The sequence below is a fragment of the Rufibacter sp. DG15C genome (assembly GCF_001577755.1).
GTDB lineage: Bacteria > Bacteroidota > Bacteroidia > Cytophagales > Hymenobacteraceae > Nibribacter.
This window is the reverse complement of the sequence record NZ_CP010776.1, coordinates 115,343-230,685: the sequence shown is the minus strand read 5'-3', so window position 1 is coordinate 230,685 and position 115,343 is coordinate 115,343. Positions and strand designations below refer to the sequence as shown.

Here is a 115,343-nt window from a genome sequence, read left to right as displayed (position 1 = left end):
GGTGTCGGCGTTCAGGTTACGGACGCTACCCCTTTCCCTTTCCTGCATTGGCATGGGCGGATTTTTAGCGGCGGCAGACCATCTTTCCAGGTGGCCTGTTTTGTTGTTATGCGTGCTTACCACGCTTTTCCTGCAAATATTATCTAATCTGGCCAACGACTACGGCGACAGCCAGCACGGCGCCGACAGCGTAGACCGCCAAGGCCCGAAGCGGGCCGTTCAAGCCGGCCATATCTCTGCAGGCCAGATGAAGACCGCCATTGGCGTATTCAGCCTGTTATCTCTGGTATCTGGCGTGGCGTTGCTCTGGATAGCCTTGGGCACCGACGGCATATATCTTTTCCTTTTTTTCCTGTTACTAGGCTTGGCTTCCATTTGGGCGGCCATCAGTTACACCAATGGCAAAAAGCCCTATGGCTATGCCGGCTTGGGTGATATCTCGGTATTCTTCTTCTTTGGCTGGGTAGGGGTGATGGGCACGTACTTTCTGCAGACCCAGCGCTTCTTCTCTGAGATGCTATTGCCAGCCTCTACCTTAGGGTTCTTCTCGGCGGCGGTCTTGAACGTGAACAACATCCGGGACATTGTCTCAGATGAACTGGCGGGTAAGAAGTCTCTGCCGGTGCGCTTGGGGCCTGCCAGAGCCAGAAGCTATCACTGGTTTCTATTACTGGCGGGTCTTGCCTGTACGGTCATCTTTGTATTGCAACGCGAGGAGGTATCTCTTTGGAAGTGGTTGTTTGTGGGGGCTATTCCTTTGCTCTTATACAACGGCAGCGAGGTGCAACGCCGACAGACTGCTGTAGAGTTAGACCCATTGCTTAAGCAGATGGCCATGTCTACTTTGGCATTTGTGTTGCTATTTGGCATTGGGTTGTTAGCAAGATAGATTAACGTATACATAAATGAAGTGCCCGTTTTTGGCTTGTTTTCTGAAAAACAAGCCAAAAACGGGCACTCTGCATTAGAAGGTCATTACACGAGTTGCGTGCGTTGAAAGTTCATTGTTTGTTATAGCAAATTGATGGGTAGCTGAACTGCTATTTGTTTGTAAGAGATAACACCACAAAGGCGAGGACTTACATTTATGACAGACTTTTAATACTCAATATATCACTTAACAATTAAAAGCAAACTCCCCGTTTTTGGCCTGTTTTCATGAAAACAGGCCAAAAACGGGGAGTTATTACAATGTGCCTTATCCTTTATTCTGCGGATGAGCCAGCAGATGATGGACTTGCTGTAGTGCCGCCTTCTGCGTTTTTAGGCTTGAACGGCTTCTTGCGGCGCTTCTTCTTTTTCTGAGCCTCGCCGGTGGCAGTGCTTGGGGCGCCCGCTACGCGTGGCGCCTGGTCCGTGGCAGGAGCGCCGGCTGTGGCGGTGGCAGGCCGTTCGCCTCTAGGCTTGCTGCTCCGGTTTCGGTCTCCACCGCTGCTACTACCTTCTCTTCTTGGTCCACCACTGCGGTTACCGCCTCTTCCGCCATAACCACCTTTGTCGCGGCTGAACTTGGCGCGATTGCCGGTTGGGTCGTAGGCAGGGCTTTCGCCGATGGTCTCAGGTAAGGTGATTTTTGGCAGTTCGCGCTCAATCAGTTTCTCAATCTTCACCAGGCGCTCCTGGTCACGCTCATTCACAAACGTGATGGCCATACCCTTGGTGCCAGCGCGGGCCGTACGACCAATGCGGTGTACATAGTCCTCGGCGTCCTGCGGCACGTCAAAGTTGACCACGTGGCTGATGTTGTCCACGTCAATGCCACGGGACATCACGTCAGTGGCTACCAATACCTGCAGTTGCTTGTTTCTGAACTTCTGCAAGGTGGCCTCGCGCTCATCCTGGGTACGGTCTGAGCTGATGCCCTCGGCCTCAAAACCCATCTTCTGAAGAGCCCTTACAATCTCATTCACCGCCGACTTACGCGAAGTGAACAATATCATGGTTTGTACTTCGGCGTCTTTTAAGATGTGCTGGAGCAATCTTAATTTCTGCTGATCATAGACCAGGTAAATCTGTTGGTCAATGTTGGCGGCTGGCTTGGAGATAGAAAGACTAATCTCCTCGGGCTGCTGAAGAATCTTACGGGCAAAGTCCCTGATCTTAGGCGGCATGGTAGCCGAGAACAACAGTGTCTGGCGCTCTTTGGGCAGTTGGTTGATGATCTTCATCAAATCATCCATGAAACCCATGTCCAACATCTTATCGGCCTCATCCAGGATAAGGTACTTGAGTTGATCCAGTTTCACGTAGCCCATTTGCATGTGGGCAATGAGACGGCCTGGGGTGGCGACAATGATGTCGGCGCCACTGGTGAGGGCGTGTTTCTGCTGGTCCCAGTTCTGGGCGTTGTTGCCGCCGTAAATGGCGATAGAGGTAGCCCCCGTGAAATAGCTCAATCCTTCTACCTGGTCATCTATCTGTTTGGCCAGTTCGCGGGTGGGGACTAAGATTAACGTACTGGTGAAGTCAAATCGTGCTTCGGCAATCTTACTTAGAGTAGGTACTAGAAAGGCGGCTGTTTTGCCAGTCCCGGTCTGGGCACAGGCAATTAGGTCCTTAGACTCCAGAATATGCGGGATGGCTTGCGCCTGAATGGGAGTAGCCTGTTTGTAACCCATAGACTTGATGCCTTCTAGCAAGTCTGTCTGTAGGTTGAAATCATTGAATGTAACGCTCATTTATCTTTTTATCAATTTACTTCTGCCTTGGGCTGTTACCAAAGGACCAAAGTTGAGTAAAGATAACAGATTCTGCTTACACCTGTTTATTAAGACCTTATAGACGACCCATTAAAGGCTTTTATATTAAAAATGCCAGCCAATGAGCTATGCACATGTAATTAATTTATATAGATAATTTTAAATATAACGAATTGTTGAAAAAATTAACTTATTCTACTGAAATTACGGTAATAGCTGACTCATTAGCGTTCTCATTAGCGTTATAGGCTCTTTTACCTATATTTTATGTATCCAAAATGTTATAGTAAATATTATTTTGTAAATAAATTTAGAATTTTTGTAACCAGAACTTAATTAGTCCGTTACGGTTTTATAGAACAAACTAGATTAGTTTGTATTTATAGAAGAGTGATTAATCATTACTAGCATTAGTATATCATTTACTCTCTCCAGAACCTTGGTCGTTGTGTAGATTGCACACGTGTTGTTGGATTACTGCCCTTCGCCTGACTCCCCACCAGGTCTCCTTAATGATCATCTTTTTAGGCTTTTTAAAGCCATACGCCGCCTTTTTACATCACAATGGTAATTTTTGGCTGAGTAGCCTTTACTTACCTTTTTAAGTAAACCTCCTATTGCACTACCTCCACCTTCTTGCAAGGTGTCTGCTTATCTGCTTCCTACAGCTCCTATTCGCCTTTTCTAAGTATTGATCATGGAAAAACTTCTACTTTCATGGGTAGACACCCGTCTGCCGTTATTTTTTGCCTATTCTCAAAAAACACTTCTCAAATACGGCAAAGCCCTACTTCTTCTTTTCTTATTTCTATTCACAGCTTCTTATGCGCAAGCGCAAGTAGTAGTGACAACAACAGCCACAGGAGGGACTGATATCTCTGCAGATAATGCTGCCAATTCACTTGGAGGTGGTACGTTCACTACACTAGGTGATATCGTGATTTCCGAAACTTCAATGACTAATTTCAGAGCATCGCAAACACTTACAATTGTGGCTCCCACCGGTTGGCAATTTGGAAATGGCGGAATTACAAATACAGTGACAGGTGACAACGGTTCCCAAAATGTGTCTATTGGGGTTATAACATATACATCTACCACACTTAGCATTCCCATAAACGTTACTGGTACTAACAAGCGTGATATTATTAGACTTATTGGAGTAAGAGTAAAGGCCAACTCTGGAGCAGACATACCGGCTAGTGGCATCCTTACTGCTTCATTCACTGCAACTAGCCCCGCTTCTTCTATTGGAATCACTAATACAACTTCTTTAGGTGCACTTTCCCAAAAGGTAGGACAAGTATCCAAATTGGCTATAACTACTCAGCCTAGTTCAACAACTTATGGGTCTGCTATAGGTACTTCAGTTGTTAAATCGCAAGACCAATTTGGTAACCTATCAACCACCAATCTGCCTAGCAATTTAAATGTAACAGCTATAATTTCAAGTGGGACTGGTACTTTAAACAATAACGTTCTAAACATTGGCACTACTGGTACAAACGGAACAGTTACATTTTCTAATTTAAACGCAACCACCGCAGGGGTCAAAAGAATCACATTTAGTGCACCAGGGCTTACATCAGCAATAAGTAATGAATTTACAGTTAATCAAAGACCTTTGACTGTAACCGCTTCCGCTCAGAGCAAAATTTATGATGGGAATAATGTTGCCACAGCTTCACTTACCAATAATGCGCTTTCTGGAGATGTGGTAGTAGCTACTGCCGGTCAGGCTTTGTTCAGTGACAAGCATGTGGGCACTGGCAAAACAGTTTCTATCTCAGGAATTACAATTGGTGGGGCTGCAGCTGGTAACTATTCTCTTTCTAGTACTAATGCCACGACCACTGCCTCTATAACAGCCAAATCCATAGCGCTGGAGGGTGTATCTGCTGAAACTAAAGTTTACGATGGAACAACTAGTGCTAGCTTGACTGGTACGCCTTCCTTCAATAGTGCCATTAGCGGTGATGACGTGTCAGTTGACCTAAATGCTATGACTGCCACTTTTGATACGAAGGCCGTAGGTACCAATAAACAGATTATAATTTCAAACCCAACTGCAGCCTTAAGAGGAGGTGACGCCGGTAATTACACCTTAACCACAAACGTTAAAGGAGCTATTACGCCCTTAGCCATTGTAGGTGAAGTAACGGTGGCTAACAAGGTGTATGACAAAACCACTGCTGCTACTATTTCATCTAGAACATTGCAGGGTGAGATATCAGGAGATGTTGTCTCTTACATTGGCGGCACTGCTACTTTTGATAACGAGAATGTAGGCACTGGCAAAACTGTAGCAGTGAGCGGCCTTGGCTTAACTGGAGCAGATGCCGGAAACTACACAGTAAATACAACCGCAACTGCTACAGCAGATATTACCAAAAGAGCAATTGTGTTAACCGTCAATGCAGCGGACAAAGCATATGATGGTACCACATCAGCAGAGGCTACTATCTCCAGTAACATTATCAGTGGGGATAACCTCACAGTTGAATATGGAAGCGCAGTTTTTGCCAGCAAAGCTGTAGGAACTCATACAGTAACTGTCTCTGGGATTTCATTTGTTGGACCAGACCAAGATAACTATGCCATCCCTGATGGAGGAGAGGCAACAGGCACTGCCAGCATTACTAAAAAAGCTTTGGTAATGAGCAATGCCTCAGCTGATGACAAAGTGTATGACAGAACCAACGCTGCTATCATCTCTGGAGATTTAAATGGAATAATACCCGGAGATGAGGTTACAGTAAATCATGCTGGTGCCTTCGCTTCTATAAATGTGGGTAATAATATCCAGGTAAATGTGGTTAGTACCTTGTCTGGGGCAGATGCGGGCAATTACACTATTGCCCAGCCCTCTGGCCTAGTTGCTGACATAACCCCCAAAGAACTTACTGTCCTTAATGCAGCAGCTTTGGGCAAAGTGTATAATGCCAAAAGAGCCACTACCATTACCGGAACGCTAGATGGAATGATTGCACCAGATGTAGTGACCTTGGTAGGAACAGGTAATTTCCAGTCTTCTGAAGTAGGAACTCGTAATGTCACTTCTACAAGTACCCTTGGTGGGGCAAGTGCCGGTAACTATACATTGGTTCAACCTACAAACCTTTCGGCCACCATTACGCCAAAACCACTCTCCATTGGTTCTATATTAGCACAAAGCAAAATATATGACGGCAACATTAACGCCACTGTCACTGGAACGCTAGGAGGGGTAGAGGCAGATGATGTGAATGATGTGACACTGCAATTCAGTGGGACTTTCTCAGATCCAAATGTAGGAACAAATAAAGCAGTCACCGCCAATGCAACTCTAACTGGTGACAAGGCATTTAACTACTCCTTAACCCAGCCAGTTGGGCTTACTGCAAACATTACAGCCAAGCAACTAACTGTTTCTGGTATCACAGCTGTCAGCAGAGTGTATGACAGAACCACAGTGGCCACGCTTCAGGGTACACCGGTGTTGAGTGGCTTGCAAGATGGAGAGGCTGTTGATTTCAATATGGCAGGCTTAACCGCTTCGTTTGCCACCAAAACAGTTGGAAATAATAAAGCCGTGACGGTAACTGGTAACCCTCTTACAGGACCAAATGCTGGTAATTATTCACTTGCTCAGATAAGTGGCTTAACTGCTTCTATTACGCCATTAGCTCTAACTATCTCAGGCGCGGTGGCTAATAACAAAGTGTATGATGGAAACACGTCGGCTACTTTTGCCGGTACTTTGACAGGCGTAATATTAAATGATGTAGTCGCCTTAAACAAGGTAGCTAATTTCGCCACTCCCAATGTGGGCAATAACATTGCAGTAACCTCTACTAGTACCTTAACAGGTGGAGACGCTACTAACTATTCGTTGACGCAGCCAACTGGCCTCGCAGCGAATATAACTGGCAAAGTACTTACTATCGCCAATGCAGCAGCTGCTAATAAAGTATATGATGGCAACAATGTGGCTACCATCACTGGTACTTTGAGTGGACTTGCCCCAGGGGACAATGTAACGTTGAACCTGAGTGGTACATTTGCTCAAGTGAATGTAGGCACTGGAATTACAGTAACTTCTACCAGTACCATTACTGGTCCTCAATCAACCAACTATACGTTTAACCAGCCAACCAATTTAACAGCAAACATTACCCCAAGACCTCTTACTATTTCAAATATTAAGGCGCAGGACAAAATCTATGACAAAACTACTGCTGCTACCATCTCTGCCACTCTTGGGAACGTTGTACCTGGTGATGAGGTGATTTGGAACGGGGTGGGGACATTTGCTTCTTTCAGGGTGAACAGGCAGAACCAAGCCGACACTCCAAAACCTATTAGTGTCACCTATAACAGTTACACGCTTAGTGGCGCTCAGTCTAGCAATTATACTGTCAGTTTTGCAACGCCAACAGGGCTATCTGCTATCATCAATCCATTAAAATTGACCCCTGTTGTTGCTGCTAGTTATGAATTTGAATATGGAAGCAGCACTCAGGGCCAACTAGTCATTTCCACCAACGGATTGATTGGTGTGATTTCACCGGACCATGTACAACTTTACATCACAGTGAATTTCCCAAATGTAAACGTTGGAGACTATAGCGGTGTAGTGGTTGGGCTTTCTCTGGGATCAACTGATAAGGACAATTATTACATATCGCCTACCACGGCCAATGTAAATATAAAAATCACTCCAAAAGCCTTGACAATTACTGCTACTGGGCCTACCAGGGTGTATGATGGAACTGACATTGCAGTACTTAATCTCACAGACAATAGAATTAATGCTGATGATATCACCATCACCTATACTTCAGCCAAATTCAACAACAAAAATGTTGGCACCAATAAGCCGATTACCATTGCAGGTTTAGCCATCAGTGGGACGAAAGCAGCTAATTATGTTTTGACAAATCCACCAGTTGCTACGACGGGTGCCATTACCAGAAAGCCATTAATGGTGACTGGCTTAACGGCCAATGAGAAAGTCTATGATGGCTTGCGAGACGTTTTAGGTTTTACCGGTACAGTAGCCATGGTTGGGAAAGTTGATGGAGATGATATCACTTTGAATGGTCAGCCAACCGGCCTGTGTGACAACAAAGATGCAGGAGATAGACTAGTGACCCTGTCGGGTTTGACTCATTCTGGAGTAGATGCTGGTAACTACGCACTCACTATGCCTGCTGGCATGACCATGAGGATTACTCCAAAAACGGTGATTGGTTCTTTTGTAGCAGAAGATAAGCTGTGGGATGGTAATACCAACGCTGCTGTGAGTTCCTTCACCATTGTGGATAAAATTACCGGAGATGATGTAAGCTTTACTGGGGTGGCCCGGTTCTTAGACTCAGAGATGGGAATAGACAAACCTGTTGTATTTGACATCACTACCGCCAGTCTAACGGGCTTGCAGAAAGCTAACTATGTCTTAGGATCTATTAACAATGCCGTCGCAGACATTATTAATCCATTGCCAGTGACCTTGGTAAGCTTCAACGCAAAGACACAGAACAACCAAGTGGTGCTCTCCTGGACAACGGCCACCGAAATAGACAATGACTACTTCCAAATAGAGAGAAGTGCAGATGGCAAGAACTTTACCGCTATTGGCAAAGTGAAAGGAAATGGGAACAGCAACACCCTGCTTAACTACACCTTTAAAGATGCTTCGCCTTTGGTGGCTACCGCTTATTACCGCTTAAAACAAGTAGACTTTAACGGTAAGTTTGAGTACAGCAAAGTGGTGTCTTTGCAGCAGAAAGGTGCCGTGGTCACTTCTGTAGCCATAAAAGCATATCCTAACCCAACCAATGACCTGCTTAACCTTGACTTGTCTCATCTGAGTGAGGCCAAGATTAAGATTCAAGTAATAGGTCTAGATGGGCATATAGTAAAAGCATTTGAAGTACAGGGAGGCAAAGTCCAAAGCTTAGATATGACTGAGCTGGCTGCAGGTAGTTATGTTGTAAAACTGACAGGACCAGAAGTAAATACTTTCCAAAGAATAGTAAAGCGGTAGATTTTGAATGAGTTTATTTAAAAATAGCAGTAGGATGCTATAGGGAAAGGCAGCGGTCATTGATCGCTGCTTTTATTTTGGGCCAGCTCTACATATCAATTATAGTTTGGTTACTCTGTAATTATGACATTCAGTTAAATTCCCCATAGGTACTTAGTAAGAGCTAAGTACCTATGGGGAATTTGTATTTTTATAAATTTATCAGTAAAAACCTATATATTAATAATAAATAAGGGTATAATATGTTGTTATAATCATTAATAATATAATCTATTTTATAAATTGGCAAATTAATGTAACTGACTAATTTGTAGAACGTTAAGAAATGTATAGAATTAATTTAAGACATATTTAATCTATAAGGTAACTAAAAATCAATCTTCCAGGTTATGTGATAATAGCGGCTGGTTTTACTATCAATTAATCTTCTTTTACTGCCTTCCCCCTATCTAGGCAGGTGTTTGCTACTGAGTCAATAGAGAATGTTCCACTATTTCTCTATGATCCTTCTGCCTGCTTGCCAGGTTCCAGACTTATTGCGTGCACACCGCTTCTTCCGCTTACCAAGCCCTGAGTAAGTTACGCCGCTCCTTTACCTGTCGTCCTGGCAGTTGTCTTTGCTTACCTATCCTGCTTCTATCTGCTTACCTTTTTTCATCATGAAAAGACTTTTACTTTCATGGGTTATTACCCTTTCCATTTTCCTGTCTCCTTCATTTTCCCAAACCTCCCAAGCGCAGTGCCCTAGTGCTTCCAACACTTTCAGAATTGGTAACACAAGTAATGGCATTGAATTTACCTATTTAAGTGCCCAGGTAGTTAATTCTTATTATGTGAGGTTGACCTTTAAAGTGGTGAACTACTATAAAAACAGCGGCATGGACTATTTAGCCTGCCAGATGCCTACGGGCGCTGGGGTAGTATCTTCTGGGGTTTCTATAAAATCACCCCTAGCGCGCATTTATACCGTGACCAACGGCACCAACGTGGTCAATAAAGATTTTCCTTCTTTTTATGGAGCCAAAATGGTGTCTGTAGATGAGAAAAGCCAGTTTAAATCTGGAGGGAATTTTGGCCAAAACAATGACCATTATACCTTGGATTTAAGCCTTTACGAGTTCACGTTGCTGAATACCTTGCATGTAGCCGTGAGGGCCGGAGGAGATGGTGGAGGCGCGGGTAATGAAAAGTACTTCGTTACTCCCATAAACGTGTCTGGTTGTAAAGCTGGTTTGATGGGAAGTGTGGCCAATTTTACGCCTAATATGATCTCTGGGCCAACCCAACCCATGACCGGCGATATTGTTCAATATTCTATCTCCCAAGATGAGGGGTATACTTACAAATGGGGCGTGCCAGATGTAAATGATGGCCTTAATAATGCACCGGGCTGGGAGATACTAGCAGGCCAAAACACCAATACGGTTACCGTCAAAGTAGGGGCCGCCGGTGGCTCAATGCGTGTGGAAGTAACCAACCCAGCTGCGTCTTCCTCTATTAAAACCAACGCACGCACCATGCCTATTGCCGTCATTCCCAATCCTCTGCCAGTAGAGCTAGTGAAATTTACTGCCGTCCCTAAGGAGGGAGCCATAGAATTGAGTTGGTCTACCGCCACCGAAATAGACAATGAACGGTTTGACATAGAGAGAAGCCTCAACGGCCGCGACTTCATAAAAATTGGCGAAACGAAGGGCGCTGGCAACAGCAGTATTCTGCTAAATTATTCTTTTATAGATAAGAAAGCGCCCCAAGGTACTCTTTACTACAGATTGAACCAGGTAGACTTTGACAAGGACTATGAGTACTCCAAAGTGGTGGCCGTTGTTAATAGGCTATCAGATCAAGCAAGTGCCATGAAGGTCCATCCAAACCCTGTCACAGATGGTTCCATAACAATTAGGTATCAATGTGACTTAGCCCCAAATGAGACCCTAGTACTACGAGTGCTGGACCTAAGTGGCAAAACCATGCATTCTAAAGAGTTGAAAGAAGCCTCTGGCGAAGTCAATCTAAAGATATACTCGTTAGGCTTGAGAAAGGGAGTGTACCTATTTTCACTGACGTCCGCGAGTGGTTCTCAAATTCAAAGAGTTTTAATTCAGTAAAAGGTTAGCAATAGGACGCTAATTGGAAAGGCAGCGGTCATTGGCCGTTGCTTTTTTTTGTGGCCAGTAGGATAGGAAGTTGTCATCTAGCTACCTTATAGCCAAGTCCTCTAGGCAGCATATAACTGACTTAACGTTGCCTTCAATCCCATGGCAAGAGTCTTAAATTCCAATTAAAATATGTAATGCTGGTACTAATACAAGAAAAGCATAGCATCCTTGTAATGAAGTGTGGTATTATTGTAACACCTTGAAAATGCGGGCGTTATATGTACTATGATGTAAAGTAGCAGCTGTTTGAAGCAGTGACTACTAGTAACACTGGTACTGTAAAATTTGCCTACCTAAGATCACAGGTAAGCATAAAACAGGGAGCCACTCCTTTCCTTGGCATCAAATGCCAGGCTTGATATTATTGGTTATTTTACAATAAAGCACTTCGCTTTCTTTCTACCAACTCTGCTTGCTTTGGAAAGCTTTCTCCCCCGGGTTTTTCCTTGGCAACCATCTCGTCCCTAAGTAAGTCTTCCGGCAAATTACTGGCGGTAGGCTTCTACAATGCTATTGCACCCTATACCACGCTATCCTACTTCGTCATGAAAAAGCTCATACTCCCATGGGTCATAACCCTGTACATTTTAGTTTTTAACATACCCCTCAAAAATCAAGCGCAAGGATCTTTGCTAGATGGATACATCCCGGTCTTTTCTGAGGGGCAGACAACAGTTCCATTTTATGCCGCATCCTCCTATGCTGTAAGTGAAGCAGCCTTCCCTCAAATAACAGAGAGTGAAGGGGCTTTACTCTTTTGCACAGAAACCGCCTCTGCTCCCTATCAACAAAATGGATGTGATGATGCCAAGCCCTCAGAGATCTCTGGTTCATTGGTAGACCCCTGTCCAGGCGCTGTTGTCACCTACAGCGTTACTGCCAATCCAGATTTTACCAATTATGAATGGGAAATGCCCCGATCAGGGACAGGGAACATTCATTCTGATTGGATGATCATCTCCGGACAAGGCACCAATACCATACGTGTGAGAGCAGGTGAGAAAAATGGGACCATCAAGTTAACCGTTACGCATAACAAGTGCGGCAAGAAAGTACAGACGTTAGCGGTAACTCCTAAAAACGGCTGCGTTGGGACATGCCCAGCGCCTACAGCCACCTTAGTGGGGCCATCTGTTGTCTGTTACATATATGAAGATGATACCAATCCCTACACCTATGCGGTAGAAAATCCTCAGGAGGGAGTGACGTATGATTTCATGTTCCCAGAGGGATTTATTGTCGTGAACAGTGGTCCAGACTTTGCCGAGGTGCTATCCTTCTTTATTCCAGGCGAAGTAGACTCAGTACAGACGGTCATGTTATTAGCATCTAATGGCTGTAATTCAAGTATAAATACGCTCAATGTAACCCTACGTGATCAGAATTGTGAGCCTGGAGGCGTTTTGCCAGTAGAACTTGTCTCTTTTAATGGCATATCTAGAAATGGTTCAGTAGAATTGAGCTGGTCTACTGCTACAGAAATAAACAATGACAGATTTGAAGTAGAGCGCAGCACCAACGGGAAAGACTTTTCTACCATTGGAGAGGTCAAAGGGGCTGGTAACAGCAGCATGCTCTTGTCATATGGGTACAAAGACAAGCAAGCCCCAGCAGGAAACGTTTATTACCGGCTAAATCAAGTTGACCTGGATGGGTCCCATGAATACTCTAAAGTGGTAAGTGTGCAACACTCAGCTTCAACGGCAGCGCAAGGCATGCAGATTAAGCTTTTCCCTAATCCAATTACAGACGGCAACCTCACGGTAAAAGTAGAAAGCTTACCCGAAGGCTCTGGAAATATTTCATACAGCGTGATGGACATGAACGGGAAGCTCTTACATACGGCCACTTTAGCCGCCAACACCACAGAAGTGAACCTGCCTCTCCGTAGTCTAGGCTTGCGACAGGGAGTATATGTGGTTTCCTTCACTTCAGGGAAGGAGTCACAGATGCAAAGAATATTAATTCAATAAAGGCTTTAGCAATAGGATGCTATAGGAAAAGATGGCGGCCCTTGGCCGCCATCTTTTTTATGGGCAAGTTAGGACCACTGCTGCTCATTAATGTGGATTCATAGCTGCATCCTCCTAAGATTGATTAGTACCGGAAATCGTTTTTGAGCCTATTCTCAGAAAACAGCCTAAAAACGCACTTACCCAAAAGAGCCTTTGCGCTCTAATCATTCGTAATCTTTCCTTCCACCTGGCTGCTTCTAAGAAAGTGTAGAGAGTGAATTGAAGGATACAGCCGAAACATGAAGGAATAATTGAGAATTCTTAATGGGAAAAGTTAAAATAATTATTGGTTGTAGATAGTCGCAATGGATAAAATAGACTGATGCAAATAAAAAAATGAATTATTAGTGAATGGTCGTTTGGTAATTTCCTTTTCATTGTATAGTATTACAGTATATTAGATTAGAAGTAATCCTATAATAAATTAGGTTTTATAGGTGTTGAGTGGTCATTTGCTGCTTCTCATGGACTAGTGGTACCGTTTATTACTTCTTTTCTAATCATTTCCCTGCCAACCCCTAGCAGATTTTACTTAAAAGCTGGAATTCACTAGTGTTTAATGATTAGGTAATGGTATGAGCATCAAGATCTTTTGGGTTTTTGGATAGCGTGAGCAGTATCCAGCCATTCAAGTAAAGTGTACTCCGCTGCCTGTTTCTTGGGCACCTGCCTTCCCTCCCTACCTTATATCATCCTATTATATCCTAGAAAACAAATATGAAAAGACTTTTACGTACCAGCTTAAGTACAGTGATTCTTGCAATAGCATTATTAAACCAATCTTTTGCACAGTGCTCTTCTGGATCTACTACCACCTTGTCTGGGGGTGATTTAGACGTAGTTTTTAAAGGAGCTTCTACTGTAGATGGCCAGACAACTCTTACTTTTAGAGTGGTCAATACAAACAAGACGGGCAATTTTGAATATGCAGCCTTTGAGTTACCCAAAGGGGCGGCAGCGGTTTCTCCTAGAGAGGCAGTTCAGTTAGTACCCTCCCAAACTGTGGGAACTAAAATAATGTACTCGGTAGAAAACCCCAGCAAATCCCCTGAATCAACCATCAAATATTCCATCACTTCGGCACATGGAACATTCAAAAGCCAAGGCTATGATGAGTTTCAATATGTGATGAGTGCCTATGAATTCTCGCAAATGGAATCTCTCACCGTGACTGTGAAACATGCAAAGATTACGAATCCGGCTAAAATAACATTCCCATTAAGAAATAGCAGTAATGCGCCATTGCTCGCTTGCCAACCAGTCAATCCATCTTTCACCACTACAGGTATTCAAGGCCCAATTGATCCAATGGCAGGTACACTGGTAACGTATTATATTGAGAGTCCTACTGCTCTTTCCTATAAATGGGATATCCCGACCGGTTGGGAATATAATGGTCCTAAAACGGGAAGCTCAATTATTGTAAAAGTAGGAGAAGGAGCGGGTGCGGTGACGGTAGACATGGAACAGCCTAACAACGCTGCCTCTTTAGTAAGAACATTGGCAGTTTCTCCAGCTCCCAATCCCTTGCCGGTAGAACTAGTGAACTTTGCCGGAATAGCCAGAACCGAAAGCGTAGACTTAAACTGGAGCACCGCCACTGAAATCAACAATGAAAAGTTTGAAATAGAGCGCAGTGTCAACGGAAAGGACTTTGTTAAGATTGGGACGGTGAAAGGGGCTGGCAACAGCAATGTTTTACGTCAGTATCGTTACATAGACAGCCAACCCTTGTCAGGCATCAGCTACTATCGCCTGAAACAAGTGGACATAGACCAAGCCTATGAATACTCAAAGGTGATTGCTGTAAAGGGTGTACAGTCCAATTCAAATCTGGAGGCAGACCTTTTCCCAAATCCAGTCACGGAGAAGCATATCCTGGTGAGGCTGAAAAACCATGGGCAGAACAACACGCCGGTCACCTTTGTCATAACAGACCTAACCGGTAAAACAGTAATGACAAAAGCCTTGAACCCTAGCCTCCAGGAAGAACGGGTAGAATTGCCCATTCAGGCTCTAAAACAGGGAATGTACATGGTGTCTATCTCATCTGGTGATGCCACCTCCCAGCAAAGAATAGTGATTCAATAGAAAAGCATTTGAATACCAAAGAAAGGCATCGGCTTACAGTCGTTGCCTTTTTTTTATGCGCCGGTGATTAATCCGTTTTCTAAATCATCGTTTTTGGCCTACTTTGGAGAAAATAGCCCAAAAACGACATGCAGGCAGCACAAAGCGTTTTCTCAGAATTGGTAGTCATTGAACTGGCCAGCGTCTTGGCAGGGCCTAGCGTGGGACAGTTCTTCGCAGAGTTAGGCGCAACGGTCATTAAGGTAGAAAACCTAAGAACTCAGGGAGATGTGACCCGGCGCTGGAAACTGGCTTCAGAACCTGCCACCCAAGACATTTCAGCCTATTTTGCAAGTGCCAACTGGGGCAAGCAATCCATTGCCTTAGACTTATCCTGTCAAGCTGGTAGGGACGTTGCTTATGCTTTGCTAGACAAGGCAGATGTGGTCATTACCAGTTTCAAACCCGGCGATGCTGAGAAGCTGTTGCTAGACTACAAAACCCTCTCTACTAGAAACCCAAAGCTCATCTACGGCGCCATCACCGGCTATGGAAGCCACGTGCCACGGGCCGGCTATGACGCCGTCTTGCAGGCCGAGGCAGGTTTTATGTACCTGAATGGTGAGCCAGGCGGACCTCCCGTGAAAATGCCGGTGGCGCTCATTGACCTGCTGGCGGCGCATCAATTAAAAGAAGGTCTGCTCACCGCCTTGCTGCTGCGTGAAAAAACAGGCAAAGGAAGTTACATGGAAGTCTCCTTGTTGCGGGCAGCCATCGCGTCTTTGGCCAACCAAGCTACTAACTACCTGGTGGCGGGCGTTGCCCCGCAGCGGTTGGGCTCAGAGCATCCTAACATTGTGCCCTACGGGACGGTCTTTCAAACGGCAGATCAGAAAGAGCTGGTGTTGGCCATTGGCGATGACCGCCAGTTTACCCATCTATGCACAGTGTTAGGCATCGCAGACAAAGCCCAGGATGCATCTTATTCAACCAACAAGGCCAGAGTGCAGCACAGAGAAGAGGTCAATGCCTTCCTGAAAACTGAAATTCTAAAGCGAAATAGGGAAGACCTATTGCAAGAATTAATCGCTAAGCAAGTACCGGCTGGGGCCGTTCATACCATTCCAGAGGCTTTGGCCATCCCGGCGGCACAGGGGCAATTGGTAGAAGACGCCACTACCGGCATGAAGGGATTGAGGCAGATAGCCTTTGATCTTGATACTCAACACCATCGGGAGTTAATTGCCCCTCCTGCGTTTGGGCAACATACCCAGCAAGTGCTTGAAAACGTAGCAGGCTTAACCCCAGCGCAGGTCCAGAAATTAAAAGACCAAGGAGCGGCTCAATAATGGTCAGATTACGAAAAGGATAACTAATTTGCGGCGCTAAGGGTACTATAACAGATGTTCTGGCGCACCAGATGCCTGGAACCCCCAGCTGATAAATGCAGAAGTATGGAAGATAGATTGGAATCAATATTTGAGGGCCTGCACCAGAAATCGTCCTCCAAGCAGGCCATTTTCCGGAACACCAAACTGGTCTTTGACCAACTGCGCGAGGTGTCTATTGAACTAGTAGGAAAGCTCACTGAGCGCCTGGCCACCGTAGACACGACCGTGGTCATAGAATATAGAAGCATCAATGACTTTGAGTTTCATGTAAAGTTCTCAGGGGACCTGCTCATTTTTGTGATGCACTCCAACGTGATTACTCTGCCAGACGAGCATGAATTAATGCGCAGTCGCTACGTAGAGGAAGATTTTAGACGCCGGTTCTTCGGGCATATCATGGCCTATAACTTCATGGCAGACTCCATCAAGTACAACCGCTTAAATGATCCGGGCTACCTGCTGGGCCGAGTGCTCATTAACATAGACAACCATTTCTACCTAGAAGGGGTGAAGCAGCTGGACCTGAACTACAGTGACATGTCCAAGAACAAGATCACCGAGGAGACCCTGCGTCTGTTCACCGAAAGCGCCATGATCGCCTCTGTGAACAATGATCTGGTGGCCCCAGACGTGGACGAAATCCGAAAGATAACTGTCAAGCAGAAACTAGAGGAACAGATGGTGAGTACGCCGCAGAAAGTAGGGTTCTCTTTCAGTGCTCAGCAAAGGAAAGCTACCATCTACTAACGTTGCACTACCGGGCCAAAAACGAAGAAGGCACCTGCTCTGCAGGTGCCTTCTTCGTTTTTGGCCTGTTTTCTGGAAAACAGGCCAAAAACGCTTATGAATGTAAGGTTAAATGAACTCAGCTAATTCCAGCCAACGCTCAGTCTTGGCCTCCACCAAATCCGTGATTTCCTTGACGCGTTTGGCAATCTCCGCTAGGCGGGTATGGCTTGCGGAACCGCTGTTCATTTCACTGACAATGGTTTCTTTCTCAGACTCCAGTTGGTCAATTTCTTTCTCCAGTTGCTCGTATTCCTGCTTTTCTTTGAAAGAGGCTTTGCGCTTGGGAGTAGCATCTGCCACTGTAGCTACTGGTGTAGCTTTCACTGGTTCTGCTACAGGCTCAGGCTTGGGAGCGGGTTTGCTTTCTGGTTCGTTAGCTTTCAAGGCTTCGCGCTCTTTGGCCCACTCACGGTAGTCAGTATAGTTACCCGGGAAGTCACGCAGGTGGCCGTTCTCCTCAAACACGAACAAGTGCTCCACCAAGCGGTCCATGAAGTATCTATCATGCGATACAATCAGCAAAGAACCGCCAAATTGTAACAAGAAGTCCTCTAAGATATTAAGTGTTTGAATGTCCAGGTCATTGGTAGGCTCATCCAGGATCAGGAAGTTAGGGTTCTTGATAAGCACACGCAAGAGTTGCAACCTGCGTTTCTCGCCACCGCTCAATTTGCGTACAAACGTGTACTGCTGGGCCGGAGGGAACTGGAAGTGCTGTAAGAACTGGCTGGCCGTGATGACTTCGCCGTTGCCCGTTTCCACCACTTCGGCCACTTCTTTGACCACGTCAATTACGCGTTGGTCTTCATTGAAGGTGAGCTCTGTCTGGGTGTAATAGCCAAAAACCGTGGTCTGGCCAGGAATAATCTGGCCGCTGTCTGGCGCCATTTTGCCCGTGAGCATGTTCAGAAAGGTGGTCTTGCCGGCACCGTTCGGGCCTACAATGCCTACGCGGTCCTTCTTTCTAAACACATAGCTGAAGTCATCCAACACCACCTTCTCCCCGAAGCGCTTGCTCAAGTGGTCAATCTCTAGAATCTGGTTGCCCTGGCGCGTGCTCTTCACAGAAAGCTCCAAAGACGTGCGGGTGTCTTTCTGGGAGGTTTTGTCTTTAAGATCATAAAACGCATCTACCCTGGACTTGGACTTGGTGCCGCGGGCACGTGGTTGCTTGCGCATCCAGTCCAGTTCTTTCTTCAGGAGTTGCTTGGCCTTGCCCATCTCCGCGGAGTTGGCTTCCTCTTGCTCGGCCTTCTTTTCTACGTAGTAGCTGTAGTTGCCTTTGTAGTTGTATACCTGACCGCGGTCCAACTCGGCTATCTCATTGGCCACCTGGTCCAGGAAATACCGGTCGTGAGTCACCATCAAGAGTGTAGTTTGCTCTGTAGTGAGCAGGTTCTCAAACCATTCAATCGTCTCCAGATCCAAGTGGTTGGTTGGCTCATCCAGAATCAACAAATCAGGCTCTTCAATTAAGACGCGGGCCATGGCCACACGCTTTTTCTGACCGCCAGATAAATGATCCACCAGCACGTCCAGGTTCTGAATGCCCAGTTTGCCCAGAATCTGCTTGGTACGCACTTCGTATTCCCAAGCGTGCAGTTCTTCCATGCGCTCCATCACCTTCTGCATACGGTCATCAGAGGTGTTAGGGTCTTCTAAACAGGCCTCATAGTCTCTAATGGCGTCTAATACGGCGGTTTGACCAGAGAAGATGGCCTCTTGCACACTGGCGCCTGCCGGAAATTCTGGTTGTTGCCAAAGGTAACCCACCCGTATGCCGCGGCGCACGCTTACGGTGCCATTGTCTGTGGGCATAGTGCCCGCTAATATTTTAAGAAGCGTGGTTTTACCGGCTCCATTGGCCCCAATCAAGGCAATGCGCTGTCCGCGGTTAATGCCAAAGGTCAGGTTCTGGAAAAGCCACCGGTCCCCGAAGCTTTTAGAGATTGAGTCTGCTGATAGGTAATTCATGGTGCAAAGGTACGCAAATGGGCAAGGGGAAACCACTGATGCTCAAATTCTATAGACACAAAAAAGGCCGGGATGCGTGGCCCGGCCTTTTCTTTGCTTTTTCTTTAAACTTAAAATGACGCCTTCCCCTTAATGGGTATGGCCATGGTGCATGCCACCTCTCAGTGGGTTATGCGTAGCGGCTCCATGTTCTGGAGACACTCTGGTCATCATGGCTTCCAAGACAATCATGATACCTACCACTAAGTGCGGCATGTACACATACTCGTCAAAGTTGAAAATCCATGGTGAGGCTGCTAAGAAAATACCAATCAGGTAGTCCATGGTCAAGTGCATGCGCATAGACATCACTCTAAACATACCCACCTCAAAATTGGTCATCAAGGCTTGTAGAATAATCACAGCACCTACTATTATAGGTACCCACGTTTCAGCTCCGCCGCGGTCAAAATCAAGGACGAAGGGAGCCGCAATTAGTAAAGCACCCACTAGATAATCCATTATCCCGTGGGCACGGGTTGAAAGTAATTTCATAATGTTTCTCCTTTTAAAGGTTGGTATTGTATGGTATTTTACGATTTTAAAACTTGTTTGTTGTTGAATAGGTTGATTTTGGTTTGGATTATAGTAAGATGACTGCTTTGCGTGAAACACGGAGATAGTTTCGTAAATTGCGACATCATGCAGACAGAACCACGAGACCGGCCCATTGGCATCTTTGACAGCGGCATTGGCGGATTGACCGTCGCCAAAGCCATTAAGGCCCTTTTGCCACAGGAACAGCTTATTTATTTCGGGGATACGGCGCATTTGCCATATGGTGATAAATCCACGGCGGCCATACAAGCCTACGCAGTAAAAATCTGTGATTTGCTCTTGCGCCAGCAGTGTAAAATAATCCTGATTGCGTGTAATTCGGCGTCGGCGGCGGCCTATGAACTGGTCAAAGAATACGTGGGGAGCAAGGCGCACGTGCTCAACGTGATTGACCCGGTGGTGCAGTATGTGGGGGAGGAGTACGCCGGAAAGTCCATTGGCCTGATTGGTACCAAGCAAACCGTCAACTCCAACGTCTACAAAAAGAAGATAGACAACCTGGACAAAGGTATAGAGTTACACTCAGTAGCTACGCCTTTGCTGGCGCCCATGATTGAAGAAGGCTTCTTTAACAACACCATCTCTGAGAGCGCCATTCAAACTTACTTGTCTGATCCCAGTTTGCAAGACATTGAAGCCTTGATTCTGGGCTGTACGCATTACCCTCTCATCAAAGATCAGATTGACCGCTACTATGAAGGCCGCGTGACCGTACTGGACACTTCTGAATTGGTGGCCAGGCATGTAGAAGACGTGTTGCAGCGTTTGAATCTGGCAAGCACCAGCCTTAAAGGCGAGCCGCATTTCTACGTTTCTGATTACACTGCCTCCTTTGAAGCCTCTACCAGATTGTTCTTCCAGAAGGCCGTGCGCCTGGAGCATTACCCACTCTGGGAGTAAATAGGTGGCAAATGGTTTGCGCTCTTCTCGTTTTTGGCCTATTTTTATAGAAACAAGCCAAAAACGCCGAAGCCATGAAGAAGAGATATTTTAGAATTGGTGATTTGTCCCGCAACATGCTGTTGGTAAGCGCCGCCGCTTGTTTGGGATTGACAACCGTTTCCTGCTCAGATAACCGCTCTGCCCAAGAAACCTCCACTGAATGGAATGCCGGCCAAGAGGCGGCTTCCTACACCCAGGGAGTGATTACAGAAATGACCGAAGTTGGTCCAGATAACTGGAAGATAACCGATGAGCGCCCCGCCGGTGCTGGTCAGGTAATGGCCATTCTCAAGCACCAAGACGGCAAAGTAGACACCTTGCAAGGTTTGGCCTTGGAAAACAAGATGAAGGAGTACGCCCAGGTGAACCCACAAAACGGCTCTGGCTTTAGCATGATGAACGTGCTTATGTGGAGCAGCATCGGCTACATGGCCGGCCGCATGATGTCGCCTAACCCACGGTATTACGCCAACCCCAACACCATTCAACGCAACGACGCCTGGCGTCAACAAACCGCGGCCGAGCGCTCCAGAGGCGCGCAAGCCTTTAAAGGCACCGCCGGCCCATACAGCCGCCCGACTACCACTACCACCCGCTCTACCCGTCCTAGCTCCAGCCGCTCTGGTTGGTTCGGCGGTAGGTCTTCGGGCCGTTCAGGCGGTTTTGGCGGATAAGCTCTTAAAGACGCAGGACACAAGACGAATGCCTGATCGTTTTCGGCCTGTTATTCAGAAACCAGGCCGAAAACGACTTGTGAGCGTGTTGGACATAATATCCCTTAGCGTCTCCTGCTTCATTCTTTTCTATTGGTCATTATTCACTAATCACTAATCATTCTTCTCATGCAGCCACTACCAGTCAAATTGATGCCGCATCATGGCAATGTTACGTCCATGGTGAATCAGATGGGGTGGCAGTGGGTAGTGGAAGAGGAGTGTCAGACTTACTTGAGTGGAGAGGCGGTGGTATTAACGCAAGCCAGCGCCGATGAACTGCTGGATGCGGCCACCACTATTTATCAGATGATGGTAGAGGCGGTGCCCGATGAGTTGCCGGATGATTTCTTGCGCAAAGTGGGCATCCCCGAAAAACTATGGCGGGCCGTGCGCCATTCCTGGAACGATGACCGCCACTGGCATTTGTATGGCCGGTTTGACTTCGCGCAGACGCCAGAAGGAGTGAAGTTGTTGGAGTTCAACGCAGACACGGCCACGTCCATCCCAGAAACCTCAGTGGTGCAATGGGCTAGTCTGGCTGCCGCCGGCAAACAAGATGCGCAGCAGGCCAACGGCTTGTATGAGGGCCTCTTAGAACAGTTCCAGACCTGGAAAGGCTTGAACCCAGATTTAGACCCGTCTTTGTTGTTGGTATATCTAGGCGAAAGCCAGGAAGACCGCACCAATTGTGAGGTATTGGCGGAAGCCGCCCGCGAGGCCGGTTTCACGGCTCATGTCTGCCCGGTGCATGAAATGGAGGTGTCCTTGGTAGGCGTAGAGCGTGGCATCTGGGCCCAGACCGGCGCCGAACAGTGGCAGAAATTCTCCTTCCTCTTCAAGCTGGTGCCCTGGGAGATGCTGGCCCAGGAAGAACCAGATCTGTGTGAGGACTTGGTAGCGCTACAATCCTCTAGAAACGTCATCATTGCAAACCCGGCCTACTCGCTTATTTTCCAGAGCAAAGCCATGCTGGCCGTGTTGTGGCAGCAGTTCCCCTATCATCCGCTGTTGTTGCGCACAGAATTTACCTCTTTCTCAGGCAAAACGGTGCAGAAACCCATCTTCGGGCGCGAGGGGCAAAACATAGTAGTCCGGGAGAATTCAGACGTGAGTTCTACCTCGGGTCATTATGGAAACCAGCAACACATCTACCAATCCTGGGCCGACATGCCGATGGACACTAACCGCTACAGCTACCAGGCGGGCGTTTTCTGGGCCGGCGAAGGCTGTGCCATCGGCTTCCGGCGCGAGCGCGGCATCATTACCAACCTGTCCCAGTTTGTAGCCCACATGGTGGAGTAATCCTGTAAGTACCCAATTGGTAATTCTTTATGGTGTTTAGAATGGCCCGGCACACCAGCCGTCTTCCTGAAATGAGGGAATTTTACACGCAAGTGCTCGAGCTTGAGGTGCTTGGGAGCTTTATAGGCCACAACGGGTATGATGGCATATTCTTAGGGAAGAAGGAGAGTGACTGGCATTTGGAGTTTACTCAATCCAGTGAGGAGGCGGTTCACATTTTTGATGAAGATGACGTCTTGGTTTTCTACCCAGTATCACATGCTGAACACGAGCGCATTCTGGACAAGATTCATCAGATGGGACTCACATTAATGGCTCCCAAAAATCCTTATTGGTTAATAAATGGAAGAATGATCCTTGACCCAGACGGTTTTAGAATCATTATTTCTCCTTTGAGGATAAAGCATGCATAAACTTGTCCTTCTTCTGATACCTTTTGATAAAGTATATCTGAAAAACAATTCTGCTTCCTAAAAGCCCTTATGCAAAAAGAAGTTCCCCTCATTCTCTTAGCCAGCGCCAGAAAGGAAAGTGACACGGCGGCTTTTGTGCAGAAGGTGTTTCAAGACACGCCGCATCAGGTCTTAGATTTGCTGGATTACCAGGTGGGGCCTTATAGGTATGAGAATGACTATCCTGCCCAGGATGAGTTCCTGAAAGTGGTTGACCAGCTGTTACAGCATCAGGTAATTGTCTTTGCTACGCCGGTGTACTGGTATGCCATGAGGGGACACCTCAAAACCTTTTTTGACCGACTCACGGATCTAGTGACCGTGCAGAAACCGTTGGGAAGAAAACTACAGGGCAAATCTGTTTTTCTAATAGCCGTAGGCGCCGATGATTCCTTACCCGACGGTTTTGAAGTGCCGTTCAAACTCACCGCCAAATACCTGAATATGAAGTTCGGGAGCTGTCTATACGCCTCTACAGAAGAGTTGGAAACCGATATCTACCACCTAGGCAACCACCGCGAATTCCTGCGCGAAATCCAGGATGCCCTACAATAGATTAGCTGAATTTCTTGCCATCTGTGATGCGCTCAACTGTCTTGGTAATGCGCGTATTGCGGGTTTCTGGTCGTTTGGCTTCGGTGACCCAGCGCACGTATTCTTTGCGGTGCGTATACGCCATCTTTTCAAACTTCTCTAATTGCTGGGCATCGGCTAGGGCTTGCTTTAAGTCCTCGGGAATCTCAATCTCGCTTCGTTCTGTGGATGTGACGGCTTTGTCTGGTTTCAGTTGGGCGGCCGCTTTAATATACTCCACTAAGTACTTCTCTTGAATTTGTGATGCGTCTGTGAACTTGATGGTTCGCATGTTCTTGCCATCCAACCCAGTTGTGTAGAGGGCATACGTGTCTGGTACCTGAGCCCCTTGAAACAAGGTAAGATTCACGTGCTGCTTGTGCACGCTGATGGCGCACACCATGCTATGGCCTTTCTTTTCATAGACCGGGGTGCCCCACTTCCAGGACGGTTGCAATTCTGGGTCTGCCGTGGAAATGACTTCTCTCAGCTTTTCACAGATAGGCTGGGCGAACGCTGGCGCGTTGGTGAAAAAAGAGTTGATTTTCTCTTCTTGCTGGGCAGGCGTCAGTTTAGCGGTGGTAGCCATTTATTGATTGATAGGTGTTGATTGTTAATTGTCTTTCGTGATTCGTTTTTGGCCTGAATTCTAGAAAACAGGCCAAAATCAGATTTACCAGCGCGCGGCGCTAAAGCCTTCTACCGTGAACATTTCAGGCGGCAATGACTTCGGGAACTTCATGTTGTAGTAGATTTCATGCATGACCGGCTTGCCGTTGTTGGAGAAAGTGAGGTCGGTGGCAATCCAGTTATCCTGCACCTTCTGATAGCCTTTCACGTCTACTACGCTCTGGTTTTCGCCGGCTTGTCTCACCGTCTTTAACAGCCACAGCTTTTTCTGGTCAATGATGAAATGGCTGGCCTTTTGGTCCAGTGAGGTCACACCTACTACGTACACTTTCTTGCCCTGCCATTTGGTGGCAAAGGCCTTAGTCAAATCAATGCCTGCTTCCTGCAACTGCGCCACACTCTTAGAGACAGGTTGGTGGTACACGTCAAAGGCCAGCACCAACAGCTCATGCACGCGGCGGCGTTTGTTCTGCAACACGTTGTCTTTGAACACGAATTGGCTGTCCTGCGCATAGATGGCACCGTTGCCCGCGGCAAAATCATCGAACTTGATAATCAGCTTTCCGGGGAAGGCAATCGCCTCATGCCATACCTGCGTGCTAGAATCTGATGGCGATTTATATAGAATGGCTGTCTGGTCGAACGTGAAATAGGGATCAAACTTGCCGGCGTATTTCTTATGCATTTTCTCTATCACCTCTTGCCCCGTTAAGCTAGTGGTCTCAAGTGAGAATAGGTGAGACCAGGATAAGAGCAGAGGCAAAAGCAGGTTCAAAACCATAGCGCGGAGGTGTAAGTGGAGGACTAAAATAGAGAGATTATATGATTTTGAAAAACCTTCATTGCTAGTCAAACTCCCGACCTCGTTTTTGGGCCGTTTTCCAGAAAGTAGCCAGAAAACAAGGTGGACAAAATCGCTACGCTTTCTGCTACCAATCAATAATGAATAAATGTACCTTTGAACTAGTCAACTCCCTGAACGCATGTGGGCATTGCCGTTGGTACTTCTTCTCATTCTAGGCGTGGTGGTCATCATCTTCTACGCCGAGCGGAAGCTCTCTGCCTTTATGCAAGACCGACTGGGGCCCATGGAAGCCGGTCCCTACGGCACCCTCCAATTCGCCGCCGATTTACTTAAGCTCCTCCAGAAAGAAGACATCGTGCCGGCCGCGGCAGACAAAATGCTGTTCAAATATGCGCCGCTGGTCATCTTTGCCTCGGTGCTGGCGGGCTTCGCGGTCATTCCCTTAACGCCTGAACTTGTTCCGTCTGGCACGTCTATTGGTTTGTTTTTTCTGCTAGCCATTGTGTCACTGGATGTGATTGGCCTGCTCATGGCGGGGTGGGGTTCTAATAATAAATATGCGCTGCTAGGAGCCATGCGGTCGGTGGCGCAGATTGTATCCTATGAGATTCCGGCTGGTCTGGCCATTTTAAGCGTAGTCATCATCAGCCAGAGCCTGGACTTGCAGGAAATCAGCTTTCAGCAGGGTGTGCATTTACAACTGTTTCCGGGGTATGCGCAGGAGGTGAACTATCTCTTCGGACTGAAGGCCTTGGGCATTGATGTGACCCATGTAGGTGGCATCTTGAGTTGGAACATTGTGCGGATGCCGTTGCTGAGCTTCGGGTTTATCATTTACTTCATTGCCTCTCTAGCCGAGTGTAACCGCGCGCCCTTTGACATTCCAGAGGCCGAGTCTGAGTTGGTGGGCGGCTTTCACGTAGAATACAGCGGGTTCAGGTTTGCCACTTTGTTTTTAGCCGAGTACGCCATGATGCTGCTGGTGAGTCTGGTGGCTGTGATTCTGTTCTTAGGAAGCTGGAATTCGCCTTTCCCCAACATGGGCCCCGTAATGCTAGCCGATTGGACTTCGGGCACGTTGGGCGCCTGGTCTGGTAACCTGTGGGCTTTTTTCTGGCTGGTGAGCAAGGCCTTGGTCTTGATGGTGGTGCAGGTTTGGTTGCGTTGGACGTTCCCTAGAATGCGCGTGGACCAGCTCATGCACCTGTGTTGGAAAATACTGACGCCCGCCGCGTTGGCGTTAGTATTAGTAGCCGCCGTCTGGCGCTTGTTGATGATTTAAACCCATGGAAAACCCTCAGGAGAAAATAGGCAGTCTACAGCGCCGCGGCTTTTGGCGGGACCTCCAGTCCTTGTGGCAGGGCATGGGCTTAACGTTTAAGCATCTGGTGCAAGCCAAGGAGCGGCGCTCGCCCTTGCACATCGCAGACCCCAACTACTTTAAACAGGATACGGGTGTGGTGACGCTAACGTATCCTTATGAGGCCTTGCCGGTGCCTGAGAACGGGCGCTACCGCCTGCACAATGAGATTGACGACTGCATTGTCTGCGACCTCTGCGCCAAAATCTGTCCGGTAGACTGTATCACCATTGAGTCAGTTAAAGCCACCGAAGAGATAGGCGAAACCTCTGACGGCACCAAGAAACGCCTCTACGCACCCGTCTTTGACATTGATCTGGCCAAATGCTGTTACTGCGGTCTCTGCACCACCGTTTGCCCCACGGATTGTCTTACCATGACCAAGGTCTATGACTTTCCGGAGGTAGACATCAAGAACATGATTTACCATTTCACGGACCTCACCCCAGAACAGGCTGAAGAAAAGAAGAAGCTTTGGGCCGACCAGCAGGAAGCCATTGCCCTGGCCAAAGCCGAGGCCATGAAAGCGCGCCAACAGCAGAAAGGTGAGTAAACCTGAGAATTATTTGCAAGTCCAATTGAAACTTTCTCCTAAACTCATTAAAAATGCTCTTTTAACAGGGCTAGCGATGATTCTACTCCAAGTAGGAGCGAATTATCTTTATGAACCTAGGTCACCTTTCGCCAAATTCATATTAGAGGGCCATTTGCTCTTCTCTATTCTATTCCTGGTTTTGGTGGGTGCATTTGTGCTGGGATTGTATTTCTTATTTAAAGCAAAGTTTAGAAAAGCATTAGTCCTGCTTATTTGGTCAGGTGTCTTTATGCCTATTATTGGTTTTGCCCTTTACTGGGATTTAACACAACTAGATGTTTTGAATGAAGACCGAGTATTCTATATGTCTGCCTCGAATAAAGAAGAAAAATTTATCCTGCAATATTATGAAACAGGTCTTTCTGGTAATCCTAAATGGAGAGCCATTCTCGTACAAGACCAATATCAGTCCTTTAGACGATTCAAGGGTGTAGCTATAGATTTACTGTACCCTGAAAATGGGTTTGACAGTAGCCTTGGCGATAGAGTCATCCACCTTGAAAAGATTCCTCAAACAATAACCTTTAAAGGTCAAAAATATTTGCTGGAAAAGTCAATCCTGTTTGACAGCCAAAGGAGAACTGAGATTTCTAAGTAAATCCTTAAGGAAAGTTGAGTAGGCATTTATAGCCTGTTTTCTGGGGAAAAGGTCAAAAACGATAACCGCATTTTTCTTTGTATAAAACACTTTCTACCTCTTCTATTCGTTCTTAGTTTTTGGTAAATTGTTGCATGGCGCGCGTACTTTCCTTTTTCTTTAGTCTTCTTCTATTCTTCTCTGCCTCTGTTGGATTTGCCCAGCAGAAGGTGACGCACAAAACGTTTTCGGTGAAGCCTTTGAATGAGACCAAGGCTTTGCCAGAGCTGTCCACGTTTGTCCAGCAAGTCATTACCGCCTGCACCAACAAGGACACCGCCTTTTTATTGAGTGTCGTGAGTGACAGCGTGGCCGTTTCGCATGGGGGAGGGTCTTATGGTAAGACAGATTTTCTGGAGGACTTCATCAAAAAAATGGACGGCTTCAGTAGATTGAAAGAAGCGCTTGTTCTAGGCGGCACCATTGAAAAGGAAGAAGGGCAAGAGGTGTACCAGTTCCCGTATGTGCAGTCTCATAGGTTCTATAGCCCGCAATTAGACCAGTTTGAAGTAGACCCGTACATCACGCTCATCGGGTTGAAGCCATTCTTGGGGGTGTACAGCAAGCCCTCACTCAAAGCGCCTAAAAGTGCCGTGTTGGCCTACCCCATCCTGCAAATTGCCGAGGACGGTGACCATGAAGACCCCGTTTGGGCGAAGGTCTACACTTTTGACAAAAAGGTACAGGGCTTTGTGCAGTGGAGAGACGTCTACGCGGCTTCTGGCATTACGGTACAGATTGTAAAAGAGGGCAATGCATTCAAGATTGTGGATGTGGCACCTTTTGATTGATTTAATTTCGTTGCTGCTCAAAGAGCCCTCGTTCCTTTTTCCCATCCAAAGCATTTCATAAACGTCCATCGTTTTTAGGCTGGTTTCTAGAAAGGAGGCCAAAAACGGGGGCGAAAAAAGTATCTTCGTGTTTGGATGTTGGTGCGTATACGGCATCATTGTTTTCATCTGAGTAAGACCCAATCATGTTCCAAACCACCAAAGCGCCTTTGCCGGAGCGCATGCGCCCCGCTAACCTAGACCAATACGCCGGCCAGCAGCATCTGGTGGGGCCCAAGGGTGTCCTGCGTCGCTACATTGAAGCGGGCATGGTGCCGTCCATGATTTTCTGGGGACCTCCGGGCGTGGGCAAGACTACCCTAGCCAACATCATTGCGGGTCAATTGAAAGTGCCGTTTGTGGCCATGAGCGCCATTAATGCGGGTGTGAAAGACATCCGGGACGTGATAGACCAGGCCAGAAAACGGCAGGGAACGGTCTTGTTCATAGACGAGATACACCGGTTCAACAAGTCTCAGCAGGATGCGCTGTTAGGAGCCGTTGAGAAAGGAACCGTGACCTTGATTGGCGCTACTACGGAGAACCCTTCATTTGAAGTCATTCCCGCCCTGCTGTCCAGGTGCCAGGTGTACATTCTTAAATCACTAGAAAAGAAAGAACTCATTGACTTGGTGCAGAAAGCGCTAACAGAGGACGAAATTCTGAAGAAGCGGGAGATAGAAGTGCAGGAGTACGAGGCGCTGTTGACCATCTCGGGGGGAGATGCCCGCAAGCTGCTTAACCTCTTGGAGATTGTCATTGACGGTAGCACCACTAATCCGCAGGAGAAACTGGTGATCAACAATGAGATGGTCAAGCAGATTGCCCAGCAGAACCTGGCGCTCTATGACAAAGGCGGAGAGGCGCATTATGACATCATCTCGGCTTTCATCAAGTCCATGCGCGGCTCAGACCCCAACGCCACGGTGTACTGGCTAGCCCGCATGATTGAAGGCGGCGAAGACCCCAAGTTCATCGCCCGCCGCATGCTCATTATGGCCTCTGAGGACATCGGCAACGCCAACCCCACAGCCATCATCATGGCGAACGAGTGCTTCCAGGCGGTGAACGTAATTGGCTACCCAGAGTGTGACATTATTCTCTCCCAGTGCGCTATTTACCTGGCCACCTCACCTAAGAGCAACGCCGCGTACAAAGCCATCAGGACCGCCCGAGCCATGGTCAAAGAGCAAGGGAGCCCACCGGTGCCCTTAAACCTGCGCAATGCGCCTACCAAGCTCATGAAGGAGATTGGGTACGGCAATGAATACAAATACTCGCATGACTATGAAGGCAACTTCGTGGCCCAGAATTTTCTGCCCGAAGAACTGAAAGGCACCATCTTCTTCCATCCCGGCAACAACGCCCGCGAAAATGAGATGCGCAAGAACCTACGCAATCAGTGGGGAGAGTGGTACGGGTATTAGTGAGTGAGTGAGTGAGTGAGTGAGTGAGTGAGTGAGTGAGTGAGTGAGTGAGTGAGTGAGTGGATTTTTGTTGAAGATGAAAGACACTCGTAGGAGCTTAGCACACTATGAGGCCATTTACTTTCTATTGTCATCCTGAAAGGATCTTGTGGGCGAATTAGACTGGCAGAAGGAATGCGCGGATTCTCCCCTTGAGGGGAGCGTGGAGGGGTGTATGCATCTATTAAATTTATATTTCTCTTAGCCAAATTAGAGAAGTAACTTACTTATAGCATCATCCTAACTTTTGAAAGGTGAGCTCTCCTTTGTAAACACCCCTCTACGCTCCCCTCAAGGGGAGAATCTGCCGTTGGAACAAAGAGGACATTTTTTGCTTGTTTTCCCGAAAGCAGGCAAAAAAAGGGTTGCATCTCAATGTCTGTTCATCCTAAAATCTACCTTCTTCACCACTAGACTACATATCTATTTGTCCTTCAACCACACCCGCACGCCAAAGGATAGACTCATAATATTTGGGTATCCGGGCACGAAGGAGGTGGAGAAATCGGTGCGGTCTGTGAGGCGGTAGTTGTATTCAAATTCCCCGGCGTACCAGATCATTTTGTATTGCCAGGCATCATCGACATCTCCGCCAAAGAAGGAGGTAGACTCGTTGTAGCCGTCTAGAGCGGCCCAGTTCCGGCGGTACACCAGCGTAGGGCCAATACCGCCGTTCAAAGAATGCCTCCCCACCTCAAAAATGACGGCACGTACGCCCAAGTGGGTAAAGCCTGCTAGTTGCATGGCGCAGTCGGCGTAGAGGGCTTGGATGACCTTGATGGAAAACTTGCCTCCTTTGATGAAGTGCTCATAGCCCACGCTGCCGCCCAGGTTCACCACCAAATAACCCTTGCCGTCTGGGTTGAGGGGCATGAGTTCAGCGTTGTCGTCTCCTTTAGGGTGCAGGGTCAGGCCAAAATACTTGAAGTTGAGGTTGCGGCGCGTCTGTCCCTGGCCCGGAAAGGCAAAAAGGAAGAGAAACAAGGCTAGTACCCACATGCGCATAAGAGCAAATACGCGAAATACTGAATTTTGCTAATCACCACCGGTACTATCGCCTCTGCATTGGCTTATTACTCACAGAGATAGCGTGTGGATCTGCATGATTTGCCGCTACCTTCGGCAGTAAATCAAGAAATATACTTTTAATCAGAGACAGGATGTAAGTCTTTAGAAGTATATTCGACTAATGTAGAAACATGGGTGCAGTGGCGGTTTGCCATGCGTGCCTTTTACCTTAAAGACATGTTACAATTTTTCAAATATGTATTGGCCACCATTGTAGGCCTGCTGTTGTTCATGACGCTGGGCTTTATTCTGTTGTTGGGCATTGCCGCCGCCACTACAGATGACACCGTGAGCATTGAGAAAGACTCTGTATTGGAGCTGAAGCTGAACCAACCTATTCTGGAACGCAGCCCGCGCAGTCCGTTTGCTGATCTGGGCTTCTCAGATGCCTTCGGCGATGGCGGGATTGGTCTGGATGACATCAAAGCCTCTATCAGAAAGGCCAAGAATGATGACAACATCAATGGCATCATGCTCAACCTGGAGTTCATGCAGGTAGGTATGGCATCTCTGGAAGAGATCAGGGATGAGCTTATTGAGTTTAAGAAGTCTAAGAAATTTGTGGTGGCGTACAGCGAGATTGCCACTGAGAAGGCCTATTACCTGTCATCAGTGGCAGACCGCATCTACCTGAACCCCTCTGGCACGCTAGAATTGAATGGCTTGAGTTCTGAGGTCTTGTTCTTTAAGGGATCTCTGGAAAAGCTGGACATTGAGCCGTATATTTTTAAGGTTGGCGAGTATAAAAGTGCCGTGGAGCCGTTCATTCTGGACAAGATGAGCGAGCCAAGCCGGGCGCAGACTACGTCGTTCCTTAACTCGCTCAACAACTTCATGCTTCAGAACTTGGCCAAAGCCCGCAACAAGAGCTTTGCCGAGGTTAAGAACATCTCTGACTCCATGCTGGTGCACAACGCCGAAGACGCCCTTAAATATGGCCTGGTGACCCACCTAGGCTATTATGATGAGGTGCTAGCCTTCATGAAGCGCAAAACGGGCATTGAGGCAGATGAAGAAGTGAACCTGGTGAACCTGAGCAAGTACCGCAAGGTGGCAGATGAACATAAGAAAACCGGTTCTTCTAAAAATAAGATTGCCGTGATCTATGCCTCTGGTGAGATTGTGGGCGGCAAAGGAGACGAGGACAACATAGGCGGCGAAGGCATGTCAGAGGCTATCAGAAAAGCACGTCTGGACAAGAACGTGAAAGCCGTGGTGCTACGTATCAACTCGCCGGGCGGTAGCTCGCTGGCCTCAGACGTGATCTGGCGCGAGGTGATGCTCACTAAGAAAGTGAAGCCTGTGATTGCCTCCATGTCTGATGTGGCCGCGTCCGGTGGCTACTACATTGCCATGGCCTGTGACACCATTGTGGCGCACCCCAACACCATCACGGGTAGCATTGGCGTGTTCGGGATGATTTTCAACGGAGAGAATTTCCTGAAGAACAAGCTGGGCATCACCGTGGACCGCGTCAAAACCGGTAAGTTCTCAGACGTGCCTTCCGTGACGCGCCAAATGACCGAGTATGAGAAAATGCACGTTCAGCGCGAAGTGGAACGCATCTACACCGACTTTACCACCAAGGCTGCCAAGTCTAGAAACATGTCTGTAGAGGCGTTGAGAAAGGTAGCTTCTGGACGGGTTTGGTCTGGCTCAGAGGCGAAGGCCCGCGGTCTGGTTGACGTGTTTGGCGGTCTGGACGAGGCCATTGCCATTGCCGCCAAAAAAGCGAAACTCAAGAAAGACGAGTACCGGGTGCGCACCATGCCTGAGCAGAAATCCTTTATGTCTAACTTCTTGGAAGAGTCTGAGAGCCAGATTAAAAGTTATTACCTGCAGAAGGAGCTGGGTACTATGATGCCATATTATCAGCAATACAAGAAATTAGAGATGATGCAAGGCGTGCAGGCCCGCATGCCGTATGACCTTGCCATTCAATAAGGTTAAACATAGAGCTTTCCCCACAAAAAAGGCGGCCATTGGCGGCCTTTTTTGTTGAAAGAAACTTGCCCGGCGGTTACAGGTTTCAAGAAAAATTTAGACCTTGCAGCGGTAAACAATAATCGTTTTCGGGCTGTTTTCCAGAAAACAAGCCAAAAACAACGCAACACCTATGATACACGCCTTACAGGAAGCCGCAGACTATATCAGAGACCAGATGAACCACCAGTATGAGCCTGAGTTCGGGATTGTTCTGGGCACGGGCCTGGGCGGACTGGTAGAGGAACTGGAGATACGGCACAGCCTCAGCTACGCAGACATTCCGCATTTTCCGGTGTCTACGGTAGAAAGCCACTCGGGTAAACTCATCTTCGGGGATCTGGGCGGACGCCGTGTCATGGTCATGCAGGGCCGTTTCCATTACTATGAGGGCTACTCCATGGAGCAGGTGGTGTTTCCGGTGCGGGTCATGAAGCTGTTGGGCATTAAGCGTCTGTTTGTGAGCAACGCTGCGGGCGGTCTGCATCCTGCGTTTAAAACCTCAGACCTGATGGTGATCACAGACCATATCAATCTGCAGCCTACCAATCCTTTGATCGGGAGGAATATTGATGACCTGGGGCCGCGTTTCCCAGACATGAGCGAGCCGTATGAGGAGCACATGATCCAGCAGGCGCTTAACATCTCTGAGCACCACAGACTCAACCTGAAAAGCGGTGTGTACGCGAGCGTGCCTGGCCCTATGTTGGAGACCAAAGCCGAGTACCACTACCTGCGCACCATTGGCGCCGACGCCGTGGGCATGAGCACCGTGCCCGAGGTTATTGCCGCCGTGCACATGGGCCTGCCGTGCTTTGCCGTCTCTGTGATCACAGACCTTTGCGTGCCGGGTAAAATCAAGAAGGTGATATTGAAAGACATCCTGGACGCTGCCGCCAAAGCAGAACCTGCCTTGACCGTTCTGTTTAAAGAGTTGATCAAGGTACAGGAATAGCCAACACCAAGTCAGGCGTTTTGGCCTGTTTTCACCAAAATAGCCTAAAAACGAGAACGCCTCGCAGTCCAAAGATTGCGAGGCGTTCTCGTTTCCATAGTTGTTGGTTAGGCTACTTGATAATCAGCTCCCGGGTGTTGTAGTTCAAGTGCGTGAAGACGCCAAAACCGCCGGCCACGGTAGACTTGATGGTGACTGGCTGCGCGAACGGATTTCCATTGGAGCGGCGCGCGTCCTCTACGCTGCTGATAAAGTCATAATACGCCCGATCTAGATGGAAGAGCTTGATGTTAAGCGTGTCACCTCGGTCAAAGCGATAAGTGGTGGTGTAGATGATTTTCTGGCCGTTGCGCAGGCGGTCATTGATCTCGGCGTCCATTTCACTGTCTACTCCGGTAGAGTCGTTTTTATGGGTAAGGAGGCGGTAAAAGTTCTCGCGGGTGGCATCGTCTTGCCACCTAATGTAGAGGTAGGCTTCCTGGCTTTCTTCGGGCTTATCATTGAATTTGTAACCTACACTGTCCAGAGGGGCAGGTGGCAATACCGTGGTAGAGCCCGTCACGCGGCGGCCCGCAGGATCGGTGATGGTGAGGGTGTAGACATCGCCGGGTTGGCTTTGGATGACGTGGCTGCTTTGATAATTGGTGATTTTCTCGTTCTTGTTGTCCACCACCACTTTAAACGCCAAGGGAATTACCTGAGACCCGTTTTTAGTGATGGTCACCTTTGCATTGTTGATGATGACCGGCTGAGCGCCCTCAAAATACCCTGCAGATTCTGACAAGGCTAGTCTGATGGGTTTGCCTTCCTCCAGATAGCATTCTACTACCAGCTCAGTAGGAAGCACTGGTAGTTTCACCTCAATCTCCTGCTCCATGTCACAGGCGGTAAAACCCGTTAGCAGCAAAAGAAAACCAAGCAGCCTGACTATATATGTTTGGGTCTTCATTAGAATTTGAAGTTATAGGTAATGGACGGAATGACCGGGAACAAGGACACCTGCTTGGCCACAAAGCCCGTAATCTGCTCCGTCTCCTCATCCTTGATGGTCTCAAAATACACGAAATACGGGTTGCGGCGGTTGTAGGCGTTGTACACGCTAAAGGTCAGGTCAGAGGTGCCGCGCTTTGGCCTAAGTTTATAAACCACGCCCAAATCCAGCCTATGATAAGCGGCCAGCCTAAACGAGTTGCGTTCTGTGTACACGGGTATAACCGTATAATCCTCTCCGTTCACATCCTGAAAAACGAAGCGCTGCACGGGTAATGAGTAGGCGTTGCCGGTACCATACACAAACGTAGCCGTGGCACTGATGCGCTTGTTCAACTCATGGATGGCCACCACTGACAGGTCATGTCTTCGGTCAAAGCGCGTCGGGAATTTCTTGCCGTTGTTGATGTCTGGGAAGGTTCGGTTAGTCCAGGAAAGGGTATAGCCAATCCAACCGGTGGTTTTGCCTTCTTTCTTCTCCACGTAAAACTCCTGGCCGTAGCTCTCGCCGGTACCAAAGACAAATTCCTCCTCCAACTCTGCATTGCCAAAAATCTGGGCCCCGTCCTTTAAATCAAGCTGGCGTTTCATGTCTTTGTAATAAGCCTCGGTGCTGAGCAAGTATTTTTCCTTGTAGATTTTTGTTACCCCCAAGGCCACTTGGTCAGAACGCTGCGGTTTCACGCCAGGGCTGGATGGATACCAAATGTCTGTAGGCAAAGAAGCCCCTGAGTTGGACACCAGGTGCACATACTGGTACATGCGCGTGTAGTTGGCCTTAAGCGAAAGCGTTTCGGTAAAGCGGTAATTGACAGAGGCGCGCGGCTCCAGGCCCACAAACGTCTTGTCGTTTCTAAAGCCAGACACGCGTACCCCATAGCTGACCGTCAACAGCGGCGTGAGCCCCCAGTCATCTGAGGCGTACAAGCCAAACTCCTGCCCGTTGTAATTGTTCCCGGCCTGCACATTAACAGAGCCGTCATCACTGCTGGCCTGCAGCCGGCCCACCGTGAATTGATGCTCCGTCGCAGAGGCTCCAAAGCGCACATGATGGTGATCATTGGGCAGGTACTCAAAGTCTGTCTTGAGCGTGTAGTCCGTGATGTTGGAAGTAAGGTTAAAACTGAAGATGTCCAGCTTGTTGGCAATCTCATACTCATAGTTAGAGGTAGAGAAGGTGCTGTTGACGAAGAACCTGGGTGAGAACTGGTGGGCCCACCGGGCACTGGCCACCCGGTTGCCCCAGTTAAAGTTGAAGTCAAAGTCTGCGTCGTTGAATTTGAAGAAGTCCTTGCCGTAGTAGCCGTTCACAAACAGGCGGTCACTGGGGCCTAATTCAAAGGTGGCCTTGGCGTTGAAGTCGTAGAAGTAATAATCCGGGATGGGGCTCCAGTCGGGGTCGTCTTCCTGTGATTTGTTGATCATGCGCGTGAACACGTCCACGTAGGTGCGGCGCGTCGACACCAGAAAAGAGGATTTCTCCTTTTGAATAGGGCCTTCTACGGTTAACCTAGACGCAATCAAGCCAAGACCACCCGAGACGTCATAGTCCTTGCGGTTGCCATCGCGCATCTTCACGTCCAGTACTGAGGATAACCTACCGCCAAACTGCGCCGGAAATCCGCCTTTGTACAGCTCCACGTTGCGCACTGCGTCTGGGTTGAACACAGAGAAAAACCCGAACAAGTGACTGGGGTTATAGACCAAGGCGTCTTCCAACAAGACCAGGTTCTGGTCGTTGCTGCCGCCTCGCACAAACAGACCGCTGGTCCCTTCGCCGCCCGACTGGATGCCAGGTTTCAATTGCAGGGTCTTGATGATGTCTACTTCGCCAAACAAAGCCGGCAGTAGCTTGGCCTCTCTACTAGACAGCGTTTCTACACTCATCTGGGGCCGGGTGAGCCGGTCCTGGAACGTGTTGCGCTCGCCTTCCACTACCACTTCTTTGAGTTCTGTGTTTAAGGCCGTCAACTCAAGGTTCAGCTTCACATCACTGGTTAAGGACAACTCATTTATTTGGCTTTGGTAGCCCAAATAAGAGAACTGGATGCGGTAACTGCCAGGAACGGTGGTGAGGCTGTAGAAGCCGTTGGTGTTGGTAATCACGCCCGAAGCCGTACCAAGTATGCCCACGTTGGCGCCAATCAGGGGCTCGCCGGTGCTGGCGTCTCGCAGGGTGCCGCTCAGGGTAACCTTGTCCTGCGCCGCAAGTGAGGAACTCAGACAAAGAAAAAGCAGGAGGGAGAGCAGAAAGCGCAGGGCAACAGGCATATAATGAATAAAAAACCGAGGGTCTATTTACTGGAAATTCCCGAAAGCATAACGCCTAGCCAGCGGATATGTTTTCAAGGGGAGCAGGAGAAAGTGCCTGTGCCACCGGGCCAAAGCCTTCATTGGGGAAAAGCTCTGCATACAGTTTGGTAATGGCAAATAGGTGCTGCCTTACTTTTCTGTGATCAGGAAACTCTCCCTGCACCGCATCCTGGGCCAAGTGTAAGGACAAGTCCGTTAAAAGCAAGCGGCGTTTCTCTAGATATTCTGGCGTGCCCTGGTACATAGGAACGGTTGGGTAGGATGCTTCAACAGCGGTATGGGCAGTGTCTATATAAGCCAGCAGCCTCTGGCGAATCTCTGTAGTCATGCTACAAATATATCTAAAAAAGCCACTCCCGTTTTTGGCTTGTTTTTATGAAAACAGACCAAAAACGGGAGTGGCTAAAGTGTTGGTTCTTTACAGGTTAGAATACAGCCAAGCGTTGCGCAAGGCTATCTGCGCAGGCGTGGCTTCTGGGGCCGGGGCTAACCAGTGGGAGACCAATTCTTCTGAGGGCACCAACTTGGCTTTCAGGTCTACGGGTTTCACTTTGCCACTGGCGTCTTTTCTACCTACCGTGATGGTGAGCATGCTGCCTTCTTTGCCGTTGGCTACGTGTTTGGAGAAAAGCTCAGTCGCGTTGGTCAGGGTTAGATCTTCACCATTGATGGCCAAAATTTGGTCTCCGGCTTTCCAACCCAAAGCCTTGCCAAAGCTAGATAGATTCTCCACGCTGGCCACAACAATTCTACTGGCGGCCTGGTCATAGCCCAACGTTGGCTTGCCCAATGAGATTCGCTTCATAACCCCCGAAGGCTTGTACTGGATGCCCACTTTCTGGAAAAGCTCGGCGTAAGGCAGCGGCTCTGCGCCTTCTACATGCCGTCTAAAAAACTCTCTGATCTCAGGGAAGGTAAGCGCCGTGATCTTGTCAAACAGCTCCTCGTCCTTGAAGGATTTGTCTTTGCCGTAGGTCTGACTCAGGTCTTTCATGAGGTTGCGCACGCCGTATTTACCACCCGACAACTCCCGCAACCTAATGTCCAGGGCCATGCCGATGAGTGCGCCCTTCTGGTACACGTTGCCGTACTGCTTCTCATATTTGTCTAGGGCGCCCAGGCTCAGTTCCGTGAAGGCAAGGCTGTCGTTGTACTCTTCTTTGGACGCGATGATCTTGTTTCTGATTTCGTCCATGAACGCGCCTTCATCTATCAATTTCTGATTGACCTGCACGTGATGGGCAAAATACTCGGTTACGCCTTCATACAGCCATAGGTGCTTGGACATCTTAGGCTGCGAGAAGTTGAAATTGCCAATCTCCTCTGAGTGGATGTTCAAGGGCGTTACAATATGGAAGAACTCATGCGCCGAGATGCTACGTACCTGCTCTGCCAGCATGTTGGGCGGCATCTCCGGGAAATAGTACACCGACGAGTACGAATGCTCCAAAGCACCGTAGGCGCCCGTGCGGTTCTGCTTGTTGTCAATGTAAATCAAGAAAGCATACTTGTCTACGGGCAACGTACCACCCAGGTAGTTCTTTTGGGCCTCCAGAATGGTTCTAATGTTGTTGGCCAGGTTCTTAGAGCGCTGTCCGCCGCCGCCTGCGTAGGTGGCAATCAAGACATCGGCGGTGCCTACTTTGAGCATGGCGGTGTCTGGCTTGCTGTAAAGCATGGGTGCGTCTACTAGGTCATTGTAGTTCTCCAGTAAATAGGTGTCTGAGGTGGCCGTGGTAGAAGTGGCGCGCAAGGGAGTGGCGCCGTAGAATTCCTGCGGCTTAGTCACCGTGATCTGGTACGGCGTTTTGGTCATGCCCTCAAAATACCCGAAGAACCCGTGCGTGTTAATCAAGTACACTTTGCCGGCCTCAATGTCTGTGGCGGCGGGTTCAAACACAATGTCTTCTTTCTTGGGCGTATCCCAGGTGTCGTCTGCCAGGTAGGTGATTTTTTTGAGCTTCTTGGCATTCTTGATGCGCCAGGTGTTCACGTCCACCTTTTCTACGGGCAGCTTTCTGCCTTTCTTGTCTACGGCCTTAAAGTCTGAGATAAATTTCCCGAAGTCATAGACGGCATAGGTGCCAGGCACCATTTTAGGCAGGCGGTACAGCACTTCGTCCTCGTCCAGGTCATCTACCAACAACGTGACGGGCAGTTTGTCATTGGAGACTTTGGTAAGGTCAATGGAGAAGTTGTACGTCGGTTTCTTGGGAGAATCTGCCAACGTGGGCAACTGCACCAGCACGGCAAGGCCTAAGGCCGCTAAGAATGATTTAACCATAGATGTCTATGAAATAGGGAATAAGAGAACAACGAAATAATAGGGTATTTAGATATAGTTACTGCAAGTTTCCTGCCTGTTTCTTCACCCAATCAAAAACAAAGACCCATTTTTGGCCTGTTTCCCAGAAAATAGGCCCAAAACGAAGCGCTTATTCGCTTCTGAGCGCCTGGATGGGATTGAGCAGCGCGGCGCGGGCGGCTTGTACGCCCACCGTGGTTAGGGCAATGCTCAAGGCCCCTAACGCGGCGATGACGAACAGCCAGGTGCTCATGTGCACCTGGTAGGCAAAATCCTGAAGCCAGTACTGCATCCCCAGCCAGGCCAGCGGCAGCGCCAGAGCAATGGCCACCAGCACCAGCACCGCAAAGTCTTTGGAGAGCAGCAGCACAATTTCCCAGACGGTAGAGCCCAGCACCTTGCGGATCCCTATCTCTTTGGTGCGCTGCTCCGCCGTGAAGGAGGCCAGCCCAAAGAGTCCCAGGCAGGCAATCAAGATGGTAAGCACCGCAAAATACCCGAAGATGGCCAGCATCTTCTCCTCGGCCCGGTACTGCTGGTCAAAGAAATCATCCAGGAAAAAAGACTCTATGGGGTGCTTGGGAGCAAACTCCCGCCATTTGCGTTCAATAAAGGCCACCGTCTTCCGCATGTCCTGTCCTTGTATCTTGGTGACCATGTACCCGTTGGAATGCTTGAGCGGTACCAAAATGAGCGGATCCACGGGGCTGTGCAAAGAGGCATAGTTGAAATCTTCTGTCACGCCAATCACCTTGGCGTCATAGTCAATGAGCTTGATGCGCTTGCCCAGGGGTTTGTCATAGCCCAACCATTTAACAGCGGCGGCATTCAACATGACGGCTCCCTTCTCATCTGAGGGAATGCCTCGGTCAAACGCGCGTCCTTCCTTCAACTGTATGCCTAAGAGCTCCAGGAAACCCGGTTCCACAAACATGACGTTCATGGTCTTGTCAATTTCCTGGCCTTCGTTGTCCTCTGCCAGCACCAGCAGTCGGCCCAGTTCCTCACCGGGTATGTTGCCAGTCTGGGCCACGCCTTTGACGTTGGGGTGCTGCTTTACCTGTTCCATGACCACAGACAGGTGCCGGGCTACGGTGGTGTCACCTACAGGCAGATTTATGGCCAGGACCTTCTCCTTGTCAAAGCCCAGGCTTTTGTTTTTCAGGAACTGCAACTGGCTGTATACCACGGCGGTGCCAATAATCAACACCAGAGAAATGGTGAACTGCAAAACCACCAGCGTCCTGCGCAGCCATGAATTTCCGCTGCGCGGGCTCTTGTCAGATTTAAGCACTTCCACGGGCCTAAACCCCGACAGGAAAAAGGCCGGATAGCTGCCCGCCGCCAAGCCCACAAACAAGAGAATGCCCAGCAGCGTGAGGATGAAGTTCAGGTTTAGGAAAGACGAGAGCGTGAATTGCTTGTCAGTGAGTTTATTGAACAGCGGAATGGAGAGTTCAGTCATGGCCAGCGCCAAAATCAAGGCCAGCAAAGTGATGAGGATGGATTCGCCCAGGAACTGCTTGATGATCTGGTAGCGGTCGGCGCCCACCACCTTGCGCAGGCCCACCTCGCGGGCGCGCTTGGCAGACCGGGCGGTGGCCAAGTTCATGTAATTGATGCAGGCAATCAAGAGTAGAAACAGCGCCACCACGCTAAAAATGTAGACGTAGGCCTTATTGCCCGATGGCGACAATTCTTGCTCAGAGGAATTACTCAAGTGGATGTCTTGGATGGGTTGCACCTCAAACCGGACGGTGGCGCTCAGCTGCTGTTCTCTAATCCAGGGCTCTACGGTGTTTTTAACCAGCTGCGCCAGTTTCTGCTCAAAGGCAGGCATGGCCTCTGGGTTGTGCAGCGTGAAATAAGTGTAAAACGAGATGGCCAGCCAACGACTCTCGGCGAAGGCCGCGCCGCCTGGGTCCTTGCCCAGCCTGATGGCCTCTTCACGAGTGCTCTGGGACAGAAACGCATTGACGGCCAAATGCGAGTGCTTGTAGGATTTGACCACGCCTGTCACCTTAAACGTGTAGCGCGTAAAGGTCAAAAGTTGGCCTAGCGCGTTGTCTGCGCTGCCAAAGAACTTGGTGGCCAACTCTTCAGAAAGCACAATGGATCGGGGCGCATCTAGGGCAGTCTTAGGGTCACCGGCCAGAAACGTGTAGGGAATCACCTCAAAGAACGTGCTGTCTGCAAATACCAGGTGATCCTCTAAAAACGGCTGCTGGCCCACCCAAATGGTCTGCTTGTCAATGGCGCCCAGGCGGGCACTCTGTTTTACTTCCGGGATTTCCCGCTGCATGTGCTCAGAGAGCGGCATGGGAGAAAGTCCGAAGTGATCGTTCTTGCCTTGGAAGTTGATGTTGCTGACAATGCGGTAGATGTTCTCTGAATTGGGAATCTCGCGGTCATAGGTGAGCTCATGCTGCACAAACAGGAAAATAAGCAGGCACGCAGAAATCCCCGTGGCCAGCCCCACAATGTTGATGGCGGAGTAGGCCGGATTTCTAAGCAGGTTGCGCCAAGCTATCTTAAAGTAGTTTTTGAGCATGTGAGAAGTATATGTCTGCTATAGGCAATAAGTTGTTTTTCTGCTGTTTTCCCAAAAGTAGCCCGAAAACGGAAACAAGACTTCTATTTTAAGGTCGCAACTAACTGTGTAAGCGTTTGTAGCACCTCTGTTTTGGGCTGTTTTCCGGAAAATAGGCCAAAAACAGGTGTCACGTGGCCCCGTACGTCCATGGGTGCAGGGCTTCTTGGCTGGCAGAAACTGCGTTCTTTGCAAAGGAACTGGGTGCTTCTGGAGCTCCAATCCAGCAGGTTTCTGGTGCTGTCTCTGGTTCTGTTAACGAGTACTGATGACGAATTTGGGCAATAATTAGAGCCAAGGGTTGGTCTAAAAGGGTTTGTAACGATGGCATAGGAGTAAGTTCTGCCAAAGGTTATCCCAAACTAAATGCCAACTTTGTAAATGCCTGGTTTCAAGAGCTATCTACATACGCAGCTGGGCATTATTGCGATTAACTGTCCGGAACCGTACATTTATTTGTCTGATACCGTACATAAAGTATGGCTCTAGCGCTAAATTGGGTTTTGTAAACAATTGAACAACAGTCAGTAACCCTGTTCTTAAGCCTTGCGCGCGCGTATGGCATCTTCTTTGTCCTGAATTCCCCTGAGTGACCTTTTTGCCTTTTGTATGAGTAAAACCAACTGCCGCATATTGATAGTGGATGACCAGGAAGACATCCTCACGGCCGGCCGCATCTTTCTTAAGCAGCACTTTTCGCTGGTGCGCACAGAAATCCACCCAGAGCGCTTACCAGAACTGTTGAAGAAAGAGTCCTTTGATGTCATCCTGCTAGACATGAACTATACGGCCGGTGCCACCTCTAGCCGCGAAGGCTTGGACCTGCTTCAACGAATTCTGGAAGTTGACCCACAGGCTATTGTGGTCATGATGACCGCCTACGGAGACATAGATTTGGCCGTACAGGCCTTAAAACTAGGCGCTTCAGATTTTGTGGTCAAGCCCTGGCACAATGAAAAACTGCTGGCCACCTTAACCGCCGCCTGCAAACTAAGCCAATCTACCTCTGAGGTAGCCCATCTGCGCAGCAAACAGCAGCACCTCAATGAGGCTATGAACCAAGTAGGCGTGGAGCTGATTGGTAACTCTCCGGCCATGCAGAAGGTCTACCAGACCCTGGAGAAAGTGGCCGCCACAGACGCCAACGTCTTGATCCTGGGCGAGAACGGTACCGGGAAAGAAGTGGCCGCGCGCCTGTTGCACCGCCTGTCCAAAAGAGCCAAAGAAGTATTTATTGCAGTGGATTTGGGCGCCGTCACCGAGACCCTGTTTGAAAGTGAGCTGTTTGGCCACGTCAAAGGCGCGTTCACAGATGCCAAGGAAGACCGCATTGGTAGGTTTGAAGTGGCCTCTGGGGGGACCTTGTTTCTAGACGAGATAGGCAACGTTTCCCTGCCCTTGCAGGCCAAACTGCTAACCGCCTTGCAGAACCGCGTGGTGACGCCAGTAGGTTCTAACAAACCCAAGGCGGTGAACGTGCGGCTAATCTCGGCCACCAACATGCCCCTGTATGAGATGGTGAAGCAGGGCCGGTTCAGGCAGGATTTGCTGTACCGCATCAATACCGTAGAGATTCAGCTGCCGCCGTTGCGGGAGCGCAAAGAGGACATTCAGCCCTTGGCCGAGCGTTTTTTGGCTGTTTTCGCCAAAAAGTACCAAAAACCAGAGGTGCATCTTTCCAAAGCGGTGCTGCACAAACTCATGGACTATAGCTGGCCCGGCAACATACGTGAATTGGAGCATACCATGGAACGCGCCATGATCATGTGCGAAACCGGTAGTTTGCAGCCATCAGACATCTACTTGTCAGAAGATTCTTCAGAAAAAGAGGAAGTGTCTCTTAGCAAAGACCAGACGCTGGGTAACGTAGAGAAAACGCTGGTGCAACAAGCCCTCCTTAAAAACAACGGTAACATCACGCACGCTTCCAAAGAACTGGGCATCACCCGTACGGCCCTGTACCGGAGAATAGAGAAGCATGGCCTTTAATCCATTCAACGTACGGGTGTTGCTGCGGGTCATTGGCTTGGCCTTTACCTTGTTTTTGGCGGCCTACATTGGGGTGCAGTACGCTTGGTACATTACCATGTGCTGCCTGCTGGGCGTGTCTGTGGCCATGGTCATTGAGTTGATCCACTACGTTAAGCGCACCCACCAGGACATGCTCAAGTTTCTTTTGGCCATCAAACACTCTGATTACACCTTGCGGTTTGCCGTGGAAGGTGCCCCGCCCCAGTACCGCGAGCTGCACCGCATGTTCAATGAGATCACAGAGTCCTTCAGGCAGATAAAAGCCGAGAAGGAAGTCCACCACCAGTACCTGCAAGGCGTGGTGGAGCACCTGCGCATTGGTCTGATCACCTTTGACAAAACGGGCCAGGTGCAGCTTATGAACAAAGCGGCCCACCGTCTGCTAGATTTGCCTTTTCTGCAGAACCTAAATGCAGCCACCAAACTCTATCCCAATCTCACTGAAGTAGCGTTTGGAGAACCCACTCAAGAAGGAAAACTCATCAAGCTCAAACAACTCACCGAAGAAGTCTTGCTCACCGTGCAAGTCTCCAGTTTGCGTTTGCAGGACCAGGAGATCCGGATCATGTCGTTCCAGAATATTCGGTCAGAGATGGAGGCCCAGGAACTGGACGCCTGGAAGAAATTGATTAGCGTGCTCACGCATGAGATCATGAACTCGGTGACGCCCATCATCTCGCTCACCTCGTCCATCAGTGATTTGGTGCAGTCAGAGTTGACGCCTATTGCACAGGCGGGCCATCTAGACGAGGACACCATGGAGGACCTGCAACTGGGGCTGCGCACCATTGAGAAACGGACCCGGGGCATGCAGCACTTCGTGGAGAATTACCGCCGTCTCACCCGCGTACCGCCGCCGCGCCGGGCGCCTTTGAACATCCAGGCCTTATGCGACCACGTGTCCCGCTTGGTAGAAGCCCAGATGAAATCCCAGAAGATTCAATTCTTGATGCAGTTACCAGAGGAAGTATTATGGCTGAACGCCGATGCGGAACAGTTGGAACAGGTGCTACTCAACCTTCTCAAGAACGCCATGGACTCCTGCAGCCACGTGGAAGACCCGCGCATCTTGCTTCGGGCCGTGAAAGACCCAAAGGCCGAGCATTTGGTGCGCGTGGAAGTCGTGGACAATGGCGTGGGCATTGCCCCTGAAGCGCAGGATAATGTCTTTATTCCGTTTTACACCACCAAGCCGCAAGGGTCTGGCATTGGCTTAAGTTTGTCCCGGCAGATGGTGCGCCAGCACGGGGGGAATTTGCATTTCACGTCGAAGCCGCATCCCCACACTACTTTCTTTTTGACGCTGCCGTTGTTGGTGGAAAAGGGGAGGGAGTAGGGTTGATGATGGCTTTAACCATTGTATGTTAATTAGCCTTTATTGGTGATTCTCATCTAGGAATACAGTTGCTTTCCTCTTTGGTTTTGCAGTGTGATTGGTCATCCTGAGCCAAGCTGAAGGATTTACCGAGGAAGAGGTCCTTAGCTAAATTGTGAACGCAGTTGGATATTCCTTTGTAGTTGCCGCTTACTCTGGTGCGCACTCACTTCCTTGTTTCATTTCTTCCGCTAAGCGCTCACGGCCGCGGGGCCTCGTCCTGTCCCTTCGCACTGCTGTTGTACTCTGGGCCTGTGGGGCCCTGCCTTCGGCAACGAAACAACAGAGGCGCTTAGGGTCAGGACTGGTTCTGGTTCCAGTTCTGTAATGGCCTGATAGTGGGTTTGTTGCTTGTAGGCAAATTCGGGTACTGTCGCTGCAGAGCCATGCGAGCTGCGCACGGTTTGCTTGATCTGCCGTCCCGTGGCCATGGTTCAAGTCTGCGACTTGGGCCCATGATGGAGGCAATCTGCAACTGCCCTGAAGCGCTAGCCTCGACCTGCGCATTCCGTCCCCCTTTGAAGGGGGTAGGGGGATGACTAGGGCGCTAAGATTCTTTTAAGGTCTCGCAGCGTGCGCAGACTCTGTAAGGATCTGAGCTAAGAAAAGTTTGCCCCCTATTCCCTTCTTTTTACTGAGAACCGCTCACTGTTTTACGGCAGATGCTGTTGAACAATTTGGCTTAGTTGTGGGGCGGGCACGACGCCTGATTGACGCCAGAGGGATTTACCTTGGTGGAATAGTATGAGCGTAGGGATGCCTTGGACGCGGTATTGTTGGGCCACGGCTTGGTTTTTGTCCACGTCAATCTTGATTACCTTGATCTTGCCTTGGTATTGCTGGGCCACTTGTTGCAGGATGGGCGCCATGGTTTTGCAGGGGCCGCACCAATCGGCGTAGAAGTCTACCAATACGGGCATGCCGGGGCTGTTGATGAGTTCACTGAATGATTTCTTGGCCATATGCTTCCTTCTCTGTTTTTACTTTCCTCTATACGGTTTGCGTTTCGTTTTAGCTTTGACGGGCGTGATTTTTTGGTCTCCGTTTTTGGCCTGATTCCTGTAAAGTAGGCTAAAAACGGGTCTTGTGGAAAGGAACTATCACCCAGGCAAAAACCTTCTACACAAGACGAAAACACATGCTTTTATGATCCTTAAGTCTATATATACCATTTGGTTGGCTGCCTCGTTTTTTGGGTTCACGGCCTCCTGCAAAGAGCCAGACATGCCAGAGGCGCCTGCACCAACCATCCCAGAAAAGGAGCTGCTGGTCTCTTCTGAGAAACTCACCACCGTCACCGCCGAAGGCCTCAAACAAATAGCGCTTTCCAACGGGCAAACCGAACTGGCCGCCTTGGTGAAGTATGACGTAGACGTGTACCGCCTCACCTATTTAACTACCTATAAAGGGCACGAAGTGAAAGCCTCAGGACTGGTGACGGTGCCTTTGAAAATTACCTCGGCGGCGCCTATTTTGAGCGCACACCACGGCACCACCTTTGACCAGCAGTACGCCCCCAGCAACTTCTCCTTGAACTCCCTGACGGGTTTTGAGGTCTTTGCGGCGGCGGGCTACCTGACGGTGGTGCCAGATTATCTGGGCTACATGGTGTCCAAGCAAATTTTCCACCCTTACTATGATGTCAAGCACTCTGGGTTGGCAGTAGTGGACATGATCAAGGCCGGTAAGTCCTTCTTCAAGAAAAACAACATTAAAGCCTCTGAGGATCTGTTTCTTGCGGGTTATTCTGAGGGCGGGTACGTGACCTTGGCGGCTCAAAAAGAGATAGAGGAAAACCCAAGCCATGGTTTGACCGTGACGGCCTCAGGAGCTGGAGCCGGGGGCTATGATTTGGAAGGAATGCTGGCGCGCGTGATTTCGGGGGAGGCGTATCAATACCCGGCCAACCTGGCCTTTATCCTGCACGCCTATAACGTGACCTATGACTGGAACCGGCCCCTAACCGACTTCTTCCAGCAGCCCTATGCCAGCCGTCTGCAAGAGTTATTGAACGGCACCAGAAGCAGCAGTTCTATCAATCCGGCCCTGGCCACAGACCCAGCCAAGTTATTCAACCCCGCGTTTTTGGCCGCACTTAAAGGCGATGGGGAGCAAGCATTGAAAGCCGCCTTAAAAAAGAACAGCCTCAAGTACTTCGTGCCCAAGAGTCCTACGCGCTTGTACCACGGCACGGCAGACAACATGGTGCCGTATGTAAATTCTACCGTGACCTATGAGGCCATGAAAGCAGCGGGGGCTACCAATGTGAAGTTTGTGCCCATCAAAGGCGGCACGCATTTTAGTAGTTTGGAGCCCATGATCAGGGACTTGATTCCCTGGATTGAAGGCTTCCAGACGCAGCAATAGGTATTTATATTAAAACGAAGCCGCCCGATGCTAAATATCGGGCGGCTTCGTTTTTAGGCTGTTTTCTGGAAATGAGGCAAAAAACGGACTTAACTTACCTTTTTCAGTTTGGTAACCACCCACATAGAGACAATGGTGAAGAAGGTAGCAATCAAGCCTACTTTCCAAAACCCGATGAGGTCGTCCTGGCCCGGCGCGTTGGTGATGATCAAGCCAGCTAGAAAGGCAGCCAAGCCTGAGGCCAACTGCTGCACCGAAGAGTTCACGCTCATAAAGCTGCCGCGCAATCTAGGCTCCACACTAGAGGTAATCAAGGACATGGCCGGCACAAACCTCGCCCCAAACACAATGAAAAACAGGGTGGTCATCACAAACGCCTGCCAGTGCGGTACCTGCGGCAGGTTGGTCACAATTAAAATAGGGATCACAGAGAATAGGGCGGCTATCATAAAGACCCGCTTTTTGCCAAATCGGTCAGCCAGTTTACCGGCCAGTTGGGAAGTCACCACGGTGGCCAAGCCACCAAACAGGTAGATGTAGCTGAGTTCGGCTTCCTCAAAACCCACATTGGCCACCATGTACGGACTAAGGAACGGCACCACTGTAAAGCCCGCCAAAGACAAGGTCACCATCAAGGCAAAGGCCCACAGGCAGTTGGCGCTCGTGAAAATGGTCATGATCACCTTGCCTGGGTGCTGCGGAAAATGGTGCACCAAATGCTCGCGCATATTGGGCAGCATCCGCCAGGCCATAAACAGCACCAATACACATAATCCGGTTAACAAGTAAAAAGGGGCGTGCCAACTGGCGTGGCTGGCCAGGTACAAACCAATGGGAATACCACCAATAGAGGCAATGGAGAAGGCGGCCATCACCTTGCCGGTGGCGGCGCCGCGCCGTTCCTCTGGGATGGAGTCTCCAATGATAGATAGGACCAACGCGCCCAATACCCCGCCAAACGCACCTGCCAGGACTCTGGCAACCAATAAGAAACCAAAGGTAGGCGCCAGGGCGCAGGCCAGCGTGCCCAGCGTAAACCCTAAGTACAAGGCAAGCAGAGCGTATTTGCGGTCAAAGCGGTCAATGAAAAAGGCGCTCAAGAAACCAGAGATGGCCGCACTGAACGTATAGGCAGACACCAGAAACCCAAACTCGCGGGGGCTAATCTGGAACACGCGCATGAGTTGCGGGCCCAGCGGCATCATAATCACAAAGTCCATGATGTGCGTGAACTGGATGGCCGCCAAGATGAAGAGCAACCAACTTTCGCGCAGCGGAACAGCAGCGGCAGTAGAAGAATTTTGCAACATAGGTCAATAAAAAATGGTTACCACCGGTAACCGAAACAAGGTACGCAGGCCATCTCATCTGGTTAAGAAAAGAAGGGCCTTTAAGGCGAAGGTAACCTAAAAACCAGACCCGCGCCTTATCGTTTTTGGGAAAAGCGTTTGGTTTATAATTGCCTTAACGTGTGACAAGTGGCAAAACGAAATAAAAAATACCTGGAGAGCGCCGACCCGGTTTGCGGGCTTTGCGAGCGAGAAGTAGGGTTTACCACCTTGCACCACCTTATTCCCAGAGAAGAAGGCGGCAAGCACGGACCCACCGTCCCGCTGTGCCAACCCTGCCATAGCACCATCCATCTTACCTATACCAACAAAGAACTGGCCGTGCTGTACAACAACGTTCACGCCTTGCGCGCCTCAGAGGGTTTGCAGAAATACTTATCCTGGGTGAAAAACAAACGCCTAGACAAAATCACCAACCGCCGGGGCAAAGGCAACCGGAAAAGGTAGCACATCCTTTTTTGGCCTATTTTCTGGGAAACAGCCCAAAAACGACTTTTTACCGTGTAGTATTTCTTGGCCAGGTCCTGTTTACCTTCAACTTTAGAAATTGATTTTTTTTAATGGGTGATGCTCTCGTTCTGTACTTCTATGTCAGGAATGGGAAGGATTGGTGGCCGTAAACGTCTTGCAGGAAATAGTGAAAGGCACGTATTGCCTTAGGCCGTTGCAACCTGATGTTCTTTTGTAAGTACAAAAGAATAAAAGAGTTGAGTAGTATAGTGCTTGTATTTTCCTGTATATTTAAATTGAACAAAAGGAATGACTCCGCTTCGGTTCGCTTGGCCCGAAGGCAGTGCCTGCACAAAAAACATCTGACATATGCTTATTGTTGCCACCACGCCCTTCTATGAGTTACGAGTTGCTCCAGAGATAAACAGGATTTATTTCACGGCCAAGGCAACCCTTAGTAACCCACACCAGGTCCCCGACTTTTACAGAGACTGGCTGGGAGCCTTGGGGCATGTAGCAGAAGGATTTACGTTTCTGGCAGACTTGAGCAAAGTAGAAACCATTTCGCATAACCTGGAAGCGCTCACGGTAAAATTACAGCAGGCCATGGTCAAAGCCGGTATTTTTCAGGCCGCTGAGGTTTTCAGCAAAGAGGAGGTGGAAATGCGCCTCACGCAGATCTCTGGTTTATCCCACTACCCGTTGAACATCTTTGACAACACCCAGGACGCCGAGCGCTGGTTAGACGAAGTGGTGCATGACCATGCCACCAAAGAGTAATCTCTGTCACAAACTATTAACATAAACCCTGTTTTGCCGTTCTCCTGAAGAAGCTAACAGCTTTTGTTTGACTTGTACCACGCCCTATACGCTATGAAAAAGATTCTTTGTCCGGTAGACTTCTCCAAGCCTTCTACCAAAGCCGCCGAATACGCCGTGCAGATTGCCCAGCGTACCCAATCTTCGCTTACGCTGCTGCATGTGTTGCACCTGCCCATGCTAGACACTACAGAAACGGCTATGGTTGCCAGCCAAATGCTGGATGAGCAGCGCCGGCATGCCGCTGACAAGCTGCATTCCTTGGCCCTGCATTTGCAGACCATGCCCAATGCCGGCGCCATGCAAATTGATTTTAGGGTGCAGGAGGCGTTTCTGGCAGATGCCATTGAGCGGTTGACCAAAGAAGAGAACTATGACTTTGTAGTGATGGGCACCACTGGCGGCGGTAATACCCTGGAAGAAATCCTGATTGGCAGCAACACAGAAAGCGTGATGAGCCAGGTAAAATGCCCGGTGCTGGCCATTCCGGCCAATGCCAGTTTCCCAGATATCCACCGCATTGTATATGCTTCAGACTACCAACCCGAAGACGGCAAGGCTCTACGCCAAGTCATCTCCGTGGCCTCCTTGTTTCAGGCTGAGGTAGAGGTGGTGCACGTCAGTGAAGAGGCCAATGAGGCGTCCTCTCAGAAGGGCAGGGCGTTTATGGAAGGCCTTAAAACGGAGCTAGACAATTATCCCGTCCATTTCACAGAGATTGTCCATAAGCATGAGGACGAAGGCCTTAAAAACTACCTGAGCACCACCAACAGCAACATGCTGGCCATCTTAAAGAAACGCAGAAGCTTTTTCAAGAATATTTTTAGCACCAGTTTGGCGGAAAAGATGACCTACCAAACTAAATTGCCACTTCTGGTTTTACACGCTGACGCTTAATCATATTCATGTCACATCACACAACGGCTGCGGCAGAAACGCCTGCCAGCTGGCTTAAAATCGCGGCTTTTGCCGCGATTTACATTATATGGGGTTCTACCTATCTGGCTATTGTCTTCGCCATAGAAACGTTGCCACCGTTTTTGATGGCCGGTCTTCGGTTTCTGCTGGCGGGTGCCTTGCTTTACACGTTTGCCAGGTTCAAAGGCGCGCAGGCGCCCTCTAAAATCCATTGGCGAAGCACTTTCATTATTGGCGGCTTGCTGCTTCTAGTGGGAAATGGCGCCGTGGTTTGGGCGGAACAATACGTGGCCTCTGGCATTGCCGCACTTCTGGTGACCACTGAGCCTTTATGGATAGTGGCCTTGCAATGGGCAGGCAAAGAAAAAACCAAGCCCAATAAGATTGTTCTCTTAGGGATGCTCATTGGCATTGTAGGAATGCTGGTGTTGGTCAATCCTTGGGAAGCCGCCGGAAGCATTGAGCTCTGGCCATCTCTTGTCATTTTCATTGCGGCGGGTGCCTGGGCCTTGGGGTCCTTGTATTCCAATTCGGCGCCTTTGCCTAGCTCTCAGGTGTTAACCACAGGCATGCAAATGCTGTGCGGAGGTGCCTTGCTCTTATTGGCAGGCACCGTGGCCGGTGAATGGCAGACTACCCAGTGGTCTGCAGTAAGCCAACAGTCCTGGTTGGCGTTTGGGTATTTGGTGGTGTTTGGGTCTTTGATTGCCTTTACGGCGTACAGCTGGCTTACCCGGGTAGCCCCGCCTGCCCAGGTCTCTACCTATGCATATGTAAACCCGGTCATTGCAGTTTTTCTGGGTTGGGCGCTGGCCAATGAAGAAATCACTTTGCAAACCTTGGCGGCCACTGCGCTACTGGTAACGGCCGTGGTCATCATCACGCTTAACTCAAAACATTAAAAGAATGGCTGATCGTCAATTGCTGATTGCTTAGAATTATCTCAGAAAGGAAACATCCATCAACAATCGGCAATTAAATAGCGCAGATGCGACAAGCTTTGCGGTTTCTGTTGCCGGCAACTTCATAGGTGGTTCTGATGATCTTGCTTTTGCAGGTGACAAGGGCGCGGCAGCCTCGGTCTAAATGGTAGGTGGTGGCGCCTTTGCTTTCACATAGGTAAACGGCAGCACCTGCGCTGGCAGAGCGTTCCACGTCATTGGAATGGACTTCTTTCTGTTGTTTGTTAGCAGCCGACTGCGCTTTCCTGTTGTTCCTGAACTCCCAAGGCGCCAACGGCGATGGCCAGTCCCATAAACCTCGTTTGTCCAGGCGCGCTTCTTCTTCCAGCCTGCCTAGCTCTGGGTCTTTGGAATAGGCTTTGTAATGCCAGGCAAACCCGTTCTTCACCATTTCATAATTGAGGTTTCTACCGTCTGGCAGGTAGATGATGCCCACCGTGCGGCCGTAGCGGTCAATGTCTTTTACCTCTAACCGCACATCCTTCCCGAAGCAAAGCTCAGAGATGAACTGCCGCGCGCGGGTACCAAAGTCCTGGTTTTTCTCTGGGGCGTCAATCCCGTACAACCGCACCCGCAAGGGCTGGCCATCTTTCAGTAATTCAATGGTGTCGCCGTCTTTAATAGCAATTACGCGGTGATAACCAGTGGGGGAGACGGCAATGACTTCTTCTTTTTTCTCAGCGGTCTGCTGGCAACCCAACAGCAATAGAATCCAGAGGAATGACAGCAGCGCAGGAGGGAAGCGGAAGTAAGGTTTCATGTGTAGACTCAACTGAAAAAAGGATACTAACTTATCTTTTACGAGGATAACCCCAAACCGGTATTTCTAAGCGTATTTCTTTTAAACGGACTCAGGTTTTAGGCAAATACCATAAAATATTTTGAAGAAAAGCTGATTGCCCAAAATTTCATTCTTTCTCATTTAAAAGAGTTTCTGTAATCAAAATCACAAATAAGATATCAGCCGAAAAGGGTTTTTGATTAGAATGAAAATAATAAATGAAAAGTTAGCAATGAAATTAGATATACGTTGAGTTATCGGTGAAATACAAACTACATAAATGATGAATTATTAAATATATTGACTTTATGTTGTGTGTTTGATAATGTATTAGTCGTTTGTTTGCATGGTTTCTAAGCTCTCCAAAATTCCTTTCTTTATGTTGCTTGCGGTAGTGGTGGGAACGTTTGTTTTCCCTGCGCTGCCAAAGCCAACTACTCTAAGCCAGATAAATGCGGCAGACACCGCCTGGATGCTGACAGCCACGGCTTTGGTATTAATCATGACCCCAGGGCTGGCCTTTTTTTATAGCGGGATGGTTAACCGCAAGAATGTGATCTCCACCATGCTGCAGAGTTTTATCTGCATGGCCCTGCTCACGGTGGTTTGGGTAGTGGTTGGCTTTAGCCTGGCTTTCGGAGATTCTGTGGGTGGCGTCATCGGAAACCCTGCCACCTTCTTTATGATGCGCAATGTCTTGGACGGCGCGCCTTGGGAGCTGGCACCTACCATTCCGCTGGCCTTGTTTGCCATGTTCCAGCTCAAGTTTGCCATCATCACGCCCGCGCTCATCACGGGAGCCTTTGCCGAGCGCATCAGGTTCACGTCTTACACCATTTTCATCCTGCTTTTTTTTGTGTTCATCTACGCGCCGCTGGCGCATGCCACTTGGCACCCGCAAGGGATTCTGTTCCAATTGGGTGTGTTGGATTTTGCCGGTGGGACGGTAGTGCATATGTCGGCGGGGTGGGCAGCGCTAGCTTCTGCCATTTACCTCAAGCGTCGACACGAACCCAGCCACTCGCCAGCCATGGTGACGTTTGTCTTGCTAGGCACGGGTTTGCTTTGGTTTGGCTGGTTTGGGTTTAATGCGGGTTCAGCATTAGGCGCCAATGCTTTGGCCGTTACGGCCCTGGCTACCACCATGGCGGGATCGGCGGCGGCGGCGCTGGCCTGGATCTTCTTTGACGCCGTTAAGGGCCGGAAACCTTCTGCCATGGGCACCTGCATTGGGGCGGTAGTGGGCTTGGTGGCCATCACACCGGCCGCCGGGTTTGTGACCATGCCGCATTCCGTGGCCATTGGCGTCATTGCCGCCATCATCAGTAACCAGTTGGTGGATTGGCGCTCCAAAACAAACATAGATGACACCTTGGATGTGTTCCCCTGCCACGGCGTAGGCGGCATGGTGGGCATGCTGCTAACGGGCGTCTTTGCGCACCAGAACGTGAACAGCGCCAATACCACAGGCAACGGACTTTTCTACGGCGAAACCAAGTTGTTCCTGATTCAGTTGGGCGCCATGGTAGGAGTTTCGGCCTTCGCGTTTGCAGGGTCTTTTGTGCTCTTGAAAGTCACGGATGTCATCTCCCGATTGCGGGTGTCTGAAGAGGAGGAGCGGATGGGCTTAGACCTTTCCCAGCATGGGGAGAAGCACTGACGTTTTTGACCTGATTTCCGGAAAACAAGCCAAAAAAAGAGGTAAGGATGAAATTGCGGATACTTCAATTTTGCTAGCTTTACCGCTGTATTCCTTATTCAAGTGACCATGACGGTAGAATCAGTTTTAGAGCAATTGGCGGCTCTGGGCAGTGAGCAAACCAAGAAGACCTTGCTGCGCCACGGCGGACCAGAGAACATGTATGGCGTCAAAGTGCAGGACCTGAAAAAAGTCCTGAAGCAGACCAAGCAAAACCACGCCCTGGCCCTGGAAGTCTACGCCACCGGGAATTCTGATGCCATGTACCTAGCCGGCCTCATGGCCGACCCTAAACAGATGAGCCCGACAGATTTACAGGTCTGGGCAGAACAAGCCAACTGGTCCATGCTCAGTGAGTACACCGTTCCCTGGGTGGCCGCCGAAAGCGGTCATGGCTTAGAAATGGGCGTATCCTGGATTGACTCTGACCAAGCGCTTATTGCCAGCGCCGGCTGGAGTACCCTGGGCAGTTACGTGGCCCTGCAACCAGATGATCAATTAAACCTAGCCCTTCTGGAGCAGTTGCTAGAGCGGGTGAAAACCTCCATCCACGCCTCGCCTAACCGCGTGCGCTATACCATGAATAATTTTGTGATTGCGGTTGGCTGCTACGTAGTGCCTTTGCATGAGAAGGCCCAAGAAGTGGCGCAGGCCATAGGCGAGGTACACGTCTCTATGGGCGATACCGCTTGCAAAGTGCCAGAGGCTGTGGGCTACATTCAGAAAGTGGCTGGAATGGGAAAAATAGGCCAAAAACGGAAGACGGTGCGCTGTTAGGTATTTCATTCATACCGTTGCCTCCACCTTGCCAGCTCAATGCTAAACCAATACTCCCGCGTTCACTACCTTTATTTGGCTTCTGCCTCCGGCGTGCTTTTCTACCACAATCTGCGTGCTGATGCGCTCTTTCAAGGCTTCTACGTGCGAAATGATACCGATCATCTTGCCGCTGGCCTGCAGGCTCTCCAAGGCGTCCATAGCAATGTCCAGGGTCTCTGCGTCTAGCGTCCCGAAGCCTTCGTCAATAAACAATGAATGAATCTGGGCTTTGTGGCTGGCCAAGTCTGACAAGCCCAGCGCCAGGGCCAAGCTCACAAGGAAACTCTCTCCCCCCGACAAGGAATTGACGGAACGAACGGCGTCTCCTTGATACGTGTCTACTATCTGCAGCTCCAGTTCATTGTCCTGGCTTTTAAGGATGCGGTACCGGTCGTTCAATCGCAGCAGGTGGCGGTTGCCCAGTTCCACCAGTCGGGCAAGGGTGAGGCTTTGCGCGTATTTGCTAAATTTCTTGCCGTCCGCTGATCCTATGAGGCGCGCCAGCTTGTCCCAGCGATTCGCTTCGCCTTTCTGCACTTCTAGTTGCTGGGTGAGCGACTGGTGCTTGGCGCGCAAGTCGGTGTCTTGCTGCAACTGCATCTCCAGGCGGGCAATGTTGGCCAAGGTTTGGTTTTTCTCCTCTTCCAGGGCCTGGACCAGCGGCGCTATTTCCTCCAGGGTAAGTTCTGTGAGGTGGCGCTCTTTTTCTGTTGTGTATTCTTGCTGTACCTGCTGCAGGCTGTGTTGTACCTCGGTTAAGGTTTTGCGCAATTGCTCCTGTTGCGCCCGTAGGGTAGTAGCTTCCTCATCGGGTAATACCAGTGCTTGAATCTCTGCCAAGGACGCAAATCCCAGCGGCTGAATCTTGTTTAGTAACTGGCCTTCCAACTGCGCTAAGGCTTCCTGGTTGGTGGTTTGGTCCTTTTGCTTGGCAGCTAATTGATGCGTCAATAGGTTCAGGTGCTCTTGTGCCTGTTGCAACGCTGTTTCTGAAGTCTGCAAGGCCTGAGCCGCCTGTTGCACATTTTGTTGCAGGCGCTGTTTTTCTGCCTGAGGTTCCTGGCCTTCGGGTAAAAGAGCATACCGCTGGGTGCGCAGGTCATTTAACCTATCCTTAGACGCTTGAAGCTGTTCTGCTTTATTTTGGGCTTCAGTGGTTTTTTCTTGTAGGGTGGCTATGCCGTTTTCTACCGTTGCTTGCGCTTGTACCAACTTCTCGCGGATTTCTGGCAATTGCTGTTTTTGCTGCTCAAACGCTTGCCGACGGGCTTCCAGTAGGGCCAATAACTCGGCGCCGTTGGTACCGGAGTAGGAGAGGCCATACGTCCCGAAGAACCCTTTGATGGTATCAGAAATCACCTTTTCCTGTTCAGCGCAGTCTGATAGCTCTCCTTGCAATTGTTCTAGGCGGGTTTGGGCGTGCGCACGGTTTTGGGCTGTTTTCTCAATTTCATGCCGAAAACGCTGCTGCTCAGAAAGCAATTGCTGTTCTGCTTGCTTTGCCTTCTCCAGCTGGGTTCTTAGGCCGCGCAAGTTTTCTAAGGTAGCAGTGGCGCTTTGCAATTCGGTTTTGCGGGAACTCCAGAGCTGTTCAATGACCTCAGATCCGGCAATCTCATGCACAAGATCCAGCAATGAATTCAATTCTGAAAACTGTGTTTGAAGGGCTTTGGTCTGGGTTTCTTGCGTCGTGAGCTGCTCCTGGGTATGCTGTTCGGCAATTTCCAGACGGTGCACGGCCGCGGCCAATTGGCGCTCCTGCTGGTCCAGTTGCTGCAGGCGCTGTTGCTGGGTTTGCAGGTTTTGCTCGGCTTGGTTTAGTGTATGCGGCTGGTGTTCTTCTACTAAAGGATGGTGAGTAGAACCACAGAGCGGACACGGTTGCTCTGGCTGCAGTTGGGCGCGGGCGTCTTCATATTGCTGAATCTGCCGCTGCAAATCCAGAATCTGCTGTACATCTTTCAACTTGTCCTGGGCCTGGTCGCGCTCGGTTTTGGTGTGGGCCAGCGCCGTGCGCTGCTGGTGCAGGTCTTGGGTGGTCTGCGCCAAAGCTGCCTGCAGCTCCTGCCTGCGGGTTTCCTGCTGCAGATAACTCTTGCTCAGGTCCAGTTGCTTTTCCAGTTGGCTGCACACAGTGGGCAGGCGCTGGCAGAGTTGTTCCAGCGCTTCGGGTTTCTGGCCTTGCAAGACCGTGTGGGCCTGATCTTGTACCTGCGCCAATTGAGCTTGCTGTTCCTTTAGCTGGAGCTCAACCTGCTGTAACTGGTTTTTGAACTGGGCTTCGTTTTTGGCCTCGTTTTCAGAAATCAGGCTGAAATCAGCGTGTTCCTTCTGGTATTTGGCTTGCTGGGTACGCACGTCGCGCAGGCTCTTGGCCTCCGCCCGAACCTCTGACAAACTCTCGCTCAATTCTTCATCCTGCCTATGCTGGGCAAGCCATTGGGACACGTTTTGCTCCTGGACGGTGAGCGTTTTAAGCTCTTCTTGCTGCGCGTTTATTTGTTTAGATAGAGCCTGTACCTGCTGTTGCAGATGAGCGCTTGAAACTTCGTCTTTGGTGAGCTGGGCTTGTTGCGCGGCCAGTAGCGAATCTTGTTGCAATACCTTGTCCAGACGCGGTTCAGCTTCTGACAATAGTTGCTGGGCTTTCGCATGCGTCGTACGGGCCGCCTCTGCAGCAATAATCTGCGAAGCCACGTTTTGCTCCTGTGCAGGCATCTGTTCTTGCAGGAGTTTAACCGCGGCAGTAATCTGTTCTCCCTGGCTGCTAATCTCTGCGTACCGAGCTAAATCCCGCTGGAAGGGCTGGGTCTGCTCATGCTTTTGCAGCTTTTGTTGTTGCGGCATCCAAGCCTCTTGCTGGGCTTGCGCGGTAGCCAACTGTGCTGTGAACTGGGTTTCTTTGCCTTGCAATTTTTGCAAGTTCTCTAGCCAGGCTTTTTCCTGCAGATGGTGTTGGGCATGTTGGTGCGCCAGTTGCGCGGCGGCTTTCAAGTTGGCTACTTCCTGGGTGAGGGCTTCGCGGGATTCTTCTGGAAGCAGTTGGTCTAGTTGCAGGCGCATCTCAATGTCCTGCAGTTTTTGCTTCTCGGTCTTCGCCTTTTCATATGCGGCCATGGAAATCTGGGAGTAGATGCGCGTGTCGGTGAGTTTCTCCAGGAGTTCGCTGCGTTCGCTTTCGCTGGCCTTCAGGAAACGGGTGAAATCCCCTTGGGAGAGCATCACGGAGCGTAGGAACTGCTGAAAGTCCAGCCCGATGATGTCGGCTACGCGCTTGGGCACCTCGCTGGGTTTCAAGTCGAAGGGTTCACCGTCCTCCACCAGGCACAGTTCCATGTGCACACTCTGGAATTCGCCGGTGGCTTTTCCACGGCTACGGCGCAGGGACCAGGTGGAGCGGTACTGTTTGTTGTGGGCAATGAACTCCACTTCAGACTTGCACTCCCCGGTGTGGCGCGTCATGATTTCCCTGATAGGCTTTCCCGAGTTGTGGCGGGGCACCTCGCCGTAGAGCGCCACTGTGATGGCGTCCAAAATGGTGGTCTTGCCCGCACCCGTAGGCCCGGTAATGGCAAAGAGCCCACTTTCACTCAAAGGAGCCTCGTCAAACCGAATAAGGTGCTCTCCCTGCAAGGAGTTGAGGTTGAGGAAACGAACAGAAGTTATCTTCACGGGATTGGAAACTAAGCGAGTTAGTAAAGATAACAGGTTTTGGAATGCCCGCGGAAGGTGATTTTTGTTTTTGGCGTAGTTTGGCCAAAACAGGCTGAAAATGGAAAGTCCAGCCTCGAAGTGAATGCTGGACTTTCTAAATAATATTGATTAAAATCTATAATTTAAGCTTAAAGGTCTTAGCTATTTTCTTAAAATCATCTAAGTTTAATTTGTAATTATCTATTGCTGACGCATGTATGATGTAATACTCTCCTGTGCCTTCAAAAAGCATTACAAAGTAAATGATTTCTTTTTTACTGCTTTTATCAATTCTGTCTGTTATTATTTCATACCCTTCCATTCCATCAATAGTGACAGGGGAGATTTTATCAGTATGGACTGTGGTATGTTCTGGTAATGATTTAAGTTTTTTGATACTATACTCCTTCTTATCCCCAATTATGTTTTTACCAAACGAGTTAATAATCATTATAGAGGCATCGTCTGGAGATGAGGTAGGTAATTTGCCATCTTTTGTATAGGTTAAACCGCCTGCTAAAAAAGAAGCAACTTTGAAATCCGTACCCTTTGTATCAATTCTAAATTTAGCCGCTTCTTCAAAGTTTTCATTTTGATTTTTATTTAATGAGGAAGACAAAAGTGATTTGTGAATTTCACTACCTATAGAAGGATAGTCTATTGGATACAACCCGTTGACCATTACTGATTTTGTAGAATCCCCAAACACAAGAACTTGTTTCTGATAAGTCTTCCCATAAACTTCCTGTGTTACATAAAGTAGAAGGGCTGGAGCATTTTGATGTTGGATTTCTTCTTTCTTAGAAAATTTCATTCCTTGTTTAGCTAAAACTTCGGGAGTAAAGGAGTTAAGTATCTCTCGAGTAGAAACAGGAAACTCTATAACTATTATAGAAGCGCCAATCTCTTCATTTTGAAACCCACTAAAGTTTACTGCTTGGATAAAACCATTTGGAGGAATTAAGCTCACCTTTGTGCCAGGTACCGCAATGGAACTTGCTTTTTGACCTAAAGAAACAACTGAAATTAGAAGTAAAGGAAGTATGAATCTAAGTCTCACTTTTTCTTTTAAAGTTAACAAGTATTAAAATGTTAGGAGGAAGAGTTTTTCTTTTTTATCCTAATTCTATGAAAACAACCTGAAAATGGAAACGCCAGCTTATTGTATGAAGCTGGCGTTTTCTAGATGTGGTATGCTACTAATGAGTGATATAGTACAGAAACTCCCCTACGCTTTTGCCGGCCATATAAATGAAAATGCCAGATACCATAATTAAGGCCGTTTTGATTAGCCACGGTTTAGCCGGAGGGTTTAATTTTATCATTTTGTTTTCAAAATCTTTCAAAGTTTGTTCAAACTTTTTCATAGGGTGCTTATTTGTAGGTTAGTAGTCCTGCTTTTTGAAATCTGTTTTTAGCCTCAAATCCATAAAACAGGCTAAAAACGCTACCTATGAGTAGCCTTCTTATTTCCAGGCGCCTAGAATGGCCCCCATCACAGTGAAGGCAACGGTCATGTAACCGCCATTGATGAGAACGTAAGAGATTGGTCGCCTTTCAAACAAAGAAATTACACCCATAGCTAAAGCCACCCATCCGAAGCCCGCCATAAATCCTGCCATCGCGCCAAAGGCCATGTCACCGGCACCAATAAACAAGGCCAGGTTCAAGGCCATGAAAAAAGACAGCACAAAGGCCAACCCGAAGATGAGCGCCATGTTAGGGCTGCCCATGTTCTGCGGGTCAAACTTGTTGGCGCGCATCCAGGGGTTGGCAAACAGCAACGGAGAGTACCAGAGTCCGCCAATTAAGAATGTAGAGAGGGCAGCTACGGTTACAGCCAGCCAGTTCAAGTTTTGGAAAGGAGTGGACATGTCCATAAAGGGTATTTTGGTTAAGGTTAGTAGTGGTGGCTATTTCTTTTGTTGAAGCAGCTGAGAAGGCGTGACCTGGTTGCTCAGGAGTTCCCCGAACAGCTGCCAGCGTTTGTCGGTGGCCGAGGCGGTGCCGCCTTGGGCTTCAATGTACTGCTTGACCAGGTCCTGGCCGTAGTTGTAGTTGATGACGTAGCTGCGGTATTTCTTGATGAAGTCCACAGATTTGGCGGCGCTCGCTTTTTCATACAAGCCTTCTTCTACCAACTGCTTAGCGGCCTGGGCATCTGAGATGGTGCCGGCCAGTAGTTTGCGGCCCACGTCATTGCGCACGTAGTTGAGTTTGCCCATGAGCGCGCTGGCTTTGTAATACAGGCTGAGGTGGGTAGTGTCCAGTCCGGCCAAAGGCAGCAGGACCTCACGCGCGTACCGCTGGTGCTCTGCCGCCGGAAAGGCCACGCTCACGCCGTAGTTGGCGCTGCCCTCGGCAATGAACGACTGCGGGCTGAACAGCGGGTACAAGGAGATTTCCAAGCGGCCTTTGTCTTGGTACAGGTTTTTTTCCAGTAGGGCATTGTAGACGTGGTGACCGGGATAGCCTTCATGGCAGGCCAACAGAATAGCGTCATTAATGCTCTTAGGCAAGTCTGTATTCACCTGGATAATACTCTTCAGATTGCCCTTGTACCAATTATAACCAGACCAGGGCTTGTTGGTGACATACTCAATTACAAAGGACTCTTGGGCTGGCAATTTAAAATGCTGAAGCGTGCGGCGGCGGGCCTCAGCCACGGCGGTTTTAAAGACGGTGTCCAGTTTGGCTTTGGGGATGTTGAACTGGCTGGCCAGCTTTTGGTAGCGCTCCTGCACAGGGCCTGCGCCTGGCAACAGGTTGTCCAGCTGCTTGACAATCTTAGGGAACGTGCCTTCCGGGAAATGCGGGGCCTCTACGCCAAACAGCTCTTTGGATTCTTCGTCAAAGGTGCCGGTTTCACCTGAGACGATTCTAATGCGCCTTCCAAAGGCTACTAATTGTTGGGAAATCCATTGGGCGCGGGTTCTGGCTTCTGGCTCAGCCTCTGGGGTGTCAAAGGCTTTGAACTGCGTGAGCAGGCTATTTACCTGGGCCAGGAGAGAATCTTTGGGGAAGGCAGGAAGCTTGTGTGTGGTAGGCTTTAACGAGTCTGGGCCGTAGTAGGCGTCTACAAAGTCGGGGTCATACTGGCCAATGGTTAAGCCCAGGCGCACGTACTGCGCGGCCAGTTGATTGAGTTGGGCATCATCATCCGTTTTTAGGCTCTTTTTGCCAGAACAGGCCAAAAACAGTAGTAGGGCCAACAAGAGGCACAGGTTTTTCAATTTCATAGAAGTGCTTAGTGCTATAGGTGATACTTAAGATCAGGATAAGGTTTTACCGTTTGCCGCCTACCAGGGTCAGTTCAATTTTTTCGGGTTTGCCCGCCAGCAAGGGCATGGCCTGCGTGATGAGTTCCCGGCACCCGGCAATGTGCAGGGAGTTGTCGTGGTCTTCCTCTGAGTCCCAAATCTCGCTTATATAGATCCAGTCCTCGTTTTGCGTGTCTTTGTAAACCAGGTATTGGTGGCACCCTTGGGCCGTGGAGACCAGTTGGGCGGCTTGCAGCAGGATGCTTAGAAGTTCTTCGCGCTGGCCAGCTTGGGCCGCCATCTTCCCGAACAGGGCGTATTTATTAGAGTTTTCCATAAGGATAGAAAGTAAGTGCTAAGGTAAATTTTGTGAAAGGAGCGTACTTGAAAGCAGAATACTCCCTACAAAATTGCGCCTTCTAAGGTACTAGAATATATTATTTAATATATAGTTTGAAGATAATTCTATTATAGGATATCAGTCTGTAACCGTTTGTATATCAGTTGACTGAGGTATGATGGGTAATGTTTAAAAACTTTTGATGAAAGACTCTAAGCGCAGAATACACTACAGAAAAGTATCTAAATGGAGAAAGAAGCAGTATAAGCCCAGAGGCAGTTGGCCAAAGTACTTTATGATTTTTGGCACGGAACTTGAATAAAGACTGTCAGAACGAAATAAACGATTTTGTAACACTCTGAAAAACTTGGCACGGAACTTGAGTATTACCAGCCAAACAGAGTAAAAAAACTTCTCCCACTATAAAAGAAACTGTTATGAAAAAGGTAAGTGTAATGTTAAGCCTGGTGCTGATGATAGCTTTAGTGTTAAGCGGTTCTGTTCAAGCACAAGAAAGAAAAAAATGGAGCCCACAAGCTAAAGGCGCTGTCATTGGCGGTGTTGGTGGAGCTGCCGCTGGTGCCATCATTAACAAAAGAAACCGCGCCGTTGGTGGTGTAGTAGGTGGTGTTGGTGGAGCCGCCATTGGTTACGGTGTTGGTAAGATCATTGACAACAAACAAAAGAAAAGAGAGGCTGAGCGTGTAGCCGAGTTCAACAGAACCGTTGCCGCCAACAGAGCCTACGCATATAGCTCATCTAACAGATCTTCTGGGTCTAGCAAAAAATCTACAGCCACTAAAGCTGCCGTTGCTGCCCCAGCCGCTACTATGGCCTACACTGGCTATACTGCTGGTCAACCACAGATCATGAGCATGGATAACATGGCTTTCTTGCCAAACGAGGATTACGGCGACTACTCTAAACCTTACTCTAACACAGAGTACAGAAGAAAGAGCTGGTAAGCAGGAGTGCTTCAATAAAAAAGCCCGAGCCCTGCGCTTGGGCTTTTTTATTGCCAAATCTCAAAAATATTTGAAACTCCTAATATTCAAAGGGAGTATGAGTCATAACAATCACTAAAACTAAGATTCTATGAAATCTAATACGTTAATGTTCCTGATGGTCCTTCTGGTAGGATTCTCTTCTTGCTCCAAGATGGATGAAAAGAAAGAACCCTTCAACGTGTCTACGCTTAGCCAACAATTCATTGGCGCCTGGAACAGCAAAAACTCCAGCCAGTTAGACACTCTGTTGGCAGAAGACGCCCACTTTGTACAAGGCGAAGTGCATTTTAACGGCAAGGCCGAAGTTTCTCAGAAATGGGTGCGTGAGACCATGGGTACCATTGAAAACCTGAAGACCTTTGCTATTAGCTCTGGCGCCGATGAGACCGTTGCCTTTGAGGGCGGTACCTTCACGGTAGACGTAATCCCAGAAAGCCGCGAACTGCCAAGAGGCCAAGGCGAGGGTAACTACATGTTAGTCTGGAAAAAGAACGACAAAGGCGCCTGGAAACTCCATTACGCCCAGCTAGAAGACCACCCGGTAGAAGTTAAGCGATAAGCTTCTTAAGGGTAAATAAAGTAAAAGGAAAAGCCGCTGCAGAAATACTGCAGCGGCTTTTCCTTTTACAACTTAATGTCTGTCTGGTTGGAGTACAGCTTGAGTTCTTCGCCGGTTTCTGGCCATTGGAACAGCCTTTGGTAGCGCAGACCTAGTTTCTCTAACAGCTTTCCAGACTTCTCATTGTTTGGCGTGGTATAAGCTAATAGAGTGGTCATGCCTAGCATGTCTTGTCCGTATTTAAGGGTGGCTTGGGCCGCTTCCAGGGCATAGCCGTTTCCTCTGTAGGCTGGTAAGAAGGCATAGCCAATATCTGGGAAAGGCAGGGCCTCGCGCCTTAGCAAGCCACAGGTGCCAATAGGCGTTCCATCTGCTTTTAGCTTGACTAGGTACATGCCAAACCCAAGTTCACGGTAATTTGTAATGGGGCCATTCTCCAGGTAAAAACGGGCCTGGTCTAGAGTCTTCACGTTTCTTTCCCCAATAAACTGGATACAGGCCGGGTCATTCAACAACTCCAGGATAAACAGTGCATCCTCTTGCGTGAGGTAATTAAGGGTCAGGCGTTCGGTTTCTAAAAGGGGCATGGCAGCAGAAATGAGCTTTAAAGATAATCAGTTGCTTCAGCATTAAAAGCGAAATGCTATTCAAGCGCCTGTCCTCCTAAGGTTACACTTGTTTTTAGCCTGTTTGTTGGAAATTAGGCCAAAAATGAAAAGAGCCAGCTCCCCTACAGGGAACTGGCTCTTTTCATGCATATCAGTTTGGATTAAGAATGTCCGTTCTCCAGAGTAGACATGTCAATCACGAAGCGGTATTTCACATCGCCGGCCAGCATGCGGTCATAAGCAGTGTTAATCTGCGACATGCTTATCACCTCAATGTCTGACAAGATGTTGTGCTCAGCGCAGTAGTCCAGCATTTCCTGGGTTTCGGCGATGCCGCCAATCAATGAACCGGCGATGCTGCGGCGCCCAAAAATCAAGGTGCCCGCGTGCAGTTCTGGCGCCTCTGGTGGAACGCCTAACAGAATCATAGTCCCGTCGCGTCTCAACAAACCGGCATACATATCCAGACTCACTTTGGCAGAAACCGTGTTGATGATGAAGTCAAAATACCCGCGCACTTCTCTCAGGGCGTTCTCGTCTTTGGTCACCACAAACTTGTGGGCGCCCAGAGACTGAGCATCGGCTTCTTTGCTAGGCGAAGTACTTAGCACGGTCACCTCAGCACCCATAGAGGCCGCCAGTTTCACGGCCATGTGGCCCAAACCACCCAAACCTACCACGCCTACTTTATGGCCTTGGCCCACTTTCCAGTGTCTCAACGGCGAGAAGGTAGTGATGCCGGCGCACAGCAATGGCGCCACGCGGGCCAGGTCCTGGTCCTCTCTAATCTTCAGGACGAATTTCTCTGAAACCACAATCTGGTTGGAGTAACCGCCATAGGTGGGGGTGTCCATGCCTTTTTCGGGGCTGTTGTAGGTACCCGTAAACCCGTTCTCACAGTACTGCTCATACCCGTCTGAGCAGCTGGGGCAGGACTGGCAGGAATCCACCATACAGCCCACGCCGGCCAAATCACCTTCCTTGAAATTCTGGACGTGGTTTCCCACTTTTAGTATGCGGCCCACAATCTCATGACCCGGCACTACGGGGAAATTGGTGCCGGCCCATTCGCCTTTGGCGGTATGTAAATCTGAGTGGCACACGCCACAAAATTGAATTTCTAATAAGACGTCATGCGGACCTACATCCCGACGCTGGAAATTAAAAGGCGCCAACGGCGAGTTGGGGTCAAAAGCGGCATATCCTTTGGTAGCAAGCATTTTTATAAGGTTAGGTGTGCAGATGAAAAGCTTAATCCTAAAGATACGGGAAGCAGGAGAGTAAGATATCCTTCTTTTTCCAAGATGCTGCTAAAGGCCTATTGCTCAACTGCTGTCTTCCAGGAAACCACCAAGGCTTTTCGGCTGCAAAGGCGCCAAGGGTTTTCGGCCTGATTCCCGGAAAACAAGGCTAAAACGGGAGCTTGGTCAAGTCCACATTTCCACCGGAGAGCAGGATGCCTACCTTCTTACCTGCATAGTCTTGCTTGTTCTTTAACAAAGCAGCGAAGGCCACGGCGCTGGAAGGTTCTATCACAATTTTCAGGCGTTCCCAGACCAGGCGCATGGCGGCAATAATCTCTTCTTCCTCCACGCGTATTATCTTCTCCACGTGCTTTTGGATGATGGGGAAGTTGATGTCGCCCAATTGGGTTCTGAGTCCATCAGCGATAGTGCTGGTGGTTTCATTGGATTCAATCTGGCCGCTTTGTAACGACCGATAGGCATCATCTGCCCCGAACGGTTCGCCGCCCACTACTTCGCAATCCTGACCAAAATAATGTGCCGCCAAAGCCGTGCCGCCAATCAACCCGCCGCCGCCCACGGGCGAGAAGATGAAATCCAAATCCGGATAGTCTTCCAATAGCTCCAAGGCCGCGGTGCCCTGTCCCAGAATCACCTCCAGGTCATTGGACGGATGGATGAAATAGGCGCCGGTTTCTTTTTCTACCTGCGCCGCCATTTCCTCGCGGGCAGCGGGCGTAGAGGCGCACTCAATGATAGTGCCTCCATACCCCACTACGGCGTCTTTCTTTACCTGCGGGGCATTCTCAGGCATGACAATGTAGGCCTTCACACCGATGCTCTGCGCTGCCAGGGCCAAGGCCTGCGCGAAGTTCCCCGAAGAGTGCGTCACCACGCCTTTGGCCTTCTGGGCGTCAGACAGCTGCAAAATGGCATTTACCGCCCCGCGCATCTTAAAGGCTCCCATCCGTTGGAAGTTCTCGCACTTAAAGAAAAAAATAGCGCCCGCTTGCTCGTCTAACAGTCTGGACGTAAGCACCGGCGTGCGGTGGATGTAAGGGGCAATTCTGGTCTGGGTGGCAAGCAGGTCTTCTCTGGTCATGGCGCAGAAGGATAGGAGTGAAGGTGGGTTTTGCTTCGCAAAGGAAGTAAAATGGCGCAACAGTTAAATTACTCAACAAGCAGTAAAATAGAAGAGCATATACAAAACCGTTTTTGGCTTGTTTTCTGGAAAACGGGTCTAAAACGAGGAGTCGGCCATATAACAGAAAAGCCACCTCAATGGGTGGCTTTTCTGTTATACTAAATACGTTGCTTACACAGAGAAACTGTCGCCGCAGCCGCAGGTACGGCTGGCGTTGGGGTTGTTGAAGTAGAAGCCTTTGCCGTTAAGGCCGTCAGAGAAATCCAACTCAGTGCCTGCCAGGTAGAGGAAGCTTTTCATGTCTACTACCACCTTCACGCCTTTGTCTTCAAACTCCTGGTCCATGGGCTTCACTTCGTCGTCAAAGTCAAGCTTGTAGGACAGACCGGAGCATCCGCCGCCGGCCACCGAAGCGCGTAACCTGAAGCTGTCATCTATGTTAGAATCCTTCTTCAGCTTTTCTACTTTCTCTTTTGCTTTATCAGAAACGGTAATCATACGCGTATCCTCCTTTCTTTTTCTAAGAGACCGGGTTCAAGACCACACTAAACACCGTGATGGTATTCATGTCCCGGCCATAGTACAGTTTATCTAAGGCGTCATACATGTTAGAGGCTCTAAAGTACGAGGTGTTGAGCTCGCGCTCACCCCGGGCCATCCACTGGATAGTGAAAGAACTCTCCTGGTCACGTGACTGACGCACATAGTCCAACATCTTCCGTAAGGCGTCCACGCGGTCATAGCCGGTTACTGTGTGCAACAGAAACGACTGGTGGTGGCGCGGGTTTACGGTAATCAAGTCCAAACGCATCCGGTCTTCCATGGGCCTGAAGTCAAACAACAGCTGGCTGCTGTCCAGGCCCAAATGGTCTTCTATCTGCTTCTGTATACGGGCACTTTCTACGTGCGCGTTAGTGGAAACATCCATGCGGTGCGTCTTGGGTTGATTAATGATGAGACTTAGCTACTTCTAGTGGCTCCATACCGTTTTTAACGCGGTAGTCATTGATAGCCGCTTTGATAGCATCCTCAGCCAAAACAGAGCAGTGAATTTTTACTGGCGGTAAGGCCAATTCTTCCACAATCTCCATGTTGTCAATGGCCAGGGCCTCATCTACGCTCTTGCCCTTCAACCACTCAGTAGCCAAAGAAGAAGAAGCGATAGCAGAACCACAACCGAAGGTTTTGAACTTGGCGTCTGTAATAACCTGGTTCTCATCTACCTCAATCTGAAGACGCATTACGTCACCACACTCAGGGGCACCTACTAAACCAGTACCAACGTTGTTTTTTGCTTTGTCCAGCGTACCCACGTTGCGCGGGTTGCTGTAATGGTCAATTACTTTATCTGAATAAGCCATAGCTTTTTATTAATTACGAATGATTAATGAGTAATGATTAATAGTGGATTTGACCAATTAGTCTAAATCCACTGGTCATTAAATTTTAGTGCTCGGCCCACTCAATTGAGTCAAGGTCAATGCCCTCTTTGAACATCTCCCATAGCGGGCTTAGTTCACGAAGTTTAGTCACGGCTTCTTTCACGTGGTTGATGGCGAAGTCCACTTCCTCCTCAGTAGTGAAACGGCTCAAACCGAAACGAAGGGAAGAGTGTGCCAAGTCATCGCTCATGCCCATGGCCTTCAAAACATAAGAAGGCTCCAAAGAAGCAGACGTACAGGCAGAACCAGAAGAAACGGCAATGTCTTTCACACCCATCATCAAGCCTTCACCCTCTACATACTTGAAAGAGATGTTGCTCACGTGTGGCAGACGGCTCTCTTTGTTGCCGTTCAGGTAAGACTCTTCCATCTGCAACAACTCAGACTCCAGACGGTCACGCATCTTCATGATGCGGGCAGTGTCAGAGGCCATGTCGGTACGGCAGATTTCAGCGGCTTTGCCCAAACCTACAATACCCGGCACGTTCAAGGTACCAGAACGCATGCCTCGCTCATGTCCGCCACCGTCCATCTGGGCAGTAACTTTCACTCTTGGGTTCTTACGACGAACATAAAGAGCACCAACGCCTTTAGGTCCGTACATTTTGTGGCCAGAGAAGGCCATCAGGTCAATGCCGTCGGCTTTCACGTCCACTGGAATCTTGCCTACGGCTTGAGTGGCGTCTGAGAAGAATAACACACCGTGTTTCTTGGCAATGGCGCCAATCTCTCTGATGGGTTGAACCACGCCTACCTCGTTGTTACCATACATGATAGAAATCAGTATGGTCTTGTCGGTAATGGCGGCTTCCAGCTCTTGCAGGTCAATCAGGCCTTCAGAGTTTACTTGAAGATAGGTTACCTGTCCGCCAATTTTCTCTATGTGCTTACACGTGTCCAACACCGCTTTGTGCTCAGTAGTGGCCGTGATGATATGGTTACCTTTAGAGGCGTACATCTCAAACACGCCTTTTATGGCAAGGTTGTCAGATTCTGTCGCGCCAGAGGTGAAGATTAGTTCTTTAGGGTCGCAGTTGATAAGCGCGGCAATCTGCTCGCGGGCATAGTCAACGGCTTCTTCGGCGGCCCAACCGAAAGGGTGGTTACGGGACGCAGCGTTCCCGAAGTGGTTAGTGAAGTACGGCAACATGGCCTCCAACACGCGCGGGTCCATGGGCGTGGTGGCATTGTTATCTAAATAAATCGGAAATTTCAGCATCTTCGTCAATAGTTTTCCTTTGTAGCGGTTATCAAAAAAACAGAATTATGGCGCTGTTAGTTTGATTTCCGGGACAAAATTACAACAAAATTCCTTACTTAGACTGATTATAAACTTATTGTATGCATGTAGAACACATAGGCATAGCGGTAAAAAGCTGTGAAGAGGCCAATAAACTGTTTACGAAGCTCTTAGGCGCCGAGCCCTACAAAGCCGAAACCGTAGAGAGCGAGGCTGTGAACACCTCGTTTTTCAGCGTGGGCAACACCAAGATTGAACTGCTGGAAGCCACCGCTGAGCACTCGGCCATCGCTAAATTTATTGAACGAAAAGGAGAGGGCATCCACCACATCGCCTTTGAGGTAGAAGACATCCACGCCGAAATGGAACGCCTAAGAGCCGAAGGCTTTCAACTACTCAATGAAGCCCCAAAACGCGGCGCAGACAATAAATTGGTGTGTTTCATCCATCCCAAGTCGGCCAACGGCGTGCTGGTGGAACTGTGCCAGGAGATAAGGTAACCAACCGTTTTCGGCCTGTTTCCCAGAAATCAGGCTGAAAACGAAATTGGATTGTTGGGTACAATGTTCGGATAGATATTTGCTGAGGTTGTGTCTCTCTTTAGGGTAGCGGGAGTTGGCTGATTTTGGAAAAGCGAGACTTTGTGTGAGCGCTATACCTAATGATACCAAGTGAGGTGGGTGTTATCTATTGGAAAAGGCGCATTTGTAGAGACCAGACACCGCCTTAACTCTGACGCATTGCTTTCGATTGCTAATTTTATTTGCTGATGTGAACACCCCTCTACAGAGCTTCGCTCGGTGCCTCAAACTCTCGTTTGGGCAATCCTCAAGGGGAGAATCTGCGTTTAGCTGCTGCTAATGTGAGAAGCCCAATACCATTAATATTCAATTTTGTCATCCTGAAAGGACCTTGTGGGCAAGTTGTAATGACGTTTACTTAAGCGCTTATCTAATTTTCCCACAAGGTCCTTTCAGGATGACAAAAGGAAAAATAATAAGACCTCGTAGTGCGCACAACTCCTACAAGTGTCTAACCATGTCCTGTCCGTCGTTTTTGGACTGTTTTCCAGAAAACAAGCCTAAAACGGAAACCGACGCAGGTTTGGCAAAGGGCGGGCGTTAGGCTACCTTTGCACCCCGGTTTCACCAGTACTTCTGTTACAGAGGCGCCTGCGTATAGAAACCAATGATGCCCTGTAGCTTATGACCACTGATATTACCCTTCCTGACCATAAAGTCTTCGCCCTGGTGGCAGAGGCCGCCCGTGAATTGAACACCGAAGCGTACGTGATTGGCGGTTTTGTGCGGGACTTGGCTCTGGAACGCCCCTCCAAAGACATTGACGTGGTGTGCATTGGCAACGGAATTGACCTGGCGCACCGCGTAGCCGAGAAGTTTCCGCATAAACCCAAGGTGGTGGTGTTCAAGAACTTCGGGACGGCCATGCTGCGTACCGATGACGGCTGGGAAGTGGAGTTTGTGGGCGCCCGCAAGGAATCGTACCAGTCGCATTCACGCAAGCCCGAGGTTGAGCAGGGCACGCTGGAAGACGACCTAGATAGAAGGGATTTCACCATCAACGCTTTGGGCATCAGCTTGAACGAGGGCACGTACGGGCAGGTCATTGACCGGTTTGAGGGCCTCAAAGACCTGAAGCGCAAGAACATCAAGACGCCGCTGGAGCCCAGTATCACGTTCTCTGATGACCCTTTGCGCATGATGCGCGCCATCCGGTTTGCCAGCCAGCTCAACTTTGACATTGACCCCGACACCTTTGACGCCATCTCTGAGAACAAGGAGCGCATCAAGATTGTGTCGCAGGAGCGCATCACCGATGAGCTGAACAAAATCATCCTGTCTAAAAAGCCGTCCTACGGGTTCAAGCTGCTGTTCCAGACGGGACTGCTGCACCTTATCTTCCCGAAGATGGTGAAGCTGCACGGCGTGGAGACCATCAATAAGAATTCGCATAAAGACAATTTCTACCATACCCTGCAGGTGCTGGACAACGTGGCCGAAGTCTCTAATGACCTCTGGCTCCGCTGGGCCGCCATCTTGCATGACATCGCCAAGCCCGAGACCAAACGCTACAATGAGAAAGTAGGCTGGACCTTCCATGGCCACGAGGACCGCGGCGCCCGGCAGGTGCCCAAAATCTTCGCTGATTTAAAACTGCCGCTCAATGAGCACATGAAGCAGGTGCAGAAACTGGTGCTGCTCCACTTGCGGCCTATTGCGCTGGTCAAGGACACCGTCACCGACTCGGCCATTAGAAGACTGCTGTTTGAGGCCGGCGAGGACATTGACCTGCTCATGCAACTCTGCAAGGCGGATATCACCTCCAAGAACAACGACAAGGTGAAGCGCTACCTGCAAAACTTTGAAAAGGTGGAGCAGAAACTCAAAGAGGTAGAGGAGAAGGACAGCCTGCGCAACTTCCAACCGGTCATTACCGGCGAGGTGATTATGCAGACCTTCGGGATTGCCCCGTCCAAGGAAGTGGGCATCTTAAAAAGCGCCATCACGGAGGCTATTCTGGAAGGTGAAATCCGGAACGAGTACGAGGACGCGTTCCCCTATTTGCTGATGCGCGGCAAGAAGATGGGCTTAACGCCGGTTGCTTCCGCTGAATAAATTTTAGTACATGACGCGAAGGCCGTTTTTGGCCTGGTTTCCGGAAACCAGGCCAAAAACGGCCTTCGCGTTTTAGAATTGTGGTTGTCTTGTGCCGGACAAAGTAGTTATATCTTGCCCTTTCTAACTAGGCAGTTCACTGGTGTACAGCGGCATCACTCCTTTGTATTTGCGCTCACCAGGTTGGTAGGTAGGATTGGTTTCTCTGACCACGGGTTTGCGTGCGCAATCGGTTTTACTTTTAACCCAGGCAACTGCGCTGTGAATTACATTTTTCTGACAGCTTTCTAACGCCAAGAGTTGTTTCTCATTTTCCGTAGCAGGAGGTCCACTTTTTCTTTCAGAGGTATTAGATGGAATAAGGAAAGAAGGTTCACTCTCCAGTAAGTTGATGTTTAAAACTGGCACTTTAACGGGAGCTGATTTGCCAGGGGTAAATAAAAGTACGCCAGACAATATATAGGTAAGAAGGCAGATGGTTTTCATGGGTAGGTACTAAAAACATTCAAGGAAATCTATCACAGGAAAGCTTACTTCTACCAAGGTGAAATAAGAACAGCTTCTGTTGGGAGGCAAGGTTTTCAAGACCGTCTTCCCAGCTTAAAGCCCACCAGGAGCGCCACGTGGTTATTTTTTGCTGAAGGCCGGTTCCACGCACACGGCATGGCTAGAGCCGCTGATGGCAAACACTTTTTCCTTCTTGGCTAATAGCTCTTTCATGACCGCAATCATCTTCTGATTGCGCAGGTCATTGCTCACGGCCATCATGTCTGCCAGGTAGCCGGGCAAGGCGTATTCATCTGAGGTTTCGCGCCAGTCTTTACCAGTCGGGAAGTGCTTTTTCCAAACGCGGTCCACGTCGGCCACGGTCTTGAAGTTGTCCTGCTGGTTCACGTATTCGGCCCGCTCCAAAAACTCTTCAATGTAGTTTTCCGGAGCCTCTGGCCTCCCGAAGCGCAAGTTGCTGAAATAGGGGTTCAGGATGAGTGACAAAGCCACCTGTTCGGCTGAGAATTTAACCGCCAACTGCTTGGCCAATTCTTCTTTAGACAAGTCCCAGCTGTATACCGGTACGTCATGCGTTCTGGCCAGGTCCTGCACTTTTCCGTTCTCGCCAAGCTCTTTCACAGGGTCAATAAAGCTGGGTGGGGTAAAGCCGGGGTTTCCTTCAATCAAGGCCACCGTAGGCTGTAAAGCATTCCACTTTGCTTCAATCTGGGTGATTTGCGCATCCTTGGGGTCTTTGGTATGCGAGGCCCCGAAGATGACGAACTGCGGTGCTTCTATTACATAAGGCCGTGGGTGCTGGGCATATTTTGGGTATTCCTGAAAGGGAATGTAGGCGTCTTTGGGATTATAGGTTGAGGACAGAGGATAATAGTCTGATGAATGGCAGGAGGCCAGCAGCAGAGAGCTTACAAGAAAGGATAAAAGGATGGAGATGGGTTTCATAGTAGTGATTTGGAAAAGTATGAGGTACAGTCAGCCAGCATCCATAAAAATTGCGGACAAAAAGCTGAGAAGGAATAAGGTCTGAAGAAGGATTTCCGACGACGAAGGAGGAAATACAAAAGAGAAGAGAGCGGGTTGGGTTGTGTAAGGCGAGCCACGCAAAAAGCCAGTGGCTCGCCTTGGGTATAGAACACAAACAACCAAATTCAAGGAAAAGGAAGGCTTTGCCAGAAGCGCGCCCTCCTTTAAACAGCCTGTCCTCCTGAAATCCAAAAGAGGAGGCAAACTGTCATGAGGTTCGTTTTTGGCCTGTTTCCTGTAAATCAGGCCAAAAACGGATTTCTATTTAGCGGCGGCGTCTTACTTGTGACCCGCCTGACTGGTCTCTATTCACGAGCTCGGCGTTGCCTACGTACTCAATGTTGCTGGCCCCGCTGGCGTCTGCGTTGAGCACTCTCTGCACGTTCACCACCGCTTGGCTGGCGCCGCTCAAATCCACATCGGCGCGGTCAGCCACAAGGTCTGGGGCTTGAATGCCACAGGCTCCGCTGGCCTCCAAGTTCAGGTAGTCTGCACTGCCTTTGATGCGCAATTGTGAAGCACCGCTCAAATCCAACTCCAGGTTAGTGGTGTTAATGTTCATGGCAACCTCTGTGGCGCCAGACATGCCTAGCTTGAAGTCTTCTGGGGCAAACCCGAAAATTTCTGATTTAATAGCCCCGCTCAGGTCTACTGACTGCAGTTCTGGGGTTTCAATTTCAATCAAGATAGGGCGCTTGTTGCTTTCCCAAAGCTTCATGAAAGAACCGCCTTCTCTGCTGATTTTTAAGACACCGCCCTGTTCGCGTATTCTTAGTCTGTCCAGTTCTTCGTCGTTGCCTTGCACCCGCACTGAGTGACGGTATGACTGCTTTATTCTGATGTGGTAAGCACCGCCGGCTACTATCTCATTGAAGTCGCCTACGTTGTACACCTTGCGGGTTCCGTCATAGTCGCCGTTCAAGATTTCCAGGTCATCGCCTAAAGCCATGCCGTTTCTTCTAACCCCAGTAGAGTCTGATGCGTTGGCCGGGCTGTTGTCAATCACACTGCAAGACACGCACACCAGACGGCCGTTTTTCATCTGCCACAAGTTTTCGGCTACATCGTCTCCGTAATAGTCACCGTCTGTGATCTCATACCCGAAGTGGCTGGCAAAACCCTCAGAGAATCTGATCTGCTTGCCTTCTGGCACTAATATTTTGATGTCCATATCCTGGCCCCGGAAGATGGCATTGTTGTTAAAGGTGAAGGCGTCGTCAAACCGGATGGTAGAGTCGTTCTGCTGTACCAGCTTGTAAGAAATCATGCGGGCGTTGGCAATAGCGTTCTCTTCGTTCACACCCTGGGCTTGGTACGTCTGAATCACTTTAATATCAGTGCCGTTGTAGCCTTCAATTTCAATGTCTAAGTCGCCGTAGTCATAGTTAGACTCACGTAAGTTAAAGTTGATGGTCTTCACGTTGGCGGCTGGGAAGGTAGTGTCTTTGGTGAACTCACCATACTCCTGGAACTGACGGGCCGTCAAGGCAATGCCAAACGCAAGGGTTACTAGGGCCAATAACCAGATGCCTAGCATGGACCAACCCACGGTTGGACGCAAGATATGGCGTTTCGCCAGAAGGCCTATACCAATCAAGATGAGAACAATGGCGGGAATAATGCCGGCAAAGAAACCAGCAACCGTTACCCAGCCGGGCACGCCGTTGAAAAAGGCCGTCACCGGAATCTCATTCATGTTAAAGTACTCTGAGTTAGAAACACTGCCTAAGGCGGTGGCTAATCCCATAAAAAGCGCGAAGGCAAGCGTACCGCCCAAGAATATCATAAACAAGCCGGCCACCACGCGTATCATGGTAATCAAGAACCCCAAAATTGGGTGTAACAGTCTGGACAGCACAGAGATAACCTGAGAAACCAGACGTACCGGGAACAATAGGATTTTGGCCAAGGTGCTTTCTTCGCCGTTGGCGTCGCGCATGTTCAAGTTGTTTTTAACAGACTCTTCAATGCTGGACAAGGTCACAGGGTTGCCTTGCATCTGTACACGTTCCGTGATGGATTTTGCCTCTGGAACCGCTATCCAGAGGACTATGTAGATCAAAAATCCAATACCAAATATCGCGAAGATGAGGAACAGCAACCGGATGATGGCTACGTCTGCCCCAAAATAGATGGCAATACCGCTGGCCACGCCGCCCAGTTTCTTGTCTACCGGGTCTCTGAAAAGCTTGCGAACCTGCGTTTCTGGCAGGGCTGCATTCTCAGGCAAGGCTACCCAGCAGATAATGTACAGGATGACGCCAAACAAGGTGATACCACCCGAGAAAGGAATGCCAATCACCAGGAATACGAAGGCCAGACGCACCCAAAGCGGGTCGGTTTGCAGGTAGTTGGCAATACCTGCGGCTACCCCGGCTAATACCTTGCGATTCACATCACGGTACAGGCGCTTCTGCTCACCAGGAGCTTGCTGGTAGGCGTTGCCTGTAGTTGAGCCAGAGGTGTAGGCAGATTCTTTCTCGTCGCGCTCTTCCATCTGGAAGTCGGTCACCGTTCCCATCTGCAGAATCAGGTCTTTTACGTCATCTTGGGTGATGACTTGTTTGCCAGGATTCAGGCGGGAGAAGAAGATCTCAGCTATCCGGGATTCTATGTCGGCCACAATCTCCTCGTGCCCTTCATAGGTAGAGAAGTAGCGCTTGATGGCGGCCAAGTACTGGCTCAACATCTCATAGCCGTCTTCCTCCACGTGGAAGATCATGCCTTGCAGGTTGACACTTATGTTCTTTTTCATGGTTACTTGGATTTCTTGTGGTTGATGATGAAGGTGGTGGAGTCTACCAGTTCCTGCCAGGTGAGTCTCAGTTGGTCTAAAAACTGGAGGCCGGTAGGGGTGAGGGTGTAATACTTGCGGGGTGGCCCCGAGGTGGATTCTACCCAGGAGTAATCTAAGAGGCCGGCGTTCTTCAATCTGGTCAGCAGTGGGTAGAGCGTTCCCTCCACTACTATCATCTTGGCTGAAGTAAGTTCCTCCAACATGTCGGAGGCATAGGCTTCGCCGCGGGCAATGATTTCCAGAATGCAGTACTCCAGAATCCCTTTCCGCATCTGCACTTGTGTGTTTTCTACTTTCATGGTCTGTGAGTCTGAAATTGTTGAAACAAAGATAATATAAGGTACTATGTAAAACAAGGTACTGTCAAAAAATATTTTTTGTTGCCGATTTCGGCATGTTTTTTCAGAATCAGGGCAAAAACAGGAGATAGGAGTACTTCTATATAAGGAGATAAAAGAAAACAGTCCTAGAGTGGAACATACAGGGGATATTCCTTGTATTAGGGCAAGAATAGAGTGTGCGTTAAACGCTCAGATGGACTATCTTTACTTAATAATTCCATTGAAGTCACGTTACCAGGTTTTTTATATGCCCAAACGACTATTACTCGTCTTTCTCTTTTTCCTTTCCATACTATTGCCTGGCACGCTGCGGGCGCAGGAGGTTTCTGCTCCTAAGTACAGCAATGAGTTCCTGAACATAGGCGTAGGTGCCCGGGCTTTGGGCATGGGAGGCGTACAGTCCGCCATCGTGCGGGATGTGACCTCAGGAGTTTGGAACCCTGCCGGTTTAATGGGTCTTAAAAAGCGCCACAACGTGGGCTACATGCACTCAGAACTGTTTGCTGGGATTATCAAAAACGATTTTGGCGCTTATGCCACCGCCCTGGACTCCTCCAGCGCTATTGCCGTGTCTGTGATTAGACTAGGCGTAGATGACATAGCCGATACCCGCCGCCTGCAGAATGAGTACGGTGCCATCCAATATGACAGCATTGAATACTTCTCAGTGGCAGACTACGCTTTTATTGCCTCGTATGCGCGGCGCAGCAACTGGTTACCTGGTCTTACCTTGGGTGCCAACGCCAAGATCATTTACCGCAACGTGGGTGACTTTGCCAATGCCTGGGGCTTTGGGATAGATGCCGGCGCCCAGCTACAGCGCGGCGACTGGCAGTTTGGCCTCATGGCCAAAGACATCACCACTACTTTCACTGCCTGGAAACTAAACGCCGAAGAACTGGAAGCGGCTTACTTGAAAGATGACGAGTCTTTTAACGCCAACAGCATTGAAATTACCTTGCCCAGGTTGATACTTGGGGTGGGTCGTTCGTTCCAGGTAGGTGGGAAATTCTCAGCATTGGTCGCCACTGATTTGGATGTGACCTTTGACGGGAAGCGCAATACCCTTTTGGCCACCAATAGAGTCTCTGTAGACCCTAGAGTAGGCTTGGAACTGGGGTATGCCAATTCGGTTTTCTTGCGCGGCGGGTTGAACAACGTGCAGCAGATTGAAGATTTGGATGGCAAAAGCAACTGGAAAATGCAACCCAACTTCGGGATTGGTGTGGCTTCGCATGGCCTTATGCTAGACTTAGCCCTTTCTAAAATTGCCGCTGATAGTAAAACCTCCTCGGTGATTGTATCACTTGCCTATAGTTTTGATTGATTCTAGAGTTCTAGCCTATATGTTTACAAAAATGTACTCTTTCAAAGCCTTTTTGCTGGCTTTCTTTTTGGTTGGAGGTCTCTTATTGGGGGCTTCCAATTCTGCTTTTGCGCAACAGGTAATCTACGGCAACGAATGGATTAACTACAGCCAGAAGTATTATAAAATACAGGTCCCAGCTACCGGTATTTACAAACTTGATAAAGGGTACCTGCAGGCTGCTGGAATTACAGGGGTTGACCCGCGCAAACTGCAACTCTTTAGAAGAGGCCAGGAAGTCTCTATCCATGTAGCCGGAGAAAATGACGGCTCTTTTGATGACGGGGACTTTATTGAGTTTTATGGCGAGAAGAACGATGGGGTGCTGGATAAAGAACTCTACCAGGATCCAGCGGCCAACCACTTAAACCCCTATAATAGTTTCTATACAGATACGGCTGCCTACTTCCTTACGTGGTCAGCTATTGATGGCAAGCGTATGGTGTCGTATGCCCAACCTGCTACCAATTTAACGCCGGAGCCATGGCATTGGCAGGAAGGGTTTTTGCTAGATGATTTTCAATATGCTCGTGGAAAGCGCTATTCGGGTGGCTATCACTCTTGGATGGACGCGGCTGAAGGTTTCTTAGGTGGGTCTACGGCTGGCTTTAAGTTTACACTCACTAACATGGCCAGTAACGTCTACACAGGGGTAGGCGCTGGCGCACCAAGTATAGAGATTGCCCTAGCTGGTGATAATGATAATATCCATGACATTGATTTGTTTGTAACACCACCCGGTGGGAGCGAGCGTTTGATTGGCTCTGAGCGTCTAATTGGCTACCAATCATTTAAAAAGAAGTTTCCATTAAGAGTCACGGATTTTGCCGCTAATGGAACATTGGTCATCAGAATCACAGCAAAAAACGCTGCATCAAGGTACAGAACCAGTTACTTCAAGACATATTACCCTCAAAAGAACACCATCACTACAAAATCTCTTTCTCTTGGATATGAGGGAACGGCAGTCAACCCATTGTATTATGTGTTTGACGGCTCTTCTGCTGCCGCTTCTATTGGGTATGATGTAACTTCTCAAGATAACATCAAGCGAATAGAGGGAGTGACGGCAGGAGTCCAAAAGGGATTTGTTTTTCCGTCTACTTTCAAGAAGGGTATTCTTTGGTCAGGGGCGCAGTTAGTGCCATTGCCAGCCAAAGAAGTACGCTTTAAATCAGTGGTGGGCAATAAGGCCAATTATCTGATTGTTTCTCACAAAAGCCTGATGGTGCCATTTGGCGAATCCACCAATCCGGTAAAAGATTATGCTGCTTATAGAGCCTCGGCCGCTGGTGGTGGGTATGATACGCTTGTCATGGACGTTGGACAACTCTATGACCAATTCTTCTATGGTGAGAAATCACCAGTAGCCATCAGAAGGTTTATCAAGTACATGCTCAGCACGGGCAACCCAAAGTATTTGTTTTTAATAGGGAAGGGGGTGGAGTACACAGATAAGCGCGTGAGAAATTCGCCGCTGTCTTTACCTGTGCAGGATTTAGTACCCACGGGCGGTGTACCAGGTTCAGATATTTTCTACACGGCCAATTGGGAGAATGGAGAGTATTTTCCGGTGGTCCCTACGGGTAGAATTGCCGCCAGCCAACCGCAACAGGTCTTGGATTACTTGAGCAAAGTGAAATCACATGAAGCCTTGGCCCAAAATCTGGAATGGAGAAAGAACATCCTCCATTTGGGTGGTGGTATTGACGGACCTGAACGTACAATTTTAGCTAATTATCTAAGGGGATTTGAACGCATAGCAGAAGGCAAGTGGCTGGGCGCTCATGTAAGTACCAAGCTCAAAAGTTCCATTGCCGGGGTAGACAACATTAACATCGCAGAAGAGTTGAACAATGGTTTGTCCATGGTCACTTTCTTTGGTCATAGCTCCACCAGCTTTTCAGATTTAGAGATTGGCTTGGTATCTAACGTATTGAATGGCTATAAGAATAAAGACAAGTACCCTTTCATTTTAATGAATGGCTGTGAGGCCGGTAACAGTTTTATTCAGGCCAAGTCCTTTGGTGAGGATTGGTTACTTACGCCAGACAAAGGTGCCATTGGTTTCTTGGCACACGTGCATGCAGGCTTGCCACCTTTGCTAAACGTCTTTAGTACCAACTTCTATAAGGCGGTCTTTGCAGATGAGGCCAGCTTTGGAAAGACAGTTGGGGAGCAGCATGCCTTGACTATTAAGAATACTTCAGCTTCTTTATCTAATGGAGCCGCCATTGCCATGTACATGCAAATGGTATTGCAGTCTGATCCCGCCATTGTGATAGTAGGTCCAGAAAAAGCAGATTATACCATTGCCGAAGGTGGAGTTTCTATCAAACCAATTGGCGGTGGCACGGTGACGGCCAACTCTGAGAAGTTTTTGATGGAAGTAGACATTAAAAACTTAGCCAAGGTAAACGTAGACTCTTTCTATGTATTAGTCAATAGAACGCTGGCCAACGGAGTAGTCTTGAAAGACTCTGTGAAAGTGGGTCCGGTTTATTACCGTGATACGATTTCTATTGAACTGACCGGTAATGTACCTAACTCAGCAGGAGTGAATAAGTTTGAGGTGGTTCTAGATCATCAGCAAAAGATTCCTGAGTTGGATGAAACCAATAACACAGCTGCCTATGAGTTCTTTATGTCTCAAAGTGGCGTGATGACGGTGGCTCCACAAGAATTCTCTATAGTGTCTAAAGGAACAGTAAAGCTAATAGGGCAATCCACGAACTTGTTAAGCGCGCCACGTGACTATTATTTTGAAATTGACACGACCAACACCTTTGACAGCCCTTGGAAGAAATCACAGGTGGTAAATTCAACGTCTTTGCCAACGTGGGAAGTGTCACTTCCAGAAACCAACGGTGAGGATAGCGTGGTTTATTTCTGGCGATTTAAATACAACACTTTAGGACCAGATGAGGAAGTCATTTGGGCGAACAGCTCATTCCGGTACATTCCCAACGGCTCGCAAGGTTGGTCTCAAGCGCGTTTTGCCCAAGTGGCTACCGGGGAACCGGCAGGCTTAGTAGTTTCAGAGAAAGATAAAAAGTTTGACTTCGCGCCTTTGTTTAAACGTATTGAGATGCGAAGCGGCGGCGGTCAGCACAAGATGTCCTTCACGGCACCGTATGGTATCTTCATTGATGGCAACAGCTTTATCTGGGACAATTGCGGGTTCAACAACCCCAACATTTACGCCATTGTTTTCAATGACGTAACGCTAGACCCTTATACAAAAATGCCTACAGGTACGGGTGCGTTGTGTGGGTTTGACACCAACGTAATCTATCAGTTCACCAACCTCAACAACATTACCTACAGAGACAGGTTGCAAGCTTTCTTGAAAACCATTCCTGAAGGGTATTATGTGGCCATGGTAGGTATCAACAATGTGCCTTATTCTTCTTTCAGCCCGTCATTGAAAGAGGTCTTTAAAGGGGTTGGCTCTAAATTGATTGATGGCTTACAAACCGGCGATCCTTTTGCCATGCTAGGCAGGAAAGGTACGGCTTCTGGCACGGCCGTAGAGGCTAGCGTAAATCCTGATGATACCACCACGCCAAGAGATTTGCAGATGGTACGCCTAGAAAAGCAACTACAGGTGAACGGCCGCCAGGGAGCGATCACTTCTAATTTGATAGGCCCCTCTACCCAATGGAAAACCTTGAATCATCAGGTAGTTACCAGCGGCGCCGACATCTATGGGGTGGATATCATTGGCGTAACGCTAGAAGGTGAGGAAGAGCAATTGTACACAGACATCACTGCCAAGAGCTATGATATTTCTGGGATAGATGCTAAGGTGTTCCCTTACCTGAAATTGCGTCTGAACATGAAGGACACCGAGCAACGCACCACACCAACGTTCAAAGAATGGACAGTGTTGTACAATGCGGCTCCAGAAGGAATCATTCGACCAGATATTGTAGGCCTAGACAAGTACAACAAGCTGTCTGAACAGGCAAGCAGCGGCAAGATTGATCTGCGCCTGGCCTTCCAGAACGTAACAGACACTGATTTTGCCGGCGACGTTTCCATTGAAACCACCTTGTTGCTGGAAGACGGAACCTCTACTACCACGTTGAGCAAGGTGGGACCATTAGTGGAGAATGACACCATCTACTTCAACTACTCGCTGCCTACCACCAACATGAAGGGCACGCACCGCTTGCGGTTTAACTGGAACCCTAAGTTGTTGCCAGAACAGAATTACAACAACAACATATTGGAGATTCCCTTCACTATTAACCAAGTGGCAGGCATGCCGCCGGTATTGGACGTGGTGTTTGACGGCGCGCATATTCTGGACCAGGACATCGTGTCCCCGAGCCCAGTGATCAATGTGATGCTGAAAGACAACAACCGCAAGGTGTTGATCACGGACCCGAGCTCCATGGAAATTTTCTTGAAGCGTCCTAATGCTACTGATTTTGAGGAAATCACCATTGATGGCAACCCAGAAGTGAAATGGTTTGCCGCTGATGAGAAGAACGACTTCAGGGTGGAGTTTAATCCTAAGGACTTAGAAGACGGCATGTACACGCTGGAAGTGCAGGGCAAAGACGCCTCTGGTCAAAAAGCGGCGGGAGAGCGTTACCGCATCAATTTCCAAGTGGTGAATGAGTCGGCTATCTCTAACTTCTTCCCATACCCGAACCCCTTCTCGTCAAAGACACGCTTTGTGTTCACGTTGACGGGCAGCTACATTCCGGAGCGCATGAAAATCCAAATTATGACCGTAACCGGGAAAGTGGTGAAAGAGATTCAGCGCGACGAGCTGGGACCATTGAAGATTGGCAATAACATGACCGAATATGCTTGGGATGGCACCGATGAATACGGAGACCGCTTGGCTAATGGCGTGTACCTGTACCGTGTGATTGTAGACCAGGGACCTGAGGAGATGAAAAAACGTTCTGTGAACGGAGACAAAGCCTTCAAGAACGGCTACGGTAAAATCTACATCCTGCGCTAATTCGCGATCTCGGGCTAATTCCTAAGAATCAGGCCGAAAACGGAGATGATAAAAAGAGAGGCCCTTGCTGTGTAGCAAGGGCCTCTCTTTTTATTGGTGGTTATGTGATTCCCGTTGTTCTCAAATCATCGAAAGACTTTCCCTAAATGAAAACCGTTTTTGGCCTCTTTCCTTAAAACGAGGCCAAAAACGGTTTGCTAAAGTAATATGATGCGCAAATTTTATAAAAGAGGGTTGTGAGGATTCACTCTCCTAATTTGCGCTAAAGTTCGCAATTCTTCGGAACGTGAAGAAGGAAAACGGGTAGGCATGTTTGTCATCTGCCTCATGCTCCTGCTGACCGGTGATATTCCATTCCTCGGGGCTTAGTTCTGGGAAGAAGACATCACCATCAAAAGACTCATGTACCAAAGTTAGATGCACTACTTCGGCCAGCGGAAGGGCCTGCTTATAAATCTCTGCGCCGCCCACTACCATCACCTGCTCGTCTAGCGCTATCGCCTCTTGCAAGGCCTCCTCTAAAGAGGTGGTGACGATACAACCTTCGGGAGCCTGGTAGTCTGCTTGACGGGTAATGATGATGGTGGTACGCCCAGGGAGCGGTTTGCCGATGGCTTCAAACGTTTTCCGGCCCATGATCATGGGATGGCCCATGGTGAGCAGTTTAAAATGCTTTAAATCTTCTGGGAGGTGCCAGATAAGCTGGTTGTCTTTGCCAATGACGCGGTTCTCGGCGATGGCGACTACTATGTGAATCATGCGGTGGTTTGAAAGGTATAGCCTCTAAGGAAATCCTGGATGGACATGCGTTTTTTGCCTTCCATCTGCAGTTCCAGAATGGAATAGGCGGTGCCGTTGGCGCATTGAATATGCAGGAAGGTCTTGTTGTCGGTTTGGATGGTGCTCAGCTCAAGAGCTGATTCGGCAGAAGTAACTTCGCCTTTCAACACCTTGAACTGCTTGCCTTCCAACACCGTCCAAGCGGCTGGGTAAGGCGACAAGCCCCTGACAAAGTTATGCACCTTCTCAGCGGGCTGGTTCCAATTAATTTGGCAGGTTTCCTTGAAAATCTTGGGCGCCATGCGCGGCTCGTCTAACTGGGGCTGTGGATACGGTTGTGTGCGCTCTTCCACAATAGCCGTTACCGTGTCTAACAGCAATTTGGCCCCGGCGTGTTTGAGCTTTTCATACAAAGAGCCGAAGTCATCCTCTGGTTCAATGGCTACTTTCTCCTGCAAAATGATGTCTCCGGTGTCAATCTCATGACGTAGGAAGAAGGAGGTCACGCCCGTCTCCTGGTCGCCGTTGATGATTGCCCAATTGATGGGCGCGGCCCCACGGTAATGGGGTAACAAAGACGCATGGATGTTCAGGGAGCCCAACGGCGGCATGTTCCAAACCGCCTCGGGTAACATCCTGAAGGCTACAATCACCTGCAGGCTGGCGTTGTAGATGCTGAGCTCCTCTTGGAAAGCAGGGTCTTTCAAGTTGGTGGGTTGTAAAACCGGAATGCCGCGTTCTACGGCTACCTCTTTTACCGGCGAATACGTCAGTTTAAGGCCGCGTCCGGCGGGTTTGTCTGGGGCGGTGATGACGGCTACCACGTTCCAACCTTTGTCTAACAAGGCTTGTAAACCAGGTACGGCAAAGTCTGGCGTACCCATGAACACAATGCGCAAATCTTCTTTCTGCATGTTACTGGGCGTCTGGGTAAAGAAGGTACTGCTGGCGCATCTTCTTGTATTGGTCTAGGCCGGGCTTCCAACTGGCTCTAATCTCAGCTTCGGTTTTACTGGCAATAATCTGTTGCTGTAGTTCTTCAGTGCCGGCCAGGTTCTTGAAGAAGTTGTTGAAGAACTTCTCTTTTTGATTAGAGGCCTGGTAAAAGTCTAATAGATACTTCAAGGTAAAGTTCTCCGTCAGGCGCACGTTCCTCAAGTCCTTGCCGTAGCACACTTGGTTTTTATAAGGTGGCTCCATGGACATGCCTTGGATGGGAACCGGGGTGAAGGAGAAAGACTTGTCAGGGTAATACGGTGCGCCAATCACCTGGAAAGGCATCTGCGTGCCGCGGCCCATGCTCACCGTGGTGCCTTCAAACAGACACAGAAACGGGTACAATTTGATGGATTGGTCATTGGGCAGGTTAGGCGAAGGCTTAACCGGCAAAGAGTAGAACTGTTTGCGGTCATAGTTCTTCACCGGAATAATCTTTACTTGTGCCTGAACGCCGTTCTTCAGCCATTTCTGGCCGTTAATCATTTGGGCGTATTCGCCTAAAGTCAATCCGTGCGCAATAGGAATGGTGTTCATCCCCACAAACGACTTGCGCTCCGGTACCAGCACCGGGCCGTCAATCAGGTAGCCGATGGGGTTGGGTCGGTCAAGTAGGAGCATGGGTTTGTTCAGCTCGGCGCAGGCTTCCATCACGTAATGCATAGTGCTGCTGTAAGTGTAGAACCGCACGCCCACGTCCTGGATGTCAAACAGCACCACGTCTACGTCCTTCAGCTGCTCTGCGGTGGGTTTTTTGTTGTTGCCGTACAGCGACAGAATCGGCAGGCCGGTCTTCGCGTCCTTGGTATTGCTGATGTGCGCACCGGCATCGGCGTCGCCTCTAAACCCATGTTCCGGCGCGAAAATCACGGAGATTTTCACACCTCGGCTCAAAAGCGTGTCTACTAAATGTTTCTTGCCAATAATGGACGTCTGGTTAACTACCATGGCCACACGCTTGCCCTGCAGATAGGGCAGGTATAACTCTGTCTGCTCAGCACCCGTTAGGAGGGGAGCCTGCAACTGCTCTATGACCGTGGGCGCCGCGCCTTGCGTTTCTTGGGTGGCAGTACCCGCAGAAGCAGAATTGTCACTAGAGGCAGAGGTGCTGGCCGTGGGCTGGCAACTGGCCAGAACCAAGCCAAAAACAGCGGTGCGCAAAATGGAGTATGTCATCATCATTAGTTTAACAAATACAGATAGCTATCTTTAAGCTCAAATTAGAAACAGTGAATCTCTCCCGCTACATAGCCGGTCGTTTATCCGGAGCCCGTTCTGACTCTTTTACCGCGTCTGTCACAAAAATAGCAAAGTTCAGCGTAGGGCTGGGCATTGCCATCATGATTGTTTCATTTGCCATCCTGCAGGGCTTCCGGCACGAGATTCAGGCCAAAATCTTCAGCTTCGGCGGTCACCTGCAAGTAAGCAAATTTGACACCAATAACTCGTTTGAGGGCTACCCCATGGGGACTAGTACGGGCTTGGAGGATTATAAGAACATTCCCGGGGTAGAAAAGCTGCAACCCTTCGCGCGCAAGACGGCCATTATCAAGACTGAGGATGAGGTGTTGGGCGTGGTTTTGAAAGGTGTGGATTCTACCTATGACTTCCGGAGCATGCAACAGAACCTGGTGTCTGGCACGGTGATGGAGTTCAATGACACGGCGGCCTCTGAGCACGTGATGATGAGCCAGCTCATGGCCGACAAACTCCGGCTGAAGGTGGGGGACCGCATACTCTTCTACTTTATCCAAAACCCACCTCGCGTCCGCAAGCTTGAAGTAAAAGGTATCTTTAAAACCGGTTTGGAGGAGTTTGACAACGTCTATGTGATAGGTGATTTGCGCCAGATACGGGAATTAAACCAATGGCCCGACTCGCTGGTTGGCGGCTATGAAATCCTTCTCACCGACTTTACGCAGATAGACACGGTGGCCAGCCAGGTCTTTGACAAGATGAACTATGACCTGCAACTGGAGAAAATCACGGACACCTACGCTCAGCTGTTTGACTGGTTGGAATTACTCAAGCGCAACGTCATCATCTTTTTGGTGCTCATTATTTTTGTGGCCACGTTCAACATGGTCTCCACGCTGTTCATTATGATTCTGGAGCGCACCAACATGATAGGCGCCTTAAAAGCAATGGGCGCCACCAACGGACAGATACGGGGCATCTTCCTGCACCGGGGACTCAAGCTCACCATCTCCGGCTTAATTGGCGGGAACCTGCTGGCCTTGGCTTTTTGCCTCATTCAAGACTATTTCCACGTCATTCCGCTGGACCCTGAAAACTATTATATGGACACGGTTCCCATCTATTGGGACTGGCGCATTTGGGTAGGCATCAACGGCATCACTTTCCTGCTTACCATGCTGTCTATCTTGCTACCAACCCTCATGATAGCCAGAATCCATCCGGTAAAAGCCATCAAGTTTGACTAAGCACAAAACAAAGAAGCCTGCTCGTATAAGCAGGCTTCTTTGTTTAAAAGGAATTCGTTTTTGGCTTCTTTCCCAGAGAAAACGCCAAAATGAGTCACGTCTATTTCAACGGAATCTCTTCCTTTTCAAAGGAATCCTTGATTTTTTCGGTAAGAGAGTCAAATACATTGGAACGGGCGTGGCCACGTTCGCCTAAAACCCAAGCGTGTACGAAAAGCGTGACAGTTTGGGCAGAAAGTTTCTCTACGCCAATGCTAGGAGCGGGCTCAGACAAAACCAAAGGCTCTGAGTCAATCACACGATGCAAAACGGTTTTCACTTTAGACAGAGGCACCGCAGAATCTACTACCAACTGAATCTCCAACCGGCGGTTCTTCTCTACGTCATAGTTCACAATCACCGCAGATGCCAAGGGACCGTTGGGTAGGAAGACGGTTTTGTTGTCTTCTGTTTTGATGACCGTGTTAAAGATATTGATGATGCAGACCTGGCCTTTCTGGCCTTGGGCTTCAATGAAATCTCCTACCCTGAAAGGCTTCACAGTCAGGAGCAGAACACCTCCGGCAAAGTTGGCCAAACTTCCCTGCAAAGCTAAACCTACCGCCAAACCCGCCGAGCCCAACACCGCCACAAAGGACGTAATCTCCAAGCCCACTTGCGCCACCACTACCATGAAGAGCATCACCAGCAAGGCAATACGCAAGACGTTCCGGAGGAAGGGACGCAGGGATGGGTCTACGTTCCGTTGCTTCATGACATTGTACGCAAAGGTGGTGATGCGTCCAATAAGCCAAAGGCCAATGATTAAGATGAAAATGGCAATCAGTAACTTGATGCCATACAGCACGGCGAAGTCTTGAATGCTGAGAACTAATCTGTCAATGTCAAACATACAGCGGTAAATAGAGAAGGCCGAAGCCTAATCAGGTCAATGAATTTATTGTAAGTGCTTCGAATTCAAAAGAAGGTTAGGGTTCAGGCAGATGTTCTGGTAATAAGCTTTTTCTGACGGCGCACATACACCGGGAAAATCACCTGACTTGCCCAACATATCAGTCATCAACTGGAAATGCACATGCGGGGGCCAATCGCCGTTCTCTGGGTAAGGTCCCATGGTGGCCACTTGCTCGCCCGCTTGAACTGCTTGGCCAACTGATTTGCCTTGTAAACTGGTTCGGCTGAGATGCCCGTACAAGGTGTAAAAGGTGTGGCCTTCCAGTTCATGCTCTAGAATAATGGTAGGCCCGTAATCCCCAAAATTATTATTGTCCTGAAAGCTGTGCACTTTTCCGGCTAGCGTAGCATATAAAGGAATGTGCGCCGGCGCCCAGATGTCCACACCAAGGTGAATGGTTCTGGCTTCTTCCTCGCCAGAGAAGTGTTCACTGCGCCGGTAAATGTCGCGGTTCTCAAAGTAACCGCCCACGCCCACGGTGGCGTTTTTCTCCTGTAGCATCTGCTGGACCATTTGTTCAAACTCGGCCGTGTTCCGTAGATTAGAAGAAAGAAGCAGTTGGTTAGAGGACGTGAAGTCCAAGGGCGTCACGTCTGGGGCGTTCAGGTCATGGTCCATGATGGGCGCAAACGTGCCTGCGCGGGACTGCAACAAGGAGATTATTTGAGTAGGGTTTTTCATGGTGCGTGCAAACCGTGCCACACCCATGGCACGTATGAAATGTAAACTTAGTCTCGCCAGCTGATTCGTGCTACTGGCTTGTGTAAAAAATGCCTGATATCCCGCAAATATAGTTTGCGTCAGATTTTTGCGCGGGCGTTCGGGCAGGATGCTGAAATATCGTAACTTTCGCGCTGTAAACCAGTTTAGCAAACGTAAGCGTTTGTTTTCCATTCCTTGAACTATGAGCAATACACACTACTCCATGAAGGTGGCGGACATCACCCAAGAGACCGCAGATGCTGTAACCCTTCATTTAGAGCACCCAGAAAGAAACAGCATTTCGTTCATCCCCGGTCAGTTTCTGACCTTGATTATACCCGTGAATGGCTCCAAGATAAGACGGTCGTATTCACTGTGCAGTACCCCAGACGACCCAAGATTGTCGGTGACCATCAAGCGCGTAGAAGGCGGTTTGATGTCTAACTACATCCTGGACAACGTCAAAGTGGGGCAGGAGATTGAAGTGATGGCCCCGCTGGGGAATTTCAACCTGAAGGCAGACGCCTCCAAGAAGCGCCACATTTACCTGTTTGGCGGTGGTAGCGGTATCACGCCACTCATGTCCATGACCAGAACCATCTTGAAAGACGAGCCTCAAAGCCGGTTGACCTTGATTTACGGTAACCGCAATGAGAACTCTGTTATCTTCAAGAGCGAGTTTGACCGTCTGGAGCAGGAGAATCCTGAGCGCCTGAAAGTGCTCTACGTATACAATGAGTCCCTAAAAGACGCCACCGAGCAACAAGAGGAGAACATTGGCCTGTTAGATCGCATGATGGTCATCAAGTTGATGGAAAAATGCAAAGCCCCGGGTTACTCAGACGAGAGCTTCTACATGTGCGGGCCAGAAGGCATGATGAACGAGGTGCGCGACGCCCTTCAGTTCATGAAAGTGCCGGCAGACCGCGTGTTCAAAGAAAGCTTCGTGGCCCCTACTACGCCAGAAGACAAGAACGTAACCGGCGCCAACGAAACAGATGAGATTGTGACCCAGACGGTAACCATCATCTATGAAGGCAAAGAGTATAAAGTAGAAGTTAAGCCCAACGAGACCATCCTGGAGGCGGGTCTACGCGATGATATTGATTTGCCGTATTCTTGCCAGGCTGGCCTGTGTACCGCCTGCCGTGGCAAATGCCTAACCGGACGCGTGCATTTAGATGAGCGCGAAGGCCTCTCTGACTCAGAGATTGCCCAAGGGTATGTACTAAACTGTGTAGGCCATCCGCTCACCTCAGACGTGGTGATTGAGATTGGATAATCGTTTTTGACCTGTTTTATGGAAAATACCCCCAAAACGCTCACATTGCCAGAACGGAAACCGCGCTTGTACATGCCGGCAGAGTTTGAGGTCTCTGATTGGGCTTCATTGGAACCTATCTTTGAGGAACTGAAGAACCGTCCGGTGAACTCTCTGGCCGAGCTGGAGAAGTGGATTTCTGACCGCAGTGAGCTGGAAAGCGTGCTGTCAGAGAACCTGGCGTGGCGCTACATCAAAATGACCTGCAACACCCAGGATGAAGCCCTCACCGAAGCGTTTCAGTTCTTTGTGACAGAGATTGAGCCTAAGGCCTCTCCCTATGATGATGCCTTCAACCGCAAGTTGGTGGCGTCTCCGTATGCTGACCAGTTAGACCAGAAGCAATACTTCATCTACCTGCGCGGTGTTCGTAGAGCCATTGAGTTGTTCAGGGAGGAGAACATTCCATTACAAACGGAGATAAGCACCAAGTCACAGCAGTACGGCACTATTGCCGGGGCCATGATGGTAACGCTGGATGGCGAAGAAATGACCCTGCAACGGGCCTCTGACCGCCTCAAGCAAACCGACCGCGCCGTGCGCGAAGAAGCCTACAGAGCCATTCAGGAACGCCGTTTGCAGGACAAAGACAAACTGGATGACCTGTTCACCGAACTGGTGGGCTTGCGCAACCAGGTGGCTAAGAACGCGGGTTTTGACAACTTTAGGGACTACATGTTTGCGGCCTTAGGCCGTTTTGACTATCGTCCTGAAGACACCTACGCTTTCCATAAAGCTATTCAGGAGCAGGTAGTGCCGGTTACGCGTCAGATTGACAAGGAGCATAAAGAGAAGCTGAGGCTGGATACGTTGCGCCCTTGGGACATGGACGTGGACCCGAGCATGTTGCCTCCCTTGGAGCCGTTCAAGACAGGCGAGGAACTGCTGGAGAAAACCATTGACTGTTTCTACCGCTTAGATACCTTCTTAGGTGACTGCCTGGTGACCATGCGCGAAATGGGCCACCTAGATTTGGAGTCACGCAAAGGCAAAGCACCAGGCGGTTATAATTATCCATTGGATGAAATTGGCGTGCCGTTCATCTTCATGAACGCTACCTCGTCGCTGCGCGATGTGGTGACCTTGTTACATGAAGGCGGTCACGCGGTGCATTCCTTCCTGACCCGTGATTTGCCCTTGAACAGTGCCAAGCACCCACCTTCTGAGGTGGCGGAGCTGGCGTCTATGTCTATGGAGCTGATTACACTGGACCACTGGGACATCTTCTTCCCGAACCGGGAGGATTTGGTGCGCGCCAAACGTCAGCATTTAGAAGGCGTGTTGGAGACCTTCCCGTGGGTGGCCACCATTGACAAATTCCAGCACTGGATTTATGAAAACCCTGACCACACCGTAGAAGAGCGTCATGACAACTGGGTTCGCATCTTTGAACAGTTCAACCTGCATGAAGTAGACTGGTCTGGATTGGAGCATTTGAAGCCGTACATCTGGCAGAAGCAGTTGCATCTCTACGAGGTTCCGTTCTATTACATTGAGTACGCCATGGCCCAACTGGGCGCCATTGCCGTCTGGAAACGCTACAAAGAAGAGCCCGCCGCCGCGCTGGAAGGCTACAAGAAAGCCCTCAGCCTGGGCTATACCGCTACCATTGGGGAGATCTACGCCGCTGCCGGTATCCGCTTTGACTTTTCCAGCGAGTATATCCAGACGCTGGTAGACTTTGTAAAGGACGAAATGAAAAAGCTGGGGTAGGCGTTTTTAGCCTGATTCCTGGAAAATAACCCAAAACAGAAAGGCCTCCTTGTACAAGGAGGCCTTTCTGTTTTTATAGATCATGATTTTATTCCTCTTCGGTGGTTTCTGAATCAGGTTTGCTGTTGTCTACCCACTGAAACAATGGCGCTGGTTGCAAGGTGTCATACGGCTTGCCCAAACGCGGAAGGCGCTTGCGGTATCTTCTAATAAGCGTGTTCATTTCCTTGGCCGTCACGTCATAGCGGCTACGGTACATGACCACTTCATTGTGGTGCGCCTGTATTTCGGTCTTCAAAGAGTCTACCCTTGGAATGCCAGTTGACCCGGCTTCAGGTAAAAACGCGAACAAGGCTTTGTATACAGAGTCATGCGCCATGTCATAAGCATCAATCATGTCTGAGTTACTCATGGTCTTGCGGTCATAGCGCAAGGATGAAAGCCGCTTGATGGCTTTCTGCAAATCGGCGCGCTGGGCAGGAGGTAAAACGGCCGGCGGCATGGCCGCCAGCATTTCTTCCATCTCTTCAATCTTGGTGCTGTCACTGGTGTACATCACGTTCCATTTGCCGGTGAGCGTGTCTGATAGGGTAATCAATTGCGTCCTTAGATCCTCATCTGAGATAGGACGGGCCAAAGGACCGCTCTTTCCCGAGTCTTTAGAACAACTGGCGGCACCTAACAACAATCCGAAGGCACACAGGTGTAAGTATTTTTTCATAGTTGGGGGTTACAAGGGCTTAAACTGCTCAAACATCTGTCGGCAATCATTACAGTAATGCATGGACCGACAAAGGGTAGGGCCGAAGGGCGTGCGCATCTCGGTGTTTTGGCTTTGACAGTTGGGACACGTAGCATACTCCAGAATCTCCAAGTCCAAAATGCCTTGGTACGGCTGGGGCGGTGCCAACCCGAAGTCCTTCAAGGCCTGTCGTCCCTTCTCACTCAGCTTGTTGGAATTCCAGGGCTCGTCAAAACTCATCACCACTTCAAACGCCTCCACACCGTGCTTGCGCAACGACCGCTCTACTTCTGCCCGCATGTAGTCCATGGCCGGACACCCTGCAAACGTAGGAGTCATGCGTACCGTTACAAAACCGTTCTCTTTGAGCTCAATCCCGGTAATCACGCCCAAGTCGTTTAAAGACAACACAGGAATCTCTGGGTCTTTCACCTCCTCTAAAAACTCACGGATTTGCTCAACGGTCTGCATAGTAATTGCTGGTTGTTAATTGTTATGCTTGATTCTCAGTACAAAAGGATAACAACGATAAGGTAGAAATGATGCTGAAAATTGATGGATTTGACTTTAATTCGTTCTTTTTGGGAATGCGATGAATTTTGATGGGTGATTTATCTAGGCGTAGTAGGTTGAATTTTTATGAATCAGAAAGTTCGTCAAAAAGCCTTGGTATAGTCTTATGTAAAGTTTTATTTAAACACTCTTTGTGAACAAACAAACCTTGTGTTTCACTTGTGTTGCTGGGTAAACATATTGAGACTAAAATAGAATCATTATATGGCAAGCCATTGCCACAGATACAACATTCTACTACCAAGTCTTCAAAAGACATTTTTTCTAACGGGTTATCTAAATTAATTTCTTCCAAGTATTCATGACAAGTTGATTGCCGTTCGAAGACTTTTACAAGTGATTACTAATTTATATAGAAAAGCAAAAAGTCGTTTTTGGCTTGTTTTCACAAAAGTAGGCCAAAAACGACTTTCTATTTTTCATGGTGTATGCTGTGTAAACAATCAGCAATCAACAATTAACAATCAAATCTTACCACTCAGCGGTTGGGTCTAGTTTGAAGACTTCGGCCATTTCATCTAGGAGTGGCTGTAAGTGCTCTGTATGCTGTCCGTAACGGCCACCGTACACGGGCGTGATGCTGGCCAAGTCAGGTAGTTTTAGGCTTGTTTTGGCCAAAACAGCCGAAATTCGGTTTTCCCATTCTGCTTGGATAGCGGCTTCGCCTACATACACGCCGGCGTCAATCAGTTCCTGTTCATATTTGGATGGCTCAAAAATGCCTAGAGCAAATGGAAGTGCGTAATCCAAGGCCTGTTGCATGCGCGAGATGCTTTCCTCCGTGGCGGAGCCTAGTTGCTTGACCATGGTATTGCCGTGCAACACGTGGTACTTTACTTCGCCTTTGAGCTTGGTGGCAATTCTAGCGATTCCTTCATGGCTGGATTGGCTCAAGGACTCAAAACGCAACGACTCGGCGTTGTCAAACAGGAAGTGTCTAATCAAGCTGAAGTCATACTCGCCAATAGGTAGTTCGGTGAGCTGGCAGTTGTGGAACTGGTCAGCGTTGCGCATGAACGCCACGGTGTCTGGCTCTCCTTCGCCTAGTTCATGCAACAAGGTGTAAAACGCCAGGCTGTGGCCTAACTTGTCCTGGGCCATGGAGGAGAAGGCGATGTCTTCTTCCAGCATAGGGCCCATGCCGGTCCACTCAGAATTGCGGTGTCCCAGAATCAACTGGTCATCGGCTAGCTTGTATAAAAGGTCTTTGATGGCTAGGTCCTGCATGGCTTATTGGGCTTGTCTTTCGGCTTTGAAACGGTCAATCTTGTCTTGCACGCGATACGCAGTGGCTTCGCGGTACTTCTTCTCTGGCGTGGTGAGCCAGATGTCTTTCTCCTGCTCTTCGCGCAGAACATCCTGGCTGGCCACCACCCATACGTTTACTACCGGAGGTGTATTCAAGGTCTGCTTGGCTACTTGCAGGGCGTGCTCATAAGAGCGGGCACTCACAGTGCCGGCATGCGCGTGCGCTTTGCCACGCTTCTTCAAATGGAAGATTTCATAGGTCTGCTCAGCGTCTTCTGGCTTAGCCGTTAGTTCCTGTAAGGTGTCATAGAAAGACGTGTTGTCATCCACATACGGGGTCACAAACACACGCTGGGTTTTGACAATCCACATACCGGTGCAGGCCGCCCGACGGCTGTATTGCTCTTTCCCGAACAAAAAGGCAATCTCTTCATTGGCACCATGAACCGGACCAGCGTAGGTAAAGGCTTTGCCTTCTTTCTGCTGATGGAAGACCTCATAGGTTTCCAGTTGGTCTAATTGCGGTTTCTGCTCTTGTTCAGCCTCGGCCTCAATGTGCAGGCGGGTGACGCGCGGGTCAAGCGAGTGGATGTGTTCTGTGTCTAGAGACATTTTTTTAGTCCTGAGTTCTGAGTCTAGAGTCCTGAGTCAGAAGGAGTGAAATTTAATTTGAGAAGGAGAAAAAAGGCGCTAGTCCTTACTGCTAAATCTCAAACCACGACTCGTGACTCAAGACTCAGAACTCAGGACTAGCGCCTCTGGCGCTTAAGCCAGAGGTCTCACGTAAGAAGCCTTCGGCGACAACAGCGCGCGTCTTACCCATGCACCACGCTCTTCGGCGGTACGGCGAACGGCCAGGCGCTCTGCGTTGCAAGGGCCGTCTCCGTTAATCACGCGTTTAAATTCGTCCCAGTCTGGCTCCGTGTATTCCCAAACGCCTTCTTCGTTTTTGCGCAATTTAGCATCTGGAACGGTTAAGCCCAGTTCCCAAATCTTAGGGACGTACATGTCTAAGAACTGTTGACGGCAGGCATCATTAGAGGCCATTTTCACTTTCCAGCGCATCAGGGTCTCGGTGTGGGTACTCATCTTGTCACTCGGTCCGAAGAACGTCATAATAGGCGGCCACCAACGATTCAAGGCCTCCTGAATCATCTGACGCTGTACTGGTGACCCTGTGGCCATGTGCACCACAGCGTCATGACCGTATTTTAAGTGGAAAGCTTCCTCGGCGCAGATTCTGTCCAGGGCACGGCAATAGGGGCCGTAGCTTCCTTTGGCGTTGGCCATTTGGTTGACAATGGCACCAGCGTCAATCAGCCAGGAAATGATATTAGAGTCTGCCCAGGTAAAGGCCGGGTAGTTGAATACGTTGGAGTATTTGCTTTTACCGTTGATGAGGTCGGTCAGCATTTGCTCACGCGTCTTGCCAAGGGTCTCGGCGGCGCTGTACAAGAGTTGGGCGTGGCCCACTTCGTCCTGCACCTTGGCCATCTGGGCCAGCTTGCGCCTGAAGCCCGGGGCACGGGTAATCCAAGTGCCTTCTGGCAAGGCGCCGATGATTTCAGAGTGGGCGTGCTGTTCAATCATACGCACCAATTGCTTGCGGTATAATTGGGGCATCCAGTCGTTGGGCTCAATTTTCTCACCACGGGCTATGCGGGCTTCAAACTCTGCCAACAACACCGGGTCTTCCTGCTGAAGGTCATCAAACTTGGTGGCCTCAAAAACGTTTCCTCCTCCGTACATAATATTCTTATTTAGAGTATTGCCTTATGCGTTTTGCGCGTGTAATTCTGTGTTTAGTAATCCGTTCAAGAGCAGATTAGACAGGTAATCGGCTATCTGGTCGGGGTTCATTTTCCCTTCTGGCTTGTACCAAGTGTGCAGCCAGTTCAAGCTGGAGAGCAAAGTCAGTACCACAAATTTCTCATCAGTGACCCTGAACTCGCCATTGGCGATGCCCTCTCTCACAATCTCCCTGAAGCCCTCTTCGTAGCGGTGGCGCATCTGACTGAATTTGCTCAAGGTAGGCTCGCTCAGGTGTTTCCACTCATTCAAGAACACGCCCGCCGCCTCAGGGTTCTGGGTCAAGACCCGAACGTGAGCGGCTACGGCCAGCTGCAGTTTCTCAGAGGCTGGAACTGCCTGGTTCTGGACCTGCTCAAAAGCCGCTACAAACGCATCTGCCATTCTAAAGCACACGCGCTGCAGGATATCTTCTTTGGACTTGATGTGCGAATACAAACTTCCGGCCTCAATGCCCAGTTCCAACGCCAGGTCACGCATGGTGGTGGCGGCAAAACCTCTGCTTCTGAAAAGCGAGGTGGCAACTTGGTCTATTTGTTCTTTACGCGACATAGTACAAGGGATGATGAGCATCAAATCTATAAAAGCTAACGCTCGTTAGCAAATAAAAGTTTAATATACAGCCTTTACCTGTGAAATGGCAAGCCCCAACAAAAAAGCTATCTTTGCGTTTTCGGGCTGTTTTCCAGAAAAGAGCCCGAAAACGCCGCAAAGCCAGATTTGGCATGAAGGCGTGAATCGTATAAATACCTAGAAAATATACCCTATGTCTGAATATACCTCCTTAGATAGCCTCGGCGAGTTTGGCCTGATTAGAAGACTGCAAGAGCACGTGGAGCTCCAAAACCCATCTACAGTTTTGGGCATTGGCGATGACGCCGCCATCATTGAGCCTGGTCAGAAGCAAATTGTCATTTCCACGGACATGCTCATTGAGAACGTGCACTTTGATTTGACCTTCTGCCCGCTCAAGCACCTAGGCTACAAAGCCGTGGCCGTAAATGTCTCTGACATTGCCGCCATGAACGCCATTCCCACGCAGATTGTGGTAAGCCTGGCCATCAGTGCGCGCTACACGGTAGAGGCCATGGAAGAACTCTATGAAGGCATGCGCCTAGCCTGCGAAAACTACAAAGTGGACCTGGTGGGCGGAGACACTACCTCATCGCGGTCTGGTTTGGTGATTAGCGTAACCGCCTTAGGCGAAGTAGAGAAAGGAAAAGCCGTTCTGCGCAGCACGGCCCAAGTAAACGACCTCATCTGTGTGACCGGCGACTTAGGCGGCGCTTACTTAGGCCTGCAGTTGTTGGAGCGCGAGAAACAAGCGTTCTTAGCGGACCCAGAAACACAGCCAGAATTAGAGGGCAAAGACTACGTGGTAGGTCGTCAATTGCGCCCCGAGGCCCGCATGGACGTGATTCATGAACTGAAGGAATTGGGCGTTCACCCCACGTCTATGATTGACATTTCTGACGGGCTGGGCTCTGAGCTGTTGCATATCTGTTCACAGAGTAGGGTAGGAGCGGCCGTTTTCCAGGACAAACTGCCCGTGGACCAGCAGACCTTAGACACCGCCGAGGAATTCAAGATTGACCCGGTAACGTGCATCATGAACGGCGGCGAAGACTATGAACTGCTCTTCACGGCCAAGCTTGCTGACTACGACAAACTCAAAAATCACCCTGACATCACCATCATCGGTAAAATCACAGACGCTTCTGAAGGGGTGAATCTGGTGACGCCAAGCGGAAACGCCCACGCCATCAAAGCCCAAGGCTGGAATCATTTTGCCTAATGTGAAAGCGCTATTTCTACTTTTAGGCTTGGTATGCACTGTTGTAATACTGGGCATGGCTACTTTGCTGTTTCATCTAATTAACCATTCTTGGGTGCTCATTCTACTGGTGGTAAGCGCTTATGTGTTGGGTAAGCTGTTGCAAAAGAAAGCCACTAGTGAGAATATGAAGGCGCTGGGCTGGGGCATTAGATGGGGCGGGGTTGCTTCGTTTCTGTTGTTTATGGTCGTGATTAGCTACCTCTACATTCGATAAGCTAATAACTGTTTTAGGAATTACTAAAAGTCATATAAAACAAGACGCCCAGCTTCAAAAGAAGCTGGGCGTCTTGTTTGTGTTTAACCTAATACTTTTGAGCTTATTCAGAATTATACTAGACTAACCTTTTAGAAAAATCTAGCATTGTTCTTCCAGATAGGGTGTTACTGAAGTATGTAGCATTTCAATTAGTTCTTCATCCATGAAAACATAATCATCTGGGATGTCCAGAACTTCAATTTGTTTTTCCCTTGCTACAGGTCCATACTTCGAAATTAGCTGTTGCTTGTGCTTTTTTTCCATCACCAAAATCAAATCGGACCATTCCAAAAGTTTGGAGGATATTTTAATGCGAGCACTTTCTGAGGTGCCTGCTGACCGAAACTGATGATGTTGGTGGCCCTGAAAAATCTTTTCAGCAGTGGGGCTTCGCCATTGATTTCTGCTACAGATGAAGAGGATATTCATTTAATCCTCTGGATACGGCACAAACACGAAGTTCATGAACTCGCGGTCTACTACAAACAGACAGCAGTACTCATCTGCATCGCGGTAGGCTTGCTGGAACTCCTCAATCTTGTCTGCGGCCACCAGTTGGCGGTTCACGAAGTCCTCTAAGAAGGAGGCATTCACGTTCCATTGCAGGTTGCGCTCAGCCGCTTCAATCAACAAGCCGCCAATCTTGGTCACTTCTCTAGAGAAGACAAAGATGGGATACTTAGAAATATCCCGCTTTCTAATCTGGTAAGAGGCTTCCTTTAATGTATCTGACACCTGCACAAAATCTGTGGTGATGGTGCCTAAGTATTTGCCGTTTAATTCTGGGTCGTTCTGCATGATAGTAGTAATAACGTATATCAAGTAGCACGATGCATGTGCCAAATGGTTTACAAGGTATTTCCGTTTTCGGCCTGTTTTGTCCAAAGCAGGCCGAAAACGGGTAATTGGTATTTAGCTTTTCAAAGCCAACAGGGCCACGCTCTCTACATGGTAGGTCTGCGGGAACATGTCCACTGGTTGCACCTTCACTACGTCATACGCTTCTGAAAGCATTTCCAGGTCGCGGGCCTGGGTAGCTGGGTTACAGCTTACGTAGACGATGCGGTTGGCTTTCACCTCAATCAACTTGGCCACCACGTCTGGGTGCATCCCGGCGCGCGGCGGGTCGGTGATGATGACGTCCGGACGGCCATGCTTCATGAACAGCTCCTGATTCAAGACGTCCTTCATATCACCGGCATAGAAGTGCGTGTTGGTGATGTCGTTTATCTGCGAGTTGATTTTAGCGTCCTCAATGGCGCTGGCCACATACTCAATGCCTATCACCTGCGCCGCTGAGCGGGCCACGAAGTTCGCGATGGTGCCAGCCCCCGTGTACAAGTCATACACCGTCTCAGTGCCGCTTAAAAGGGCAAAATCGCGGGTTAGTTTGTACAGGTTGTAGGCCTGCTCAGAATTGGTCTGGTAAAAAGACTTCGGCCCGACTCTGAAGCGCAAGCCTTCCATCTGCTCATGGATGTACGGGTCGCCGTGGTAGCAAATCACGTCCAGGTCATGGAAGGTCTCATTGCCCTTGCTGTTAACCACGTATTGCAGAGACGTAATCTGCGGGAAAGCCTGCAACAAGAAGTCCAGCAGCGGTTGCAGCCATTCCATTTGGTCCTGGAAAACCTGCACAATCACCATCAGGTCACCCGTGTTGGCCGTCCTGATGATGAGGTTACGCAAGAACCCTTCCTGCTTGACCAAGTCAAAAAACGGCAGGTCGTTCTCCAGCGCATATTGCTTCACGGCCAGCCTAATCTCATTGGATGGTGCCGGTTGCAAATAGCAGTGCTGAATGTCTACAATCTTGTCAAAGCGCAATGGCACGTGGAAACCCAGGGCTCTTCGTTCAAACTCCTGGCCGCTGTTAATCTGCTCCTGGGTCAGCCAGGAATTGCCAGAGAACGTATATTCCAGCTTGTTCCTATAAAAACTCACCCGGTCCGATGGCAGGATAGGCAACACCTCATAGCCAGTAATCTTGCCGATGCGCTCAATGTTGTCATTCACCTGCTTCTGCTTGTAGAACAACTGGGTGTCATAGGCAATGTGTTGCCATTTACAGCCGCCGCACACCCCAAAATGCTCGCAGAAAGGCTCAATACGCTGTTCTGAGTAGGCATGGAAATGGATAGGCGTGGCCTCCAGGTAATTCTTGCGTTCCTTGGTCACGCGCACGTCCACCACATCGCCGGGCGCCACGCCCGAGATGAACACCACCATGTTGTCATGCCGGGCCAGGCACTTGCCCTCGGCGGCCATCTCTTCCACGCGCAATTCGGGAATGATGTTATACTTATGTTTCTTCTTCTTGAATTTTCTCACGATGCCGCAAAAATACGAAGAAATGTGAGGATGGCCCTCTCAATTTCTCACCTCCGGTTTTGGGCTGTTTCCCGGAAAAGAGGCTAAAAACGGAAGGGCCCTGTTCTGGGGAGGATTAGCATTGCCAAAAGTTCTTGTAGTTTTGTAAAGGCGCTTGCCTACGTTACCAGAGAATCATGAAAAACAAAGTCATCATCATCACCGGCGGCTCTTCGGGCATTGGACGGGCCTGCGCACTAGCCTTCGGACGGGCCGGCGGGAAAATAGTCATCAACGGCAGAAACGCCCAGAAGCTAGACGAGGTAGGGCAGGAGCTGGCCGCGGCCAATATTGAGTACCTGGCCGTGCCCGGCGATGTGAGTAGCGAAGCAGACTGCCGTACTTTGATTGAGCAGACGGTGGCCAAGTTTGGCCGGATTGACGTGATGCTTAACAACGCCGGCATCAGCATGCGGGCCTTGTTCCAGGACGTGGAGTTAGAGGTGATTCGGCAGCTCATGGACATTAACTTCTGGGGGACTGTCTACTGCACCAAGTTTGCCTTGCCGTACATCCTCGAAAGCAAAGGCTCTATTATCGGCGTTTCTTCCATTGCCGGCTACCAAGGCTTGCCAGGCCGTACTGGTTATTCTGCCTCTAAGTTTGCCATGCAAGGTTTCCTGGGCGCTTTACGCACCGAGACTCTGCACCAGGGCATTCACGTGATGGTGGCGTGTCCGGGGTTCACGGCGTCTAACATCAGAAACACCGCCCTAGCCGCAGACGGTAGCCAGCAAGGAGAATCACCTCGGGACGAAGACAAGATGATGACCTCAGAGGAAGTAGCCGACCGCATCCTATACGCCACCCGCAAACGCCAACGCGACATTGTCATGACCACGCAAGGCAAACTGGCCGTGCTCTTAGGCAAATTCTTCCCGGGCCTGACTGACAAGCTGGTGTACAATAAAATGAAAAAAGAGCCTAATTCGCCGTTTAAGTAATAGGAATATCGTTTTTGGCCTGTTTTCTGAGAATCAGACCAAAAACGCCAAGCCATGCTGCTGCCTAAAACAATTTCTGCACGCTAAGCGGTTGAGGGAGCAATAGCAGGTTGTACTTTCTGATGTAGGCGGTCTGGTCTTTCCATTCAATGCGGTACCAGATGTCCTGCTCGCCCACAATGTTCACACGATGGCCCACTCCGGCAGTAGTCACCAAGCCCGCGCCAGCCGAGGGCGCCGTCATGATGGGTACGTTCGGGTTCAGGATTAGGCCCTGCTGACCAAGGGTTAGGAAGTTGGCGTAAAAAAAGATAACGGCCAGGTACACCAGAAACGTGCCTTGCGTTTGCTTGGGGATAGTCTTCTTCTTAAGCCAGCGGAGCACCAACAGCGTCAGAAAAATGACTGCACCTATGAGCAGCAGTTCCAGAATGTTGTCATAGTATTTATGGAACTGGGTTTTAAAGAAGTCCAGGTCCGTGTAGGCGTAGCCTTGCAGGTGTTGTTGCAGGCCTACTTCCTCCATTTTGCGTAAGATGGACCGGCTGGGTTGCTTGCTGTAGAAGAGTTGCAGGTAGTACATGGACTGCGTATAGTTCTGCAATCCCTCCTGAATGTAGGCCATCTTGAGGAGCATCTGGGGCGTGTAGACCTTCTGCTGGGTGAGCAATTGCTCGTAAATGGTGTAGGCCTGGGTGTATTGGTGCTTGGCGTAGAGAGAATCTGCCTGGGTGAGTTGCGCCGTAGTAGATTGACCCATAACCAATTGGGATAATCCTAGCCACGCGGCGCAAAAAACACTACAGAATTTACGGGAAAAGTTTGGCATTTAGAGAAAGGGCTTTTACTTTTGCATCGCAATACGGGGGAACGCCCTAGTAAGCAAAGGTAGTAAAAGATTCTGTAGCTCAGCTGGTAGAGCAATACACTTTTAATGTATGGGTCCTGGGTTCGAATCCCAGCGGGATCACTTGATTACACAAAGCCTTTCCGGCTTCAACCCCGGAAAGGCTTTTTTACCACCTTTAAATTTCTGATTCTGTAGCTCAGCTGGTAGAGCAATACACTTTTAATGTATGGGTCCTGGGTTCGAATCCCAGCGGGATCACGCTTTTGTAAATGAAAAACCGCTTCTATTAATTTAGAAGCGGTTTTTTTTGTGGTGTAGATAGATTTGTGTCGTAAATATTTACTATCTGTGTCGTAAACGTACAGCACATTATTTTTAGACATCCTTGTTTTATGAATAACGCTACCACAGAAGAAGAGCTTATAGAGCAGATAAGAGAAGGGTTAAACTCTAAAGCTGAAAGTTGGGATGTAGGTAATAACGGTAATACCGTAACCGTATTATTCTACAGTGAAGGTACTACTGCATCATACACTTTCGGAGTAGATAGACAGGCATTAGAGATTATGTATACACTATGCGCTAAGACTAATACTCAGGGTGCTAACAGAAGTATCAAAGTGATGCAAGAGTTGGTAAGAGGTGACAAGACGAAGGACTTATTAGAGGGCTTTGAATAATGGTTATAACACTACCTGCAAAGGGTGATTTTAGATTTATGCTAAAGCTTGTCTATTTTTGTATTCTGTTTGCCTAAGGACAGATCTGTTTCTGGAATCTTGGATAGTTATATTTAGAATTACCTGAAACACTGCGAATAATAAGCCAAAAGCAGGTACCAACGTTAAAGGTTTAGGTTTTTTATTAGCTATCATTAAAATATAAATAGCGTAAAAACCAGTGGTAAATATAATTAGTGGTAGATAATAAGGATTTGCTTTCCTATGTAACCTTGATAGGAGGTTTTGCATATTTTTAATGATTGGGATAATGTGAAGTTAATACAAAATGTTCTTCCAAATCAGTATAGAGAGTTGAATACGCTTTCGAAGGTTGTAAACAGAAGCTAATTACTGGGTGTAGTAGAAATCCATTTCAAGTACCAAGGATACCCCCGCTGTCTTGTGCTTTGCGAACCCAAGACCTACCTTATTGATGTCGCTATTTAAGCAAAGCCACCTATGACCGAGACTTGGAACCAAATGGTCGATGAGTAGCTGTAGAGCAATCTCTCTGCCATTGTCCATGCCAAAACTAATACACTCAGCGAATCGGTCAGTTTTACAGCTTAATCGTTCATGAGTCCTACCACCAATCCGCTCTTTCTCTAATGCGAAGCACCTGGCACTGGCACTCATGACTCTGTCAGGATAAAATGCCTGAACTGGTTGCATACTACTCATCTCCTTTATCAGTGATTCCTTGTAAGATGAGTTAGTAAGGAAGTTTCCATGCTTGTCGTTTCCCCAGTAATGGGCGAGTTCTAACTCCACAAACCGTTTCGGATATAGCCGAGCCAGATTCAAGTACATAAGGGTCTCACGCTCTACCTGGTTTAGATATGCGGCATCTTTACCAGTGTTAGCAGTCAACAATTCCTTTTGGAGCCATCCGGCTGGCCTTGCGGCCAGCCCATCTATTACAAACAAAAGCAAAATGAAAGATAGTAGTTGCGCCATGAGTCTATAGTCTGGTTTCCCGTTCGCTAAACATCAGTCTTTCCGATGTTAACATCCCATTAATTTATGGACCATGAACGTCAACTCTCTTTACATTCTTATGACGAGTTAGAATGAATCTACTTGAAGGGCAGCACTGTATCTGATATATAGAATCAGAGCATCAGCCGAGCGGCTTGGCTCCCAAAAGTTAAAAACTGAGAAATGCCAAGATTCACGGAGGAAGACGTAAATGCACACCTTGATGACTTTATAGGAAGTCTTTCACACGAACAGCAATGTCCACGCATTGCTTTCGGCTTATACTTCGCTTTGACGTCAGACCAGTTCCGAACTGAGATAGCCAATCCCATGGAGGACGTCAGGCTGCTGATTGACCAAGCAGAGGATTTTATCGAAGACAGGCTATGGAAGAGCCTCGAGGAAGGGAATTTTGGAGAATAGACCACGAGGACTTACTCCTAAAACCATATGAAATCTGTTTGCCATGATTGATTTTAAACGAAGAGGGTGCTACTTATATAGTAGCACCCTCTTCGTTTAAATGGACGAACAACTCTATCATGTCTTAACACAAAGGTCAAGACATATTACTTCTTTGGATTTAGAAAGACATTACCAATCAATACCGAGTCCATTAGTCTTTTTTCCTGTACTTGATTTAAGAGCCTCCTGACAGTCTTTGCGAGCGATTTGGTCTTTGTATTGCTTAGATGCGAACTGTTCCTCAAACCTCTTCCTAAGCACGTTTAATGGCGTATTGTCAGGTAGAGTAGTGCTGCTCTCTACAGTTACACTTGGTTTCAGCTTGTTTACCTTCTCAGCAGGCTTGATATGGGGAAACACACCCACTACCTCATTATAAGCATCAAGCATCAACTGACGTACCTCTGCCTCAAATACCTCTGAACAGATGATAGAATCATGGATACTGCTGAACCATTCAGATTCACCGTATTTTTCCATGAGGGTTGTCAAAGCGATGTCAATCACCGCTGATGTTTCCACTCTTTGCATTTTGATGCTTAACTGTTTGAAACACCCTCTTTTCTCCTGCATGATGACTTGGTAAACTGTTGGGAAATGCTCTCTAAAAGCTATCGCTTCCTTTGTGAAGTACCCATGTTTGTTTGACGAGTAGAAAACGTTGGCAAACATCTTCTCTTTGAACTTCAGGATTTCTTTTGAATCCGTAATGCCAAGCTGACCGCACATGAAATGATATAGCTTGCCCTGGGTCACAAATTCTATGTAGTCGATGACATCAGTATGAGGGCTGTCATATAGGTCGATGCCCTTACAATGCTCCAAGAGAATCTTAACCAAAGTGAACGGCTGACTATTGCTACAATCAAGCGAAACAAGCTGTGTGTCTGTATTGCTTTTAAGGTAAAGGAACTGTCTCAGCTCAGACCATGAATTTGTCAGATACGTATGTATTCTGAAAGATTTATCATCTCTAAGCGGTAACCATAGCTTCTCGTTAATAGCCCTAATCTGATACAGGTAGCTGTCTCTCATCAAGTCGAGCATCTGCTCATACGTGAGGTCTGGGTAGTGCGCATTGTATCCTTTCTTGATTGCTATTCTCTCTGCTTTCCTGCGCTTTTTGTTCTTTCTATACAGTTTTTTTAAAAGGACTGGATTCTCTACTGTTAGATTTTGGGTGTACCAGTCCTCCACATGTTGTGCAGCCTCTTCTGCGTAGATACCCAAATCAACCAGTTGGTTATAGGTGTATTTGGTGATGGCATCCATTTCAGCGATAGCTGTGATATTCCTTGACTGTAGAGACTTTATGAAGGTAGAGTTGCTGTCCTTCAATATTCTGTAATGCCTAACCTGATAGTCCTTTGTAAGCCTAAACCCCAGGCTCTTTATGCCTTCTTTGAAATCATGGTCACATTCAATGATTCCATGCTTTGGAAGAATGGTTTTGATGTGATGCACATACCTTGACCCTAAGACTTCTTCCAGTTTCTTGTTTTGTAAAGGAATGAAGTCACCCAACTCATATTTTTTATTTAGGATACTTTGTTTGTAGATGGTGTCCAGAAACCAATGGTACTTGTCTATCTGGCATTCAATGTATCTTTTGCCTTTTCTCTCTTTCTTTAATATTTCTCTTATATCTACATTATTTGGGATATAGAATTCAATTTCATTGTTCACTTATTGGTTTATTGATTTTTGGGTTAACCTATCATTGATAGTCAACTATGCATTCTACACCAAAATCAATATTTGTTTTATATAATTATATAATTATTAATTCTTATTATTTTATTGATTAATCAGTTTAGAATAATCTATATATCATATAGTATTCTCTCTTACGTTAGTACACTAATTAAATTATTATCAATGCACGAGAAGGAAACATATAATAATATTATGAATATAAATTATAATAACTATTCTTTATTATATCATTAACTTGTATAAAATGAGGCAATAGACAATAGAAATGATTGTTATAGATATCGATGGAATCTACAATGCATGATATATAAATAAAAATATAATATATCAGATGAATGATGAATCAGAGGACGTAGAAAATTCGCAGAAGAGTGAAGGTCCGAAGAAGGCAGTGTCTGCAATTGACTTAATGAAAGAAGTACTTGCTAATAGGTGTGCAGAGGACAAAAGGTTTAGCGAAGAATTTCTGGCGCAGAATCCTACGCACAAAGACTATGTAAATCCAAAACTAAGAAGAGGAAAGATTGACGATCTCTTTGAGGACGATGATGAGAATGATACTTTGTAAGAAGAGCTAACTGCGTTGGATAGATTAGAAACAAAAAGGAGAACGCGGCCGCAGGCCGGTTCTCCTTTTTGTTTGATAGACTTTAAGTTCAAGTACTTAAACAGACCTGATAATGCAATTGTGTATATCTTGACGCTTATGCATAATAACCTGCACCTATATTATATAGCTACATCATATTTTCTCATCATTAATTCATCAATCTCATAAGGATTATTGCTCTCAAGAAGAAAGTTTTCTTCTTCGATACTTAAATTACATATAGAGAAATCTTTCACATAGTTCTTAGCTAAGGCATAATAGTCATTGGTATATGGCTTACTTGTTTTCTGAATGTAATACCAAAAAACTTTAGATTTTAAAATCTTTTGCAAAATGAGCAACTCTCTTTCTGAATGTGAAAATGCAGCATAACCCGCATAGAAAAGGAGATTGGTAGTATTTGTAAAAACAAAATAAGGCTTGTTTGACATATATGGAAACAAAAGCTTTCGACCAAAATTTGCTAATGCTTGAGTTCTGCCAAATTCAAACCATTTATATTTAACTCCCTCACGACCTTTATCACGTTTTAAGAGAAGTGGCTTATTTTTTTCTAAATAAGCATAAGCACAAGGAAAGGTATTTTTAAAGTAATTTTCTTCAAAAACAATAGGCGTTGGTGCTTTATCATTGCCGTTACTATCTATAAAATCAATTGGATAGTAAGGAAATATTATTTTTTCCAAATTTGAAATTAAATCTATCTCATTTTTAAGACGATTAGGCTTTATAATGTCTCTACAAATAGCCTTTTCTATTTTAATGCTTGTGCAGTTGGTTGGGTAATAATATTTTTCATCTTCATTAACAGGTTTAAATATAAAAACGTCATTGCTTAATGTGGCAAGACCATTTTTAATTGAAAACTTACATCCCAAGGGTGTTCCTGCTGTTTGAATCTTGTGAATATTTATTAACGTATTCGGTTCACTTAAAAGCCAACCTTTTTTATTGTCTAAAATGCTATAACTAACTCTATCATATGTAAATTCATTGTCTTTTTTAAACTCATCAACAGTTACCTTTTTATACTTTATATCAGAATCAACTTTGTTTTTAATGTATACGATACATGTATAAGTTGATTTGTTTTTAAAAATCTGTTGATTGCCAAAGTCTAAAATAGAAACATCTAAGCTGTTTACACTAAAAAACTCCCTTAAACTACGAGCATTTACGCTTCGTTTAAAGGTATTAACTGTAATGTAGCTAAGTATTCCGTCTGGTTTTAAATTTTGTAATCCTATTTCAAAAAATGGAATATACAAATCTGGATTCCCAGATTTTGTTACTTCCCATTTTGACATATGTTTCTTAGTCTCTGGATCTAAATGTTTAGCTCTGACATAAGGAGGATTACCTACAACTGCATCGAAGCCATTAAAATATGAAACATGATGGTTCCAGTCGAAATCCAAAGCATTTCCAGTAAATAAATTGAAACTATAGCTTTCTTCGTCCTCACCATTTTTCAAAGCAAGTAAAGAAAGCAATACCTTCGTTCTTTCTACACTATAATCTGAAATGTCTAAGCCATAAATATTTCTGTCGAAAATGCTTGCAAAGCTATTTCCTGTTAGTTGATATAACTGTTCTGCTACAGTATATAAAAATGCTCCTGAGCCACAAGAGATGTCAGCAAATTTCAAATTAAAGACATCATCAATGTTAAGCTCTTTAATTGATTCCTTTACTAACCTTTTCTTTATAAAATCTGGGGTGTAGACTGCTCCGTTTACGACTAAATCCTTTGCAGGGACAGTTGTTTCAAATAAATGGATTAGGTCATCGAAATCAAATTTCTTGTTTTTAGCTTTTACAAGCTCAGTAAAATCGTATATAAGCTTTTTGCTATTACCACTTATATATGATAGTATAAGTTTATTATGCTTTATATCAATTTTATTAAAATTAATATAAGTTTCAATTATTATTTTATTTACTATTTGTAAATCATCAGCGAAAGGTTGTAAAAACTTAATAACTTCTTTGTGAGTCATCCTAATCTAAGATAAGTAATCTGTCAATATTTCTGCCTCTCTTAAAGAAAAATTCTTTTTGAGACTTATTTAAATCGTACAACAAATATACTTTATTGTCAAGAGTATTCCATTTTTCTGCCAAGCTTGTTTTTAAAATTATTTTCTGGCGTGGAGTAGATGAAAAATAACGATTCTGAATACCCTCTATTTCTTTGCTTATTAATGCAATTTCTTTAACTAAATTTGGATTATTGTCAAACTCTTTTTTGGGGAAGGGTATCGGTTCCAAAAATTGTTTGTTAAACTTAAAGTATCCATTCTGCTGAGGATTAGCAATCAATCTTGCGCAAACTGAGAATATAGTTGAGTTTATAACACCTGCTGTGCCATATAAGTAATCGTCTGATTTATTGGGTAAATCTGCGTAGAACATATTTGCGTTATCACAATAGTTTAAATTATTCTTTGTGATAGACGCATAAGTGTCATTCGCAGTCATTGGAAGTAAAACTTTCGGATAAGTTCTTTGATGGTTATTTGCTCGAGTAAACAAATGCCAGGTTTCATTATCATCAAACGTTTCAACAGATTTGCGGATTAGAGCTTTATTCCTTAGAAGGTATCCGCCTGCTAATGGGTACCGTTTATTGTAATCTTTAAATTCAATCGGAATGCTTGAGCCTGCAATTACATCATAAGGGAATAAAACATAGGTATTGGTTGTATCATGGCAGAATGGATAAAACCTTTGATTTACAAGCAAAGGACGACATGCTTCAATTTCGAGAGTTATATCTTTCTCTATATGAGTGTCTCCCGTTAACGTTCCATCATCATTAATTGTCTTTACTTTAATATGATATGCTCTATCCCATAATACTTGAATGCCAACTCGAACTTTTGCAAAGTTGCCAAATGATCCGTGCTTAATTAATAATTCTGCATTGACTTTTAGCAACTCTTCATCATCAAAATTCCATGGGTTTTTATTTATTGCTAAAGCAGGAATCGCAGTAAAATCTTTTCTGTTGTTTTCATAAACAGGCAAATTTTCTAAGTACGCTCTTGTCTTGTTAGGGGAAATAGCTACTTTATGAAAAATTATTGTGTCTTTTTTTGAATTATCGAGTATGATTGATGCGATATATGTGATTCTATTTTTGAATATTTCAGTAGATGTAAAGTCGATTACTTGATTTAGCAATTTATTAGAGGTTATAAATTCTCTGATTTTTTTCCCATAATCAGTTTTGAAAAATCGCTTTTGGATTATCAAACCTAATTTACCCTTGCTGTTTAATAATGAAATAGCTTTTTCTATAAACGCAACCGACAAATCGACCTTTCCATTAGTTGTTGAGTCATAAGTGCTTTTAATGTATTGATGCATTAAAGGGTACTCGGCTTTATATGTTGTTACGGCTACATATGGAGGATTGCTAAGTATATAATCAAATCCATTTTTTAAGTCAAATATACCTTTGAAACCGTCAAGGCTATTCCAGTCAAACGGATTAGTTTTTATAAGTTGATCCTCATCACTTGAAATTTTTGGATATCTATATAGTATATCATTTTGAACCAGAGCATTCCCGCATTTGATATTACTACCTACATTATTTAAGATTTGTTTTCCATAGATTCCTATATCAGTATAGTTCTCATGGAATTCAAAGCTATCTATTACTTTCAATGATAATGACATTCTTGCAACTTCTACTGCTTCTGGATCTATATCTATACCATGAATACAGTTGGAAATTAATTGTCTTTTTCCTTCTAATGTAAGTGTAGTTTGTGCGCCATCATTAAAGAATAGATTAGCAAATAATGGGTCAGGATTCCTTAGGTAACACTCAATAAATAGGTTTTGCAAATATTCATAAATCTGGATTATAAATATGCCACTCCCACAAGCAAAGTCTAATACTTTGGTATTTAAGATGCCTTCAAGTCCATAAGATGAAATTTCTTTACCTATAATTGTCCTTTTTATTAAATCATCTACCAAATACTGAGGGGTGCTGACAGCACCATTTGTTTTTATATACTCGAGCTTTAGCTTCTCTTTAAGCTTGTTGCCCTCTATAACTAATTTTTTAGATAAAAAAATCTCGTATATGTCCGAAAGTAATTTGGTTTGTATGACATCGAATCTATATGGTGAGGGATAGTATAATGCATCAATTAAGTGGGTAAATACATCATCAGATACATTAATATCTTGTAGAAGCTTTATTCTGTCAAACAGAGGACCATCATAATGGTCATAGAATGTATTATATGAGGAATCTTTGAACTTTTGCCAAAACCCAGAATCTTTATACTCTAAGAGTAAACCGTCTTTTTCAATCTTCCTGGCTTCGCATATTCTAATAAACAGTATTCTGTTAATTATTACTTGAGTTAAATATGAAAGTAGCTCAGAATTACTATTTAATAACTTCGTGTTTAGTTTTAATATATCTGTTGCAAGTACAAGCCTGAAAGTTGACAGTTGTTCAGCGAATTCAAAATCAGGAGAAAGCTTTCTAATTGAACTCTCTGCTTTTAGTGTGTTAGAATATTTCTCAATTAATAAACCTGATACAATGTTCTTTCTTAATAAATGTAATTCTAAAGCTTCGAAATTGTCTAAGTATTCATCTAATGCAAAGTATATTCTCCCAAAGTTTGCAGGTTGTTCCTTATTAGGTATGTAAGTACAGTCATATATAACAAATTCTTCAAAATTGGTTATATATGCACAAGGAGCCATGATTGACCACCCGTAGGATTTAATTTGGAATGCCGCATCTTTATTGTCGAATAAATCGACGTTTAGACCTTTAGCATCCAAAAAAGTGAGTTTTATGTCACCTGTCTTAAAAGTGTAATCTGGTCTTGTATAGGTTGATCCAATGCCGACAAGTTTTTCTTTTTCATCTCGAGAAAGGACCTTCTCTTGAAGTATTTGGGATGTGTCTTTTACATCCCATCCAAATATTATAAGTAACTCATTAATCCATGTTCGTATTGTTTCTTCTGACGTTATATCTAACCTACCTTCCGATTTAAATAATTTATATTTGTCAATTAGTTCTTTTAACCTTTCTTTTCTTGCAACCATTGTTATCTTAAATACTTTGTTTATTGGAAAAAAGTGCTACCATAGTTAATGGTCATTATTCATTAACATTAGTCTTATAGAAAATTATAATTATCTTTTAATGCTTTTACCTTGCCAAGCTTATCATCTGCATTGAATTAGGCTGACACAATCACCAGTGGCTTATTATTTTCTTGTGTATTTTGTAGCCTATCTCTTTGTCGCCTTCCAGTGACACTCTGTCTTGGGAACTGGCACCTTCTGGTGTTTCAATCAACCAATTGGTTTTGCTTGTTTACTTGTCAGATTTATGCTTAATAAGCAACAAGGTTAGTACATGGTCTTTGTGCTACGAAACGTCCATTCCACACCTAAACTCGTCACAGCCTTTTCATAAGCTACTGTATAGTTCTGGTTTCTTAATCTCCATTATGATTTTTTGTTGGATACTATAAGGTCTTTAACATCAATGTCCAATGCCACAGCTATATCCATCAGCACCTCAAGCCGAGGTTGTTGCCTGTTCTGGGCATAGGAGTTGACCATGTTGTAGCTCTTGCCGATTCGCTCGGCAAGCCAGGTCTGCTTGATGCCTTTTTCGGTTAGTACTTCTTTGATTCTGTTCATTAAGTTGAATGTTGAAGTAGAGACCGAATATAGTATTAAGATTGTATAATATATCTCGTTTTTTTGGGTAGTGAGGCAGGATTATGAATTGTGTAATCTTATATGGGTTAACTATTATAGCTAAACCCATAAGCTAAGGTATATTTGCAAGAGGCACCCAAATTCCTATTTTAATGTTCAATGAGATAAACAAACCTTACAAAGATGATTTGCCTCTGATTTTGGAGCTTGGCTTGGATGAGTTCATCCTTGAAAGCAACGTTGAGTCAAACATAGGCACCGTGGACACCGAAGACTATTCCATTGACGTGTATGTGACCTGCGCACCTTCCCAGTTCTGGCGGTTTGACATATTCAACAAAGTAGAAGGAAAGAGAACCGTGATTACCACAGGTTCAGGCATGTTTACCCAATACTGGGATGTCGCAAAGATGATAGGGCAGGGATTAGTTGCTGTAAAATACTTTGAATAACATTTATATAATCCTTATTACCTGCACCTCAACTATTTTGCCGTTAGTGGGATCCGGCCTGGGCCGGATCCCATTATTCCCATGTGTCACAAGGCTGTGTCTGTTAGTATCTTTTAAGTGTACACCTATCTGCCCTGGTTTTTGAATAATTCAAGATGTACTTTTCAGAAGCAGTAATAAGTCCGAATGTCATTAAGCTTTTTTTGCCTAATGTGGTATTTGTATTCGTCTCTGAATGTTTTAGTCTCTATTATCTGTTGATTCTCCATCTCCAGTCTTAGAAAGAGTTCTTCAATGGAAAACTTAATTTCCTCTGCCATTAGAGGTTTTGAAATCTCGTCTATGTCAGAATATAAGTCCAAAAAAGGTAAATATGTGTTATAATCTAAACACAGGATGAAGGTGCTTCCCGAGGGTTTATGCATATAGTAGTTTATACAAACACTTGAACTGGTCCATTTTACATTTTCCTCCCAACCTAAAAGAAGTAATTCATCCATAGGTAATTTATATATCCTTTCACTTTCTCGGCAGTGAAGGAAATCAGTTTTGCTTGGTTCTGTGTCCTTGTAGAAAATGTGTTTCAAGTTAGCCTGCGTATAGGATTTAGAGAAAATTGGTTCTGATTCCCAAAAAGTGGTATCAAACAGTTTGGATAGGTTATTATGCTCCTCTGTAATGGTTTGTTCCTTTTTCATTATAATTATCATTAGTGTGATTATTATAGATTAGAAAAGAAGAATGTTTTGATTGTTGTTCAAAATACTTTTCCAGGCAGATATAAAACATATGGTTGTCTCATTGACAGAGGCTACGTACTGAGTTATTTAAATTGTTCTTGTTAATCCCAGATTTAGGTTAGAATAAATCAAGATAGATTTTGTCTGATGTCACTTCCATTGAAAGACCTACATCAATCACCTTAACCTCCACTCTGTAAGATCTTAAAAAGTAGTTGTCACATAAATCAGCACTGATGTCTTCATAGGTGCAGATGGTAAACTCCCTGTCATTGCAACCTTTGTCTTGAGTCTCATAGTGGTCTATTGTATCAATAAGCTTATCAACAAGGTTGTGTTCTTGCACAAGAAACCTGCATCGCATTGATACAGCCATTTCTGGATGGAATGTGATTTTATAGGTAGCC

Annotated in this window: 96 protein-coding genes and 2 tRNA genes (2 of these 98 running past the window's edge); 45 read left to right on the top strand and 53 right to left on the bottom strand. The window is 47.9% G+C overall.

Annotated features, from left to right (window positions below):
- Window positions 1–889: the 3' portion of a 1,4-dihydroxy-2-naphthoate polyprenyltransferase gene (locus TH61_RS01025; protein ID WP_066504743.1), read on the top strand. Its footprint begins 47 nt before the window's first position; only the last 889 of its 936 coding nucleotides appear in the window; the start codon falls outside the window, past its left edge; the stop codon is at window positions 887–889.
- Between the two features lie 316 nt (window positions 890–1,205).
- On the opposite strand, the gene TH61_RS01020 is transcribed toward TH61_RS01025, so the two are convergent.
- Window positions 1,206–2,678 (bottom strand): DEAD/DEAH box helicase, encoded by a 1,473-nt coding sequence (locus tag TH61_RS01020; protein ID WP_066504741.1) that lies wholly within the window; start codon window positions 2,676–2,678, stop codon window positions 1,206–1,208.
- Between the two features lie 718 nt (window positions 2,679–3,396).
- On the opposite strand from TH61_RS01020, the gene TH61_RS01015 reads away from it, so the two are divergent.
- The 6 genes from TH61_RS01015 to TH61_RS00990 all read left to right on the top strand — a co-directional run bounded on the left by TH61_RS01015 (window position 3,397) and on the right by TH61_RS00990 (window position 17,109).
- Complete coding sequence (locus tag TH61_RS01015; protein WP_066504738.1) at window positions 3,397–8,727, top strand: YDG domain-containing protein; 5,331 nt, start codon at window positions 3,397–3,399, stop codon at window positions 8,725–8,727.
- Window positions 8,728–9,386: 659 nt separating this feature from the next.
- Window positions 9,387–10,835, top strand: coding sequence for a T9SS type A sorting domain-containing protein (locus TH61_RS01010; protein ID WP_157600472.1), 1,449 nt, complete (start codon window positions 9,387–9,389; stop codon window positions 10,833–10,835).
- Window positions 10,836–11,431: 596 nt separating this feature from the next.
- On the top strand, window positions 11,432–12,859 hold the full coding sequence (locus TH61_RS01005; RefSeq protein WP_157600470.1) for a T9SS type A sorting domain-containing protein: 1,428 nt from the start codon (window positions 11,432–11,434) through the stop codon (window positions 12,857–12,859).
- Between the two features lie 759 nt (window positions 12,860–13,618).
- A complete protein-coding gene (locus TH61_RS17890; RefSeq protein ID WP_082780263.1) occupies window positions 13,619–14,992 on the top strand; it encodes a T9SS type A sorting domain-containing protein in 1,374 nt (457 codons plus the stop codon).
- 128 nt (window positions 14,993–15,120) lie between these two features.
- Window positions 15,121–16,320, top strand: coding sequence for a CaiB/BaiF CoA-transferase family protein (locus tag TH61_RS00995; protein ID WP_066504730.1), 1,200 nt, complete (start codon window positions 15,121–15,123; stop codon window positions 16,318–16,320).
- Window positions 16,321–16,425: 105 nt separating this feature from the next.
- Complete coding sequence (locus TH61_RS00990; RefSeq protein WP_066504729.1) at window positions 16,426–17,109, top strand: hypothetical protein; 684 nt, start codon at window positions 16,426–16,428, stop codon at window positions 17,107–17,109.
- Window positions 17,110–17,217: 108 nt separating this feature from the next.
- Here TH61_RS00990 and TH61_RS00985 read toward each other — a convergent pair whose 3' ends face one another.
- Window positions 17,218–19,125, bottom strand: a complete 1,908-nt coding sequence (locus TH61_RS00985) for an ABC-F family ATP-binding cassette domain-containing protein (protein ID WP_066504727.1) — start codon at window positions 19,123–19,125, stop codon at window positions 17,218–17,220.
- 129 nt (window positions 19,126–19,254) lie between these two features.
- On the bottom strand, window positions 19,255–19,659 hold the full coding sequence (locus TH61_RS00980) for an SPW repeat protein (RefSeq protein WP_066504726.1): 405 nt from the start codon (window positions 19,657–19,659) through the stop codon (window positions 19,255–19,257).
- Window positions 19,660–19,806: 147 nt separating this feature from the next.
- Here TH61_RS00980 and murI point away from each other — a divergent pair, with 147 nt between their 5' ends.
- The 5 genes from murI to TH61_RS00955 all read left to right on the top strand — a co-directional run bounded on the left by murI (window position 19,807) and on the right by TH61_RS00955 (window position 23,689).
- Window positions 19,807–20,622: a glutamate racemase gene (gene murI / locus TH61_RS00975; protein WP_066504724.1), complete on the top strand. Its 816-nt coding sequence runs from the start codon at window positions 19,807–19,809 to the stop codon at window positions 20,620–20,622.
- Window positions 20,623–20,696: 74 nt separating this feature from the next.
- Window positions 20,697–21,338, top strand: a complete 642-nt coding sequence (locus TH61_RS00970) for a hypothetical protein (protein WP_066504721.1) — start codon at window positions 20,697–20,699, stop codon at window positions 21,336–21,338.
- Between the two features lie 168 nt (window positions 21,339–21,506).
- Entirely contained in the window at window positions 21,507–22,682 is a 1,176-nt protein-coding gene (locus TH61_RS00965; RefSeq protein ID WP_066504719.1) for a glutathionylspermidine synthase family protein, read from the top strand.
- Window positions 22,683–22,723: 41 nt separating this feature from the next.
- The gene (locus TH61_RS00960; RefSeq protein WP_197464075.1) at window positions 22,724–23,095 is read left to right on the top strand and encodes a VOC family protein; all 372 of its coding nucleotides are present in this window, start codon (window positions 22,724–22,726) and stop codon (window positions 23,093–23,095) included.
- 69 nt (window positions 23,096–23,164) lie between these two features.
- Window positions 23,165–23,689 carry a flavodoxin family protein gene (locus TH61_RS00955; protein WP_066504715.1) on the top strand — a complete coding sequence of 175 codons (525 nt, stop codon included), beginning with the start codon at window positions 23,165–23,167 and terminating at the stop codon, window positions 23,687–23,689.
- A 1-nt stretch (window position 23,690) separates the two neighbouring features.
- Here TH61_RS00955 and TH61_RS18275 read toward each other — a convergent pair whose 3' ends face one another.
- The gene (locus TH61_RS18275; RefSeq protein ID WP_066504712.1) at window positions 23,691–24,296 is read right to left on the bottom strand and encodes a DUF1801 domain-containing protein; all 606 of its coding nucleotides are present in this window, start codon (window positions 24,294–24,296) and stop codon (window positions 23,691–23,693) included.
- Window positions 24,297–24,380: 84 nt separating this feature from the next.
- The gene (locus tag TH61_RS00945) at window positions 24,381–25,022 is read right to left on the bottom strand and encodes a hypothetical protein (protein ID WP_231862274.1); all 642 of its coding nucleotides are present in this window, start codon (window positions 25,020–25,022) and stop codon (window positions 24,381–24,383) included.
- Window positions 25,023–25,320: 298 nt separating this feature from the next.
- Between TH61_RS00945 and TH61_RS00940 the strand changes: the two genes are divergently transcribed.
- The 5 genes from TH61_RS00940 to TH61_RS00920 all read left to right on the top strand — a co-directional run bounded on the left by TH61_RS00940 (window position 25,321) and on the right by TH61_RS00920 (window position 29,991).
- Window positions 25,321–26,424 carry a complex I subunit 1 family protein gene (locus TH61_RS00940; protein ID WP_066504706.1) on the top strand — a complete coding sequence of 368 codons (1,104 nt, stop codon included), beginning with the start codon at window positions 25,321–25,323 and terminating at the stop codon, window positions 26,422–26,424.
- Between the two features lie 4 nt (window positions 26,425–26,428).
- Complete coding sequence (locus TH61_RS00935) at window positions 26,429–27,055, top strand: NADH-quinone oxidoreductase subunit I (protein WP_066504704.1); 627 nt, start codon at window positions 26,429–26,431, stop codon at window positions 27,053–27,055.
- A complete protein-coding gene (locus tag TH61_RS00930; RefSeq protein WP_066504697.1) occupies window positions 27,048–27,695 on the top strand; it encodes a hypothetical protein in 648 nt (215 codons plus the stop codon). The genes TH61_RS00935 and TH61_RS00930 overlap by 8 nt, the downstream gene beginning before the upstream one ends.
- Before the next feature lie 134 nt (window positions 27,696–27,829).
- Complete coding sequence (locus tag TH61_RS00925; protein WP_066504693.1) at window positions 27,830–28,525, top strand: hypothetical protein; 696 nt, start codon at window positions 27,830–27,832, stop codon at window positions 28,523–28,525.
- Window positions 28,526–28,710: 185 nt separating this feature from the next.
- Window positions 28,711–29,991, top strand: coding sequence for a replication-associated recombination protein A (locus tag TH61_RS00920; RefSeq protein ID WP_066504690.1), 1,281 nt, complete (start codon window positions 28,711–28,713; stop codon window positions 29,989–29,991).
- Window positions 29,992–30,453: 462 nt separating this feature from the next.
- Here TH61_RS00920 and TH61_RS00915 read toward each other — a convergent pair whose 3' ends face one another.
- Entirely contained in the window at window positions 30,454–31,035 is a 582-nt protein-coding gene (locus TH61_RS00915) for a hypothetical protein (protein ID WP_071887747.1), read from the bottom strand.
- A gap of 240 nt (window positions 31,036–31,275) precedes the next feature.
- Here TH61_RS00915 and sppA point away from each other — a divergent pair, with 240 nt between their 5' ends.
- On the top strand, window positions 31,276–33,042 hold the full coding sequence (gene sppA, locus TH61_RS00910) for a signal peptide peptidase SppA (RefSeq protein WP_066512386.1): 1,767 nt from the start codon (window positions 31,276–31,278) through the stop codon (window positions 33,040–33,042).
- Window positions 33,043–33,214: 172 nt separating this feature from the next.
- A complete protein-coding gene (locus tag TH61_RS00905) occupies window positions 33,215–34,036 on the top strand; it encodes a purine-nucleoside phosphorylase (protein ID WP_066504679.1) in 822 nt (273 codons plus the stop codon).
- A 112-nt stretch (window positions 34,037–34,148) separates the two neighbouring features.
- On the opposite strand, the gene TH61_RS00900 is transcribed toward TH61_RS00905, so the two are convergent.
- The 5 genes from TH61_RS00900 to TH61_RS00880 all read right to left on the bottom strand — a co-directional run bounded on the left by TH61_RS00900 (window position 34,149) and on the right by TH61_RS00880 (window position 42,195).
- Window positions 34,149–34,913: a DUF4249 domain-containing protein gene (locus TH61_RS00900; RefSeq protein ID WP_231862273.1), complete on the bottom strand. Its 765-nt coding sequence runs from the start codon at window positions 34,911–34,913 to the stop codon at window positions 34,149–34,151.
- A gap of 71 nt (window positions 34,914–34,984) precedes the next feature.
- A complete protein-coding gene (locus TH61_RS00895; protein ID WP_066504674.1) occupies window positions 34,985–37,297 on the bottom strand; it encodes a TonB-dependent receptor in 2,313 nt (770 codons plus the stop codon).
- A gap of 55 nt (window positions 37,298–37,352) precedes the next feature.
- Window positions 37,353–37,667: a hypothetical protein gene (locus TH61_RS00890; RefSeq protein ID WP_066504671.1), complete on the bottom strand. Its 315-nt coding sequence runs from the start codon at window positions 37,665–37,667 to the stop codon at window positions 37,353–37,355.
- Window positions 37,668–37,757: 90 nt separating this feature from the next.
- Window positions 37,758–39,623 (bottom strand): peptidase M61, encoded by a 1,866-nt coding sequence (locus TH61_RS00885; RefSeq protein ID WP_066504667.1) that lies wholly within the window; start codon window positions 39,621–39,623, stop codon window positions 37,758–37,760.
- A gap of 151 nt (window positions 39,624–39,774) precedes the next feature.
- Complete coding sequence (locus TH61_RS00880; RefSeq protein WP_066504652.1) at window positions 39,775–42,195, bottom strand: ABC transporter permease; 2,421 nt, start codon at window positions 42,193–42,195, stop codon at window positions 39,775–39,777.
- A 648-nt stretch (window positions 42,196–42,843) separates the two neighbouring features.
- Here TH61_RS00880 and TH61_RS00875 point away from each other — a divergent pair.
- Together TH61_RS00875 and TH61_RS00870 are read left to right on the top strand one after the other, a co-directional pair.
- On the top strand, window positions 42,844–44,223 hold the full coding sequence (locus tag TH61_RS00875) for a sigma-54 dependent transcriptional regulator (RefSeq protein ID WP_066504650.1): 1,380 nt from the start codon (window positions 42,844–42,846) through the stop codon (window positions 44,221–44,223).
- Window positions 44,213–45,601: a PAS domain-containing sensor histidine kinase gene (locus TH61_RS00870; RefSeq protein WP_066504643.1), complete on the top strand. Its 1,389-nt coding sequence runs from the start codon at window positions 44,213–44,215 to the stop codon at window positions 45,599–45,601. Before TH61_RS00875 ends, TH61_RS00870 begins: the two co-directional genes overlap by 11 nt.
- A gap of 230 nt (window positions 45,602–45,831) precedes the next feature.
- Here TH61_RS00870 and TH61_RS18060 read toward each other — a convergent pair whose 3' ends face one another.
- Window positions 45,832–46,071, bottom strand: coding sequence for a hypothetical protein (locus tag TH61_RS18060; protein WP_157600468.1), 240 nt, complete (start codon window positions 46,069–46,071; stop codon window positions 45,832–45,834).
- A gap of 222 nt (window positions 46,072–46,293) precedes the next feature.
- Complete coding sequence (trxA, locus tag TH61_RS00865) at window positions 46,294–46,602, bottom strand: thioredoxin (protein WP_066504642.1); 309 nt, start codon at window positions 46,600–46,602, stop codon at window positions 46,294–46,296.
- A gap of 184 nt (window positions 46,603–46,786) precedes the next feature.
- On the opposite strand from trxA, the gene TH61_RS00860 reads away from it, so the two are divergent.
- Entirely contained in the window at window positions 46,787–48,007 is a 1,221-nt protein-coding gene (locus tag TH61_RS00860; protein ID WP_066504639.1) for a lipase family protein, read from the top strand.
- An 89-nt stretch (window positions 48,008–48,096) separates the two neighbouring features.
- Here the strand turns inward: TH61_RS00860 and TH61_RS00855 are convergent, their stop codons facing one another.
- Window positions 48,097–49,317: an MFS transporter gene (locus TH61_RS00855; protein ID WP_071887746.1), complete on the bottom strand. Its 1,221-nt coding sequence runs from the start codon at window positions 49,315–49,317 to the stop codon at window positions 48,097–48,099.
- Between the two features lie 168 nt (window positions 49,318–49,485).
- On the opposite strand from TH61_RS00855, the gene TH61_RS00850 reads away from it, so the two are divergent.
- The 4 genes from TH61_RS00850 (at window position 49,486) to TH61_RS00835 (ending at window position 52,445) form a co-directional block, all read left to right on the top strand.
- Window positions 49,486–49,803 (top strand): HNH endonuclease, encoded by a 318-nt coding sequence (locus TH61_RS00850; RefSeq protein WP_066504636.1) that lies wholly within the window; start codon window positions 49,486–49,488, stop codon window positions 49,801–49,803.
- A gap of 372 nt (window positions 49,804–50,175) precedes the next feature.
- Window positions 50,176–50,586 carry a hypothetical protein gene (locus TH61_RS00845; RefSeq protein ID WP_066504633.1) on the top strand — a complete coding sequence of 137 codons (411 nt, stop codon included), beginning with the start codon at window positions 50,176–50,178 and terminating at the stop codon, window positions 50,584–50,586.
- Between the two features lie 93 nt (window positions 50,587–50,679).
- Window positions 50,680–51,522 (top strand): universal stress protein, encoded by an 843-nt coding sequence (locus TH61_RS00840; RefSeq protein ID WP_066504630.1) that lies wholly within the window; start codon window positions 50,680–50,682, stop codon window positions 51,520–51,522.
- Window positions 51,523–51,530: 8 nt separating this feature from the next.
- Window positions 51,531–52,445, top strand: coding sequence for an EamA family transporter (locus tag TH61_RS00835; protein WP_066504628.1), 915 nt, complete (start codon window positions 51,531–51,533; stop codon window positions 52,443–52,445).
- A gap of 73 nt (window positions 52,446–52,518) precedes the next feature.
- Here TH61_RS00835 and TH61_RS00830 read toward each other — a convergent pair whose 3' ends face one another.
- The gene (locus TH61_RS00830; RefSeq protein ID WP_066504626.1) at window positions 52,519–53,265 is read right to left on the bottom strand and encodes a thermonuclease family protein; all 747 of its coding nucleotides are present in this window, start codon (window positions 53,263–53,265) and stop codon (window positions 52,519–52,521) included.
- Between the two features lie 400 nt (window positions 53,266–53,665).
- Here TH61_RS00830 and TH61_RS00825 point away from each other — a divergent pair, with 400 nt between their 5' ends.
- Both TH61_RS00825 and TH61_RS00820 read left to right on the top strand, forming a co-directional pair.
- On the top strand, window positions 53,666–54,946 hold the full coding sequence (locus tag TH61_RS00825; protein ID WP_231862272.1) for an ammonium transporter: 1,281 nt from the start codon (window positions 53,666–53,668) through the stop codon (window positions 54,944–54,946).
- 108 nt (window positions 54,947–55,054) lie between these two features.
- On the top strand, window positions 55,055–55,762 hold the full coding sequence (locus TH61_RS00820) for a DNA alkylation repair protein (protein WP_066504620.1): 708 nt from the start codon (window positions 55,055–55,057) through the stop codon (window positions 55,760–55,762).
- 42 nt (window positions 55,763–55,804) lie between these two features.
- Here TH61_RS00820 and TH61_RS00815 read toward each other — a convergent pair whose 3' ends face one another.
- The 5 genes from TH61_RS00815 to TH61_RS00795 form a co-directional block, all read right to left on the bottom strand.
- Window positions 55,805–59,476: an AAA family ATPase gene (locus tag TH61_RS00815; RefSeq protein WP_071887745.1), complete on the bottom strand. Its 3,672-nt coding sequence runs from the start codon at window positions 59,474–59,476 to the stop codon at window positions 55,805–55,807.
- A gap of 157 nt (window positions 59,477–59,633) precedes the next feature.
- Window positions 59,634–60,578, bottom strand: coding sequence for a hypothetical protein (locus TH61_RS00810; RefSeq protein ID WP_066504615.1), 945 nt, complete (start codon window positions 60,576–60,578; stop codon window positions 59,634–59,636).
- A gap of 385 nt (window positions 60,579–60,963) precedes the next feature.
- Window positions 60,964–61,371, bottom strand: a complete 408-nt coding sequence (locus TH61_RS00805) for a DUF1761 domain-containing protein (RefSeq protein ID WP_231862271.1) — start codon at window positions 61,369–61,371, stop codon at window positions 60,964–60,966.
- 39 nt (window positions 61,372–61,410) lie between these two features.
- Complete coding sequence (locus TH61_RS00800; protein WP_071887744.1) at window positions 61,411–62,736, bottom strand: hypothetical protein; 1,326 nt, start codon at window positions 62,734–62,736, stop codon at window positions 61,411–61,413.
- Window positions 62,737–62,782: 46 nt separating this feature from the next.
- Window positions 62,783–63,094 carry a putative quinol monooxygenase gene (locus tag TH61_RS00795; RefSeq protein ID WP_066504611.1) on the bottom strand — a complete coding sequence of 104 codons (312 nt, stop codon included), beginning with the start codon at window positions 63,092–63,094 and terminating at the stop codon, window positions 62,783–62,785.
- Between the two features lie 440 nt (window positions 63,095–63,534).
- Here TH61_RS00795 and TH61_RS00790 point away from each other — a divergent pair, with 440 nt between their 5' ends.
- Window positions 63,535–64,062, top strand: a complete 528-nt coding sequence (locus TH61_RS00790; protein ID WP_066504609.1) for a hypothetical protein — start codon at window positions 63,535–63,537, stop codon at window positions 64,060–64,062.
- Window positions 64,063–64,192: 130 nt separating this feature from the next.
- A complete protein-coding gene (locus tag TH61_RS00785; RefSeq protein WP_066504606.1) occupies window positions 64,193–64,663 on the top strand; it encodes a DUF4440 domain-containing protein in 471 nt (156 codons plus the stop codon).
- Window positions 64,664–64,728: 65 nt separating this feature from the next.
- Here the strand turns inward: TH61_RS00785 and TH61_RS00780 are convergent, their stop codons facing one another.
- The 7 genes from TH61_RS00780 to TH61_RS00750 form a co-directional block, all read right to left on the bottom strand.
- On the bottom strand, window positions 64,729–65,250 hold the full coding sequence (locus TH61_RS00780) for a GNAT family N-acetyltransferase (RefSeq protein WP_066504604.1): 522 nt from the start codon (window positions 65,248–65,250) through the stop codon (window positions 64,729–64,731).
- A 182-nt stretch (window positions 65,251–65,432) separates the two neighbouring features.
- A complete protein-coding gene (locus tag TH61_RS00775; RefSeq protein ID WP_066504601.1) occupies window positions 65,433–66,491 on the bottom strand; it encodes an NAD(P)-dependent alcohol dehydrogenase in 1,059 nt (352 codons plus the stop codon).
- A 190-nt stretch (window positions 66,492–66,681) separates the two neighbouring features.
- Window positions 66,682–67,617, bottom strand: coding sequence for a pyridoxal-phosphate dependent enzyme (locus TH61_RS00770; RefSeq protein WP_066504598.1), 936 nt, complete (start codon window positions 67,615–67,617; stop codon window positions 66,682–66,684).
- 213 nt (window positions 67,618–67,830) lie between these two features.
- Window positions 67,831–68,157 (bottom strand): iron-sulfur cluster assembly accessory protein, encoded by a 327-nt coding sequence (locus TH61_RS00765; RefSeq protein WP_066504595.1) that lies wholly within the window; start codon window positions 68,155–68,157, stop codon window positions 67,831–67,833.
- Window positions 68,158–68,179: 22 nt separating this feature from the next.
- Window positions 68,180–68,587 (bottom strand): hypothetical protein, encoded by a 408-nt coding sequence (locus tag TH61_RS00760; RefSeq protein ID WP_066504594.1) that lies wholly within the window; start codon window positions 68,585–68,587, stop codon window positions 68,180–68,182.
- 19 nt (window positions 68,588–68,606) lie between these two features.
- Window positions 68,607–69,020, bottom strand: a complete 414-nt coding sequence (gene iscU, locus TH61_RS00755; protein WP_066504592.1) for a Fe-S cluster assembly scaffold IscU — start codon at window positions 69,018–69,020, stop codon at window positions 68,607–68,609.
- Window positions 69,021–69,105: 85 nt separating this feature from the next.
- Window positions 69,106–70,317, bottom strand: a complete 1,212-nt coding sequence (locus TH61_RS00750; RefSeq protein ID WP_066512380.1) for an IscS subfamily cysteine desulfurase — start codon at window positions 70,315–70,317, stop codon at window positions 69,106–69,108.
- 125 nt (window positions 70,318–70,442) lie between these two features.
- On the opposite strand from TH61_RS00750, the gene mce reads away from it, so the two are divergent.
- Both mce and TH61_RS00740 read left to right on the top strand, forming a co-directional pair.
- On the top strand, window positions 70,443–70,841 hold the full coding sequence (mce, locus tag TH61_RS00745; protein WP_066504591.1) for a methylmalonyl-CoA epimerase: 399 nt from the start codon (window positions 70,443–70,445) through the stop codon (window positions 70,839–70,841).
- 705 nt (window positions 70,842–71,546) lie between these two features.
- Window positions 71,547–72,977, top strand: a complete 1,431-nt coding sequence (locus TH61_RS00740; protein WP_066504585.1) for a CCA tRNA nucleotidyltransferase — start codon at window positions 71,547–71,549, stop codon at window positions 72,975–72,977.
- A 123-nt stretch (window positions 72,978–73,100) separates the two neighbouring features.
- Here the strand turns inward: TH61_RS00740 and TH61_RS00735 are convergent, their stop codons facing one another.
- The 4 genes from TH61_RS00735 to TH61_RS00720 form a co-directional block, all read right to left on the bottom strand.
- Window positions 73,101–73,463 (bottom strand): hypothetical protein, encoded by a 363-nt coding sequence (locus tag TH61_RS00735; RefSeq protein WP_157600466.1) that lies wholly within the window; start codon window positions 73,461–73,463, stop codon window positions 73,101–73,103.
- 141 nt (window positions 73,464–73,604) lie between these two features.
- On the bottom strand, window positions 73,605–74,429 hold the full coding sequence (locus TH61_RS00730) for a hypothetical protein (protein ID WP_066504581.1): 825 nt from the start codon (window positions 74,427–74,429) through the stop codon (window positions 73,605–73,607).
- Between the two features lie 346 nt (window positions 74,430–74,775).
- Window positions 74,776–77,265, bottom strand: a complete 2,490-nt coding sequence (locus tag TH61_RS00725; RefSeq protein WP_066504579.1) for a PspC domain-containing protein — start codon at window positions 77,263–77,265, stop codon at window positions 74,776–74,778.
- 2 nt (window positions 77,266–77,267) lie between these two features.
- Complete coding sequence (locus tag TH61_RS00720) at window positions 77,268–77,606, bottom strand: PadR family transcriptional regulator (RefSeq protein WP_066504577.1); 339 nt, start codon at window positions 77,604–77,606, stop codon at window positions 77,268–77,270.
- A 289-nt stretch (window positions 77,607–77,895) separates the two neighbouring features.
- Here TH61_RS00720 and TH61_RS18190 point away from each other — a divergent pair, with 289 nt between their 5' ends.
- Together TH61_RS18190 and TH61_RS00710 are read left to right on the top strand one after the other, a co-directional pair.
- Complete coding sequence (locus TH61_RS18190; RefSeq protein ID WP_066504576.1) at window positions 77,896–78,975, top strand: hypothetical protein; 1,080 nt, start codon at window positions 77,896–77,898, stop codon at window positions 78,973–78,975.
- Between the two features lie 31 nt (window positions 78,976–79,006).
- The gene (locus TH61_RS00710) at window positions 79,007–83,995 is read left to right on the top strand and encodes a C25 family cysteine peptidase (RefSeq protein ID WP_066504574.1); all 4,989 of its coding nucleotides are present in this window, start codon (window positions 79,007–79,009) and stop codon (window positions 83,993–83,995) included.
- A gap of 252 nt (window positions 83,996–84,247) precedes the next feature.
- On the opposite strand, the gene TH61_RS00705 is transcribed toward TH61_RS00710, so the two are convergent.
- From TH61_RS00705 to TH61_RS00695, 3 genes are read right to left on the bottom strand one after another with little or no spacing between them, the layout of a single operon-like run.
- Window positions 84,248–84,754: a dihydrofolate reductase gene (locus TH61_RS00705; RefSeq protein ID WP_066504571.1), complete on the bottom strand. Its 507-nt coding sequence runs from the start codon at window positions 84,752–84,754 to the stop codon at window positions 84,248–84,250.
- Window positions 84,751–85,689: a methionyl-tRNA formyltransferase gene (gene fmt / locus TH61_RS00700; RefSeq protein WP_066504570.1), complete on the bottom strand. Its 939-nt coding sequence runs from the start codon at window positions 85,687–85,689 to the stop codon at window positions 84,751–84,753. Before fmt ends, TH61_RS00705 begins: the two co-directional genes overlap by 4 nt.
- 1 nt (window position 85,690) lies before the next feature.
- Complete coding sequence (locus tag TH61_RS00695) at window positions 85,691–86,953, bottom strand: exo-beta-N-acetylmuramidase NamZ domain-containing protein (protein ID WP_066504567.1); 1,263 nt, start codon at window positions 86,951–86,953, stop codon at window positions 85,691–85,693.
- 47 nt (window positions 86,954–87,000) lie between these two features.
- On the opposite strand from TH61_RS00695, the gene TH61_RS00690 reads away from it, so the two are divergent.
- A complete protein-coding gene (locus TH61_RS00690) occupies window positions 87,001–88,215 on the top strand; it encodes an FtsX-like permease family protein (RefSeq protein WP_066504562.1) in 1,215 nt (404 codons plus the stop codon).
- A gap of 100 nt (window positions 88,216–88,315) precedes the next feature.
- Here TH61_RS00690 and TH61_RS00685 read toward each other — a convergent pair whose 3' ends face one another.
- Window positions 88,316–89,107: a mechanosensitive ion channel family protein gene (locus TH61_RS00685; RefSeq protein ID WP_066504559.1), complete on the bottom strand. Its 792-nt coding sequence runs from the start codon at window positions 89,105–89,107 to the stop codon at window positions 88,316–88,318.
- A gap of 45 nt (window positions 89,108–89,152) precedes the next feature.
- Window positions 89,153–89,851 carry a peptidoglycan DD-metalloendopeptidase family protein gene (locus tag TH61_RS00680; protein WP_066512379.1) on the bottom strand — a complete coding sequence of 233 codons (699 nt, stop codon included), beginning with the start codon at window positions 89,849–89,851 and terminating at the stop codon, window positions 89,153–89,155.
- Window positions 89,852–90,074: 223 nt separating this feature from the next.
- Here TH61_RS00680 and TH61_RS00675 point away from each other — a divergent pair, with 223 nt between their 5' ends.
- Window positions 90,075–91,154, top strand: a complete 1,080-nt coding sequence (locus TH61_RS00675) for a ferredoxin--NADP reductase (protein WP_066504557.1) — start codon at window positions 90,075–90,077, stop codon at window positions 91,152–91,154.
- 18 nt (window positions 91,155–91,172) lie between these two features.
- Window positions 91,173–92,906: a M3 family oligoendopeptidase gene (locus TH61_RS00670; protein WP_066504555.1), complete on the top strand. Its 1,734-nt coding sequence runs from the start codon at window positions 91,173–91,175 to the stop codon at window positions 92,904–92,906.
- Between the two features lie 88 nt (window positions 92,907–92,994).
- Here TH61_RS00670 and TH61_RS00665 read toward each other — a convergent pair whose 3' ends face one another.
- The 6 genes from TH61_RS00665 to TH61_RS00640 form a co-directional block, all read right to left on the bottom strand.
- Window positions 92,995–93,627 carry a hypothetical protein gene (locus TH61_RS00665; RefSeq protein ID WP_157600462.1) on the bottom strand — a complete coding sequence of 211 codons (633 nt, stop codon included), beginning with the start codon at window positions 93,625–93,627 and terminating at the stop codon, window positions 92,995–92,997.
- A gap of 9 nt (window positions 93,628–93,636) precedes the next feature.
- The gene (gene paaD / locus TH61_RS00660; protein WP_066504550.1) at window positions 93,637–94,119 is read right to left on the bottom strand and encodes a 1,2-phenylacetyl-CoA epoxidase subunit PaaD; all 483 of its coding nucleotides are present in this window, start codon (window positions 94,117–94,119) and stop codon (window positions 93,637–93,639) included.
- A gap of 573 nt (window positions 94,120–94,692) precedes the next feature.
- The gene (paaC, locus tag TH61_RS00655; RefSeq protein ID WP_066504547.1) at window positions 94,693–95,448 is read right to left on the bottom strand and encodes a 1,2-phenylacetyl-CoA epoxidase subunit PaaC; all 756 of its coding nucleotides are present in this window, start codon (window positions 95,446–95,448) and stop codon (window positions 94,693–94,695) included.
- Window positions 95,449–95,451: 3 nt separating this feature from the next.
- On the bottom strand, window positions 95,452–96,081 hold the full coding sequence (locus TH61_RS00650) for a phenylacetic acid degradation b (protein WP_066504544.1): 630 nt from the start codon (window positions 96,079–96,081) through the stop codon (window positions 95,452–95,454).
- A 153-nt stretch (window positions 96,082–96,234) separates the two neighbouring features.
- The gene (paaA, locus tag TH61_RS00645; RefSeq protein WP_066504541.1) at window positions 96,235–97,218 is read right to left on the bottom strand and encodes a 1,2-phenylacetyl-CoA epoxidase subunit PaaA; all 984 of its coding nucleotides are present in this window, start codon (window positions 97,216–97,218) and stop codon (window positions 96,235–96,237) included.
- 24 nt (window positions 97,219–97,242) lie between these two features.
- Window positions 97,243–97,830 (bottom strand): TetR/AcrR family transcriptional regulator, encoded by a 588-nt coding sequence (locus TH61_RS00640; RefSeq protein WP_066512378.1) that lies wholly within the window; start codon window positions 97,828–97,830, stop codon window positions 97,243–97,245.
- A gap of 214 nt (window positions 97,831–98,044) precedes the next feature.
- Here TH61_RS00640 and thiL point away from each other — a divergent pair, with 214 nt between their 5' ends.
- Both thiL and TH61_RS00630 read left to right on the top strand, forming a co-directional pair.
- A complete protein-coding gene (gene thiL, locus TH61_RS00635) occupies window positions 98,045–99,073 on the top strand; it encodes a thiamine-phosphate kinase (RefSeq protein WP_066504539.1) in 1,029 nt (342 codons plus the stop codon).
- A 55-nt stretch (window positions 99,074–99,128) separates the two neighbouring features.
- The gene (locus TH61_RS00630) at window positions 99,129–99,329 is read left to right on the top strand and encodes a hypothetical protein (protein ID WP_157600460.1); all 201 of its coding nucleotides are present in this window, start codon (window positions 99,129–99,131) and stop codon (window positions 99,327–99,329) included.
- Between the two features lie 141 nt (window positions 99,330–99,470).
- Here TH61_RS00630 and TH61_RS00625 read toward each other — a convergent pair whose 3' ends face one another.
- The 3 genes from TH61_RS00625 to rlmD all read right to left on the bottom strand — a co-directional run bounded on the left by TH61_RS00625 (window position 99,471) and on the right by rlmD (window position 101,702).
- The gene (locus TH61_RS00625) at window positions 99,471–99,800 is read right to left on the bottom strand and encodes a low molecular weight protein tyrosine phosphatase family protein (RefSeq protein ID WP_066504534.1); all 330 of its coding nucleotides are present in this window, start codon (window positions 99,798–99,800) and stop codon (window positions 99,471–99,473) included.
- On the bottom strand, window positions 99,801–100,169 hold the full coding sequence (locus tag TH61_RS00620) for a hypothetical protein (RefSeq protein ID WP_066512374.1): 369 nt from the start codon (window positions 100,167–100,169) through the stop codon (window positions 99,801–99,803).
- Between the two features lie 114 nt (window positions 100,170–100,283).
- The gene (gene rlmD / locus TH61_RS00615) at window positions 100,284–101,702 is read right to left on the bottom strand and encodes a 23S rRNA (uracil(1939)-C(5))-methyltransferase RlmD (RefSeq protein ID WP_066504532.1); all 1,419 of its coding nucleotides are present in this window, start codon (window positions 101,700–101,702) and stop codon (window positions 100,284–100,286) included.
- Between the two features lie 176 nt (window positions 101,703–101,878).
- Here rlmD and TH61_RS00610 point away from each other — a divergent pair, with 176 nt between their 5' ends.
- On the top strand, window positions 101,879–102,685 hold the full coding sequence (locus tag TH61_RS00610) for an SDR family oxidoreductase (RefSeq protein ID WP_066504529.1): 807 nt from the start codon (window positions 101,879–101,881) through the stop codon (window positions 102,683–102,685).
- Between the two features lie 64 nt (window positions 102,686–102,749).
- On the opposite strand, the gene TH61_RS00605 is transcribed toward TH61_RS00610, so the two are convergent.
- Window positions 102,750–103,445 carry an SH3 domain-containing protein gene (locus TH61_RS00605; RefSeq protein WP_197464074.1) on the bottom strand — a complete coding sequence of 232 codons (696 nt, stop codon included), beginning with the start codon at window positions 103,443–103,445 and terminating at the stop codon, window positions 102,750–102,752.
- 137 nt (window positions 103,446–103,582) lie between these two features.
- On the opposite strand from TH61_RS00605, the gene TH61_RS00600 reads away from it, so the two are divergent.
- From TH61_RS00600 to TH61_RS00590, 3 genes are all read left to right on the top strand, one after another.
- Window positions 103,583–103,655, top strand: a tRNA-Lys gene (locus tag TH61_RS00600).
- 65 nt (window positions 103,656–103,720) lie between these two features.
- Window positions 103,721–103,793: transfer RNA gene (locus TH61_RS00595), tRNA-Lys, on the top strand.
- Window positions 103,794–103,927: 134 nt separating this feature from the next.
- A complete protein-coding gene (locus TH61_RS00590; RefSeq protein WP_066504523.1) occupies window positions 103,928–104,215 on the top strand; it encodes a hypothetical protein in 288 nt (95 codons plus the stop codon).
- A gap of 390 nt (window positions 104,216–104,605) precedes the next feature.
- Here the strand turns inward: TH61_RS00590 and TH61_RS00580 are convergent, their stop codons facing one another.
- Together TH61_RS00580 and TH61_RS00570 are read right to left on the bottom strand one after the other, a co-directional pair.
- Window positions 104,606–105,214, bottom strand: coding sequence for a hypothetical protein (locus TH61_RS00580; RefSeq protein ID WP_066504517.1), 609 nt, complete (start codon window positions 105,212–105,214; stop codon window positions 104,606–104,608).
- Window positions 105,215–105,829: 615 nt separating this feature from the next.
- The gene (locus TH61_RS00570) at window positions 105,830–107,386 is read right to left on the bottom strand and encodes a hypothetical protein (protein ID WP_066504512.1); all 1,557 of its coding nucleotides are present in this window, start codon (window positions 107,384–107,386) and stop codon (window positions 105,830–105,832) included.
- A 361-nt stretch (window positions 107,387–107,747) separates the two neighbouring features.
- On the opposite strand from TH61_RS00570, the gene TH61_RS00565 reads away from it, so the two are divergent.
- A complete protein-coding gene (locus TH61_RS00565; RefSeq protein ID WP_066504511.1) occupies window positions 107,748–107,984 on the top strand; it encodes a hypothetical protein in 237 nt (78 codons plus the stop codon).
- Between the two features lie 161 nt (window positions 107,985–108,145).
- Here the strand turns inward: TH61_RS00565 and TH61_RS00560 are convergent, their stop codons facing one another.
- From TH61_RS00560 to TH61_RS00550, 3 genes are all read right to left on the bottom strand, one after another.
- Window positions 108,146–110,026, bottom strand: a complete 1,881-nt coding sequence (locus tag TH61_RS00560) for an N-6 DNA methylase (RefSeq protein WP_066504510.1) — start codon at window positions 110,024–110,026, stop codon at window positions 108,146–108,148.
- A 1-nt stretch (window position 110,027) separates the two neighbouring features.
- Entirely contained in the window at window positions 110,028–113,117 is a 3,090-nt protein-coding gene (locus TH61_RS00555) for an N-6 DNA methylase (protein WP_066504509.1), read from the bottom strand.
- Between the two features lie 408 nt (window positions 113,118–113,525).
- Complete coding sequence (locus TH61_RS00550; RefSeq protein WP_066504504.1) at window positions 113,526–113,723, bottom strand: helix-turn-helix domain-containing protein; 198 nt, start codon at window positions 113,721–113,723, stop codon at window positions 113,526–113,528.
- Between the two features lie 173 nt (window positions 113,724–113,896).
- Here TH61_RS00550 and TH61_RS00545 point away from each other — a divergent pair, with 173 nt between their 5' ends.
- Window positions 113,897–114,196, top strand: a complete 300-nt coding sequence (locus TH61_RS00545) for a hypothetical protein (RefSeq protein WP_066504501.1) — start codon at window positions 113,897–113,899, stop codon at window positions 114,194–114,196.
- 164 nt (window positions 114,197–114,360) lie between these two features.
- On the opposite strand, the gene TH61_RS00540 is transcribed toward TH61_RS00545, so the two are convergent.
- Together TH61_RS00540 and TH61_RS00535 are read right to left on the bottom strand one after the other, a co-directional pair.
- Window positions 114,361–114,894 (bottom strand): hypothetical protein, encoded by a 534-nt coding sequence (locus tag TH61_RS00540; RefSeq protein WP_157600458.1) that lies wholly within the window; start codon window positions 114,892–114,894, stop codon window positions 114,361–114,363.
- Between the two features lie 160 nt (window positions 114,895–115,054).
- A protein-coding gene (locus TH61_RS00535; protein ID WP_066504495.1) for a hypothetical protein crosses the window boundary here: on the bottom strand, window positions 115,055–115,343 show its 3' portion. The gene runs 413 nt beyond the window's last position; only the last 289 of its 702 coding nucleotides appear in the window; its start codon lies off the right edge, out of view; it ends in the stop codon at window positions 115,055–115,057.

Coding starts and splice junctions, on each gene's coding strand:
- TH61_RS00845 (WP_066504633.1), top strand. CDS start 50,176: ATGCTTATTGTTGCCACCACGCCCTTCTATGAGTTACGAGTTGCTCCA.
- TH61_RS00925 (WP_066504693.1), top strand. CDS start 27,830: ATGGCGCGCGTACTTTCCTTTTTCTTTAGTCTTCTTCTATTCTTCTCT.
- TH61_RS01020 (WP_066504741.1), bottom strand. CDS start 2,678: ATGAGCGTTACATTCAATGATTTCAACCTACAGACAGACTTGCTAGAA.
- TH61_RS00985 (WP_066504727.1), bottom strand. CDS start 19,125: ATGAATTACCTATCAGCAGACTCAATCTCTAAAAGCTTCGGGGACCGG.
- TH61_RS00675 (WP_066504557.1), top strand. CDS start 90,075: ATGAGCAATACACACTACTCCATGAAGGTGGCGGACATCACCCAAGAG.
- TH61_RS00720 (WP_066504577.1), bottom strand. CDS start 77,606: ATGAAAGTAGAAAACACACAAGTGCAGATGCGGAAAGGGATTCTGGAG.
- TH61_RS00965 (WP_066504719.1), top strand. CDS start 21,507: ATGCAGCCACTACCAGTCAAATTGATGCCGCATCATGGCAATGTTACG.
- TH61_RS00960 (WP_197464075.1), top strand. CDS start 22,724: ATGGCCCGGCACACCAGCCGTCTTCCTGAAATGAGGGAATTTTACACG.
- TH61_RS00705 (WP_066504571.1), bottom strand. CDS start 84,754: ATGATTCACATAGTAGTCGCCATCGCCGAGAACCGCGTCATTGGCAAA.
- TH61_RS00945 (WP_231862274.1), bottom strand. CDS start 25,022: ATGCATAAGAAATACGCCGGCAAGTTTGATCCCTATTTCACGTTCGAC.
- TH61_RS00825 (WP_231862272.1), top strand. CDS start 53,666: ATGTTGCTTGCGGTAGTGGTGGGAACGTTTGTTTTCCCTGCGCTGCCA.
- TH61_RS00620 (WP_066512374.1), bottom strand. CDS start 100,169: ATGCAGAACGACCCAGAATTAAACGGCAAATACTTAGGCACCATCACC.
- TH61_RS00670 (WP_066504555.1), top strand. CDS start 91,173: ATGGAAAATACCCCCAAAACGCTCACATTGCCAGAACGGAAACCGCGC.
- TH61_RS00820 (WP_066504620.1), top strand. CDS start 55,055: ATGACGGTAGAATCAGTTTTAGAGCAATTGGCGGCTCTGGGCAGTGAG.
- TH61_RS00725 (WP_066504579.1), bottom strand. CDS start 77,265: ATGAAAAAGAACATAAGTGTCAACCTGCAAGGCATGATCTTCCACGTG.
- TH61_RS00795 (WP_066504611.1), bottom strand. CDS start 63,094: ATGGAAAACTCTAATAAATACGCCCTGTTCGGGAAGATGGCGGCCCAA.
- TH61_RS00915 (WP_071887747.1), bottom strand. CDS start 31,035: ATGCGCATGTGGGTACTAGCCTTGTTTCTCTTCCTTTTTGCCTTTCCG.
- TH61_RS00970 (WP_066504721.1), top strand. CDS start 20,697: ATGAAGAAGAGATATTTTAGAATTGGTGATTTGTCCCGCAACATGCTG.
- TH61_RS00875 (WP_066504650.1), top strand. CDS start 42,844: ATGAGTAAAACCAACTGCCGCATATTGATAGTGGATGACCAGGAAGAC.
- TH61_RS18275 (WP_066504712.1), bottom strand. CDS start 24,296: ATGGCTACCACCGCTAAACTGACGCCTGCCCAGCAAGAAGAGAAAATC.
- TH61_RS00775 (WP_066504601.1), bottom strand. CDS start 66,491: ATGCTTGCTACCAAAGGATATGCCGCTTTTGACCCCAACTCGCCGTTG.
- thiL (WP_066504539.1), top strand. CDS start 98,045: ATGTCTGAATATACCTCCTTAGATAGCCTCGGCGAGTTTGGCCTGATT.
- TH61_RS00805 (WP_231862271.1), bottom strand. CDS start 61,371: ATGTCCACTCCTTTCCAAAACTTGAACTGGCTGGCTGTAACCGTAGCT.
- sppA (WP_066512386.1), top strand. CDS start 31,276: ATGTTACAATTTTTCAAATATGTATTGGCCACCATTGTAGGCCTGCTG.
- TH61_RS00885 (WP_066504667.1), bottom strand. CDS start 39,623: ATGGTTAAATCATTCTTAGCGGCCTTAGGCCTTGCCGTGCTGGTGCAG.
- TH61_RS00905 (WP_066504679.1), top strand. CDS start 33,215: ATGATACACGCCTTACAGGAAGCCGCAGACTATATCAGAGACCAGATG.
- TH61_RS01005 (WP_157600470.1), top strand. CDS start 11,432: ATGAAAAAGCTCATACTCCCATGGGTCATAACCCTGTACATTTTAGTT.
- TH61_RS00565 (WP_066504511.1), top strand. CDS start 107,748: ATGAATGATGAATCAGAGGACGTAGAAAATTCGCAGAAGAGTGAAGGT.
- TH61_RS00895 (WP_066504674.1), bottom strand. CDS start 37,297: ATGCCTGTTGCCCTGCGCTTTCTGCTCTCCCTCCTGCTTTTTCTTTGT.
- TH61_RS00640 (WP_066512378.1), bottom strand. CDS start 97,830: ATGTCGCGTAAAGAACAAATAGACCAAGTTGCCACCTCGCTTTTCAGA.
- TH61_RS00735 (WP_157600466.1), bottom strand. CDS start 73,463: ATGAAAACCATCTGCCTTCTTACCTATATATTGTCTGGCGTACTTTTA.
- TH61_RS01015 (WP_066504738.1), top strand. CDS start 3,397: ATGGAAAAACTTCTACTTTCATGGGTAGACACCCGTCTGCCGTTATTT.
- TH61_RS00605 (WP_197464074.1), bottom strand. CDS start 103,445: ATGGGTCAATCTACTACGGCGCAACTCACCCAGGCAGATTCTCTCTAC.
- TH61_RS00730 (WP_066504581.1), bottom strand. CDS start 74,429: ATGAAACCCATCTCCATCCTTTTATCCTTTCTTGTAAGCTCTCTGCTG.
- TH61_RS00630 (WP_157600460.1), top strand. CDS start 99,129: ATGGCTACTTTGCTGTTTCATCTAATTAACCATTCTTGGGTGCTCATT.
- TH61_RS00685 (WP_066504559.1), bottom strand. CDS start 89,107: ATGTTTGACATTGACAGATTAGTTCTCAGCATTCAAGACTTCGCCGTG.
- TH61_RS00765 (WP_066504595.1), bottom strand. CDS start 68,157: ATGATTACCGTTTCTGATAAAGCAAAAGAGAAAGTAGAAAAGCTGAAG.
- TH61_RS00890 (WP_066504671.1), bottom strand. CDS start 37,667: ATGACTACAGAGATTCGCCAGAGGCTGCTGGCTTATATAGACACTGCC.
- TH61_RS00680 (WP_066512379.1), bottom strand. CDS start 89,851: ATGAAAAACCCTACTCAAATAATCTCCTTGTTGCAGTCCCGCGCAGGC.
- murI (WP_066504724.1), top strand. CDS start 19,807: ATGCAGACAGAACCACGAGACCGGCCCATTGGCATCTTTGACAGCGGC.
- TH61_RS00855 (WP_071887746.1), bottom strand. CDS start 49,317: ATGTTGCAAAATTCTTCTACTGCCGCTGCTGTTCCGCTGCGCGAAAGT.
- TH61_RS01010 (WP_157600472.1), top strand. CDS start 9,387: ATGAAAAGACTTTTACTTTCATGGGTTATTACCCTTTCCATTTTCCTG.
- TH61_RS00980 (WP_066504726.1), bottom strand. CDS start 19,659: ATGAAATTACTTTCAACCCGTGCCCACGGGATAATGGATTATCTAGTG.
- TH61_RS00840 (WP_066504630.1), top strand. CDS start 50,680: ATGAAAAAGATTCTTTGTCCGGTAGACTTCTCCAAGCCTTCTACCAAA.
- TH61_RS00995 (WP_066504730.1), top strand. CDS start 15,121: ATGCAGGCAGCACAAAGCGTTTTCTCAGAATTGGTAGTCATTGAACTG.
- TH61_RS00790 (WP_066504609.1), top strand. CDS start 63,535: ATGAAAAAGGTAAGTGTAATGTTAAGCCTGGTGCTGATGATAGCTTTA.
- paaC (WP_066504547.1), bottom strand. CDS start 95,448: ATGCAGGACCTAGCCATCAAAGACCTTTTATACAAGCTAGCCGATGAC.
- TH61_RS00835 (WP_066504628.1), top strand. CDS start 51,531: ATGTCACATCACACAACGGCTGCGGCAGAAACGCCTGCCAGCTGGCTT.
- TH61_RS00785 (WP_066504606.1), top strand. CDS start 64,193: ATGAAATCTAATACGTTAATGTTCCTGATGGTCCTTCTGGTAGGATTC.
- TH61_RS00695 (WP_066504567.1), bottom strand. CDS start 86,953: ATGATGATGACATACTCCATTTTGCGCACCGCTGTTTTTGGCTTGGTT.
- TH61_RS00760 (WP_066504594.1), bottom strand. CDS start 68,587: ATGGATGTTTCCACTAACGCGCACGTAGAAAGTGCCCGTATACAGAAG.
- TH61_RS00580 (WP_066504517.1), bottom strand. CDS start 105,214: ATGGCGCAACTACTATCTTTCATTTTGCTTTTGTTTGTAATAGATGGG.
- TH61_RS00590 (WP_066504523.1), top strand. CDS start 103,928: ATGAATAACGCTACCACAGAAGAAGAGCTTATAGAGCAGATAAGAGAA.
- TH61_RS00625 (WP_066504534.1), bottom strand. CDS start 99,800: ATGAATATCCTCTTCATCTGTAGCAGAAATCAATGGCGAAGCCCCACT.
- iscU (WP_066504592.1), bottom strand. CDS start 69,020: ATGGCTTATTCAGATAAAGTAATTGACCATTACAGCAACCCGCGCAAC.
- TH61_RS18190 (WP_066504576.1), top strand. CDS start 77,896: ATGCCCAAACGACTATTACTCGTCTTTCTCTTTTTCCTTTCCATACTA.
- paaA (WP_066504541.1), bottom strand. CDS start 97,218: ATGTACGGAGGAGGAAACGTTTTTGAGGCCACCAAGTTTGATGACCTT.
- TH61_RS00665 (WP_157600462.1), bottom strand. CDS start 93,627: ATGAAAAAATACTTACACCTGTGTGCCTTCGGATTGTTGTTAGGTGCC.
- TH61_RS00870 (WP_066504643.1), top strand. CDS start 44,213: ATGGCCTTTAATCCATTCAACGTACGGGTGTTGCTGCGGGTCATTGGC.
- TH61_RS17890 (WP_082780263.1), top strand. CDS start 13,619: ATGAAAAGACTTTTACGTACCAGCTTAAGTACAGTGATTCTTGCAATA.
- paaD (WP_066504550.1), bottom strand. CDS start 94,119: ATGCAGACCGTTGAGCAAATCCGTGAGTTTTTAGAGGAGGTGAAAGAC.
- TH61_RS00610 (WP_066504529.1), top strand. CDS start 101,879: ATGAAAAACAAAGTCATCATCATCACCGGCGGCTCTTCGGGCATTGGA.
- TH61_RS00920 (WP_066504690.1), top strand. CDS start 28,711: ATGTTCCAAACCACCAAAGCGCCTTTGCCGGAGCGCATGCGCCCCGCT.
- TH61_RS00955 (WP_066504715.1), top strand. CDS start 23,165: ATGCAAAAAGAAGTTCCCCTCATTCTCTTAGCCAGCGCCAGAAAGGAA.
- TH61_RS00740 (WP_066504585.1), top strand. CDS start 71,547: ATGACCACTGATATTACCCTTCCTGACCATAAAGTCTTCGCCCTGGTG.
- TH61_RS00650 (WP_066504544.1), bottom strand. CDS start 96,081: ATGTCTCTAGACACAGAACACATCCACTCGCTTGACCCGCGCGTCACC.
- TH61_RS18060 (WP_157600468.1), bottom strand. CDS start 46,071: ATGGCCACGGGACGGCAGATCAAGCAAACCGTGCGCAGCTCGCATGGC.
- TH61_RS00555 (WP_066504509.1), bottom strand. CDS start 113,117: ATGGTTGCAAGAAAAGAAAGGTTAAAAGAACTAATTGACAAATATAAA.
- TH61_RS00935 (WP_066504704.1), top strand. CDS start 26,429: ATGGAAAACCCTCAGGAGAAAATAGGCAGTCTACAGCGCCGCGGCTTT.
- TH61_RS00540 (WP_157600458.1), bottom strand. CDS start 114,894: ATGAAAAAGGAACAAACCATTACAGAGGAGCATAATAACCTATCCAAA.
- TH61_RS00880 (WP_066504652.1), bottom strand. CDS start 42,195: ATGCTCAAAAACTACTTTAAGATAGCTTGGCGCAACCTGCTTAGAAAT.
- TH61_RS00800 (WP_071887744.1), bottom strand. CDS start 62,736: ATGAAATTGAAAAACCTGTGCCTCTTGTTGGCCCTACTACTGTTTTTG.
- TH61_RS00830 (WP_066504626.1), bottom strand. CDS start 53,265: ATGAAACCTTACTTCCGCTTCCCTCCTGCGCTGCTGTCATTCCTCTGG.
- TH61_RS00900 (WP_231862273.1), bottom strand. CDS start 34,913: ATGGAGCAGGAGATTGAGGTGAAACTACCAGTGCTTCCTACTGAGCTG.
- TH61_RS00780 (WP_066504604.1), bottom strand. CDS start 65,250: ATGCCCCTTTTAGAAACCGAACGCCTGACCCTTAATTACCTCACGCAA.
- trxA (WP_066504642.1), bottom strand. CDS start 46,602: ATGGCCAAGAAATCATTCAGTGAACTCATCAACAGCCCCGGCATGCCC.
- TH61_RS00710 (WP_066504574.1), top strand. CDS start 79,007: ATGTACTCTTTCAAAGCCTTTTTGCTGGCTTTCTTTTTGGTTGGAGGT.
- fmt (WP_066504570.1), bottom strand. CDS start 85,689: ATGCAGAAAGAAGATTTGCGCATTGTGTTCATGGGTACGCCAGACTTT.
- mce (WP_066504591.1), top strand. CDS start 70,443: ATGCATGTAGAACACATAGGCATAGCGGTAAAAAGCTGTGAAGAGGCC.
- TH61_RS00940 (WP_066504706.1), top strand. CDS start 25,321: ATGTGGGCATTGCCGTTGGTACTTCTTCTCATTCTAGGCGTGGTGGTC.
- TH61_RS00560 (WP_066504510.1), bottom strand. CDS start 110,026: ATGACTCACAAAGAAGTTATTAAGTTTTTACAACCTTTCGCTGATGAT.
- TH61_RS00770 (WP_066504598.1), bottom strand. CDS start 67,617: ATGACCAGAGAAGACCTGCTTGCCACCCAGACCAGAATTGCCCCTTAC.
- TH61_RS00990 (WP_066504729.1), top strand. CDS start 16,426: ATGGAAGATAGATTGGAATCAATATTTGAGGGCCTGCACCAGAAATCG.
- TH61_RS00545 (WP_066504501.1), top strand. CDS start 113,897: ATGTTCAATGAGATAAACAAACCTTACAAAGATGATTTGCCTCTGATT.
- TH61_RS00550 (WP_066504504.1), bottom strand. CDS start 113,723: ATGAACAGAATCAAAGAAGTACTAACCGAAAAAGGCATCAAGCAGACC.
- TH61_RS00860 (WP_066504639.1), top strand. CDS start 46,787: ATGATCCTTAAGTCTATATATACCATTTGGTTGGCTGCCTCGTTTTTT.